General features: G+C 54.8%; 108 protein-coding genes and 3 tRNA genes (2 of these 111 running past the window's edge). 65 read left to right on the top strand and 46 right to left on the bottom strand.

Annotation, left to right across the window (positions count from 1 at the left end):
• Nucleotides 1–499: the 3' portion of a voltage-gated ClC-type chloride channel ClcB gene (gene clcB / locus SERS4_RS0112415; RefSeq protein WP_017892725.1), read on the top strand. The gene continues 782 nt to the left of window position 1, outside the view; only the last 499 of its 1,281 coding nucleotides appear in the window; its start codon lies beyond the left edge, outside the window; the stop codon is at nucleotides 497–499.
• On the opposite strand, the gene bioD is transcribed toward clcB, so the two are convergent.
• From bioD to SERS4_RS0112400, 3 genes are all read right to left on the bottom strand, one after another.
• Complete coding sequence (gene bioD / locus SERS4_RS0112410; RefSeq protein ID WP_017892724.1) at nucleotides 496–1,167, bottom strand: dethiobiotin synthase; 672 nt, start codon at nucleotides 1,165–1,167, stop codon at nucleotides 496–498. The two genes, clcB and bioD, sit on opposite strands and share 4 nt — an antisense overlap.
• A 151-nt stretch (nucleotides 1,168–1,318) precedes the next feature.
• Nucleotides 1,319–2,536, bottom strand: coding sequence for an ROK family transcriptional regulator (locus SERS4_RS0112405; RefSeq protein WP_017892723.1), 1,218 nt, complete (start codon nucleotides 2,534–2,536; stop codon nucleotides 1,319–1,321).
• A gap of 158 nt (nucleotides 2,537–2,694) precedes the next feature.
• Nucleotides 2,695–3,585, bottom strand: a complete 891-nt coding sequence (locus tag SERS4_RS0112400; protein WP_017892722.1) for a LysR family transcriptional regulator — start codon at nucleotides 3,583–3,585, stop codon at nucleotides 2,695–2,697.
• Between the two features lie 145 nt (nucleotides 3,586–3,730).
• Between SERS4_RS0112400 and SERS4_RS0112395 the strand changes: the two genes are divergently transcribed.
• On the top strand, nucleotides 3,731–4,996 hold the full coding sequence (locus SERS4_RS0112395; RefSeq protein WP_172641826.1) for an MFS transporter: 1,266 nt from the start codon (nucleotides 3,731–3,733) through the stop codon (nucleotides 4,994–4,996).
• 155 nt (nucleotides 4,997–5,151) lie between these two features.
• A complete protein-coding gene (gene tus / locus SERS4_RS0112390; RefSeq protein ID WP_026142362.1) occupies nucleotides 5,152–6,090 on the top strand; it encodes a DNA replication terminus site-binding protein in 939 nt (312 codons plus the stop codon).
• A gap of 246 nt (nucleotides 6,091–6,336) precedes the next feature.
• Here tus and fumC read toward each other — a convergent pair whose 3' ends face one another.
• On the bottom strand, nucleotides 6,337–7,734 hold the full coding sequence (fumC, locus tag SERS4_RS0112385; RefSeq protein ID WP_017892719.1) for a class II fumarate hydratase: 1,398 nt from the start codon (nucleotides 7,732–7,734) through the stop codon (nucleotides 6,337–6,339).
• Between the two features lie 253 nt (nucleotides 7,735–7,987).
• Nucleotides 7,988–8,341 carry a hypothetical protein gene (locus SERS4_RS0112380; RefSeq protein ID WP_017892718.1) on the bottom strand — a complete coding sequence of 118 codons (354 nt, stop codon included), beginning with the start codon at nucleotides 8,339–8,341 and terminating at the stop codon, nucleotides 7,988–7,990.
• A 453-nt stretch (nucleotides 8,342–8,794) separates the two neighbouring features.
• On the opposite strand from SERS4_RS0112380, the gene manA reads away from it, so the two are divergent.
• Nucleotides 8,795–9,973: a mannose-6-phosphate isomerase gene (gene manA, locus SERS4_RS0112375; RefSeq protein ID WP_017892717.1), complete on the top strand. Its 1,179-nt coding sequence runs from the start codon at nucleotides 8,795–8,797 to the stop codon at nucleotides 9,971–9,973.
• Between the two features lie 154 nt (nucleotides 9,974–10,127).
• A complete protein-coding gene (locus SERS4_RS0112370) occupies nucleotides 10,128–11,657 on the top strand; it encodes a YdgA family protein (protein WP_017892716.1) in 1,530 nt (509 codons plus the stop codon).
• Nucleotides 11,658–11,700: 43 nt separating this feature from the next.
• Here SERS4_RS0112370 and SERS4_RS0112365 read toward each other — a convergent pair whose 3' ends face one another.
• Entirely contained in the window at nucleotides 11,701–12,852 is a 1,152-nt protein-coding gene (locus SERS4_RS0112365; protein ID WP_017892715.1) for a serine hydrolase, read from the bottom strand.
• 101 nt (nucleotides 12,853–12,953) lie between these two features.
• On the opposite strand from SERS4_RS0112365, the gene SERS4_RS0112360 reads away from it, so the two are divergent.
• On the top strand, nucleotides 12,954–13,883 hold the full coding sequence (locus tag SERS4_RS0112360) for a LysR family transcriptional regulator (protein WP_017892714.1): 930 nt from the start codon (nucleotides 12,954–12,956) through the stop codon (nucleotides 13,881–13,883).
• A gap of 11 nt (nucleotides 13,884–13,894) precedes the next feature.
• Here SERS4_RS0112360 and ampC read toward each other — a convergent pair whose 3' ends face one another.
• Complete coding sequence (gene ampC, locus SERS4_RS0112355; protein ID WP_026142361.1) at nucleotides 13,895–15,031, bottom strand: class C beta-lactamase; 1,137 nt, start codon at nucleotides 15,029–15,031, stop codon at nucleotides 13,895–13,897.
• 191 nt (nucleotides 15,032–15,222) lie between these two features.
• Here ampC and SERS4_RS0112350 point away from each other — a divergent pair, with 191 nt between their 5' ends.
• Nucleotides 15,223–16,110 (top strand): LysR family transcriptional regulator, encoded by an 888-nt coding sequence (locus SERS4_RS0112350; RefSeq protein ID WP_012145000.1) that lies wholly within the window; start codon nucleotides 15,223–15,225, stop codon nucleotides 16,108–16,110.
• A 2-nt stretch (nucleotides 16,111–16,112) separates the two neighbouring features.
• On the opposite strand, the gene SERS4_RS0112345 is transcribed toward SERS4_RS0112350, so the two are convergent.
• Nucleotides 16,113–17,144, bottom strand: coding sequence for a Mal regulon transcriptional regulator MalI (locus SERS4_RS0112345; protein WP_017892712.1), 1,032 nt, complete (start codon nucleotides 17,142–17,144; stop codon nucleotides 16,113–16,115).
• Between the two features lie 225 nt (nucleotides 17,145–17,369).
• Here SERS4_RS0112345 and malX point away from each other — a divergent pair, with 225 nt between their 5' ends.
• The 10 genes from malX to add all read left to right on the top strand — a co-directional run bounded on the left by malX (nucleotide 17,370) and on the right by add (nucleotide 26,754).
• Nucleotides 17,370–18,989 (top strand): maltose/glucose-specific PTS transporter subunit IIBC, encoded by a 1,620-nt coding sequence (gene malX, locus SERS4_RS0112340; RefSeq protein ID WP_017892711.1) that lies wholly within the window; start codon nucleotides 17,370–17,372, stop codon nucleotides 18,987–18,989.
• Nucleotides 18,982–20,163: a MalY/PatB family protein gene (locus SERS4_RS0112335; RefSeq protein WP_017892710.1), complete on the top strand. Its 1,182-nt coding sequence runs from the start codon at nucleotides 18,982–18,984 to the stop codon at nucleotides 20,161–20,163. The genes malX and SERS4_RS0112335 overlap by 8 nt, the downstream gene beginning before the upstream one ends.
• 524 nt (nucleotides 20,164–20,687) lie before the next feature.
• On the top strand, nucleotides 20,688–21,668 hold the full coding sequence (locus tag SERS4_RS0112330; protein WP_017892709.1) for a 6-phosphofructokinase: 981 nt from the start codon (nucleotides 20,688–20,690) through the stop codon (nucleotides 21,666–21,668).
• 10 nt (nucleotides 21,669–21,678) lie between these two features.
• Nucleotides 21,679–21,993 (top strand): PTS sugar transporter subunit IIB, encoded by a 315-nt coding sequence (locus SERS4_RS0112325; protein ID WP_012144987.1) that lies wholly within the window; start codon nucleotides 21,679–21,681, stop codon nucleotides 21,991–21,993.
• Entirely contained in the window at nucleotides 21,986–23,353 is a 1,368-nt protein-coding gene (locus tag SERS4_RS0112320) for a PTS sugar transporter subunit IIC (protein ID WP_012144986.1), read from the top strand. Before SERS4_RS0112325 ends, SERS4_RS0112320 begins: the two co-directional genes overlap by 8 nt.
• Nucleotides 23,340–24,182 (top strand): class II fructose-bisphosphate aldolase, encoded by an 843-nt coding sequence (locus tag SERS4_RS0112315; RefSeq protein ID WP_017892708.1) that lies wholly within the window; start codon nucleotides 23,340–23,342, stop codon nucleotides 24,180–24,182. The genes SERS4_RS0112320 and SERS4_RS0112315 overlap by 14 nt, the downstream gene beginning before the upstream one ends.
• Before the next feature lie 74 nt (nucleotides 24,183–24,256).
• Nucleotides 24,257–24,526 (top strand): hypothetical protein, encoded by a 270-nt coding sequence (locus tag SERS4_RS0112310; protein ID WP_017892707.1) that lies wholly within the window; start codon nucleotides 24,257–24,259, stop codon nucleotides 24,524–24,526.
• 9 nt (nucleotides 24,527–24,535) lie between these two features.
• Nucleotides 24,536–24,973, top strand: coding sequence for a PTS sugar transporter subunit IIA (locus SERS4_RS0112305; RefSeq protein WP_026142359.1), 438 nt, complete (start codon nucleotides 24,536–24,538; stop codon nucleotides 24,971–24,973).
• Nucleotides 24,970–25,566, top strand: coding sequence for an AAA family ATPase (locus SERS4_RS0112300; protein ID WP_017892705.1), 597 nt, complete (start codon nucleotides 24,970–24,972; stop codon nucleotides 25,564–25,566). Before SERS4_RS0112305 ends, SERS4_RS0112300 begins: the two co-directional genes overlap by 4 nt.
• Nucleotides 25,567–25,755: 189 nt before the next feature.
• Nucleotides 25,756–26,754, top strand: a complete 999-nt coding sequence (gene add, locus SERS4_RS0112295; protein WP_017892704.1) for an adenosine deaminase — start codon at nucleotides 25,756–25,758, stop codon at nucleotides 26,752–26,754.
• A 153-nt stretch (nucleotides 26,755–26,907) separates the two neighbouring features.
• Here add and SERS4_RS0112290 read toward each other — a convergent pair whose 3' ends face one another.
• The 8 genes from SERS4_RS0112290 to SERS4_RS0112255 all read right to left on the bottom strand — a co-directional run bounded on the left by SERS4_RS0112290 (nucleotide 26,908) and on the right by SERS4_RS0112255 (nucleotide 36,840).
• Nucleotides 26,908–27,162 carry a colicin E3-like toxin immunity protein gene (locus SERS4_RS0112290; RefSeq protein ID WP_017892703.1) on the bottom strand — a complete coding sequence of 85 codons (255 nt, stop codon included), beginning with the start codon at nucleotides 27,160–27,162 and terminating at the stop codon, nucleotides 26,908–26,910.
• Nucleotides 27,163–27,176: 14 nt separating this feature from the next.
• Nucleotides 27,177–29,723 (bottom strand): colicin-like bacteriocin tRNase domain-containing protein, encoded by a 2,547-nt coding sequence (locus SERS4_RS0112285; RefSeq protein ID WP_017892702.1) that lies wholly within the window; start codon nucleotides 29,721–29,723, stop codon nucleotides 27,177–27,179.
• A 329-nt stretch (nucleotides 29,724–30,052) separates the two neighbouring features.
• Nucleotides 30,053–31,051, bottom strand: coding sequence for a bile acid:sodium symporter family protein (locus SERS4_RS0112280; RefSeq protein ID WP_017892701.1), 999 nt, complete (start codon nucleotides 31,049–31,051; stop codon nucleotides 30,053–30,055).
• 66 nt (nucleotides 31,052–31,117) lie between these two features.
• Entirely contained in the window at nucleotides 31,118–32,158 is a 1,041-nt protein-coding gene (locus SERS4_RS0112275; RefSeq protein ID WP_012144979.1) for an oxidoreductase, read from the bottom strand.
• Between the two features lie 81 nt (nucleotides 32,159–32,239).
• Nucleotides 32,240–33,157 (bottom strand): arabinose operon transcriptional regulator AraC, encoded by a 918-nt coding sequence (araC, locus tag SERS4_RS0112270; RefSeq protein ID WP_012144978.1) that lies wholly within the window; start codon nucleotides 33,155–33,157, stop codon nucleotides 32,240–32,242.
• A 102-nt stretch (nucleotides 33,158–33,259) separates the two neighbouring features.
• Nucleotides 33,260–34,243 (bottom strand): L-arabinose ABC transporter permease AraH, encoded by a 984-nt coding sequence (gene araH / locus SERS4_RS0112265; RefSeq protein ID WP_012144977.1) that lies wholly within the window; start codon nucleotides 34,241–34,243, stop codon nucleotides 33,260–33,262.
• Between the two features lie 17 nt (nucleotides 34,244–34,260).
• Entirely contained in the window at nucleotides 34,261–35,796 is a 1,536-nt protein-coding gene (gene araG, locus SERS4_RS0112260) for an L-arabinose ABC transporter ATP-binding protein AraG (protein WP_017892700.1), read from the bottom strand.
• Nucleotides 35,797–35,856: 60 nt separating this feature from the next.
• Entirely contained in the window at nucleotides 35,857–36,840 is a 984-nt protein-coding gene (locus SERS4_RS0112255; RefSeq protein WP_012144975.1) for an arabinose ABC transporter substrate-binding protein, read from the bottom strand.
• A 361-nt stretch (nucleotides 36,841–37,201) separates the two neighbouring features.
• Between SERS4_RS0112255 and SERS4_RS0112250 the strand changes: the two genes are divergently transcribed.
• The 6 genes from SERS4_RS0112250 (at nucleotide 37,202) to rsxC (ending at nucleotide 44,661) form a co-directional block, all read left to right on the top strand.
• A complete protein-coding gene (locus SERS4_RS0112250; RefSeq protein WP_017892698.1) occupies nucleotides 37,202–38,887 on the top strand; it encodes a ribulokinase in 1,686 nt (561 codons plus the stop codon).
• Nucleotides 38,888–38,918: 31 nt separating this feature from the next.
• Nucleotides 38,919–40,424 carry an L-arabinose isomerase gene (gene araA, locus SERS4_RS0112245; protein ID WP_017892697.1) on the top strand — a complete coding sequence of 502 codons (1,506 nt, stop codon included), beginning with the start codon at nucleotides 38,919–38,921 and terminating at the stop codon, nucleotides 40,422–40,424.
• A 159-nt stretch (nucleotides 40,425–40,583) separates the two neighbouring features.
• On the top strand, nucleotides 40,584–41,024 hold the full coding sequence (locus SERS4_RS0112240) for a DUF2569 domain-containing protein (protein ID WP_012144972.1): 441 nt from the start codon (nucleotides 40,584–40,586) through the stop codon (nucleotides 41,022–41,024).
• 145 nt (nucleotides 41,025–41,169) lie between these two features.
• Nucleotides 41,170–41,751, top strand: coding sequence for an electron transport complex subunit RsxA (gene rsxA, locus SERS4_RS0112235; RefSeq protein WP_004938443.1), 582 nt, complete (start codon nucleotides 41,170–41,172; stop codon nucleotides 41,749–41,751).
• On the top strand, nucleotides 41,751–42,323 hold the full coding sequence (rsxB, locus tag SERS4_RS0112230; RefSeq protein ID WP_012144971.1) for an electron transport complex subunit RsxB: 573 nt from the start codon (nucleotides 41,751–41,753) through the stop codon (nucleotides 42,321–42,323). Before rsxA ends, rsxB begins: the two co-directional genes overlap by 1 nt.
• A complete protein-coding gene (rsxC, locus tag SERS4_RS0112225) occupies nucleotides 42,316–44,661 on the top strand; it encodes an electron transport complex subunit RsxC (protein WP_017892696.1) in 2,346 nt (781 codons plus the stop codon). Before rsxB ends, rsxC begins: the two co-directional genes overlap by 8 nt.
• A gap of 35 nt (nucleotides 44,662–44,696) precedes the next feature.
• Here rsxC and SERS4_RS0112220 read toward each other — a convergent pair whose 3' ends face one another.
• Entirely contained in the window at nucleotides 44,697–45,590 is an 894-nt protein-coding gene (locus tag SERS4_RS0112220) for a helix-turn-helix domain-containing protein (protein ID WP_012144969.1), read from the bottom strand.
• Nucleotides 45,591–45,971: 381 nt separating this feature from the next.
• Here SERS4_RS0112220 and rsxD point away from each other — a divergent pair, with 381 nt between their 5' ends.
• The 6 genes from rsxD to dtpA all read left to right on the top strand — a co-directional run bounded on the left by rsxD (nucleotide 45,972) and on the right by dtpA (nucleotide 51,154).
• A complete protein-coding gene (gene rsxD / locus SERS4_RS0112215; RefSeq protein ID WP_017892695.1) occupies nucleotides 45,972–47,057 on the top strand; it encodes an electron transport complex subunit RsxD in 1,086 nt (361 codons plus the stop codon).
• 9 nt (nucleotides 47,058–47,066) lie between these two features.
• Nucleotides 47,067–47,696 carry an electron transport complex subunit RsxG gene (gene rsxG / locus SERS4_RS0112210; protein ID WP_026142357.1) on the top strand — a complete coding sequence of 210 codons (630 nt, stop codon included), beginning with the start codon at nucleotides 47,067–47,069 and terminating at the stop codon, nucleotides 47,694–47,696.
• Nucleotides 47,693–48,391: an electron transport complex subunit E gene (locus tag SERS4_RS0112205; protein ID WP_017892693.1), complete on the top strand. Its 699-nt coding sequence runs from the start codon at nucleotides 47,693–47,695 to the stop codon at nucleotides 48,389–48,391. The genes rsxG and SERS4_RS0112205 overlap by 4 nt, the downstream gene beginning before the upstream one ends.
• Entirely contained in the window at nucleotides 48,391–49,032 is a 642-nt protein-coding gene (gene nth, locus SERS4_RS0112200) for an endonuclease III (protein ID WP_012144965.1), read from the top strand. Before SERS4_RS0112205 ends, nth begins: the two co-directional genes overlap by 1 nt.
• 5 nt (nucleotides 49,033–49,037) lie before the next feature.
• Nucleotides 49,038–49,409: a hypothetical protein gene (locus tag SERS4_RS26990; protein WP_156816651.1), complete on the top strand. Its 372-nt coding sequence runs from the start codon at nucleotides 49,038–49,040 to the stop codon at nucleotides 49,407–49,409.
• Nucleotides 49,410–49,633: 224 nt separating this feature from the next.
• On the top strand, nucleotides 49,634–51,154 hold the full coding sequence (gene dtpA, locus SERS4_RS0112195; RefSeq protein ID WP_012144964.1) for a dipeptide/tripeptide permease DtpA: 1,521 nt from the start codon (nucleotides 49,634–49,636) through the stop codon (nucleotides 51,152–51,154).
• Between the two features lie 69 nt (nucleotides 51,155–51,223).
• On the opposite strand, the gene SERS4_RS0112190 is transcribed toward dtpA, so the two are convergent.
• Complete coding sequence (locus SERS4_RS0112190) at nucleotides 51,224–53,314, bottom strand: prolyl oligopeptidase family protein (protein WP_017892692.1); 2,091 nt, start codon at nucleotides 53,312–53,314, stop codon at nucleotides 51,224–51,226.
• A 164-nt stretch (nucleotides 53,315–53,478) separates the two neighbouring features.
• Complete coding sequence (locus SERS4_RS0112185) at nucleotides 53,479–54,042, bottom strand: helix-turn-helix domain-containing protein (RefSeq protein WP_017892691.1); 564 nt, start codon at nucleotides 54,040–54,042, stop codon at nucleotides 53,479–53,481.
• 113 nt (nucleotides 54,043–54,155) lie between these two features.
• Here SERS4_RS0112185 and SERS4_RS0112180 point away from each other — a divergent pair, with 113 nt between their 5' ends.
• The 3 genes from SERS4_RS0112180 to SERS4_RS0112170 all read left to right on the top strand — a co-directional run bounded on the left by SERS4_RS0112180 (nucleotide 54,156) and on the right by SERS4_RS0112170 (nucleotide 56,494).
• Entirely contained in the window at nucleotides 54,156–55,349 is a 1,194-nt protein-coding gene (locus SERS4_RS0112180) for a benzoate/H(+) symporter BenE family transporter (protein ID WP_017892690.1), read from the top strand.
• 117 nt (nucleotides 55,350–55,466) lie between these two features.
• The gene (locus SERS4_RS0112175; RefSeq protein WP_017892689.1) at nucleotides 55,467–55,946 is read left to right on the top strand and encodes an MEKHLA domain-containing protein; all 480 of its coding nucleotides are present in this window, start codon (nucleotides 55,467–55,469) and stop codon (nucleotides 55,944–55,946) included.
• Nucleotides 55,947–55,993: 47 nt separating this feature from the next.
• Entirely contained in the window at nucleotides 55,994–56,494 is a 501-nt protein-coding gene (locus SERS4_RS0112170) for a cupin domain-containing protein (protein ID WP_012144959.1), read from the top strand.
• On the opposite strand, the gene SERS4_RS0112165 is transcribed toward SERS4_RS0112170, so the two are convergent.
• Nucleotides 56,459–57,313, bottom strand: a complete 855-nt coding sequence (locus SERS4_RS0112165) for an aminoglycoside phosphotransferase family protein (protein ID WP_017892688.1) — start codon at nucleotides 57,311–57,313, stop codon at nucleotides 56,459–56,461. The genes SERS4_RS0112170 and SERS4_RS0112165 overlap by 36 nt on opposite strands.
• A gap of 143 nt (nucleotides 57,314–57,456) precedes the next feature.
• On the opposite strand from SERS4_RS0112165, the gene SERS4_RS0112160 reads away from it, so the two are divergent.
• Together SERS4_RS0112160 and SERS4_RS0112155 are read left to right on the top strand one after the other, a co-directional pair.
• A complete protein-coding gene (locus tag SERS4_RS0112160) occupies nucleotides 57,457–57,834 on the top strand; it encodes a RidA family protein (RefSeq protein WP_017892687.1) in 378 nt (125 codons plus the stop codon).
• A 110-nt stretch (nucleotides 57,835–57,944) separates the two neighbouring features.
• Complete coding sequence (locus tag SERS4_RS0112155; RefSeq protein ID WP_026142356.1) at nucleotides 57,945–58,214, top strand: hypothetical protein; 270 nt, start codon at nucleotides 57,945–57,947, stop codon at nucleotides 58,212–58,214.
• Here the strand turns inward: SERS4_RS0112155 and SERS4_RS0112150 are convergent.
• The gene (locus SERS4_RS0112150) at nucleotides 58,211–58,606 is read right to left on the bottom strand and encodes a nuclear transport factor 2 family protein (protein ID WP_017892685.1); all 396 of its coding nucleotides are present in this window, start codon (nucleotides 58,604–58,606) and stop codon (nucleotides 58,211–58,213) included. The two genes, SERS4_RS0112155 and SERS4_RS0112150, sit on opposite strands and share 4 nt — an antisense overlap.
• Nucleotides 58,607–58,839: 233 nt before the next feature.
• Between SERS4_RS0112150 and SERS4_RS0112145 the strand changes: the two genes are divergently transcribed.
• The 4 genes from SERS4_RS0112145 (at nucleotide 58,840) to gstA (ending at nucleotide 61,662) form a co-directional block, all read left to right on the top strand.
• The gene (locus SERS4_RS0112145) at nucleotides 58,840–59,505 is read left to right on the top strand and encodes an HD domain-containing protein (protein WP_017892684.1); all 666 of its coding nucleotides are present in this window, start codon (nucleotides 58,840–58,842) and stop codon (nucleotides 59,503–59,505) included.
• Between the two features lie 102 nt (nucleotides 59,506–59,607).
• Nucleotides 59,608–59,874, top strand: coding sequence for a DUF3811 domain-containing protein (locus SERS4_RS0112140; RefSeq protein ID WP_012144954.1), 267 nt, complete (start codon nucleotides 59,608–59,610; stop codon nucleotides 59,872–59,874).
• A gap of 205 nt (nucleotides 59,875–60,079) precedes the next feature.
• Nucleotides 60,080–60,964, top strand: coding sequence for a 4-hydroxy-tetrahydrodipicolinate synthase (gene dapA, locus SERS4_RS0112135; RefSeq protein ID WP_017892683.1), 885 nt, complete (start codon nucleotides 60,080–60,082; stop codon nucleotides 60,962–60,964).
• A 92-nt stretch (nucleotides 60,965–61,056) separates the two neighbouring features.
• Nucleotides 61,057–61,662, top strand: a complete 606-nt coding sequence (gstA, locus tag SERS4_RS0112130) for a glutathione transferase GstA (protein WP_017892682.1) — start codon at nucleotides 61,057–61,059, stop codon at nucleotides 61,660–61,662.
• Nucleotides 61,663–61,711: 49 nt separating this feature from the next.
• On the opposite strand, the gene pdxY is transcribed toward gstA, so the two are convergent.
• Entirely contained in the window at nucleotides 61,712–62,572 is an 861-nt protein-coding gene (gene pdxY, locus SERS4_RS0112125) for a pyridoxal kinase PdxY (protein ID WP_017892681.1), read from the bottom strand.
• Nucleotides 62,573–62,874: 302 nt separating this feature from the next.
• Between pdxY and SERS4_RS0112120 the strand changes: the two genes are divergently transcribed.
• Nucleotides 62,875–65,961: a hypothetical protein gene (locus tag SERS4_RS0112120; RefSeq protein WP_017892680.1), complete on the top strand. Its 3,087-nt coding sequence runs from the start codon at nucleotides 62,875–62,877 to the stop codon at nucleotides 65,959–65,961.
• Nucleotides 65,962–66,106: 145 nt separating this feature from the next.
• The gene (locus SERS4_RS0112115; protein WP_017892679.1) at nucleotides 66,107–69,199 is read left to right on the top strand and encodes a hypothetical protein; all 3,093 of its coding nucleotides are present in this window, start codon (nucleotides 66,107–66,109) and stop codon (nucleotides 69,197–69,199) included.
• A 90-nt stretch (nucleotides 69,200–69,289) separates the two neighbouring features.
• Here SERS4_RS0112115 and tyrS read toward each other — a convergent pair whose 3' ends face one another.
• From tyrS to anmK, 4 genes are all read right to left on the bottom strand, one after another.
• Nucleotides 69,290–70,564, bottom strand: coding sequence for a tyrosine--tRNA ligase (gene tyrS / locus SERS4_RS0112110; RefSeq protein WP_017892678.1), 1,275 nt, complete (start codon nucleotides 70,562–70,564; stop codon nucleotides 69,290–69,292).
• 139 nt (nucleotides 70,565–70,703) lie between these two features.
• Complete coding sequence (gene pdxH, locus SERS4_RS0112105; protein WP_017892677.1) at nucleotides 70,704–71,357, bottom strand: pyridoxamine 5'-phosphate oxidase; 654 nt, start codon at nucleotides 71,355–71,357, stop codon at nucleotides 70,704–70,706.
• A gap of 87 nt (nucleotides 71,358–71,444) precedes the next feature.
• A complete protein-coding gene (locus tag SERS4_RS0112100) occupies nucleotides 71,445–71,747 on the bottom strand; it encodes an MliC family protein (RefSeq protein ID WP_017892676.1) in 303 nt (100 codons plus the stop codon).
• A gap of 45 nt (nucleotides 71,748–71,792) precedes the next feature.
• Nucleotides 71,793–72,914 carry an anhydro-N-acetylmuramic acid kinase gene (gene anmK / locus SERS4_RS0112095; RefSeq protein ID WP_017892675.1) on the bottom strand — a complete coding sequence of 374 codons (1,122 nt, stop codon included), beginning with the start codon at nucleotides 72,912–72,914 and terminating at the stop codon, nucleotides 71,793–71,795.
• A 367-nt stretch (nucleotides 72,915–73,281) separates the two neighbouring features.
• On the opposite strand from anmK, the gene SERS4_RS0112090 reads away from it, so the two are divergent.
• The gene (locus SERS4_RS0112090) at nucleotides 73,282–73,746 is read left to right on the top strand and encodes a glycine zipper 2TM domain-containing protein (protein ID WP_026142354.1); all 465 of its coding nucleotides are present in this window, start codon (nucleotides 73,282–73,284) and stop codon (nucleotides 73,744–73,746) included.
• 87 nt (nucleotides 73,747–73,833) lie between these two features.
• Here the strand turns inward: SERS4_RS0112090 and slyA are convergent, their stop codons facing one another.
• The gene (gene slyA / locus SERS4_RS0112085; protein WP_012144945.1) at nucleotides 73,834–74,268 is read right to left on the bottom strand and encodes a transcriptional regulator SlyA; all 435 of its coding nucleotides are present in this window, start codon (nucleotides 74,266–74,268) and stop codon (nucleotides 73,834–73,836) included.
• A gap of 180 nt (nucleotides 74,269–74,448) precedes the next feature.
• On the opposite strand from slyA, the gene SERS4_RS0112080 reads away from it, so the two are divergent.
• Genes SERS4_RS0112080 through SERS4_RS0112070 form a run of 3 tightly spaced genes read left to right on the top strand, consistent with a single transcriptional unit; the run spans nucleotide 74,449 to nucleotide 77,583 of the window.
• Nucleotides 74,449–74,685: a DUF1656 domain-containing protein gene (locus SERS4_RS0112080; protein WP_012144944.1), complete on the top strand. Its 237-nt coding sequence runs from the start codon at nucleotides 74,449–74,451 to the stop codon at nucleotides 74,683–74,685.
• Between the two features lie 3 nt (nucleotides 74,686–74,688).
• Nucleotides 74,689–75,546: an HlyD family secretion protein gene (locus tag SERS4_RS0112075; protein WP_026142353.1), complete on the top strand. Its 858-nt coding sequence runs from the start codon at nucleotides 74,689–74,691 to the stop codon at nucleotides 75,544–75,546.
• Nucleotides 75,547–75,555: 9 nt separating this feature from the next.
• Nucleotides 75,556–77,583 (top strand): FUSC family protein, encoded by a 2,028-nt coding sequence (locus SERS4_RS0112070; protein ID WP_017892672.1) that lies wholly within the window; start codon nucleotides 75,556–75,558, stop codon nucleotides 77,581–77,583.
• Nucleotides 77,584–77,592: 9 nt separating this feature from the next.
• On the opposite strand, the gene sodC is transcribed toward SERS4_RS0112070, so the two are convergent.
• On the bottom strand, nucleotides 77,593–78,114 hold the full coding sequence (sodC, locus tag SERS4_RS0112065; protein ID WP_017892671.1) for a superoxide dismutase family protein: 522 nt from the start codon (nucleotides 78,112–78,114) through the stop codon (nucleotides 77,593–77,595).
• Between the two features lie 240 nt (nucleotides 78,115–78,354).
• Here sodC and SERS4_RS0112060 point away from each other — a divergent pair, with 240 nt between their 5' ends.
• Nucleotides 78,355–80,205, top strand: coding sequence for a polyurethanase A (locus SERS4_RS0112060; protein WP_017892670.1), 1,851 nt, complete (start codon nucleotides 78,355–78,357; stop codon nucleotides 80,203–80,205).
• A 67-nt stretch (nucleotides 80,206–80,272) separates the two neighbouring features.
• Here SERS4_RS0112060 and SERS4_RS0112055 read toward each other — a convergent pair whose 3' ends face one another.
• The 3 genes from SERS4_RS0112055 to SERS4_RS0112045 form a co-directional block, all read right to left on the bottom strand.
• Nucleotides 80,273–81,169 carry an aldo/keto reductase family oxidoreductase gene (locus tag SERS4_RS0112055; protein ID WP_026142352.1) on the bottom strand — a complete coding sequence of 299 codons (897 nt, stop codon included), beginning with the start codon at nucleotides 81,167–81,169 and terminating at the stop codon, nucleotides 80,273–80,275.
• A gap of 99 nt (nucleotides 81,170–81,268) precedes the next feature.
• Entirely contained in the window at nucleotides 81,269–81,508 is a 240-nt protein-coding gene (locus SERS4_RS0112050; RefSeq protein WP_012144938.1) for a DUF1289 domain-containing protein, read from the bottom strand.
• Between the two features lie 21 nt (nucleotides 81,509–81,529).
• Nucleotides 81,530–82,459 (bottom strand): LysR substrate-binding domain-containing protein, encoded by a 930-nt coding sequence (locus SERS4_RS0112045; protein WP_216594076.1) that lies wholly within the window; start codon nucleotides 82,457–82,459, stop codon nucleotides 81,530–81,532.
• Between the two features lie 123 nt (nucleotides 82,460–82,582).
• On the opposite strand from SERS4_RS0112045, the gene SERS4_RS0112040 reads away from it, so the two are divergent.
• From SERS4_RS0112040 to SERS4_RS0112025, 4 genes are all read left to right on the top strand, one after another.
• A complete protein-coding gene (locus tag SERS4_RS0112040) occupies nucleotides 82,583–83,224 on the top strand; it encodes an NAD(P)-dependent oxidoreductase (protein WP_017892667.1) in 642 nt (213 codons plus the stop codon).
• Nucleotides 83,225–83,386: 162 nt separating this feature from the next.
• Entirely contained in the window at nucleotides 83,387–85,024 is a 1,638-nt protein-coding gene (eptA, locus tag SERS4_RS0112035; RefSeq protein ID WP_017892666.1) for a phosphoethanolamine transferase EptA, read from the top strand.
• Nucleotides 85,025–85,127: 103 nt separating this feature from the next.
• On the top strand, nucleotides 85,128–85,748 hold the full coding sequence (locus tag SERS4_RS0112030; RefSeq protein WP_026142351.1) for a TetR/AcrR family transcriptional regulator: 621 nt from the start codon (nucleotides 85,128–85,130) through the stop codon (nucleotides 85,746–85,748).
• Between the two features lie 86 nt (nucleotides 85,749–85,834).
• Nucleotides 85,835–86,932, top strand: coding sequence for an alkene reductase (locus SERS4_RS0112025; RefSeq protein WP_017892664.1), 1,098 nt, complete (start codon nucleotides 85,835–85,837; stop codon nucleotides 86,930–86,932).
• A 70-nt stretch (nucleotides 86,933–87,002) separates the two neighbouring features.
• Here SERS4_RS0112025 and idi read toward each other — a convergent pair whose 3' ends face one another.
• Nucleotides 87,003–87,542: an isopentenyl-diphosphate Delta-isomerase gene (gene idi / locus SERS4_RS0112020; RefSeq protein WP_017892663.1), complete on the bottom strand. Its 540-nt coding sequence runs from the start codon at nucleotides 87,540–87,542 to the stop codon at nucleotides 87,003–87,005.
• A gap of 331 nt (nucleotides 87,543–87,873) precedes the next feature.
• On the opposite strand from idi, the gene gloA reads away from it, so the two are divergent.
• Both gloA and rnt read left to right on the top strand, forming a co-directional pair.
• Nucleotides 87,874–88,281, top strand: coding sequence for a lactoylglutathione lyase (gene gloA / locus SERS4_RS0112015; protein WP_012144931.1), 408 nt, complete (start codon nucleotides 87,874–87,876; stop codon nucleotides 88,279–88,281).
• Nucleotides 88,282–88,359: 78 nt separating this feature from the next.
• On the top strand, nucleotides 88,360–89,040 hold the full coding sequence (rnt, locus tag SERS4_RS0112010; RefSeq protein WP_012144930.1) for a ribonuclease T: 681 nt from the start codon (nucleotides 88,360–88,362) through the stop codon (nucleotides 89,038–89,040).
• 68 nt (nucleotides 89,041–89,108) lie between these two features.
• Here rnt and SERS4_RS0112005 read toward each other — a convergent pair whose 3' ends face one another.
• On the bottom strand, nucleotides 89,109–89,456 hold the full coding sequence (locus SERS4_RS0112005; RefSeq protein ID WP_012144929.1) for a Grx4 family monothiol glutaredoxin: 348 nt from the start codon (nucleotides 89,454–89,456) through the stop codon (nucleotides 89,109–89,111).
• 414 nt (nucleotides 89,457–89,870) lie between these two features.
• On the opposite strand from SERS4_RS0112005, the gene SERS4_RS0112000 reads away from it, so the two are divergent.
• Nucleotides 89,871–90,692 carry a C40 family peptidase gene (locus tag SERS4_RS0112000; protein ID WP_012144928.1) on the top strand — a complete coding sequence of 274 codons (822 nt, stop codon included), beginning with the start codon at nucleotides 89,871–89,873 and terminating at the stop codon, nucleotides 90,690–90,692.
• A gap of 194 nt (nucleotides 90,693–90,886) precedes the next feature.
• Nucleotides 90,887–91,465: a superoxide dismutase [Fe] gene (sodB, locus tag SERS4_RS0111995; RefSeq protein ID WP_012144927.1), complete on the top strand. Its 579-nt coding sequence runs from the start codon at nucleotides 90,887–90,889 to the stop codon at nucleotides 91,463–91,465.
• Between the two features lie 52 nt (nucleotides 91,466–91,517).
• Here the strand turns inward: sodB and SERS4_RS26985 are convergent, their stop codons facing one another.
• On the bottom strand, nucleotides 91,518–91,607 hold the full coding sequence (locus SERS4_RS26985; RefSeq protein ID WP_004943739.1) for a YnhF family membrane protein: 90 nt from the start codon (nucleotides 91,605–91,607) through the stop codon (nucleotides 91,518–91,520).
• Nucleotides 91,608–91,930: 323 nt separating this feature from the next.
• On the opposite strand from SERS4_RS26985, the gene purR reads away from it, so the two are divergent.
• Nucleotides 91,931–92,956, top strand: a complete 1,026-nt coding sequence (gene purR, locus SERS4_RS0111985; protein ID WP_017892660.1) for an HTH-type transcriptional repressor PurR — start codon at nucleotides 91,931–91,933, stop codon at nucleotides 92,954–92,956.
• Here purR and punR read toward each other — a convergent pair.
• On the bottom strand, nucleotides 92,953–93,897 hold the full coding sequence (gene punR / locus SERS4_RS0111980) for a DNA-binding transcriptional activator PunR (protein WP_017892659.1): 945 nt from the start codon (nucleotides 93,895–93,897) through the stop codon (nucleotides 92,953–92,955). The genes purR and punR overlap by 4 nt on opposite strands.
• 123 nt (nucleotides 93,898–94,020) lie before the next feature.
• Here punR and punC point away from each other — a divergent pair, with 123 nt between their 5' ends.
• Nucleotides 94,021–95,229: a purine nucleoside transporter PunC gene (gene punC, locus SERS4_RS0111975; RefSeq protein ID WP_017892658.1), complete on the top strand. Its 1,209-nt coding sequence runs from the start codon at nucleotides 94,021–94,023 to the stop codon at nucleotides 95,227–95,229.
• Nucleotides 95,230–95,569: 340 nt separating this feature from the next.
• Nucleotides 95,570–96,721 (top strand): cyclopropane fatty acyl phospholipid synthase, encoded by a 1,152-nt coding sequence (gene cfa, locus SERS4_RS0111970; RefSeq protein WP_012144923.1) that lies wholly within the window; start codon nucleotides 95,570–95,572, stop codon nucleotides 96,719–96,721.
• Nucleotides 96,722–96,802: 81 nt separating this feature from the next.
• Here cfa and SERS4_RS0111965 read toward each other — a convergent pair whose 3' ends face one another.
• Nucleotides 96,803–97,099, bottom strand: a complete 297-nt coding sequence (locus SERS4_RS0111965) for an I78 family peptidase inhibitor (RefSeq protein WP_017892657.1) — start codon at nucleotides 97,097–97,099, stop codon at nucleotides 96,803–96,805.
• 29 nt (nucleotides 97,100–97,128) lie between these two features.
• On the bottom strand, nucleotides 97,129–97,779 hold the full coding sequence (locus tag SERS4_RS0111960; RefSeq protein WP_012144921.1) for a riboflavin synthase: 651 nt from the start codon (nucleotides 97,777–97,779) through the stop codon (nucleotides 97,129–97,131).
• 242 nt (nucleotides 97,780–98,021) lie between these two features.
• On the opposite strand from SERS4_RS0111960, the gene SERS4_RS0111955 reads away from it, so the two are divergent.
• The 7 genes from SERS4_RS0111955 (at nucleotide 98,022) to SERS4_RS0111925 (ending at nucleotide 102,671) form a co-directional block, all read left to right on the top strand.
• Nucleotides 98,022–99,398, top strand: a complete 1,377-nt coding sequence (locus SERS4_RS0111955; RefSeq protein ID WP_012144920.1) for an MATE family efflux transporter — start codon at nucleotides 98,022–98,024, stop codon at nucleotides 99,396–99,398.
• Between the two features lie 193 nt (nucleotides 99,399–99,591).
• Nucleotides 99,592–99,668, top strand: a tRNA-Val gene (locus SERS4_RS0111950).
• Nucleotides 99,669–99,689: 21 nt separating this feature from the next.
• Nucleotides 99,690–99,766, top strand: a tRNA-Val gene (locus SERS4_RS0111945).
• Between the two features lie 21 nt (nucleotides 99,767–99,787).
• Nucleotides 99,788–99,864, top strand: a tRNA-Val gene (locus SERS4_RS0111940).
• 141 nt (nucleotides 99,865–100,005) lie between these two features.
• Nucleotides 100,006–100,311, top strand: a complete 306-nt coding sequence (locus SERS4_RS0111935) for a cupin (protein WP_017892656.1) — start codon at nucleotides 100,006–100,008, stop codon at nucleotides 100,309–100,311.
• Nucleotides 100,312–100,713: 402 nt separating this feature from the next.
• Nucleotides 100,714–102,126, top strand: a complete 1,413-nt coding sequence (gene pykF / locus SERS4_RS0111930) for a pyruvate kinase PykF (protein WP_012144918.1) — start codon at nucleotides 100,714–100,716, stop codon at nucleotides 102,124–102,126.
• A gap of 308 nt (nucleotides 102,127–102,434) precedes the next feature.
• Nucleotides 102,435–102,671 carry a major outer membrane lipoprotein gene (locus tag SERS4_RS0111925; protein ID WP_005165631.1) on the top strand — a complete coding sequence of 79 codons (237 nt, stop codon included), beginning with the start codon at nucleotides 102,435–102,437 and terminating at the stop codon, nucleotides 102,669–102,671.
• Nucleotides 102,672–102,811: 140 nt separating this feature from the next.
• Here SERS4_RS0111925 and SERS4_RS0111920 read toward each other — a convergent pair whose 3' ends face one another.
• The 7 genes from SERS4_RS0111920 to sufA all read right to left on the bottom strand — a co-directional run bounded on the left by SERS4_RS0111920 (nucleotide 102,812) and on the right by sufA (nucleotide 109,784).
• The gene (locus SERS4_RS0111920; RefSeq protein ID WP_017892655.1) at nucleotides 102,812–103,825 is read right to left on the bottom strand and encodes a L,D-transpeptidase family protein; all 1,014 of its coding nucleotides are present in this window, start codon (nucleotides 103,823–103,825) and stop codon (nucleotides 102,812–102,814) included.
• 294 nt (nucleotides 103,826–104,119) lie between these two features.
• Nucleotides 104,120–104,533, bottom strand: a complete 414-nt coding sequence (sufE, locus tag SERS4_RS0111915; protein WP_012144916.1) for a cysteine desulfuration protein SufE — start codon at nucleotides 104,531–104,533, stop codon at nucleotides 104,120–104,122.
• Between the two features lie 95 nt (nucleotides 104,534–104,628).
• The gene (sufS, locus tag SERS4_RS0111910; RefSeq protein WP_017892654.1) at nucleotides 104,629–105,849 is read right to left on the bottom strand and encodes a cysteine desulfurase SufS; all 1,221 of its coding nucleotides are present in this window, start codon (nucleotides 105,847–105,849) and stop codon (nucleotides 104,629–104,631) included.
• On the bottom strand, nucleotides 105,846–107,138 hold the full coding sequence (gene sufD / locus SERS4_RS0111905) for a Fe-S cluster assembly protein SufD (RefSeq protein ID WP_017892653.1): 1,293 nt from the start codon (nucleotides 107,136–107,138) through the stop codon (nucleotides 105,846–105,848). The genes sufS and sufD overlap by 4 nt, the downstream gene beginning before the upstream one ends.
• Complete coding sequence (gene sufC / locus SERS4_RS0111900) at nucleotides 107,113–107,859, bottom strand: Fe-S cluster assembly ATPase SufC (RefSeq protein ID WP_017892652.1); 747 nt, start codon at nucleotides 107,857–107,859, stop codon at nucleotides 107,113–107,115. The genes sufD and sufC overlap by 26 nt, the downstream gene beginning before the upstream one ends.
• A 42-nt stretch (nucleotides 107,860–107,901) precedes the next feature.
• Nucleotides 107,902–109,398 carry a Fe-S cluster assembly protein SufB gene (gene sufB, locus SERS4_RS0111895; protein WP_026142350.1) on the bottom strand — a complete coding sequence of 499 codons (1,497 nt, stop codon included), beginning with the start codon at nucleotides 109,396–109,398 and terminating at the stop codon, nucleotides 107,902–107,904.
• A 14-nt stretch (nucleotides 109,399–109,412) separates the two neighbouring features.
• Nucleotides 109,413–109,784: a Fe-S cluster assembly scaffold SufA gene (sufA, locus tag SERS4_RS0111890; protein WP_012144911.1), complete on the bottom strand. Its 372-nt coding sequence runs from the start codon at nucleotides 109,782–109,784 to the stop codon at nucleotides 109,413–109,415.
• A gap of 555 nt (nucleotides 109,785–110,339) precedes the next feature.
• Between sufA and SERS4_RS0111885 the strand changes: the two genes are divergently transcribed.
• Complete coding sequence (locus SERS4_RS0111885; protein ID WP_004943694.1) at nucleotides 110,340–110,744, top strand: hypothetical protein; 405 nt, start codon at nucleotides 110,340–110,342, stop codon at nucleotides 110,742–110,744.
• Nucleotides 110,745–110,797: 53 nt separating this feature from the next.
• Here the strand turns inward: SERS4_RS0111885 and menI are convergent, their stop codons facing one another.
• A complete protein-coding gene (gene menI / locus SERS4_RS0111880) occupies nucleotides 110,798–111,214 on the bottom strand; it encodes a 1,4-dihydroxy-2-naphthoyl-CoA hydrolase (RefSeq protein ID WP_017892650.1) in 417 nt (138 codons plus the stop codon).
• The gene (locus SERS4_RS0111875; RefSeq protein WP_017892649.1) at nucleotides 111,211–114,267 is read right to left on the bottom strand and encodes an FAD-binding and (Fe-S)-binding domain-containing protein; all 3,057 of its coding nucleotides are present in this window, start codon (nucleotides 114,265–114,267) and stop codon (nucleotides 111,211–111,213) included. The genes menI and SERS4_RS0111875 overlap by 4 nt, the downstream gene beginning before the upstream one ends.
• Before the next feature lie 254 nt (nucleotides 114,268–114,521).
• On the opposite strand from SERS4_RS0111875, the gene ydiK reads away from it, so the two are divergent.
• On the top strand, nucleotides 114,522–115,343 hold the 5' portion of the coding sequence (gene ydiK / locus SERS4_RS0111870) for an AI-2E family transporter YdiK (protein ID WP_012144907.1). It continues 279 nt past the right edge of the window; 822 of the gene's 1,101 nt are visible here — the first part of the coding sequence; the start codon lies at nucleotides 114,522–114,524; its stop codon lies off the right edge, out of view.

The following is a 115,343-nucleotide window of genomic DNA, read 5'->3' as shown; positions in this document are numbered from 1 at the left end:
ATTCCGTTCGCTACGGCTAAAACCACCGCTGCAATTGGCGTTAGGGGGGCTGATTGTCGGGCTGCTGTCGCTGCTGTTTCCTGAGGTCTGGGGCAATGGCTACAGTGTGGTGCAGGCGCTGCTCAGTGCGCCGCCCGGCGTATTGCTGGTAGGCGCCATTCTGATCTGCAAGTTGCTGGCGGTGCTCGCCAGCAGTGGATCCGGTGCACCTGGCGGTGTGTTCACACCCACGCTGTTTGTCGGGGCGGCGCTCGGCTCGTTAGTTGGGCAACTCTGCGCCATCTGGCCGGAGTTGGGCAGTGCGGTACCGATTCTGATGGCGTTAACCGGGATGGCTACGCTTTTGGCGGCCACCACCCACGCGCCGATTATGGCTGCGCTGATGGTGTTCGAAATGACCGGTGAATATACCCTGCTACCGGGGATTCTGTTGGCCTGCGTGATCGCCACCACCGTCTCACGCGGTTTACGTTCGGTGTCGGTCTATCACAACGCCTAACGAGTCAGCAGTGGAGTGATATCCAGATAACGTGCCAGTTCCCGCTGTTCGGCGCGTGGCAGATAAGGTATTTCACCCAGCAGCGGCGCAGGAATGCGTTGCTGCATCGCATCGATAGTTTCGGCGTAATGTGCCAGCCCCGGATTGATGCGGTTCGCGACCCAGCCCAGCAGCGGTAAGCCGTCATTAATGATCGCCTGCGCCGTTAATAAGGCGTGGCTGACACAGCCCAGTTTGATCCCCACCACCAAAACCACCGGCAGCTGTTCCTGAATGACCCATTCGGCGTAAGGCCGCATATCGTTCATCAACACGCGCCAACCGCCGCTCCCTTCTACCACCACGGTATCGGCTTTGGTGGACAAATGTTGCAGCCCACTGCTCATTACACCGTAGTTGGTATCCTTGGTAGGTTGCGCGTGAAAGACTTCTTCCAGACAGGTAATGGGATTAATTTCCTGGTACGACAGCGGCATGGTCGAAGATGCCTGCAAAACCAAAGCGTCTTTATTGCGAAGGCCTTCGCTGGTTTCCTGACAGCGCGCAGCGACAGGTTTGTAGCCGGCCACAGAACGGCCCTGCGCAGCAAGCGCCTGTAATAAAGCGCGGGAAACCACGGTTTTACCGACATCGGTATCCGTACCTGTAACAAATAAACGCGTTAACATGACTTAATTGCCCCGAGATGCACCGTTAACCAAAAAGTCGCCAAGAATGTGGCGAAAGCGACGAACGGGAAAAGTCTAGAGGATGCCGGGGAGACGGGGCTTGAGGTAGCTCAACCTTTTGTCGTTAAACGATAAGAATTGCTGATTGGTATTAGCCTTGCAACAACTGCACCAGCAGCGAACCGTTGTATAGCGCTTCTTTCACCAGTGCCGCGCCGGGCATAGTGCCCTTATTGAAGAACTGAGTGGACTCCACCTGGACCTGCTCACTGTAGGCCGGTAGCGACTGCTGACGTATACAGGAGGCAATGGCCGGATGCAGAATTTCTGCCGCTCGGTTCAGTGGGGAACCGACCAGGATTTTTTCCGGATTGAACAGATTAACCATGATCGCCAGAATGCGGCCCACGCTGTGCCCCACCCCAAGGATAATGTCTTTCGCCAACTGGTCACCCGCCAGCGCCGCATCACACAGCGACTCGACCGTCAGCGGCGCACCGTGCAGACTGGAACTCATTGATGTGCCGAGGCGCGAACGGGCAATTTCCAGCATATTCTCGATGCTGGCGACGGTTTCCAGGCAACCGTGATTGCCGCAGTAACAACGTTTGCCGTAAGGATCGACCTGAGTATGGCCAATCTCCACCACGCTACGGCTACCGGCGTGCAATACCCTGCCACCGGTGATCACCCCAGCGCCAACGTTGTGGTCGATCACCACCTGAATCACGTTTTGGCTGCCGCGCGATGCACCGTATAAGGCTTCGGCCATGGTCCAGGCGCTGATGTCGTGCTGCAGGTAAACCGGCAGACCGGTACGCGTTTCCAGCGCCGGGCCTAACGGCATATCCTCGACATCGTAAAACGGCATGCGGTGTACCACGCCAGAAATCGCGTCAACCATGCCCGGCAGCGTAATGGCGATCGCCGTCAGGCGTTCAAGCTTGCTTTGATGGCGGATAAAGAACTGGTCGACTTCAGCAAGAATGCGTTTTAACAATGGATCGGGATGTTCAGCGGCCAGTGGCAACAACTCTTCCACCACCAGTTTGCTGCTGATATCGCGCAGCGCCAGCGTAATGGTGCCACGGCTGATGCGTGCGGAAAGGTAGTGCCAGGCTTCGGTGTCCAGCACCAGCCCAACCGCCGGACGGCCACGGCTGCCAACTTCCTGGAACTCGGTTTCTTTAACCAGATGGGCTTCCAGCAGTTCGCGTACGATCTTGGTGATGCTGGCGGGGGCGAGCTGCGCCCGTTTTGACAGTTCGATGCGCGAAATTGGGCCCAGTTGATCGATTAGCCGATAAACTGCCCCTGCGTTTGTTTGCTTGATTTGATCGATATGCCCAGGCTGCCCAACAGCAATCACAAACCTGCTCCTACTATTTTTCGCGCTTCTAAATAAAGACTATCGGCTATGGTGGGGCTTTTGTAATACAGCGTCAACTATTTGATTCGTTATGTGATTTGCTGCACAAATTCACCCCACTTTCCCTGCGGAATGCGTTTTATTTGCCCAGTTGGCTTTCAGGGCAACAGTAACGCCATCAGGGATTTGGCCGCTGCCGTCAGGGGGCGTTGGCGATGATGTACCAACCAAACTTCGGTCATCGCCTCAGGCTCCGCCAGCGGTAAATATTGCACGCCGTCGATTTTAACCCGCGCGAAAGACGCCGGCAGAATCGAGATGCCCAAGCCGGAGGAGACCAGGCCGATAATGGTCATCGCCTCACCAACTTCCTGGGTGATATAAGGGGTGATCCCCGCTTTGGCCAACAGCGACAAGATCTCGTCATGCAGCGCGGTTCCGACTTCACGCGAGAAAAAGACAAAGGGTTCATCCGCCAGATGTTGGAAGCGCAGCGTACCGGGTGCCACATGGGTTAACGGATGCCCTTCCGGTACCACCGCCACCAAGGGTTCACACAGTAAAAGCTGATGCTTTAACACGTCCGGTAAGCGCGTGTTGCGCATCACGCCCAGATCCAGCTCGCCATTAAGTAAGGGTTCGATCTGCTGCTTGGTGTTCACTTCGCGCATCTTGATATGCACCTGTGAATGCTGCTGACGAAAAGCTCGCAGGCTGCGCGATACCACGCTGATAAAAGGGGCCGAAGAGGTGAAACCTATGGTCAACTCACCCAGTTCGCCACGTTCCAACCGCGCCGCTTTCTCGGCAGCGCGACTCACCTGATCAAGCACCTGATAGGCCTCTTTCAGAAACATGTCTCCCGCCTGCGTCAGGCTGACATTGCGGTTGTTACGTGCCAGCAGGCGTGCGCCGACCATTTCCTCCAGCGCCTGAATTTGCTGGCTAAGCGGCGGCTGAGAGATACGCAGACGTTCTGCGGCCCGACCAAAATGCAACTCTTCCGCCACGGCGACAAAATAACGCAGATGCCTCAATTCGATATTCATACTTTAAACGTCTCAATTTTAATTATTAATATATTAGACAAAAAACTGGCCCCTCCCTATGATTTTGTTAACTCATAATGTGTTGATATATACCCAAGTTCGGTAAGGAAAAACTGTGACAACCCCTGTGCGTTCTGCGGCCGGTATGCCGTCGACGCTGGCCGCCAACGACGATGCGGCTGCTGCGCCAAAAACCCAACGCTCCACCCTTAACAAACTTCCCTACATCGAACGAGGAACGCCACAGTTTATGCGCGTCACTCTGGCGTTGTTTTCCGCCGGCCTGGCCACTTTCGCCTTGCTGTATTGCGTGCAGCCGATCCTGCCGGTTCTGTCGCAGGACTTTGGCATCTCCCCGGCGGAAAGCAGCCTGTCGCTGTCGGTTTCCACCGGGCTATTGGCGATCGGCCTGATGTTTACCGGCCCGCTGTCCGACGCCATCGGCCGTAAATCAGTGATGGTGGTGGCGCTGCTGCTGGCGGCTATTTGCACCCTGATTTGCGCCTTTATGACCAGTTGGCATGGCATTCTGCTGATGCGCGCTCTGATAGGTCTTTCACTAAGTGGCGTCGCCGCCGTTGGCATGACCTACCTGAGCGAAGAGATCCATCCCAGCTTTGTCGCCTTTTCGATGGGGTTGTATATCAGCGGTAACTCCATCGGCGGCATGAGCGGCCGCCTGGTGACGGGGGTACTGACCGACTTCTTCTCCTGGCGGGTATCGCTGGCGGTGATCGGACTGTTCGCGCTGGCCGCGGCCTGCATGTTTTGGCGTATTTTGCCCGACTCAAAACATTTTCGTGCCAGTTCGTTACGCCCGCGCACCCTGCTTATTAACTTCCGCCTGCATTGGCATGACAAAGGCTTACCACTGCTGTTTGCCGAAGGTTTTCTGCTGATGGGCAGTTTTGTCACCATGTTCAACTATATTGGCTACCGCCTGCTGTCGGATCCTTATCACCTCAGCCAGGCGATAGTCGGTCTGCTGTCGGTGGTATACCTGACCGGTTCCTACAGTTCGCCGAAAGCCGGAGCCATGACCTCTCGTTTTGGCCGTGGGCCGGTGCTGTTGGCTTCAACCCTGATTATGCTGATCGGGATCCTGATTACCGCGCTGGCTCCGGTAGCGGTTATTTTCATCGGCATGATGCTGTTCACCGCCGGTTTCTTTGCTGCCCACTCAGTGGCCAGCAGTTGGATTGGTCGCCGCGCGCGTCGCGCCAAGGGCCAGGCATCTTCACTTTACCTGTTCTGTTATTACGTGGGTTCCAGCGTCGCCGGTACCCTCGGCGGCGTGTTCTGGCACAGTTTCGGCTGGAATGGCGTGGTGGCCTTTATCAGCGTGATGCTGTTGCTGGCCCTGTTGGTCGTGCATTACCTGAAGAAACTGCCGGAAGCGGCCCGCGTTTAACCCCTGCCTTACCGCCTGCCTCTCGTGCAGGCGGTAACCCCCTTAAAACCCCTGCCAGGCTGGACCACTCGGTATCCCCGCTCACACTGCTGCCGATGTTGCCCTTTCGTTTGCTACTCTCTTATTGTATGTTGTAACTAAAATGGGAGTACATGATGGATAAATACGGTTTAATAGGTAGGATGAATGCTTGCTTCAGCGAACTGGAACAGGCACTAACGGGCCTCCACCAGCAGATCCTGCCATTGCGCTTGCTGGCTGGGCGGGTGTTTAGCCTGCCCGAAATCGAGAAAGGCAAGGAACATGACGCGGTGGCGCAGATTGCCGTCGAACAGCATGTTGGCCTGGCCGCTCGCGATTTGGCGCTGGAGCACTATCAGCGGCTGTTTATCCATCACAACAAGCACAACATCAGTAGCAAAGCGGCAGTACGCCTGCCCGGTGTGATTTGCCTGGCGGTGGTGCAACCGGAATACCTGGCGCTGCAACAGCAAATTGCCCTGATTAACCGGCTGAAGGCCGAACTGGAACAGATCATCACCGTCGACTCCGGCCTGGCACCAGAGCAACGCTTTGACTTTGTCCACACTCACCTGCATGGCTTAATCACCCTTAGCGCCTATCGTAGCCTCACCCTTTTAACCAATCCGGATTCGGTACGTTTTGGCTGGGCCAACAAGCATATTATCAAGAACGTAAAACGCGACGATATTCTGGCTCAATTGGAAAAAAGCATGAAGGCCGGACGCGCGGTGCCCCCACATAATCGTGAGCAATGGGCCGAGCTGGTTAGCCGTGAGATTGATGACGTCAGTCGCCTGCCGCAGCAGACGGTGCTGAAAATCAAACGGCCGGTAAAAGTGCAACCCATCGCCCGGGTGTGGTATCAGCCGCAGCAAAAACAGGTGCAACACCCCTGCCCGCTGCCATTGATTGCCCTGTGCCAGGTAGAAAACGGTGCTCAGGTGCCAAAAATTGGCGAATTGCTCAATTACGACGCCGCGGCGGTCAAACATAAATACAAACCCGATGCCAGACCACTGCGGCTGCTGGTCAAACGACTGCATTTATATACCGACGTTCCCGATCGCTGAGGCTGCACACTCGCAGACGATGACCATCCGGCTCCATGCATTTCTCTCAATAAAAAAGGCTTACCTCAAAAGCCCCAGACTACTGACAAAGCCCGTTATTAGGGAGAGCGTGCCGAAGGGGTCGAAGCGGCTTGCCCGCCGGAGCGCCCCTCGGTGCGCTAGGCCCGGGTATCTCGGATTCAAAGACAACTTTGTCGCCAAACTAAGGCTTACCTCAAGTAAGCCCTTTGCCACTGGTGCTATCAATTACTTCTTCATGCTGCCGACCATATCTTCCGGGCGCACCCACAGGTCGAATTCCTCTTCGGTCAGGTAGCCCAGCTTCAGCGCCGAGGCTTTCAGCGTCAGGCCTTCCTTGTGCGCTTTCTTGGCGATTTCTGCCGCTTTGTCATAACCAATATGGGTATTGAGCGCGGTCACCAGCATCAGTGACTCATTCAGCAACTGGCTGATACGGTCACGGTTAGGTTCGATGCCCACCGCACAGTGCTCATTAAAGCCCTGCATACCGTCGGCCAGCAGGCGAATGGATTGCAAATAGTTGTGGATCACCATAGGTCGGAACACGTTTAACTCAAAGTTACCGGAAGCGCCGCCGATATTCACCGCTACGTCGTTGCCCAGCACCTGTGCGCACAGCATGGTCATCGCTTCGCACTGGGTTGGGTTGACCTTGCCCGGCATGATGGAACTACCCGGTTCGTTTTCCGGAATCGAAATTTCCCCGATGCCGCAACGCGGGCCGGAGGATAACCAGCGTACATCGTTGGCAATTTTCATCAGCGAAGCCGCCAGCCCTTTCAGCGCGCCGTGGCCGTGCACCAACGCATCGCAGGTGGCCAGCGCTTCAAATTTGTTGGGTGCGGTAACGAACGGCTGCCCGGTCAGGTCAGCCAGCGCTTTGGCAACGCGAACCGCGTATTCCGGATGGGTATTCAAACCGGTACCCACGGCGGTACCGCCCAACGCCAGCTCACTGATATGCGGGATACTGGCTTCAATGTGCTGCAGATTATGCGCCAGCATGGCTGCCCAGCCGGAAATCTCCTGGCCGAGGGTCAGCGGGGTCGCATCCTGCAAATGGGTACGGCCAATTTTGACGATATCGCGGTAGGCCTCTGCCTTGTCGCTCAGGGTTTTATGCAGCACTTTCAGTTCGGGGAGCAGGTGCTCACGCACCGCGATCACCGCGGCCACGTGCATCGCGGTTGGGAACACGTCATTGGAACTCTGGCTCTTGTTGACGTCGTCGTTCGGATGCACTCGACGCTCTTCGCCACGGACCCCGCCCAACAGCTCACTGGCACGGTTGGCCAACACCTCATTCATATTCATGTTGGTCTGGGTGCCGGAGCCGGTTTGCCAAATCGACAAGGGGAATTCATTGGCATGTTGATCCGCCAGCACTTCATCGGCGGCGCTGATAATGGCATTGGCACGCTCGGCAGGCAGTAAACCCAGGTCCATATTCACGCTGGCCGCCGCGCGTTTGGTCAACGCCAGCGCATGGATCAAGGCGGTCGGCATCTTTTCAGAAGAAATACGGAAGTGCTCCAGAGAACGCTGAGTTTGCGCCCCCCATAGCCGATCGGCCGGCACTTCAATCGGGCCCATAGAGTCTTTTTCAATACGAACGGCAGCCATCACGATCTCCTTAGTACAATTCCTAAAAATGTACGATTACGCCAACGCGCTCATGCCCGCCGGCACACCTCAACCAGTATAGTGACATAATAACTATTCGCATTAAGAGAGTTGGCTCACAGCATTTTTTCTCCCTATGTCCCGTTTATTGTACGGCCATTATTGGCTGGTGAATTTTCTCGGCCCGCAAGATGAACATAGGTAATAAAAAAGCGCCGTCTGGCGCTCTGATTATTTATTTTCAGTCAGAAGATCAATGGTGATGTTGATTATAGGCATTAATTCTCTGGTCCTGTAGATGATTGATTTCATCATAAGCGTCCTGACGTTCATTATGGCGGTAGACCCCCGCCCCCACCGCACCGACAGCAGCGGCAACCGGGTGAGCAACCGGTGTTGCCACCACCGGCGCAGCAGATACCACGACTGGCACCGGCGTGACTACCACTGGGCGCGGTACAACCACCACCGGACGTGGCGCTACGATCACCGGTCTTGGCGCCACCACCACCGGCCGGGCAATCCCATACCCATAGGCATGAGTGACCACCACGGCCGCATTGGCCCCGGAAGTACAGAGCAACAGGGCCAGTAACATTTTTTTCATCATCGCCTCAGTATTAATAATATTTAAATGGGGTTATAGGCGAGCACTGTATAGCGGCACTGCCTATTAAATTTAGCTAGCCGTGTGGTTGCCAATAGAAACGGAATAATTATGATGAGAAAGATATTCAGCCGGTAATAATTCAATGCAAAAAACACAGTTTGAAATATGCAGCAGTGATATGTGCCAAAATATTCAGACCTTCACTTTCTGCCAGAAGATATATTCAACGGCAAATTCATTGGCGTTTTTTTAAACTCTGTTTGCTCCGTAGTCACCGAAGGCGCAATTGTGACGGCGGTTGCTATCACGTTATACTTTGCCGGCCTTGGGCCACTTGTTTGATCGCGCCCCGCTTCCACGCCACCGTTCGCGTGTAGGATAAGGCGCACAAGGTTTTTAACAGTCAGCTACTACCGCCCCTGGCGGCGAACGCAAAGGATGTTTATCAAGATGCAAAAAATGACCAACGCAGTGCAAAACTATGCATGGGGCAGCCACGACGCGTTAACCCGGCTTTATGGCATCGCCAACCCACAAGGGCAGCCGATGGCGGAGCTGTGGATGGGCGCTCATCCGAAAAGCAGCTCCCGCGTGGCCGGTGCCGACGGTAATTTGCGCTCGTTGCGCGACGTGATTGATGAAGATCAGCCCAAACAACTGGGTGCCGACGTTGCCCGCCGCTTTGGTGAGTTGCCATTCCTGTTCAAGGTGCTGTGTGCCGACCAGCCGCTGTCGATTCAGGTGCACCCGAGCAAATCGGCAGCAGAAACCGGCTTTGCCAAAGAAAACGCCGCCGGTATTCCACTGGACGCGGCTGAACGCAACTATAAAGATCCTAATCACAAGCCGGAGCTGGTGTTCGCCCTGACGCCTTTCCTGGCGATGAATGGCTTCCGCGAACTGTCCGACATTGTTTCCCTGCTGCAGCCGATCGCCGGAGCCCATCATGATATCGCAGCCTTCCTGCAACAGCCGGATGTCAGCCATCTGTCGTCCCTGTTTGCCAGCCTGCTGGCGATGAGCGGCGAACAGAAATCGCTGGCGCTGGGCGTGCTGAAGGCCGCACTGAATAACCAACAGGGTGAAACCTGGGACACGATTCGCTTTATCGCCGGTTTTTATCCGGACGACAGTGGCCTGTTCTCGCCGCTGCTGCTGAACGTGGTACAGCTCCAACCGGGTGAAGCGATGTTCCTGTATGCCGAAACGCCGCATGCCTACCTGAAGGGTGTAGCGCTGGAAGTAATGGCTAACTCGGACAACGTGCTGCGTGCCGGTCTGACACCTAAATTCATCGATATTCCAGAACTGTTAGCCAACCTGCAGTTCCGTCCGCAGCCGGCATCCGGCCTGCTGACCCAGCCGCAAAAGCGCGGTGACGAACTGTTCTTCCCGATCCCGGTTGAAGACTTCGCCTTCTCACTGCATGACCTTTCCGCCGCCCCACAGGCGCTGGCGCAAAATAGCGCGGCCATTGTGTTCTGCGTTGAAGGTGAAGCGGTCTTAACCAAACAGGATCAGCAACTGGTGCTCAAGCCGGGTGAATCCTGCTTTACCGGCGCGTTCGAATCGCCGGTCAGCGTCAGTGGCAGCGGCCGAATCGCCCGCGTTTATAACCTGTTGTCGTAAACACTCGGTAAATTTCCGCAAATTGGTTGCTGAAAGAGTGGCTTACCTTCACAATTAAACGCCTGCGGGTAAACGCCTGCCGGCGTTTTTTATTGGCCCAAATTTGCCCATCCATCTGTTTGAGACAGATGGCTTTATAAGGATGAACAGAACTATGAAAAAATCGTTAGTCGCTGTTAGCGTCATTGTGGTTCTTGGCGCTGCATGGACCGGGGCTTCCTGGTACACCGGCAAACTGATCGAACAACGGATGGGTGAAGTGGTTGATAACGCCAACAGCCAGCTGAAAGCCTACCTGCCGAAAGCCGGTGTCAAACTGGGTTATGAAAATTACCAACGCGGTATTTTCAGCAGTAAAATTCGCTATGTACTGCGTGCCGACGGCAGCGTCACCACCGACGATGCTCCGCTGAAAGCCGGTGACGAAGTGGCGTTTATGGAAACCATCGACCATGGCCCCTTCCCGTTTGCCCAGTTGAAAAAATTCAACCTGCTGCCAAGCATGGCGTCGGTGCATACCGAGCTGGAAAATACCCCGGCGACCAAGGGCCTGTTTGAAATCACCAAGGGCAAATCGCTGTTCACCGCCGATTCCCGTATCTCCTACAGTGGTGATACCTCGTCTGCCATTGACGTGATCCCGCTGGAATACCAGAAAGACAAGTCCTCGCTGAAGTTTAGCGGTGCGACCATCAATGCCGACGTGTCCCGCGATATGAAAGCCATCACTCTGGACGCCAGCAGCGACAACGCGGTGATCAGCGGCCCGAACCAGTTTGGTCAGACCGAGCAGGTTCAGCTGCAGGGCTTCTCGCTGAAAAGCCAGACCCACGCCGGGCAGTTCGATCTCAGCCTGGGCAACCAGAACATGGAGTTGAAACAGGTCAAGGTTGCCGTTGACGGTAAAGAGACCCTGACGCTGGACGGCTTCAAGCTGGCAAGCCAATTCGGGGAGAAAGACACTAACCTGAACGGCCAGATTGATTACACCATGGACGCGCTGAAGATCCAGAACAGCGACTTCGGCTCCGGCAAGCTGTCGCTGAAAATCGACAAACTGGATGCCAAATCGCTGAAAGAATTTGCCGACCGTTACAACCAGCAGGCCATGCAGATGCTGCAACAGGCGCAGACCATGGATCCGGTTGCCTATCAGCAACAAACCACCGATATCCTGCTGCAGAACCTGCCGCTGCTGTTGAAGGGCAACCCAAGCATCAGCATTGCTCCACTAAGCTGGAAGAACAGCAAGGGCGAAAGTACCTTTACCCTGAATCTGGACCTGACCGATCCTGCGCAAGCCGGTTCCCCGGCAGAATCACCGGATCAGCTGATTGCCCGTTCAGTGAAAAAACTGGACGCTAACCTGAGCATTCCAGTGGCGATGGCGACCGAAACCACTTCGCAAACCGCGTTACTGCAAGGCTATAGCGCCGAAGAGGCGCAGAAACTGGCGCAGCAACAGGTGCAGGGTCTGGCGGCCATGGGTCAGATGTTCAAATTGACCACGCTGAAAGAAGGGGTGATCGGCAGTAGCTTCCATTACGCCGACAACCAGGTTGATCTGAACGGCAACAAAATGTCGCTGCAAGAGTTCATCGGCACCTTTGGCCTGTTGGGTGCACCTGGCCCAGTCGAAACTCCGGCTCCGGACGCAGTCCCTGCTCCGGCACCCGCCCAGTAATATTTCCCCTCGGGGCCCGCTTGCTCGGGCCCCTGTTTTATCCCTAAACGCCGTACACCGCATCGCGTATCTGCTGAGGATACATCCCGCTCATACCTTCAAACGCCGTGTTGGTCAACGCCACCACGCTTAATGCCGCCTGCGGATCGTAAAACCAACTGTGACCATAGACGCCTCCCCACTGCAGGGTGCCATTGTGCTGTGGCGTCGCCGCCAACTGGGCATCCACCAGCACCGCCCCGCCAAAACCAAAGCCCCAGCCCGGCCCCTGAACCTCAGCTTCGGCCCCGACATGCGGCTGGCACATCAGCTCCACGCTGGCCGGCTGTAAAATGCCCTCACCGCCGCGGCGTAACGTCTCCACCATGCGCAGCACGTCGTCAGCATCACCGACCATACCCGCCCCGCCAGAGGCAAAAGCCGACGGATCAAGCGCTCGTGACGGCGACATTTCGATATCAAAGCCGAACTCCTCCGGCAGTGTCAGCAGCATGCCATCCAGTAAGGGTTCCGGCCTGGTGGCGGTATCGTGATACGCGGTCGCCAGGTTGGCGGCGTCACTGGTGTAGAAACCGGTATTGCCCAATCCCAACGGCTGCGCGACCCAGTGTTCGAACACCTGCGGCAACGGCTTGCCCGCCACCTGCTCCAGCACCGCTCCCAGCACGTCGATCGCCAGAGAATAATGAAATTCGCTGCCGGGTTCCGCCAACAGATCTGCCTGTGCCAACAGACGTAAATTCTGCTCCAGCGTCAGCGACGACAACGCCAGTCCATCTTGAATACCCAACTGCTGATACGGCCCATCAACGGGCTGATTAAAACGATAGCCCAGCCCGGCGCTGTGGCTGAGCAAATGGCGGATTTTAATTTCTGGCTGGCGGCCATCGGCCAACGACGGAGTGAACCAGGGCAGCCAGCGGCTGACCGCATCATCCAGCCCCAGCTTGTGCTGTTCGACCATGCGCATCGCCGCCAGTGTGATATAGGGCTTGGACACCGACGACAGTCGGAACTGTGTTTCACGACGCATCAACTTCTGTTGTTCCCGGTCGGCGTAACCGCTGGCCTCGGCGTAAATGACCTTGCCGTGCTGCGCCACCAGCACCACGCTGCCGACGATGCGTTCTTCGGCTATCGCTTTCTGGCTAACCGCCTGTACTCTTTTTATTAATGACTGATTCTGTGTCGACATGTTTTTTGCTCTCTAATGGACAATAAAATCAGTCTAAAACGATTATTATAAATTTAAATACCCGATAACTTAACGAATCATTAAGCAGGGATTACTGATAGATGAGTTCACTGTTGCAGTTACTGCCGTTTTTCGAAGCCGTCGCCCGGCTGGGCAGCTTTACCCAGGCGGCTAATCAGTTGGGCGTCACCCCACCCGCGGTGTCGCAAAACATTCAGGCGTTGGAAACCCGGCTTGGCGTACGGCTGTTCAACCGCACCAGCCGATCGGTGCGATTGAGCGATGAGGGCCGCCTGTTTTACCAACGGGTGGCGCCGGCCATGGGGCAGATAGAGGGGGCCGCAGACGACGTTCGCACCCTGCACGGTCGCCCTTCCGGCCTGCTGCGCATTACCCTGCCGCAGTTGGCCGCCTCGCTGTTGGTGATGCCTCATCTGGCGGAATTTCAGGCGCTTTACCCCGAGGTGCAGCTTGAACTGTTTACCGACGACCACTTTTCCGATTTGGTGTTAGACAATTTCGATGCCGGTATCCGCATGCACGCCATGCTGCCAAAAGACATGATTGCAGTGCCGATCGACAACGGCCAACGGCGGATGATTATCGCCACGCCCGGCTATCTGGCAAAGTACGGCACACCACTGACGCCACAGGCACTGTACGAGCACAACTGCCTGCGCTACCGTTTCCCCGTCAGCGGTAAGTTTGAGCCATGGTATTTCAGGCAGGATGACGGGCTGTTAATGCTGGAGTTCAGCGGCGGCCAGATATTTAATGAAGATCGCCTGATTAAAGACGCCGCGCTGGCGGGATTAGGCATTACCCAGCGCTTTAGCGGCACGGTGCAACGCGAACTAAACAGTGGGCAACTGGTGGAAATACTGGCCGATTATGGCAGCGACTTCCCCGGGTTTTTCATCTACTTTCCGGCCAGTCGGCATATGCCGCTCAAGCTGCGGGTATTTGTTGATTTTATGCGGGAAAAGCGGGCGCAACAGTCATCGTCTCAGGACGCCATTACAGCGTCCTGAGAAGCCATTAATTAACGTTTATCCAACGCCTGTACCAACTGGTAGGTGGCCGCAACCCGATCGTCGTTCGGGAACCATTTGTTGGCCAGCATCACCACGGCGATTTTCTTCGATGGGATGAATACCGCATAAGTGGAGAAACCACCGGTCGAGCCGGTTTTATTGTACCAGGCCGCGCCCTGATCCTGCTTCGGTGGCGTGATGGCGGTAGCCGGTGCGCCATTCATGATCATCCCGGCATTGTTGCCTTCCGTCAGCGTCGTCAACTTTTCCGGATAAGCGTAGCTTTCCCACATCAGATCCTGGGTGAACACCCCGGCCCGGTAATAACCGGTATGGGTAGCTGCCAGTGCCTTGCGCCACTTATCCCCTACCTTGGCCACCTGCATGTTGGCTTCAAGGTAACGGATCAGATCCTCGGCATTGGATTTGATACCGTAGGATTCTGCGTCCAACGGGCCGGGGGTGACTCGCACCGGTTGGTCTTTCTTGTTGTAGCCCTGCGCGTAATTATCCATCTGCGCAGCCGGAACATTAACGTAGCTGTGGTTCATGCCCAAAGCCGGCAACAACTGTTTTTCCATCGCCAGCGCAAAAGGTTGGTTCAGGCTTTTGGCGGTGATCATCCCCAGCATGCCAATACCCAGGTTGGAATAAACCCGATAACTCCCCACGGCATGTGGCGGCTGCCAGTTTTTGTAATACGCCATCAATTGCGCGTCATTGGTCACTTCGTCCGGGACAAACAGCGGCAAGCCGGAGGTGTGTGTCGCCAGGTTCAGCAAGCTGACACGGTCAAAGGCACTGCCACGCAGCTCAGGCAGGTAATGGCTGGCCGGTTCGGCGAACGACAGTTTGCCCTCATTTTGCGCATAGGCCGCCAGCGTGGCGGTGAAGGTTTTGCTCAATGAGCCCACTTCAAACAAGGTCTGGTTGGTGATCGGCTTGCCGGTCTGTTTGGACGCCACACCATAATCATAAAACTGCTGTTTCCCGTCCACCGACACGGCGATAGCCATGCCCGGCACGCCATATTTTTGCATCAGCGGCTGAATAATGGCGTCAATCTCGGCTTTGTCGGCGGCATGGCCTGCCGGCAGGATCATTGCGGCCAACAACGCGGCCGCCAGGCGATTTATTTTGGTCATGTGAAAGCTCTTGGTTTGCAGGGTATCGGCCGATGGCAAAAGATTTTATTGCCTGTCGACGCGAAGATATCCTTGGATGATGGTGTTATTCCTTTTCTGACTGCGTTAATTCCGCACCAGCAGGCTAAATATCAGGGTTTATCCCTGGGTTGACAAGCGATAAGAATTTCAGCCAGCATAAAGAAAAACTTATGGCTAACTTTATGCGTAACCGACTTCCCCTCAATGCCCTACGGGCGTTTGAATCCTCCGCCCGTCACCTGAACTTTACCCGCGCCGGGCTGGAACTGAGCGTCACCCAGGCTGCCGTCAGCCAGCAGGTGCGTATGCTGGAACAGCAACTGGGTATTCAGCTGTTCCGCCGTCTGCCGCGTGGGTTGGATTTGACCGAAGAAGGACAGGCGCTGTTGCCGATATTGACCGACGCTTTCGACCGTATTGAATCGGTGTTGCAACAGTTTGAGGGCGGGCACTTCCATGAGGTGCTGACCGTAGCCGTGGTCGGTACCTTTGCCGTCGGCTGGCTGATGCCCCGTCTGGCGGCGTTCAGAGAGTCGCATCCGTTTATCGACCTGCGGGTGTTAACCAACAATAACCTGGTTAATTTGTCCGCCGACGGGATGGACTTCGCTATCCGTTTTGGCGAAGGCCGTTGGCCGGCGACCCACAACCTCAAATTGTTTGATGCCCCGCTGACGGTGCTGTGCCCGCCGGAGGTTGCCGCCCGCCTCCACAGTCCGCAGGATTTGCAACACGAGCGGCTGATGCGCAGCTACCGCAAGGACGAATGGGAACGCTGGTTTACCGCCGCACAGGTCACGCCGTGGCGGATTAACGGCCCGGTGTTCGACTCTTCCCGGCTGATGGTGGAAGGGGCGATCCACAGCGGTGGTGTAGCGCTGGCCCCGGCGCGCATGTTTGCTCGGGAGCTGCGTGAAGGTCTGTTACAGCGCCCTTTCAGCGCCGAAGCGGATCTCGGCGGCTACTGGCTGACCCACCTGAAATCACGCGATATGACCCCGGCAATGAAAGTGTTTGTCAGTTGGATCCAGCAACAGGTCACGGATGAACAACAATGAGGTCAGGCCGAGCCGCGCTTGATCAACAAGGGCGGCAGGATCACGTTTTGCGGCGGTAAGTCGGCGTCGGCAATCCGTTGCAGCAAGCGTGAGGCGGCGCTGCGCCCCACTTCCCGCGCGGAACTGGAGACCAGCGTCAGCGGCGGTTCGGTCAGTTCGGCCTCAGGCACGTCGCCGAAACCAATCAGCGCCACCTGCTGGCCGTAATAAGTATCCACACCCTCAGAACCGATGCTGCGCCCACTACGCACAATGCCAAAATAGGCCCCCAGCGCCACCGATGCCTTGTGGCAAACCAGCGCGCTGATATTGGGATGTTGCCGTAGCAGGTTTTCCGCCGCCTCCGCCGCGGCCCGTTGATGGCAGTCACATTCGACAATCCAGTCGGAGCGGAAAGGCAGGCCATATTGCACCAGCGTGGCACAAAAGCCCCCCAGCCGTTCGGCGCGGGTTAACGAACTGCCTTGTCCGCCCAGATAGGCGATTTGGCTGTGGCCGCGTTTGATCAGAAATTCGGTGGCCATTTTAGCCGCCTGCATATTGTCCGGCCGCACCACATCGACCCCTTCCAGCCCATTAGAGCGCGCTGCGCACACCAGCGGCACGCCCTGCTCCGCAGCCTTTTCCTTCAGGCCCTCGGCCGAGCGTACGCCGCCCGCCAGCACCATGCCGTCAATGCCGTGCTCGAGCAAGGTATCAAAACAGCGCATCAGCCCCTTGCCGTCGCGACCGCTTTGAGTCAGAAACAGCACTTTGCCGTGCGCCTCCAGCACCTCGCTCAGGCCCGCGGTCATTTCCGCATAAAACGGCTCGCAGATATCACGCAGGATCAGCCCAATCACCCCCGACTCGCCACCACGTAGCGTCGCCGCCTGACGGTTGCGCACGTAGCCCAAGCGCTCGATCGCCTGGTTCACCCGCGCCACGGTGGTGGGTGAAATACGCCCTTTGCCGCTCAGCACCAGCGAAACGGTAGTGACCGAGACGCCGGCCTGCTGTGCAACATCGGTGATGGTGATCTTTTTGATGGTCATGACCTCTGCAAGCCCGATCCTGGGCATTCTGCCTGGTAAGGCAAATGGTATACCGAATCTGTTTGGTCAGTAAAACGTTTTACTGGTCTTGCCATTGTCGCCGTAAAGTGCACGCCGGAATTGTGATTAGCGGCGCATTTTTGCTAGGTAAAACGTTTTATCTTATTTTTACCTAACAGGGGTACACACCACTTTCGCACGTTTTTTCGCCAGGAGCCGCCGGTTATGCCAGCACCCAAAAAACAAAAAATCACGCTCTGGGAGTTTTTCCAGAGCCTGGGCAAAACATTCATGCTGCCCGTCGCCTTGCTGTCGTTCTGCGGCATCATGCTGGGCATCGGCAGTTCGCTAAGCAGCCGCGATGTCATCACCCTGCTGCCGTTTATCGGCCACCCTGCTTTCCAGTTGCTGTTCACCTGGATGAGCAAGATCGGCTCCTTTGCCTTTAGCTTCCTGCCGGTGATGTTCGCCATCGCCATTCCGCTGGGCATGGCGCGTGAAAACAAAGGGGTCGCCGCGTTCTCCGGCTTTGTCGGCTTCGCGGTGCTGAATCTGGCCACCAACTTCTATCTGACCACCACCGGCATTTTGCCCACCACCGATCCGCTGGTGCTGAAAGCCAACAACATCCAAAACATTCTCGGGATCCAGTCGATTGATACCGGCATTCTGGGTGCGGTGATCGTCGGGATTATCGTTTATCAATTGCATGAGCGTTTCCACAACATTCGCCTGCCGGATGCGCTGGCATTTTTCGGCGGAACCCGTTTTGTGCCGATCGTCACTACCCTGGTACTGGGTCTGTGTGGTCTGGTGATCCCACTGATCTGGCCGTGGTTCGCCGCCGGCATTACCGGTCTGGGCTGGGTGATCAACAGCGCCGGTGCCTTTGGCCCGATGCTGTTCGGCACCGGTGAACGTCTGCTGTTACCGTTCGGCCTGCAACATATTCTGGTGGCGCTGATCCGCTTTACCGAGGCGGGCGGCACGCTGGACGTTTGTGGCCATAGCGTGAGCGGCGCGCTGACCATTTTCCAGGCGCAACTGTCCTGCCCGACCACCACCGGCTTTGCTGAAAGCGCCACCCGCTTCCTGTCCCAGGGCAAGATGCCGGCCTTCCTCGGCGGTCTGCCGGGTGCGGCGCTGGCGATGTACCACTGCGCCAAGCCGGAAAACCGCCATAAGATTAAGGGCCTGCTGATCTCCGGCGTAGTGGCCTGCGTGGTCGGTGGCACCACCGAACCGATCGAGTTCCTGTTCCTGTTTGTCGCGCCTTTCCTCTACCTCATTCACGCCGTCCTGACCGGGCTGGGCTTCACCGTGATGGCGCTGCTGGGCGTGACCATCGGCAATACCGACGGTAATATCATCGACTTCGTGGTGTTCGGTATCCTGCACGGCACCGCCACCAAGTGGTATCTGGTGCCCGTCGTCGCGGCCATTTGGTTCGCCGCTTACTACGCCATTTTCCGTTTCTCCATTCAGCGCTTTAATATCAAAACGCCGGGCCGCGAGAGCGAAACTGCCGCCAGCCAGAGCGCATCTGCAGGCCCGGTCGGCAAATCCGGCTATAACGTACCGGCCATTTTGGCGGCGCTGGGCGGCAGTGAGAATATTGTTTCGCTGGATAACTGCATTACCCGTCTGCGCCTGTCGGTCGACGACATGAGCAAGGTGGATGACGCCGCGCTGAAGGCCAATCGCGCCATCGGCGTGGTACATCTCAACGAGCACAATCTGCAGGTGGTGATCGGCCCGCAGGTGCAATCGGTGAAAGATGAATTAGACTCACTGATAGCGGCAGCGCCTTCTGCTGCGGCCCTGCAGGGAGCGTCAAATGTTTGATTTTTCCACCCCGGTCGATCGCCACGGCACCTGGTGCACGCAATGGGATTATATCGCTGACCGCTTTGGCAGCGATGACCTGCTGCCGTTCACCATTTCCGATATGGATTTCGCCACCGCCCCCTGCATTCTCGAGGCGCTACAACAGCGCCTGCAGCATGGCGTGCTGGGCTACAGTCGCTGGCAGCATGAAGATTTCCTCGGCGCGGTGCGCCACTGGTATCAACAGCGCTTCAATACGCCCATCGACACCCAGATGGCGGTGTATGGCCCGTCGGTGATCTACATGGTGGCGCAGTTAATCCGCCTGTGGTCGGCACCGGGGGAATACGTCGTCACCCACACCCCGGCCTATGACGCGTTTTATAAGGTGATCCTCGGTAATCAGCGCCAACTGCTGGCCTGCCCGTTGCACAAAGACGGCAACGACTGGCAGTGTGATATGGCCCACCTGGAGGCGTTGCTGGCACGGCCGCAAACCAAAATTCTGCTGCTGTGCAGCCCGCATAACCCGACCGGCAAGGTATGGCACACCGAGGAACTGCAGCAAATGGCCGAGCTGTGCGAACACCACGAGGTGCGGGTGATCAGCGATGAGATCCATATGGATATGGTCTGGGGCGAGCAACGCCATACGCCGTGGAGCCAGGTTGCCACCACGCCCTGGGCACTGCTGACCTCCGGCTCCAAAACCTTCAATATCCCGGCGCTGACCGGGGCCTACGGCTTTATCAGCGATGATGCCGCGCGCGACGCCTACAGCCAGCAGCTCAAGGCCCGCGACGGGCTGTCTTCCCCGGCGGTGTTGGCGGTAGTGGCGCATATTGCCGCTTATCGCCACGGCGAACCCTGGCTGGACGCGCTGCGCGATTACCTGCAGGACAACCTGACCTACGTCGCCGAAAGGCTCCAGCAGGCGTTCCCGCAACTGGCCTGGCAACCGCCGCAATCGACCTATCTGGCCTGGATCGATCTGCGCCCGTTGGGCATTGACGACCAACAGTTACAGCAGGTGCTGATCGAGCGTGAGAAGGTCGCCATTATGCCGGGATTCACCTACGGCGAAGAAGGCCGTGGCTTCCTGCGGCTGAACGTCGGTTGTCCGCGTAGCAAGGTAGAGGCCGGTATGGATAAGCTGATTAACGGACTGAAATTTGTGCTGAATTCAGCATAACCTCTAGCGCCGCCGGCTCCAACCGCTGCAAATTAGCGGCGATATCACCCTGGCACAGAGCATTATTACCGAACGTTCGACCGACGCCACGCTGATTACCCCGCTGGAACAGGCCGGGTTGACGGTAATCAAAGCCTGAGTGGCCTGCGCAATTAAATGACCTAATAAATACGTGGCTATTAAAACTTTCCGCGTATTTATTACGGTTAATCTCCGCACATCGGATAAAAATGCGAGAACAATCACACTTCATTAAACTTATTTTCTCCCGGCGAGTCACTTTCTCCTTGGCAAATAATTTCATAACAACTCAAATGTAACATGATGATTATTAATAAATAGTGTTTAACCCCCTGTTATGGCCCCCAAATAAAAACGAGATCTCCCTCTCAAAAACATCACCCGCCGCCAGCATGTCAAGGTCATTCACGAAAATATTTGTGATTGTTTTGTGATGTCGCCTGCAAATTTTAGCGATGTCAAAAATGACAATAAGCTCCACGGAACAGATTGGGAGCAGGCATATGAAAATCGGTGTGGTAATAAGCGGCGGCGACGTCACCGGTATCAATAACTTTATTTTCCAGGTCGCGAGACTGACGCAGGCAGATATCATTCTGTTTAACGGCGGAATACCCGGATTATTGGCCAATCATCATCAAGCTATCAGTCATCGTGACCTGGTTGATTATTCTATTTCATCAATGCCGATAATCTCTTCCGGCCGTACGGCCAGGAAGCTGGTCGCCGGTGAATATGAAACCATCAGCAAACAGCTTAAGGCTTTGCACATTGACGTGCTTATTATGGCCGGTGGCGACGGTTCGCTACAGTTTTTAAATACCCTCAGTGAATTTGGCGTTAACTGTTTTGGCGTAGGCATGACCATCGACAATGATGTTTTTGGCAGCCTTTACAGCATTGGTTTTTCCACCGCCTGCGAACAGGTGATCAAAGAGGTTTCCAAACTGCGTAACACCGGGCGCGCCCTGCCCGGACGGGTGTTTATGATTGAACTGCTTGGCGGTTACTGCGGGGAACTGACGCTGCAGGCGGCGATAAAATCCAATGCGGACTTTGCCCTGATCCCGGAATGCCAATATGCCTTAAGCCAACTGGCAGATAAAATAAGCCAGCGACTGGAACAACAAAATAGCGTTATTATTTTATGTTCAGAAGGCTATACCAAAGAATATTCACCGGGTTTTCAGGGTGCCATCGACACCATGATTAAACAGCTCGAGCCAAAAATTGGTGTGCGCATCCGTAAAACCATTATGGGGTATGGCCTGCGCAATGGCGATCCCACCTGTGAAGAGATTTATCAGGGCACTATTATGGCCAGCGAAGTGGTTCGCTGTATTCACTCTGGCATGAAAAACAAGGCGGTCATTATTAATTCCGCTAACCAACCCATCCCTATTGATTTAATCAGCATGCAAAAACGTTTGGTTGATACCGAAGGACACCATTATAAACTCGCCAGGCAATTAAATATAATCTGAGGAGAGACTCATGCTTAAAATACTGTGCGTATGTGGCTGTGGCCTCGGCTCCAGCTTTGCCATCGAAATGAGCGCAAGAGCGGTGCTGAAAAAATTAGAGATTGAGGCAGATATTGATCACACCACTATCTCTGAGGCCAGCGCCTTTAAATCAGACATTATTCTGACCCAAAAAACCTTCGCCGACATTTTAAATGCCGACGCCAGCGAAGAAGAAAAGAAACGGGTGATTATTCTCCACCGGCTCACCGATAAGGCGGAAATTGAGCAAAAGATTGTGGCCTTTTTGAAAGAGCGCGATATGAAGGAAGCCCACCATGAATAGCCTGATTGACTTTATCGTCAAGGACCTGCTCGGTCAGGCTTCGATCCTGATCGCCTTTATTGCCATGCTGGGGCTGATACTGCAGAAAAAATCCACCGGAAAAGTGGCCGAGGGCACCTTTAAAACCCTGTTGGGTTTTCTGATCATGATGGCGGGCATCAACATTATTGTCGGCGCCCTGACCTATTTGAACAGCATCTTCACCCACGGCTTCGGCATGACCGGCTACATCACCGACGTCGCCGCCATTGCCGGCCTGGCCAACCGCGAACTCGGCTCGGAAGTGGCGATGACGCTGATGGTGATATTCGCGGTGAATATCATTATTGCGCGTATCACCCCGTTCAAATACATCTTCCTGACCGGGCAAGCCTTGCTGTGGATGGCCACCATAGGGGCGGTGATCGGCTATAAAGCGGGGCTAACCGGCCTGCCGCTGATCCTGACCGGCGGCATATTTGGCGGCGTAATGGCGGTGCTAATGCCGGCCTTGGCACAGCCGGTGGTGCGCAAGATTACCGGTTCGGATGATGTCGCTTTGGGGCATTTCTGCACCATCGGCTATCTGGTGCAGGCGGCGGTCGCCAAAGTGGTCGGTAAAGGATCCCGCTCAACCGAAGATCTGGAACTGCCCGACAACTTCAAGTTCCTGCAGGACACCTACCTGTCGATGGCGGTGGTGATGATCCCGATGTATCTGATCCCCGCACTGGCCGCCGGCCCGCAATACATCGCCCAGTATGCCGGCGGCATGAATTATCTGATGTACTCCTTTATGCAGGCCATCCAGTTTGTTGCCGGGGTATTTATCCTCTACAGCGGCGTGCGTCTGCTGCTCAATGAGTTGGTCCCGGCCTTTCGCGGCATCGCCATGCGCATCGTACCGGACGCCAAACCGGCACTGGACTGCCCGGTACTCTTCCCCTACGCCCCTAACGCGGTGATCGTTGGCTTCCTGGCCACCACCCTGGGTTCCATCATCGGCATGATCGTTTTCCCGATGTTCGGGCTGGCGATGATCCTGCCCGGCCTGCTGACCAACTTCTTCGCCGGGGGCACCGCAGGCATCTTCGGCAATGCGCTTGGCGGCCGACGCGGCGCCATGATCGGCGGCGTGGTCCACGGCCTGTTTATCACTTTCCTGCCCGCCATTCTGGTGCCAATGCTGGAAAGCTACGGTTTTGTCGGCGTGACCTTCAGCGACTCCGACGTCATCAGTAGCGGCCTGGTGATGGGGCATGCCTTCCAGGGTAACTGGCTGTTCATCGCTCTGTTCATCATCTTCGTCACGCTGATTGCGTGGTTTGTTAACGGTAAATCAACCAAGCACCATGAGGAAAAAGTCCATGAAACTCTATAACTTCAACGAACTGTTGTCCGTAGCCAAAGCCCGTGATTTCAAGGCAATAGGTTCATTCAACCTCCACTGTCTGGAGATGCTGCCGGCCTTTTTCAAAGCGGCCAGGGACACCCACAGCCCGCTGATGATCCAGATTTCAACCGGCACCGCCGAGTATCTGGGCTACAAACTGCTGGTTGATTCGGTACGCTCACTGGCAGAGAGTGAAGATGTGCCCACCTGCCTGCATCTGGATCACTGCTCGGATATCGCCTCCATCGTGACCGCGATCGACGCCGGTTTCAGTTCGGTGATGTACGACGGTTCTCACCTGGAAATGGACGAAAACATCGCCAATACCCGCAAGGTGATCGACATTGCACGCCAGCGCAACGTTTCGGTTGAGGCCGAATTGGGCGCTATCGGCGGCTCGGAGGACGGCAAAGCGGTGGCGGAAGAAGATATCACCTTTACCACGGTGGATGACGCCAAACGCTTTGTCGATGAAACCGGGGTCGACATGTTGGCCGTCTCGGTCGGCACCGTTCACGGCATGTACACCGGTAAGGCACATATCCAGCATCAGCGGCTGGCGGAAATCACCGCGGCCACCCGTACCCCACTGGTCCTTCACGGCGGTACCGGAGTCAGCGATGAGGATATGCGACGAGCAGTGGCAGGTGGCATTGAAAAGGTCAATGTGGGCACAGAAATGAACGTGCAATGGGTCGGCCGCTGCATGCAAACATTCGAAAAGGGCAAGGTGAATGACAGCGTGCGCAAATTCCTGATCCCGGCCAATAATGCCGTCACCCAGGTATTAACGGAAAAGATCGGCCTGTTTAGATAATCACTGCCCCGTTTTCTTTTTAATATAACCCTACAACCCTGGTGCCCCGGCGCCCGTCGGGGCTGGAGAATACTATGCTTAATTTTATGAAATTACAGCGAAATAAAAAGGCCGCACCTGATGCGCAAAACGATGCTGAAGCCAATGATATATCAGCCGAAATAACATTATTGGAGCAGCAATTGGCCGCCGCGCCGGCAAACGGCGAAATTCATAAAACATTAATGCTGGCCTATAATCGGGCATTAAAGATTTATGCCAAAAATAAAAATCACCGCCAGGAAATCGATGTGGTTTTTATCAAAATGGACGAGCTGCGCAATATTATCAGGAAGTCTCTTTGAGGGAACATGATGACCATTAAACAACTGTTGATCGAGGCCGGAGCAATACAGGTCGGCGTGCAGGAAACGGACTGGAAAAAGGTGATTGAGTTGGCGGCACAGCCTTTGGTCGAGAACGGCTATATTCACCCTTCCTATCACCAGGCGGTGATCAGTAATACGCTGGCCCATGGCGCTTATTATGTGTTTGACGAAGGCATTGCCATCCCCCATGCCCGGCCGGAATGCGGCGTGATCAAAGATTGTTTCAGCATGGTGCTACTGGACCAGGCCATCGCCTTTCAGGACAGTGAAAAGGCCGATATTGTCATCCTGTTCGGCGCAACGGACAGCAACCGGCATATTGAAGAAGGGATCCGGGCGATTGTCGAGTTGCTGGACAACAAACAGCGGCTCGATAAACTGCGCGCCGCCAAACTCTGGCAAGAGGTGGTAGAAATCTTATGACTGCGCTAACTGACAGCGGCGACAAAACCGTTATTTTGATCAATGGCATTCCGGCTTCTGGCAAGAGCACCCTCGCCCGTGCGCTGGCGCAGCACTTTAGCCTGCCTTATTTGAGCCTCGACGGCATCAAGGAACCCTTTATGGCGCAGCTGGACAACGTGGATCGTGAGCTTAACCGTCGGCTAGGTTACGCCGCCTATCAGGCCATTTGGTCTATAGTGGCGCAGGCACCGCAGCGCTGTATCTATGTGATTGACGCCTGGTATGGCTTTCAACCCAGAGAGTTGCTGCGCAAATACCTGCGCGAAGCGGGCGTGACTCAGGTTTTGGAAGTGTGGAATCAGATCTCCGCAGAGTTGGCGGCCGAACGCTATGCTGCCCGCCTCGGCCAGCGATCGGCAGGCCACCCCGGCGCAGAATATCTGCCTGAGCTGCGGGCGCTGGCCGAGCGTGCCATGCCGATGGCTATCGGTCCGGTGATCCGCGTTGATCAAGCGCTACCGCTGGAGATCGGCAAAATTACGCATTGGCTGGCGCTGCATGGCGTAGCCGATAACAACGATGAAAATATCACTAAACTGAGGGTCGGCTGATGGGGTCAGCCCACAGTTTGCCTGACGGATCGCGGGGGCGATTTTTCTCCCGCCTTCGCCTGAAAGTGCGGCACTAGTCGCAATTAATGTGATTGTTGTCACTTTTTTATGCAACGACATGGCAATTTTCATCATTTTGTTTTTATACTGATCTGCACTTTACCTACAACAAAATAACGAGTGCACATCATGATTGACTCCCGCCTTCCGCTGACCGACATCCACCGTCACCTCGACGGTAACATTCGTGCGCAAACCATCCTCGACCTGGGCCGTCAGTTTAACCTTGCCCTGCCAGCCGACGAACTGGAAGCCCTGCGTCCGCACGTGCAAATCACCCATACCGAACCGGATCTGGTCAGCTTCTTGCAAAAGCTCGACTGGGGAGTGGCGGTGCTGGGGGATTTGGAAGCCTGCCGCCGGGTAGCCTACGAAAACGTTGAGGACGCCGCTAACGCCGGTCTGCACTACGCCGAACTGCGTTTCTCGCCGTATTACATGGCGATGAAGCACCAGTTACCGGTAGCTGGGGTGGTAGAGGCGGTGATTGATGGCATTCGTTCCGGCTCCCGCGATTTGGGCATTGATGTGCGCCTGATCGGCATCATGAGCCGTACCTTCGGCGAGGCCGCCTGCTTGCAGGAGCTGGAAGGTCTGCTGGCACACCGTGACGGTATTACCGCGCTGGATCTGGCCGGTGACGAACTCGGCTTCCCGGGTGGCCTGTTCCTCAACCACTTTAACCGCGCCCGTGACGCCGGGTTGCGTATCACCGTGCACGCCGGTGAAGCCGCCGGCCCGGAAAGTATCTGGCAGGCGATTCGTGAGTTGGGCGCAGAGCGTATTGGCCACGGGGTGAAAGCCGTTGAAGATCCGGCATTAATGGACTTCCTGGCGGAACACGGCATTGGTATCGAGTCTTGCCTGACTTCCAACATTCAGACCAGCACCGTGGCTTCTCTGGCGCAGCATCCGCTGGCGAAGTTCCTGCGTCACGGCGTCATGGCGTCGATCAACACCGACGATCCGGCGGTTCAGGGCATAGAAATTGAGCACGAATACCTGGTAGCGGCACCACAGGCCGGGCTGACGCCGGCGGAGATCCGCACCGCTCAGGAAAACGGCCTGAAAATGGCGTTCCTCAGCGAGCAGGAAAAGCAGGCGCTGCGCGATAAAGTCCGCGGCTGATTGAACAATGAGTTAATAAACGCATAGGGCCAGTCAGTCATACCTGATTGGCCTTTTTTATCTGCTTCCCATGTGTTGCTGAAAATCCTCAGACATGAAAATGCCCAACAATCTTCCGACTATTGGGCGTTGTATATCCATTACAGAAAACTATTACCACTTATCTCGGTAATTGAATGCCAAAAAACAATCAAATTTCTCGCTGGATATTTGATTTTTGAAATAGGGTTGAATAAGTGGCACCCAACCTTTTGCAACAGCAAATTCACCGTTGTTCATTGTGTCATCTTCAGGGAGCCCCAAACGCCCGATGAGCGTATCATCATCCCCAAAATCTTTTGAATACTCTTCGCCAATAAACTCATCGGTTTTTTTGTCAAACCATGTAAGCCGCAGTTTTAATCCCATGACACTTATCTCCGCTATAAATATTTTTTAATATTACGTTTAGGATTTGGACCTTCTAACTGTTTGCCAGTTTTTGGATCAAAGGCGCCCAGGTGTTCACCGTCACTGGCACGATATCCTTCCAGCTCACCATGCCGTGAGTCCCACTCATAAATTTTACGGCCTTTATCCCCATACCAACGTGCCCGAAGTCCCCCTCCTGACTGCTTGGGTGTTTTTGGTCTACCCGGTTTAAGCTCTCCCAACCCCTTAATTTCATCCGTCTTTGGTGTTGGGTGATATTCATGCCCACGTTCTGCGGTTCCTTGCCGAGGTTTGACAAACACGGGTTTGTCATCCTTTCCGGCCTTCTTGCGTGGTTTGTTGAACATGACATAAATCGGATCAAGGCCACTTTCTACCGGCGGTACAAGAATATAGTCATGAATTTTCTGAACATCTACTAACGGTAATGTAACTCGCGCTCCTTTGCTCGAAACATCGACATGTCCACCGCGATACAGTTTTCCAGGTTGGGAGCCAAGTGGTGTGACAATAATCTGATAACCGCTAACATCTTTATCACTGGCAGGACGCCAGGTGAGAGTGATGGCTCCATCATCGCTAGTAAAACTAGACTCTCGTTTGACTGCGTTCCAGGTCATTGCCCTCAAGGGAACCGCACCAACCAAATTCTTATCATCGGGACGAACGACGTCAATATGGATCCTTTCATCACCATCGCCATCTAGCCCCGTACGCCGCGAAACCAATCGGTAAGGCATTTGAACAGCACCATAACCTCCAAGTGCATTTCGTGTATCATCTCTGCTCAGTCCGAAATTACTGACATCCAGTGACGATACTATGGTCAAAGCTGAGACATCCAGATCTTCATAGAATACAAATGAGAACTGAGCTAATTCAGATGCCATAACTTGGCCATTCTCATAAAGCTTGTTAGGCGCTACGCTGGCAAGCGGTGTCGACACTGAAGAGAAAGCACGACGAATTCCATTCACTAGAGTGTCATTTGCGGCAATCGCATCATAGTTAGCCAGAGCAAATCCGTCTCCTTTCCAAAAATACGCTTGGTTCTCCATGTACAATGGACTAGGTTTGGTCCCCATGACAGGCCCATATTTAGGTAAATCTGTTGACGTAACCGACAATACAAATTCCTTTCTTGCCTGGGTCTGCCAGAAAGCAGATTGCTGTGCAGGTGTCCAAGTGGCAATGACCGGATCAGTTCGTTCTCTATCTGGTCTTTCTTTTTTCCAGTTTTCTTTACCAAGACGGGCAAACTCAGCCCTCTGAGCCACTATATCTTTTTCTTTTTCTCGCAAATTGAACAGTGCATCATTCAAGGCCGAAACGGTTTTATTCGTTCTGTCCATTTCTCGGTGGTACTGCTCTGCAAGCGCTGGTTGACGGCGAGACTTTGCATTTGTCTCCTGAACTGATTGCCGTTTGGCAGTCACCTGGCTAAAGGCTATTTCAGCCTGTGTTTCTTCTATCTGCCGTTGAGTAATAGTCAACTCTGGCAGTAACGTCTGATAACTTGTTATTTTTCTTTGCTCATCGGTTTGGGCAAATTCGCGACGCTGCCGAGCATCCTGATAAGTCTGAAGCGCTTTGCGCTCAATTTCGCGAGCATTAACCTCATTCACTGGCATGACTTCCACCACGGCAACATAAACTGGTGGGAGGTTGCTAGCAGTGGGAAACACCACAATCCCATCATGCGTATTACCGCCAGGAGCAGATGCCGGCAACTGTTTGGCAGGAGCATCTTTGACCTCACTAACCCCATCCGGAGGTTTTGGAGCCGTTGGTGGCGCTGGTGCATTGACACGGATATGGATGTCAGGCATGCCCGGAACAATCCCTGCGGTAAATACATCAGGTCGTTTTGTGGGCTTGGCCTCAACCACCGGAACACTCATTGGCATTGACGGTGAACGTATGACAGCCACTTTCTGCTGACCTTCGTCGACAACATCAGAAAGACGAGCATCAACCACTGTAGCAGGCTGCGTGGGGAGTTGCCCCAGAGGCGTTTTAGTCACCAAATCCGCTGGCAATGTGGTCGTAATGTGCCGAACCATTGACATATCGTCGGGGGCAATTTTTGTTGGTGTAATACCTTCCACCACCAGCCCCCATAGGCTGCCGCGCCACAGCGTGCCTACTGTTGGTACACCCAACGTTTTCACTTTGGCCAGTGCTTCTGTGATAACTGATTGCACGGTTTTGGATTTAAGAAGGCTAAATCCCCACAGGCCATCGACTAGAGAAATGTTGGTCGGTGCACCTAGAGCAATCGATGCCTGCGCTTCAGGGAACAGGCTCAGGTTGACCTTACCACTCCCGGTTGGGTGGTCTCTGTCGCCGCCATTATTACCACCGCCAGTGTTGCCACCAGTATTCTTACTCCCCCACGGATCGTTCTCCGAACTCCAACCGGAGTGATCCGATGCATCAACTCCACCACCCTTGTTTCCGTTGCCGCCGAGCCCTGTCGGGCCACCGTTTACACCGCCGCCAGGACCACGGCTGTCTTTACCATCTCCACCACTCATAGTGTTTCTCCTTTGTGAAATAAAACAACTGTATGTGCAACCAGTAATTTAAAGGGGGGTTAAAAGATGATCAAGCCATCCGCACAATCACTTGTTGTGTGGTGCCGCAAACAAAACGAGGGGCCTATTTGAGATAGCATTATGGGAGTTGAGGTTAACAATGGGCGTATAGATGCCCCCATACAGACAGATGACAAACCTGTGTCAGGGCTAAACCGGTTGGGGGCTAGCAGGTTCGCCGCAATTTAACCCATTGATTATGCTATTGGGCGCAGCATGCAGCGCCCTTACCATGAAACAACGGATCATTTCGTCAACGAACCCATTTTTTACTTCGCCGTCTGCACTTCTGCACTCTGTTTGGCGGTTTTGCGCGCATAGCGCTGGGCCAGCACGGCACACACCATCAATTGCACCTGATGGAAAATCATCAGCGGCAATACCATCGCACCCACTGCCGCCGCAGGGAACAGCACGTTAGCCATCGGGATACCGTTCGCCAGGCTCTTTTTCGAACCGCAGAACACTATGGTTATCTCGTCGGCGGTGTTGAATCCCAGCCAACGCGCGGCATAGGTGTTGATAATCAGCACCACCGTCAGCAGCACCAGAGACATCACCAGGATGGTCAGCAACGACCAGCCGTCAATCTTGTGCCAAATGCCCTCTACCACCGCGGCGCTAAAGGCGGTGTACACCACCAGCAAAATCGATGACCGGTCAGTAAGATTAATCAGCTTGCGGTGGCGATCGACCCATTTGCCGATCAGCGGCCGTGCCAGATGGCCCACTACAAAGGGCACCATCAGTTTCAAAATGATCGAACCGATGGCGTGTAATACGTCTGTATCACCGCCCTGGGTGTGCATCAGTGCGCCCACCAGCAGCGGCGAGAGGAAAACGCCGAGGATGCTGGATGCTGAAGCGCTGCATACCGCCGCCGCCACGTTACCGCCCGCCGCCGAGGTGAAGGCGATGGCCGACTGAACCGTGGCTGGCAGCGCGCACAGGTAAAGGAAGCCCATGTAGACCGTCGGCGTCATCAGCCCCGGCACCATCAAATTCATCGCCAGCCCCAGCAGTGGGAACAGCGCAAAGGTGCTGAGGAACACCACCAGATGCAGCTTCCAGTGGCCCATGCCGGCAATAATCGCCTCACGCGACAGCTTGGCGCCATGCATAAAAAACAGCAGAGCGATGGCAGCGGTGGTCAGTCGATCAAAGAAGGTTTTCCATATCCCTTCGCAGGGGAAAACCGAGGCGACGATCACCACCAGAATCAAAACCAGCAAAAATTTATCAATGCGCAGACGTTGCAACCAGGACATGGAACCGGATCCTTCGAGGAGTAAGGCGGGTTCGGTCAGCCGAACCCGGATAGGAAAGCACGGCGGTTAGGCTACCGGCAGCGCTCTTTGCTGTTTTGCCGATTCCAGGCCCAGTTCGATCAGTTCCATCACCTGGATGGCATCGGCGGCCGGTACCGGGTTTTCACCCACACCGTTAATCGCATCACGCACAGCCGCGTAATAGGCTGGGTAGTTGCCCGGAATACTCAGCAGCGGTTTCTCCGCCAGCACGCCATCACGTGACAACGTCACCACACCGTCGCGCATATCATAACCCCAGTCCGCCTGCGGTAGACGCTCACCTGCTTTTAGCCGGTCTTCCTGCGGATCCAGGCCAAATTTGATAAAACTGCCCTGGGTGCCATGCACGATATAACGGGCGGATTCCGCCGCCGCCAGCATCGTAGCGTGCAGGACCACCCGACGTTTGCCGTAGTTGAGCACCGCGTGGAAATAGTCCACCGACTGCGCGCCTGGACGCAGTTCGGCCAAATCAACAAACAGCGTTTCCGGCTTGCCGAACAGTTGCAGTGCCTGATCGATCAGATGCGGCCCCAAATCGTACCAAATGCCGCTACCTGCGCCGCCCAACTCACGCCAGCGCTGACGCACTTCTGGCCGGAAGCGATCGAAATGAGATTCGAAATAAACCACCTCGCCGAGCGCGCCTTCTTTCAGCAGCGTCTTAAGCGTCAGAAAATCACTGTCCCAGCGGCGGTTGTGGAATACCGACAACAGCCGGCCGCTCTGCTCCGCCTGTTGTTTTAACGCCTGAGCCTGTGACAACGTCACGGTAAACGGTTTATCCACCACCACATGTTTACCGGCGGCCATGGCCTGCTGTGCCAGCGGGAAGTGGGTATCGTTGGGGGTAGGAATGACGATCAGATCGATAGAAGGGTCGTTAAACAGCGCCTGCGGATCGCTGACTACCGTCATCGACGGCCAGTCTGCGTGCACTTTCCCGGCATCGCTGCTGGAAACGGCGGCCAACTCTACGCCGGGAGTGCCAACGATCAGTGGCGCATGAAAGGTTTTGCTGGCATAGCCGTAACCGACCAGCCCAACCCGAAGTTTTTCTGCCATGGTGTTTCCTCTTACTGGCTCGCAATAGACCCATCAGATTTGACACCATGATGCAGGCGGGAACAAGAAGTAAATTTAATGTTAACTTGAGGCCGCCACATAAGGCTGTTCACGTTGATTTCTGGCCGGATAGTTTATCTCCAGGCTGCGGCGGCGGAAATCGCTCGGGCTAACGCCCACCCGCTTGCGAAATACCCGGGAAAAGTACAGCTGATCGTCATAACCCACCACCCGACCTATGGTGGCGATCGACTCCTGCGTAGTCTGCAACAGCAGCTTGGCGCGGATCACCCGCTGATCTTCGCGCCAGCGCAGAATATTGATGCCCACCTGCTCGCGGAACAAATGCGCCAACCGCGATGGTGACAGACAGACATGGCGCGCCACCTCATCAATCCGCAGCTCGCCGGCCAGGTTGCCGGTGATAAACTGGCAGGCCTCAATGACTCGCGGATCCATAATTTTCTGCGGGCTGAGCGGGTCTTCCTCCATCGCGCGCAACAGCAGACGCTCCAGCAGGTTCATCCCCAGCTCTTCGGCAAAGCGGCGACCGGAACGCTGAGTCTGTTCGATATTGGCGAACAGCCGATCGAACTCCAGTAACAGGTTATTGTTCGGTAAGGTCAGCCGCCCCACTTCATGGGTTTTGCTGTGCCATTCCAGCCAGTCGGCCCAGTAGGCGCGCGGACGGAAATACACCCAGCGGTGATACCAGCAGTCGCTGTCCGGCGAACGGCCGTAGTAATGCGCCGCTTTGGGTGGAAACAGCAGCAGATCGCCAGGATTGCAGTAAAGGGTATCTTCGCCGTCAAACACCTTGCCCTGGCCCTTGATGGTCAGGTTGAGAATATAGCCCTTCATGCCGCCGGGGCGGTCGATAAAGAAATCCAGCGGACCGTCCGCCATAATCGGCGTCAGCCCCGCCACCAGATAAGCGTTGAAGGTGTAACCCGGCAACAGCGGGTTAGGTTGCGGTTCCTGTGCCATGCGATGATACATCGGTCCTCCCGGCAATCTTATAGCTTAGATATCAATCCTAGCTTAGCGGCCCGGTGGATAACTGCCCGGGCCGATAACAGAACTGTGAACAGGGTTGGCAATTTAAACGCTGCGTTTGGCCTGCTGTTTGTAACGGTCGAAAATCACCGCCGCCAGCAGGATCACACCGCGCACCACATACTGCGAGAACGGCGAGATATTCAGCAGGTTCATGGCGTTTTCCACCGTGCCCAGGATCAGAATGCCGGCGATAACGTAGGAAATTTTACCGATGCCGCCTTTCAGTGACACACCACCCAGCACGCAGGCGGAGATCACGATCAGCTCATAGCCGATTGAGGTCATCGGCTGGCCACTGGTCATGCGCGAAGCCAGAATGATACCGGCGGCGGCGGACACCAGCCCGGACAGCATAAAGATCACGATTTTGGTACGTACCACCGGCACCCCAGCCAGCCGCGCGGCCTCTTCGTTACCGCCAATCGCCAGCGTATTGCGACCAAAGGTGGTCTTGTTGAGCAGGAAGCCAAACAGGATCAGACAGGCGACGGTGATCCAGATCGGCGCAGGCAGGCCCAACCAGTTGGCGTAACCCAGGGCGAAGAAGCGTTCATCCTCAATACCCACCGCTTTACCGTCGGAGATAATGTAGGCCAGCCCGCGGAAAATCTGCATGGTGGCCAGGGTGGTGATCAGCGCGTTGATTTTCAGCCGGGCGATAACGAAACCGTTAATCAACCCGGAGACCATGCCCAGTAACAGACCGGCGGCCACGCCGATCCACAGGCTTTCGGTCATGTTGATCACCACCGCGGTGGTCACCCCGGCGCAGGCAATCACCGAAGCGACCGACAGGTCAAAGTCACCGGAGGCCAGGCAGAACAGCATGCCGCAGGCCACCATGCCGGACATCGAAATCGCCAGCCCCAGCCCTTTCATATTGATAAAGGAACCAAAGTTGGGCACAAACAGCGCGCAGGCTAAAAACAGCACCGCAAACACCACCAGCATGCCGTAGCTGTCCCAAATTCGCGCCAGCCCCAGGCCGTTACGTTTTTTCACAGAATGGGTCGTTATGGTCGACATCTCTTTCTCCTTCACAATCAGGCCACCGCCGCAGCGGCATCTGGGGCTATATCGGGGGTGCGCAGCATCGCCAGGCTGAGGGCTTTTTCCTCACTGGCCTCGTCATGCCGTAATTCGCCGGACAGTGCGCCTTCACGCATCACCAGGATACGGTCAGCCAGCCCCAGCACCTCTGGCAGGTCACTGGAGGCGAACAGCACCGCAATGCCGCGCTGCGCCAGTTGGTAAATGACGTGATAAATTTCATGCTTGGCACCGACGTCGATGCCGCGAGTTGGTTCATCGAGCAAGATCACTTTCATCTCTTCCGACAGCCAGCGACCCAGAATGGCCTTCTGCTGATTGCCGCCGGACAAATTCATAATCAACTGCTCAGGGCCAGGCGTTTTGATATTCAATGCACGAATATGATGATCGGCATTGCTGGCCTCCCACCCTTTGTTGATCAGGCAACCGGCGCGCAGGCTGTTGCGCCTTGCGCTGATGTTGATGTTGTCACGCACCGAGTGCACCGGGATGATGCCGTCCGCCTTGCGATCCTCCGGGCACAGCATGATACCGGCGCGGATCGCGTCAATCGGTGAACGAATGGCGATCGCCTGTCCATCCAGCATCAATTGGCCGGCACTGACCCGTGTGGCACCAAAAACCCCCTTCATCAGTTCACTGCGCCCGGCTCCCACCAGGCCGAACAGCCCGACGATCTCTCCGGCCCGCACGCTAAGATCGATCGCCGTTTTGACGCCCGGCGCTTTCAGCCCCTTGAGCTCCAGACGCACTGGCCCCAGCTCACGTGGCTGGTAGCCATAGACGTCACCCAGATCGCGTCCGACCATCGCCTGCACCAACTGCGCGTTATCCACCTGCTGCATATCGTCAAAGGTGCGCACGTAGCGGCCATCTTTAAACACGGTAATGGCGTCGCTGAGGGCAAAAATTTCTTCCATACGGTGCGAGACATACAGGATCACCCGCCCTTCGGCACGTAATTCACGGATCACCCGGAACAGTTGCTCAATCTCTCTGGCGGAAAGTGAACTGGTGGGTTCGTCAAAGGCGATCACCTTGGCGTTGCGCGCCAGCGCCTTGGCGATTTCCACCATTTGCCACTGGCCGATCGACAGGTATTTCAGCGGCGTATCCGGATCAATATCCAGGCCGAGGTGTTGGAGCTGCAAGCGGGATTCATAGCGCAGCAGTTTTCTGTCCACCAGCCCGCGTTTGGTCGGCAGTTGGCCAAGATAAATGTTCTCCGCCACCGTCATTTCCGGCACCAGATGCAGTTCCTGATAGATAATCGCCACCCCGGCATTCAACGCATCGGTGGTGTTGGCGAACTGCACCGACCGTCCCTGCAGCTGAATTTCCCCCTGGGTTGGCGCGTAATTGCCACTGAGAATTTTCAGCAGCGTGGATTTCCCGGCGCCGTTTTCCCCCATCAGCGCGTGGATCTGCCCGGCCTGGCAGCTAAAGCTGATGTCATCCAGCGCCTTCACGCCCGGGAAGGTTTTACCTATGCCTTTAAACGCCAAATACGGCAATGCGGCGGTCATGGTGTGCTCCTCCTGCAGTCAAAAATGCCGCCCGACTGAGTGCCGTGGGCGGCTCGCTTATTACATCAGGCCTTTTTTCTGCAGTTCGGTTTTAAAGTTATCGCGGGTGATCAGCACCACGTCGGTCACTTCGGTGAACTTTTGCGGCTCTACGCCCTTTTCGACCCAGTCATGCAGCATCTGGATACTCTTGTAACCATGGATATCCGGGCTTGGCAGCAGCGAACCGTAGAAACCGGTGGCCTGTGCCTTGGACAGCTCGCTGACCGCATCCACCCCGTTGATGCCGATGCCGATCACGTTCGGCGCTTTAAAGCCCTGGCCTTCGGTGGCGCGCACGCCGCCCAGCACGGTGTTGTCGTTCATGCCGACAATCAGCCAGTTTTTCACTTCAGGATGCTGCACCAGCATTGAGTTGGCGGCGTCAAACGCCCCAGGGATATCGTTGGATTTGGTCGGCACGCGATAAATTTGTTTCTCCGGGAAGCCGGCCGCCTTCAGCGCGTCTATCGAACCACCGGTGCGACGACGTGCGGTGTCCAGCTCATCGGCGGTGATCGCCATTACCGCGGTGTCCGCTAATTTCCAACCGCGCTTATTCTGCTCTTTCCACAATTCCTGCCCCTGACGCTCACCGATTTTGGTGGCGGCCATCATCACTAACGGCACGCTGTCCATAGGTTTGCCCTTGGCGGTGACAAACTGGTCATCCACCGCAATCACTTTCAGGTTGTAACTACGCGCCTTGGCGACAATCGCCGAGCCGAGTTTCGGATCTGGCGTACAGATAACAAAGCCCTTGGCCCCGCTGGCCGCCAGGCTGTCGATGGCATTGAGGGTTTTCTCCCCGTCCGGCACGGCGATTTTTATCACTTCAAAACCGAGATCCTTACCGGCCTTGTCGGCAAACTTCCATTCGGTCTGGAACCAGGGTTCCTCCGGCTGCTTGACCAAAAAGCCCAGCTTCATGGTCTCGGCGATAGCTGAATGTGACATAACGGCCGCCAGACTCAGTGTCACCAGCGCCTTAGTGAATTTATGCATGATGCTCTCCGCTATTTTGTTCTCTGTGGCGATGAAAGCCGCCCGCTGTGAAAACGTTATCATTAGGGTGTCTGCTGTCGGCACATCGCTTATCTCGCGACATTCACCCACAGCAGGAGTAAGACGGCTTAAGTTTTAGCGGGTATTTGTTACTGAAATGTAGAGCGCTATCACATCCGTGGAATACAGCAGATATGTGCATATATTTAGCGAATTCCGCCAATCGATAACTTATGACAGCCGTCACAAAACCACTGCGGGAAGCAGAAAAGTGCATACTTCCAGCTAACGGCTCCTCACCTGCCCAGCGCTTCGGCTCCTATGGTTGTCACAGCGTATTAACACATCAGGAGTCAACATCATGACGGCAGGTGCTATTGCCCTGGGATTGGACTTCGGCAGCGACTCGGTGCGGGTGCTGGCGGTCGACTGCCATAACGGCGCGGAACTCGATACCGAAGTGGTCTATTACCCCCGTTGGCAGCGCGGCGAATTCTGCAACGCGGCGGAAAACCGTTTTCGCCACCATCCGCTCGACTATATAGAAGCCATGGAACAGGCGATCGTCACTCTGGTGCAGCGCATGCCCCCGCAACAGCGGCTGCAGGTGATTGGCATTGGCGTTGACTCCACCGGTTCTACGCCGGCGCCGATCGACAGTCAGGGTCAGGTGCTGGCACTGCGCCCGGAGTTTGCCGATAACCCCAACGCCATGTTTGTTTTGTGGAAAGACCACACCGCCATTGAAGAGGCTGACGCCATCAATCGGCTATGCCGCAGCGGCGAATTCCCCGATTATTCCCGCTATATCGGCGGCGTTTATTCCTCTGAGTGGTTTTGGGCCAAGATCCTGCATGTCACGCGCCAGGACGCCGAAGTACGCCAGGCCGCCGCCTCCTGGGTTGAACTGTGCGACTGGGTACCGGCGTTGTTGTCCGCTACCACCGCGCCACATCAGTTAAAACGTGGGCGCTGTAGCGTCGGTCACAAAACGCTGTGGCACCCGGACTGGGGTGGCCTGCCGCCCAAAGCCTTTTTTGCCGCGCTCGATCCTCTGCTGGTTGAACACCTGCCCTGGCCGCTGTTTGAAGACTGCCATACCGCCGACCTGCCGGTAGGTACCCTGAGCGCCGAATGGGCGGCACGCCTCGGGCTACCCACCACGCTGGTGCTGTCCGGCGGGGCCTTCGACTGCCATATGGGGGCCGTCGGTGCCGGTGCCCAGCCTTATACCCTGGTGAAGGTGATCGGCACCTCCACCTGCGACATTCTGATCGCCGATCGTCAGCGAGTCGACGGCCGCGCTATCGAGGGCATTTGCGGTCAGGTCGACGGCAGCGTAGTGCCGGGAATGATTGGCATGGAGGCCGGGCAGTCGGCCTTTGGCGATATGTATGCCTGGTTCAGCCGCCTGCTGAGCTGGCCGTTGCATGCAGCGGCAAAAAACCAGCCTGAACTGCAACCGCAGCTACAAAAGATTGAAGCCGGTCTGCTGGCGGCACTGACCGATGCCTGGGTGGAAAACCCGTCACTGGATCATTTGCCGGTGGTGCTGGACTGGTTTAACGGCCGCCGCACCCCTTACGCCAACCAGCGGCTGAAAGGCGTGATCGCCGATCTGAACCTCGGCACCGATGCTCCGACGCTGTTCGGCGGCTTTATCGCCGCCACCGCCTTTGGCGCCCGCGCCATTATGGAGTGCTTTGAACAGCAGGATATTCCGGTCGATAACGTGCTGGCGCTGGGCGGTATTGCGCGTAAATCTCCGGCAATTATGCAGGCCTGCGCCGACGTGATGAACCGACCGCTGCAAATTGTGGCCTCCGATCAGTGCTGCGCGCTGGGTGCTGCCATCTTCGCCGCCGTAGCCGCCGGCCGTTTCATCAGCGTGCCCGAAGCCCAGTGCCAGATGGCCTGCGGCATCGAACGTACCCTGCAGCCCGATCCGCAGCGCGTCGCTCGCTACCAACAACTTTATCAACGCTATCAACAATGGTGCCAGGCCGCCGAGCCGCGCTACGCCCCGACCTCCGGTTCAGCAAATTAAGCCTATACCCAATACAGAGGAGTCTTTTTTAATGAATGCATTCAAGCAGCGCGAAGTCTGGTTCGCCATTGGCAGCCAGCATCTGTACGGCCCGCAAACCCTGCAACAGGTCAAGGCACACGCCGAACAGGTGGTGGACAGTCTCAACCGCGAAGCCGGCCTACCGGTAAAACTGGTGCTGAAACCGCTGGTCACCACGCCGGATGAAATCACCGCCCTGTGCCGTGACGCCAACTATCAACCGCAGTGTATTGGCATCCTGGCCTGGCTACACACCTTCTCACCGGCCAAAATGTGGATCGCCGGTCTGTCCGTGCTGCATAAGCCGCTGTTGCAGTTCCATACCCAGTTCAACGCCCAGGTGCCCTGGGACAGTATGGATATGGACTTTATGAACCTCAACCAAACCGCCCACGGCGGCCGTGAGTTTGGCTTTATCGGCGCCCGTATGCGCCAGCAGCACAGCGTGATTGCCGGTCACTGGCAGGATCCCGAGGCACACCGGCGCATTGGCCAGTGGATGCGTGTCGCCAGCGCCAAACAGGCCGGCCAGCAGCTGAAAGTGGCCCGTTTTGGCGACAACATGCGCGAAGTGGCGGTGACCGATGGCGACAAGGTCGGTGCGCAGATCCAGTTTGGTTACTCGGTCAATGCCTATGGTATTGGCGATTTGGTCAGCGTCATTAACGAAGTCAGCCGTGGCGATGTAGATACGCTGATTGAAGAGTATGAGGCCAGCTATGTGCTGAGCGATGCGGCAAAAATCAACGGCGCAAAACGCGAAAACCTGACTGACGCGGCACGTATCGAGCTGGGCATGAAACGCTTCCTCGAACAGGGCAACTTCCAGGCCTTCACCACCAACTTTGAAGACTTGCACGGCATGAAACAGCTGCCGGGGTTGGCGGTACAACGCCTGATGCAACAAGGCTACGGCTTTGGCGGCGAAGGCGACTGGAAAACCGCCGCGCTGCTGCGCATCCTGAAAGTGATGGCCGATGGGTTACACGGCGGCACCTCGTTTATGGAGGATTACACCTATCACTTCCAGCCGGGCAACGATCTGGTGGTCGGCTCGCATATGCTGGAGGTCTGCCCGTCGATCGCCAAGGAGCCCAAACCGCTGTTGGATATCCAGCCGCTCGGTATTGGCGGCAAGGCAGATCCGGCGCGGCTGATTTTCTCTACTCCGGCCGGCCCGGCAGTCAATGCCAGCCTGATCGACATGGGCGATCGCTTCCGTCTGCTGGTCAATCAGGTGGACACCGTGGAACAACCGCACCCGCTGCCCAAGCTGCCGGTGGCGCGCGCCATCTGGCGGGCCCAACCCACGCTGGCGACCGCCGCCGAAGCCTGGATCCTGGCGGGCGGCGCCCACCACACGGTGTTCTCCCAGGCGCTGGACGCCGATATGCTGCGGCTGTATGCCGAAATGCATAACATTGAGTTCTTGCTGATTGACCAGGACACCACCCTGCCAGCATTCAAAAACGAGCTGCGCTGGAACGAAGCCTACTATCAACTTAACCGCCGTTAATCGCCCGGCTACCGGTGGCAAAATCGCCTGCCGGTAGCCAAACGTGCTGCCACGCCGCCTTGCTCCCGACCATCCGCTTGATATTGATGACGAAGCCCGCATTACCCGCTAAGCTATGCGGCTGTCACATTGGATCATGTCTTACCCAGGAAGCCGTTTATGTCTCAAGCTGATTACACCCGTATCGGCGGTTGGTTGCTGGCCCCGATGGCCTATCTGATTGTCACCCTGCTTAGCGCCAGTCTGATGCTGCTCCTGTATGGCATGGCGATTTTCGTGCCGGAATCGCGCGAATATCTGCTCACCAACGCCCAGGCGTTTAGCATGCAGTGGTATTTCTCGGTGCTGACCACTCTGGCGATGTGGTGCTTTACCCTGTGGCTGCTGTGGCTGTTCTGCCACCGTTCGCAGCGGTTCCCCAAATTGTTCCTGCTGTGGCTGCTGATTACCGTTTTGCTGGCGGTGAAAGCCTTTGCCTTTGCGCCGGTGCCGGATGAATTGGCGGTACGCAGTCTGGGCTGGCCACTGTTGATGGCGGCATTATTGGTGCCCTACATGAAGCGTTCCAAGCGAGTCAAAGGCACCTTTACCGAGAGCTAAGCTATCCTGTGGCACGTTTTGTGCGGATAATTGTGTAAATTTTCGCCAAAAACAGGCAAAAAGGGTAATAACCCTGCTATCCCTATGTTGTGGTCAGGCCGCCAATTCCCGATAATAGGCGGCTTTTATTTTTTTAGGCATCGCAATGACCGAATACCTGCTCCTGTTTGTCGGCACCGTACTGGTGAATAACTTCGTCCTGGTGAAGTTTCTTGGCCTGTGCCCATTCCTCGGCGTTTCCAAAAAGCTGGAAAGCGCCATTGGCATGGGGATGGCCACCACTTTTGTTATGACGTTGGCCTCGGTCAGCGCCTGGGTGATTAACACCTTTATTCTGGTTCCGTTGGATCTGGTGTATCTGCGCACGCTGTCATTTATTTTAGTGATCGCCGTGGTGGTGCAATTTACCGAGATGGTGGTACGCAAAACCAGCCCGGCCCTGTATCGCCTGCTGGGTATTTTCCTGCCGCTGATCACCACCAACTGTGCGGTGCTCGGCGTCGCACTGCTCAACGTCAACCTCGGCTACAATTTCCTGCAGTCTGCGGTATACGGCTTCAGCGCCGCCGCGGGCTTCTCATTGGTGATGGTGCTGTTTGCCGCCATTCGTGAACGTCTGGCGGTAGCCGATGTGCCTGCGCCCTTCCGGGGCTCTTCCATCGCACTGATCACCGCCGGGCTGATGTCGCTGGCCTTTATGGGCTTTACCGGGCTGGTGAAATTCTAATGACCGCGTTATGGATTGCGATTGCTGCGTTAAGCGCCCTTGGCCTGCTGTTCGGTCTGGTGCTGGGCTATGCCGCGCGCCGCTTTGAAGTGGAAGAAGATCCGGTGGCCGAACAGGTCGACGAGATCCTGCCACAGAGCCAGTGCGGCCAGTGCGGTTACCCCGGTTGCCGTCCTTATGCCGAAGCCGTCGCCAACGGTGAGATGATTAACAAATGCGCTCCGGGTGGCGAGCAGGTGATGCTGAAGCTGGCAGAATTGCTCAACGTCGAACCTCAGCCGCTCGGTAGCGAAGCCGCCGCCGAACCTGTGCGCCAGGTGGCCTATATTGACGAAGCCAACTGCATCGGCTGCACCAAGTGCATTCAGGCCTGTCCGGTGGACGCCATCGTCGGCGCTACCCGCGCCATGCATACCGTCATTACCGATCTTTGTACCGGCTGCGACCTGTGCGTTGCGCCGTGCCCTACCGACTGTATTGAAATGAGACCGGTCGCCACCACTACCGCCAACTGGAAGTGGGATATGAAGACGATACCGGTGCAAGTGATCCACGTGGAGCAACATGCTTAATCTGTTCGCCGCCTTCAAAAAAGACCGGATTTGGGATTTCGACGGCGGCATCCATCCGCCGGAAATGAAGACCCAGTCCAGCGGTGTCCCGCTGCGTACCGCCCCGCTGCCGGATAAGTTTATTATCCCGTTGCAACAGCATCTGGGGCCGGAAGGTGAACTGTGCGTCAAGGTCAGCGACGCCGTGCTGAAAGGCCAGCCGCTGACCGTCGGCCGGGGCCGTACCGTACCGGTGCACGCACCGACCTCCGGCACCATCAGCGCCATCACACCGCATATCACCGCTCACCCTTCCGGGCTGGCAGAACTGTGCGTGATTATTCAGCCTGACGGCGAAGACCGCTGGTGCGAGCGCGCACCGGTAGCCGACTACCGTCAACTGACCGCCAGCGAGTTGATCCAACGTATTCATCAGGCCGGCATCGCCGGGCTGGGCGGCGCCGGTTTCCCGACCGCCAGCAAGCTGCAGGGCGGCATGAACGGGGTGGAAACCCTGATCCTCAACGCCGCAGAGTGCGAGCCTTATATCACTGCCGATGACCGCTTGATGCAGGAACATGCCGATCAGGTGATCGAAGGCACGCAGATCCTGCGCCACCTGCTGCAACCCAAGGTCACGCTAATTGGCATAGAGGACAATAAGCCCGAAGCGATCGCCGCGTTGAAACTGGCGCTGCGCGGTCAGCCAGGTATTGCCCTGCGGGTGATCCCAACCAAATACCCTTCTGGCGGCGCCAAACAGCTCACCAAGATCCTGATTGGCAAGGAAGTACCGCACGGCAAGCACTCTTCCGCTATTGGCGTGCTGATGCAGAACGTCGGTACTGCCTTTGCCATTAAACGTGCGATTGTCGACGGCGAACCGCTGATCGAACGCGTGGTGACTCTGACCGGTGATGCTCTAAGCCTGCCGGGCAACCTGTGGGCGCGCATAGGCACACCGGTACAACACCTGTTGAAATTTGCCGGTTTCCAGCCTCAGGCTCAGCAAATGGTCGTGATGGGCGGCCCGCTGATGGGCTTTACCCTGCCCGCGCTCCACGTCCCCATCGTCAAGATAAGCAACTGTATTCTGGCCCCCTCGGTCAGCGAAATGGCACCACAAGAACAGGAACAGTCCTGTATTCGCTGTGGCCTGTGCGTTGATGCCTGCCCGGCGGGCCTGTTACCGCAGCAACTTTACTGGTTCAGCCGCGGCGAAGAACACGAAAAGGCCCGCAATCATAATCTGTTCGATTGCATTGAATGTGGTGCCTGCGCCTTTGTCTGCCCGAGCAATATCCCGCTGGTGCAGTACTACCGCCAGGAAAAGGCCGAGATCAAGGCCATCGATCTGGAAGCGGCACGCACGGCTGAGGCCAAGGCGCGTTACGAAGCCAAGTTGGCGCGTCTGGAACGTGAAAAACTGGCGCGTGAAGAGCGCCATAAGAAAGCGGCTGTCAAACTGACCGATGGCGACCAGGATGCGGTTCAGGCGGCCCTGGCGCGAGTTCGCAGTAAAAATGCTGTACCGGCGACCGGCACCATCAGCGGCGACGCACCGGACAACAGCGAGATGATCGCGGCCCGCGAAGCCCGTAAAGCGCAGGCTCGTGAACGACGTGCTCAGCAGGAAACTGCTATCGCACCGGTAGCAACATCGGCTAGCGAAGATGAAGATCTACGCAAGGCCGCAGTTGCCGCTGCACTGGCGCGAGTTAAGGCCAAGAAAGCGGCGCAGCAGACGACGGTGGATGAACCCCCGGCAGAGGCACCGGCGGCAGTGACGGAAGAAGATCCACGCAAGGCCGCGGTTGCCGCTGCGCTGGCGCGAGTTAAGGCCAAGAAAGCGGCGCAGCAGGCCACAGCGGTGGAAACTCCTGCCGAATCACCGGCAGTGGTGACGGAAGAAGATCCACGCAAGGCCGCGGTTGCCGCTGCACTGGCGCGAGTTAAGGCCAAGAAAGCGGCGCAGCAGGCCGCAGCGGTGGAAACTCCTGCCGAATCACCCGCAGTGGTGACGGAAGAAGACCCGCGCAAGGCCGCGGTCGCGGCAGCGATTGCCCGCGCCAAAGCCAAGAAAGCGGCGCAGCAGGCCGTAGCGGTGGAAACTCCTGCCGAATCACCCGCAGTGGTGACGGAAGAAGACCCGCGCAAGGCCGCAGTCGCAGCAGCCATTGCCCGTGCCAAAGCCAAGAAAGCGGCGCAGCAGGCCGCAGCGGTGGAGACTCCTGCCGAATCGCCCGCAGTGGTGACGGAAGAAGACCCGCGCAAGGCCGCGGTCGCGGCAGCCATTGCCCGCGCCAAAGCTAAAAGAGCGGCGCAAAGTCTGACCACGGCGGATACGGATAAAGAGTGACGGTGAGAGGTGCCTTGCAGGGCGCAAGGCACTTTTTAATCGATAGAAATCAGATAGGTATAATCAACGTCAATCTGGCGCATCTTGGAATCCAGACTCCTCGCCTTAGTTTGAATAATCTCCATCTCCACGCTGCCCTTCACCTCATGGCGCAACCCTGGCATCACGTGGGTAATCAGATAAGCGAAGAATTTTGTACACTCCATGGCGCTTCCCTGATGGTTGATAGAGATATATTCGCGCCCGACAATAGGGATGGTGTCGATATGGTGGCCCGACAAAATATCCTGTTTGTTCTCAGGATCCACCGCCATGATGTGGGTAGCCGAATATTGGCTGTCATCCGTGCTGCGGACGGAATGGATGCTGTACACCCGATGGCAGTCCACACTCAGGCCACGGAAGAAGTCGGTAAAAATCTCGTCCTTCATCGCCATACAGGACGAATGTTCGATCTCCGTTTCCGAAGAGAAATCCAACTGCCGCGAGAACCCCACCAGTTGCATGTTCGGCAGCGTCAGGCGCTTCACCTCAGGGTAAAAATCGGCCGCAAAATCGGCGTCGAAACTAAAACGCGGCATCAGGTTCTTCACGTCCCAATGTTCCATTGAGCGGTAACGATTGGGGGTGGTTTCGAAGCGCTGTTTGAACATGCGGGTAAAGGTTTGCTGCGAGTCGAAGCCCAGTTCGTCTGATATATCGATGATGGAACGGTGGGTAATGCGTAACGCCACCGCAGCGCGCGTCAGAATGCGTGAACGGATATAGGTGGCGAGTTGAATGCCGGTGATCCGTTTGAACTTGCGTTGCAGGTGCCATTTGGAATAGCCGGAAATGCGCGCGACTTCGTCCAGGTTTGGCCGTTTCTCCAGATGTATCTCAACCCACTCAATTAACTCTTCAATAAAAAATACATCTTCATTTGTCATTAATTTACATTCACTAACTCAATAATACTCGGGATAATAACCCACATAGATTATGTAAAAGTTGTTATTTTGTGCGAAAAAACGAACCAAAAAAAACCATATCAATCCAGAGGTTATTGCCTGCCACCGGCCATAAATACCGGCAGTTTCGATCTTGCACTACCAATCTAGCCCGATTATATAACCAACAAAAATCCGATCGCGCCATAGGTCGGAGAAATTTAGGATTACATCCAGTGCTAAAAGGCTAATAGCCCTACAATTAAGACGTATTACCCTCCGGGTGATTCAGGTAGAATGCAGCGCTATAATTTTTCCTGCGTCTCCGCTGAGAGGCGCGTTGAACCTGCCGATGTCCGGCAAAGATAGGTGTAGTTCTCTATGAAGTTCAGGCCGGTACAACCCACAGCCAGCAAAGGCTTGCACATCGCCAGTTCCCCTTTCACCCATAACCAGCAGAGCACCAGCCGTATCATGCTGTGGGTGATGTTGGCCTGCATTCCCGGTATCGCTGCGCAGGTATGGTTTTTTGGCTATGGCACGCTGGTCCAGACCGCACTGGCGATGATCGTCGCCCTGCTGGCGGAAGGGATCATCCTTTCTCTGCGTAAATTGCCGGTGCGCACCCGGCTGGCGGATAACTCGGCCCTGCTGACCGCCCTGTTGCTGGGCATCAGTCTGCCACCACTGGCCCCCTGGTGGATGATTGTCATCGGCACCTTCTTCGCCATCGTTATTGCCAAACAGCTGTATGGCGGCCTCGGGCAGAATCCGTTCAATCCGGCCATGGTCGGTTATGTGGTGTTGCTGATCGCCTTCCCGGTTCAGATGACCAGTTGGTTACCGCCGGATGAACTGCGGGCTACCGCGCTGTCGTTCCAGGATACTCTGTTGGCTATTTTCAGCGGCCACACGACGCAGGGCGCCACCATCCATGAACTGCAAATGGGTATTGACGGCATCAGCCAGGCCACCCCGCTCGACGGTTTCAAAACCGGCCTGCGCAGCGGTCATAGCGTTGAGCAGGTGCTGCAACAGCCGCTGTTCGGTGGCACATTGGCCGGTATCGGCTGGCAATGGGTTAATCTCGGTTTCCTGGCCGGTGGCCTGTTTATGCTGGGTCGTCGTCTGATCCACTGGCAGATCCCCTTCAGCATGCTGGCGGCCATCGCCCTGTGTTCCGGTTTGGCCTGGTGGCTTGACCCGGCGCAGCAGGCCTCGCCGCTGATCCACCTGTTCTCCGGTGCCAGCATGCTGGGCACATTCTTTATTGCTACCGACCCGGTCAGTGCCTCCACCACGCCGAAAGGCCGCCTGATTTACGGCGCATTGGTGGGCGTGCTGGTGTGGCTGATTCGCGTTTACGGCGGTTATCCGGACGGCGTAGCCTTTGCGGTGTTGCTGGCCAACATTACCGTCCCACTGATCGACCACTACACGCAGCCGCGCGTGTACGGTCACCGCTAAGGAGCCATGATGCTAAATTCAATGAGAAAGCATGGCACCACGTTGGCGGTGTTTGCCGCTGTGACCACCGGCCTGACTGCGGTAGTCCACAGCCTGACGCAGAACACCATCGCCCACCAGGCCGCACTGCAGCAAAAAGCGCTGCTTGATCAGGTGGTGCCGCCAGAACTTTACGACAACAATATGCAGACCGAGTGTTTCCTGGTCAGCAACCCGGCGTTGGGCAACGATGCGCCACATCGCCTGTATCTGGCGCGTAAAAATGGCCAACCCACCGCTGCAGCACTGGAAACCACCGCGCCGGACGGTTATTCCGGCGCCATTCAATTGCTGGTCGGTGCCGATTTCAACGGTACCGTGCTGGGTACCCGGGTGGTGGCACACCATGAAACCCCTGGCCTCGGCGATAAAATCGAACTGCGTATATCGAACTGGATCTCGTTTTTCAGCGGTAAAAAAATTGACGGCCCGGACGATAAACGTTGGGCGGTGAAGAAAGACGGCGGTATGTTCGATCAGTTCACCGGCGCCACCATCACGCCGCGTGCGGTGGTCAATGCTGTTCGACGCACGGCGTTGTATATGGAAACGCTGCCGCCTAAACTTGATAGCTTACCTGCCTGTGGAGCCAGCGAATGAGTGAAGCCAAAGATCTGATTGTCCAGGGGCTGTGGAAGAACAACTCCGCGCTGGTGCAATTGCTGGGGATGTGCCCGCTGCTGGCCGTGACCTCTACCGTCACCAACGCCCTCGGGCTGGGGCTGGCGACCACGCTGGTGTTGATACTGACCAACACCTCGATATCCGCAGTACGCCGCTGGGTGCCGAATGAAGTCCGTATCCCGATTTACGTAATGATCATCGCTGCGGCGGTGAGCATTGTGCAAATGCTGATCAACGCCTATGCCTTCGGCCTTTATCAGTCACTGGGGATCTTTATCCCGCTGATCGTCACCAACTGTATCGTGGTTGGCCGCGCCGAAGCGGTAGCCTCTAAAAAACCGGTCGGTCTGTCCGCACTGGACGGCCTGGCGATTGGCCTGGGGGCTACCGGCGTGATGGTGACGCTAGGTGCGATGCGTGAGCTGCTGGGTAACGGCACCCTGTTCGACGGCGCCGATATGCTGCTGGGCAGTTGGGCCAAGGTACTGCGGATTGAGGTGGTTCACTTCGACAGCCCGTTCCTGCTGGCGATGCTGCCACCGGGGGCCTTTATTGGTCTGGGCCTGCTGTTGGCGGTAAAATACCTGATTGACGAAAGGATGAAGGCGCGCACGGCCAAAGCATTACTGGCCGAACCGACTCAGGGACAAGGACAGGCAGAGAAAGCGTAATGAATAAGCAGAAACGGCTGGAAATTCTTACCCGACTACGTGACAACGATCCGCATCCGACCACCGAGCTGGTGTATACCACGCCGTTTGAGCTGCTGATTGCCGTGCTGCTGTCCGCTCAGGCGACCGACGTCAGCGTCAACAAGGCCACCGCCAAGCTTTATCCGGTGGCCAATACGCCGGCCGCCATGCTGGCTCTGGGCGTCGACGGCGTTAAAGGCTACATCAAGACCATCGGCCTGTTTAACAGCAAGGCCGAAAACGTGATCAAAACCTGCCGCATGCTGCTGGAGTTGCACGCAGGTGAGGTGCCGGAAGACCGTGCGGCGCTGGAGGCCCTGCCCGGCGTCGGTCGCAAGACCGCCAACGTGGTGCTCAATACCGCCTTTGGCTGGCCGACCATTGCCGTCGATACCCATATCTTCCGCGTTTGTAACCGCACTAATTTCGCGCCGGGCAAAAATGTCGATCTGGTTGAAGAGAAGTTGCTGAAGGTCGTACCGGCCGAATTCAAGGTTGATTGCCACCACTGGTTTATCCTGCACGGGCGCTATACCTGCATCGCACGAAAACCCCGCTGCGGCTCCTGCATGATTGAAGACCTGTGCGAGTTTAAAGAGAAAGTTTATCCCGACGCCTGATTGCCATGGGCGCAACCTGGCGCCCCTCTATCAGCCCCGCCACTGACCTATTTTTTATCGGAAATGTGATATCAAGCAGCAGTAACCTTGGTGTTCTCACGGATTTTAGTGAAAAACTCACTTCCCGCTTATTTTCAAGCGGAAAATTAGTCAAATATTGCGGCAAGTCTCACGTTTTGACGATCACATTGTCGTCACAACCGCCAGTGCTGTTTTCTCAAATTTCTATAATTTTACAAAACCCGCCATATGCACAACATTCCAATGGATTATTCACCCCACCTATTGATATGAACCATAAAAAGCCGATACAGCAGAATATATCCCTGTTTGAATTCCGTATAGCTTTTAATCAAAACAAAAACTCGGCAAAGTAAACAAAGTCGAAAGTTAATGCTGCATAACATTTGCAACATGGTCGTTTCACTTCGTGAGCGTTATATGTAACAGGATATGACAAACGTATTGCCTCGTTGACAAAGATAGTGAACATTAACCGCCGTCATCCCATCCTATAACAACGCAGAAGGATGCAGTCCTGCATCACCTTTTGCAATTTCCCGTCTTTCTGAGTCGGGGCAGTGAAAAATCAGAGGTACCAGTGTCAACAGCAAACAACAACAGCGAACACCCTGAAAGCGTTAGTCTCAATGCCTTCAAACAGCCCAAGGCGTTTTACCTGATCTTCTCTATTGAGCTCTGGGAACGTTTTGGTTATTACGGTCTGCAAGGCATCATGGCGGTTTATCTGGTCAAGATGCTGGGCCTGAGCGAAGCCGACTCGATCACCCTGTTCTCCTCCTTCAGCGCGCTGGTCTATGGCTTCGTTGCCATCGGCGGCTGGCTTGGGGATAAAGTGCTGGGCTCCAAGCGCGTGATCGTGCTGGGTGCGCTGGTGCTGGCCGTCGGCTATGCCATGGTGGCCTACTCCGGCCATGAGATCTTCTGGGTATACCTGGGTATGGCGACCATCGCCGTGGGCAGTGGCCTGTTCAAGGCTAACCCGTCCTCCCTGCTGTCAACCTGCTACGAGAAAGACGATCCGCGTTTGGACGGTGCATTCACCATGTACTATATGTCCGTCAATATCGGTTCTTTCCTGTCCATGCTGGCCACGCCGTGGTTGGCGGCCAAATATGGCTGGAGCGTCGCGTTCTCTCTGAGCGTCGTCGGCATGCTGATCACCCTGGTCAACTTTATGGTGTGTCACAAGTGGGTGAAACAACACGGTTCCAAGCCTGACTTTAAACCGCTGCAGGTTAAAAAACTGCTGATGGTGCTGGTGGGCGTGGTGGCGCTGGTCGCACTTTCAAGCTGGCTGCTGCATAACCAGATCATTGCTCGCTGGGCGCTGGCGATTGTTTCCATCGGTATCGTGATTGTGTTCGCCAAAGAAACCTTCGCGCTGCACGGCGCGGCACGTCGCAAGATGATCGTTGCCTTCCTGTTGATGCTGGAAGCCGTCGTGTTCTTCGTGCTGTACAGCCAGATGCCAACCTCGTTGAACTTCTTCGCCATCCACAACGTTGAGCACAACATTCTCGGTCTGGCGTTTGAACCCGAACAGTATCAGGCACTGAACCCGTTCTGGATCATGCTGGCCAGCCCGATTCTGGCGGCGCTGTATAACAAGATGGGCGACCGTCTGCCGATGCCGCACAAGTTCGCCTTCGGTATGATCCTGTGCTCCGGCGCCTTCCTGGTGTTGCCGTGGGGCGCCAGCTTCGCCAATGAGCAGGGTATCGTTTCAGTGAACTGGCTGATCCTGAGCTATGCGCTGCAGAGTATCGGCGAACTGATGATCTCCGGCCTGGGCCTGGCGATGGTCGCGCAGTTGGTACCACAACGTCTGATGGGCTTTATCATGGGTTCCTGGTTCCTGACCACCGCCGCCGCCGCGCTGATTGCCGGTAAAGTGGCAGGTCTGACCGCCGTGCCTGGCGACGTCAACGATGCGCACGCTTCACTGGCTATCTACAGCCACGTGTTTATGCAAATCGGTATCGCTACCGCCGTGATCGCCATCCTGATGATGCTGACCGCGCCGAAGCTGCATCGCATGACGCTGGACACCGCAGAAGATACCGAGAAGAAAGCTCAGGCGGCCGCTATCACCAACTGATTGCTGACAACGGATTCAGACAGGTAAAAGAAAGCCGGGGCATTAATTTGCCCCGGCTTTTTTATGTCATCAGGCTGTGGATTTTGCGCTCAAATTGTCCCACATAAACTCACTGACCAGTGCACCGTGGAATGCGGCCTGTTTCTTGTCCGCCGCGGCACTGTGCCCGCCTTCGGTATTCTCATAGAAATAGGCCTGCGGATACCCCATCTGCTGCATGCGTGCCGCCATTTTACGGGCGTGCGACGGGTTGACCCGATCGTCACTGGTGGCGGTGTAAAACAGCACCGGCGGGTAGGACACTCCGGCTTTGATATTGTGATACGGCGAGAAGGTTTTGATGTAGGCCCATTCTTCCGCCTTGCTCGGGTCGCCATATTCGGCAATCCAGGAGGCACCGGCGGAAAGCTGGGTATAGCGCTGCATATCCAGCAACGGCACTTCACAGACGATGCAGCCGAAAAGTTGCGGGTACAGCGTCAGCATATTGCCCACCAGCAAGCCACCGTTACTGCCACCCCGTGCGCCCAGATGTTGTGACGATGTCACTTTTCGTGCGATCAAATCTTCAGCCACGGCGGCAAAGTCCTCATAGGCGCGATGCCGGTTTTGCTTTAACGCCGCCTGATGCCAGGCCGGGCCATACTCGCCACCGCCACGAATATTCGCCACCACATACACCCCACCGCGTTCCAGCCAGGCCGGGGCCTTAGCTCCCATGTACCCCGGCAAGAGCGACACTTCAAAGCCGCCATAGCCATACAGCAAGGTTGGGTTACTGCCGTCAAGCTTGATGCCCTTGGCTGAAATTTGGAAATACGGCACGCGCGTGCCGTCTTTAGACTCGGTAAAATGCTGGCTGACCTGATAACCGCTGGCATCAAAGTCCTGCGGCCCCTGCTTGAGCAGTTCCGCCTCACCACCGTCGAGATTGCCCAGATACAGCGAAGTCGGTTGCAGGAATCCGCTGATCGTCAGGAAATAGTCGTTGGTTTCGTCATCGACCCCACCGGCGGAAATAGTGCTGATCGCCCCTGGCTTACCCAGCGGCTTGCGCTGCCAGGTTTTGCCCTGCGGTGTCAGGACTTCCAACCGGTTGACCACGTTGTCCATGATGCTGAGGATCAGGTGGTCACGCGTGGTGCTGTAACCGCTCAGCGCCGCCTGTGCGGTCGGGGCAAATAACACCGTTAGCTCACGTTTGCCCGCCAGATAATCATCAAAATGGGCCGCCAACAGCGAACCCGAAGGATAGCGCGCTCCGCCCACTTCCCAGTCGCTGCTCGGTTTAATCAATATCCACTCGCGGTGCGTGCTAAATTCGGCATCGGCGGGGATATCAATTTTGACCTGTTGATCTTGCGCGGTCAGCAGATAGGTTTCACGGCGGTAGAAGTCCAGACTGCGGCCCACGTAGTTGCGTTCAAACCCCGGCGTCTGGTCATGATAAGCAAACACCGTCATATCCTGCGGTTGCGCTTCATACAAGGTCTGGGCGGCGCTCAGTGGCGTACCCCGCCGCCAGCGTTTGGCAATGCGCGCATAGCCGGACTGAGTCATTGAGCCAGCGCCGAAATCAGTGGCGATAAACAGCGTGTCTTTATCAATCCATGAGGCCTGGCTTTTCGCTACCGGCAGCACAAAGCCGTCTTTGACAAACTCTTTGCTGACCAGATCAAACTCACGGATTTCGGTGGCGTCACCGCCGTCCGGCGACAGTTCCAGCAGGCAATAGCGATACTCCGGCGCTAACGACTGCGAGCCGTGGAATACCCAGTCTTTGCCCTCGGCCTTGCCTAACGCATCGATATCCAACACCGTTTCCCAGGCTGGCCTGGCCTTGCGATACTCCTGCAGCGTAGTGCGCCGCCATAAGCCACGCGGATTGGTTTGATCCTGCCAGAAGTTGTAATAGTAATCGCCGCGCTTGGCGACCCACGGAATTTGGCTCTCTTTATTGAGAATATCCAGCACCTGTTTTTCCACCCGTTGGAAGCCTTCGCCCTGGGCAAAACACGCGGTGGTACGCTGGTTTTCCTGTTTGATCCACGCCTGTACGGCCTTGCCCTGCAGCTGTTCCAGCCATAAAAATTCATCGGTTGTTCCGGCGCCATTTTCTGCCGCCATCGCCAGGCGGATACTGCTCGGTAATGAAGTCATCGCGAATACGGCTCCTGCGGTTTGTGCGCCGAGTTTAAGAAACTGGCGTCGGTTGCGGTGGGTAATAGGCAAACTCAAGCTCCCTTTGACGGTTAATAAGAATCATTTTCAATAAACTAGGCGTTTGGCGAAGCCGAGTCAAAGCCTGCGCCCATGCCGTTGAGTCAAAATTTAGGATAATGGATCAGATCGTGAATGCGCACCGTCTGTTGACTGTCATTGCGATAGGCATGTGGCCTGTCGGCCTGAAAGCGCATCGCCTCACCACAGGTCAAGTGATGCCATTGGCCGTCAACCGCCAGTTCCAGTTCACCGCTGATGACAATCACGTGCTCAATCACTCCGACCTCATGGGCCGAAGACTCGCTGAGCGCGCCTGGCGCCAGATCGATAACGAACATGTCAAAACCCAGCTGCCTGTCGAATGGAAACAGCGGCACCACTCGCATATCGGCGTTGCCTTGATTGAACACCGGAGCATCGCCGTAGCGATGTAACGTGGCTTGCTGTTGCAGTGGCGAGATCTCCAGAAAGGCGGAAAAGGCCACGTTAAAGCCGGTGGCGATTTTCCATAAGGTTGCCACCGTCGGGCTCGATTCCCCCCGTTCGATCTGCCCCAGCATCGCCTTGCTGACGCCGGTGTTTTCAGCCGCCTGCGCCAAACTCCAGCCGCGCTGGCTGCGTAGAGAACGAAGCGTTTGGGCCAAATGGCCAGACAGTTCCTGCATGTTTTTCTCCCCTGATAGTGCGGCTGATTATAGCCACTTGTGCGCTATAACGCACGGTGCTATGCTCGCCGCTTATCGTGCGTTATAACGCACAACCTTTACCGGAGTGAACCATGCGCCCTGCCATCTCTCTGCGTCATCTGTCTCTGCCTGCCGTTATGGCCGGGTTTGTTGCGGTATTGGTCGGCTACACCAGCTCGGCGGCCATTATCTTCCAGGCGGCTGCGGCTGCCGGTGCTACCCCCTTGCAGATCGGCGGCTGGCTGAGCATGCTGGGGCTGGGAATGGGCATTACCTCGCTCGGGCTTTCGCTGTATTACCGCACGCCGATCCTGACCGCCTGGTCGACCCCCGGCGCAGCGCTGCTGGTCACCAGCCTGCCCGGCACGCCGATTAACGAAGCGATTGGCGTATTTATCTTTGCCTCAGGGCTGATCCTGCTGTGCGGCGTAACCGGGCTGTTCGCCCGGCTGATGGATTATATTCCGCAGGCTATTTCGGCGGCGATGTTGGCGGGGATTTTGCTGCGTTTTGGCCTGGATGCGTTTGCCTCGCTACAGGTCAATTTCGCACTCAGCGCCGGAATGGGACTGGTGTATCTGGTGACGCGGCGTTATCTGGCGCGTTATGCCATTGTACTGACGCTGCTGGCCGGGCTGGCGATTGCGGCGCTGCAGGGCAACATTCATCTTTCACCACAACCGCTGGCATTCGCCATGCCGGAATTTATTACGCCGCATTTTAGCTGGTCGACACTGCTGGGGATTGGCGTGCCGTTCTTCGTGGTCACCATGGCGTCACAAAATGCCCCCGGTATTGCCACGCTAAAGGCGGCCGGCTACAGCGTGCCCACTTCGCCACTGATTAGCTGGACCGCGTTGACCGCGCTGCTGCTGGCCCCCTTCGGTGGATTCTCGGTGTGTATTGCCGCCATTACTGCCGCCATTTGTATGGGGCCAGACGTACACCCTAAGCCACAGCGCCGCTATATGGCTGCCGTCGCCGCCGGGGTATTTTATCTGCTGGCCGGCCTGTTTGGCGGCGTTATCAGTATGTTGTTCAGCGCATTGCCCGTGGCCCTGATCCACACCATTGCCGGGCTGGCCCTGCTGGGCACCATCGCCGGCAGTTTGCAACGCGCGCTGCAGGATGAAAAGCAACGCGACGCCGCACTGATCGCCTTTTTGATCACTGCGTCCGGCGTGACGCTGCTCGGCGTCGGCTCGGCATTTTGGGGGATTATTGGCGGCGCAATCGCCCATATCATCCTGTCGTTACCGCTACGCGCCAGCCGTTCAGGGGACTAACCAGCAAGTCGGGCGATATATCGATCCCATCCGGCAATTTCTCCCCCCTTTGGCGATCTTCTGCTTAACTGAGAGAGGGACGAATGTTGCCCTCCAGGGATCGTTAAGGGAGTTTCTATGCCATCTTCTGCGCAGATTGACCTGATTCAACAGATAGACGCCGCATACCGCCACTGGACAGGTGACGGATTGCCCGGCCCACAGGCCGCAGTCGGCGAACGCTTGACCTGGCTGCATCAACAGGCACCCTACAGCCTGCTGGCCCACACCGGCGGCGGCGATCCGGTGTTTATTTATGCCAATCACTGCGCACAACAATGCTTTGGCTATTCCTTTGATGAGTTTATCGCGCTGCCTTCCCGGTTAAGCGCTTCTCCGGCAGACCGCGCGGAGCGTCAGCAATTGCTGGACAAGGTCACTGAGCAAGGTATTGCACAAGGATATCGCGGGCTGCGGGTCGATAAATTCGGCGACACCTTCACCATTTATGACTGCGAGGTGTGGCAGATCCCAGACGGAGGCCAGGCCGCACTGTTCTGGCCACAGCCGAAACGCCGACCGGGCTGGTATGGCCAGCAGGAACATGCAAATCGATAATGGCCGGGACGCGCTACTGATTAAGTTACATTGTCACGAGATAACCTATGAATGAACAAGCCACGCTGTTAGCTCAGCGTTTGATCCGTAATTTCGAACAGGTTGAAAAAACGCACGACGCACGCCCGCCACTGTACGACAGCCTTGGTGCGCGTTTGGGTACCGGCACCGCGGCCGGTAAGCTGGGTGCCTCTATCGACGTAGTGGCACCGGGCATGCGTTCCTGCCCTTATCACTTCCACTATGCGCAGGAAGAAATGTTTATCGTGCTGGAGGGAACCGGTACCTTGCGGGTTGCCGGAGAGCAACTGCCGATCAAAAGCGGTGACGTGATTTTTATCCCACCGGGGCCGGAATATCCGCATCAGATCATCAATACGTCGCAAGCGCCGTTGAAATACCTTTCCATCAGTACCCGCGAACAGCCCGAACTGGTGGAGTATCCGGACTCAGGCAAGTTCCAGGCGACGGCGCTGCGTGAAGGTAAAGCGGTGCGCTATGTGCAACGCCCCTCAGCCTCGCTCGATTACTGGCAGGATGAACCCTGAGTCCCCTTCCGGGAGCGAAAGCCCCAACGCACGGGCGGCCTGTTCTGCGACGCGAAAATCGATATCCGCCGCCTCGCCGTCTTCCATAAACCAGGCCGCGGACAATCCGGCCCAGGCGAGGATCCACCGCAGCAGCCGCTGGCGATCCAGTCCGGCCAACCGGCAGACCTGCTCAACCCGACAAAGAAAAATCTCGGGATCGGTGGCGATACCGTAGTTGGGATTGCAGAAGATATTGGCGTAATCGAAAGCACGCTCGCCATACAGACGTTTGGGATCGATCGCCAACCAACCGCGCTCAGCGAAGTCCAGCACGTTATCATGATGAATATCGCCGTGCAGCACCGTCTGTTCGCGCGGGCTGGTCAGTAACTCTGCCGCCACGCTGGCACTGAGACGCAACATGCCGCCATGCGCCTGCGCCGCCGGCCACAGTGAGTTGAACCACTGGTCCAGGGGAATAAGCTCCGGCAAAGGTTCGGCACGCGGCGCATGCAGGCGGGCAACCACCTGGCACAAAATCGCCGTGGCCTGTCGATCTTCGCCATCACGTACCATCTGCGCCAGCGAGAGGCGGCCTTGCGCACGCTCCAGCAAAATGCCGTCGTCATGCCAGGCCAGCACTCGAGCTGCACCATCGCCCTGCCACCAGCACATCAATAACCCGCCGAACTTCTCTTCCTGTTCACGGGCAATTTTCAACATGGCGGCGTCCCCCTGATAGCGTACCGGTATCAGCAGGCTGCTGTGAGTTTCAAATGCCTGACCGTCGGGCTGCAACTGCCAGCGTTGCATATAGGGAATTAAGGCCTGATTCATTACCCTGAAAGGTCCTTCACAGTTATAAATAAATGTTAGTGATATTATTAAAAAACAATAAATCTCTGCGTACTTCCGATGTTCGTCTCACTATCCTAACCAAGTTTGTATATTTTTTTAATTAATCTCTCGGGGTTTTTACCATGACATCATTGAAGCGCATTAATTATCCGCAATTACCGACGCCGGGCGGGCCCTATGTCCATGCTGTGTGCCATGGCAATACGCTGTACATTTCCGGCCTGACGGCATTTGCCACCGAAGCGCAAGGGCAAACCACGCAACAACAGACGCAGGCCATTCTGGAGCAGTTGGCGACCATCACCGCCGACGAGGGAACGAATCTAAAAGCGCTGATTAAAATCACGGTCTTCTTAACCGATATCGGCGATCTGCCGGCCCTGCGGCCGGTACTGTTTGATTATTTTGATGGGGCGCTGCCGGCCTGTTCGCTGGTTGCGGTCAGCGCACTGTTCTCACCGCTGGTCAGCGTGGAGATCGAGGCCGTAGTGGCATTATGAGATTGGGCTACAGCCCCCGATGAAAACCGACCCGGCGCACGTTTGTCTTTTCCACCATCGGGAAACTTCTGCTAATTTACCACTAAGAAATTTATTACCGACGAGACGTTATGCAGCAAAAGCCGGTTATGCACGAAGCCAGACAGTTAAAGCGCCTCAACGCCGCAACGCGACGGCAATCCCATATGTATAAATGGATTGCCTTTATCGCCGCGACGGACGCCGTGCTGGTGTATTTTTATGACCGGGATATGCGCAACATTACCTTTTCAGGCGCCGTCGCGCTGGTATGCGGCTATTTGTGGATCCGCGATCGCAACAAGGCGCGCGGTTACCGACGGGAGTACGATCGCAAATTTGGCAAACACAGCGGCCTTTAGCCCTGCATGGCCTCCAGCACTTTTGCACTGTCAACAATTTGCACAAACTTGATGATTTTCCCGGCGTGCAGCTGATAAATATGCGCAAAGGATGCGGTAAATGATTTGCCGGTCACGCCATAGGTGCCATGGTAGAAGCCCTGGGCAATCACGTTTTCACCGGCATCATAAAAATGGTCAACATCGGCGCGGTAGCCCTGCCATTCCGTTCCCAGACGTTGATGAACATTTTTGAAGATCGCCTGCGGGCCAATGTAGGTGCCGGCATAAGGAAAGCCTGCGGCTTCGGTCCACTCCGCGTCGGGCGCTAGTGCCGCCAACAGGTTACGACCATTCTCTTCGGCACTGCCGCCTTCATAGGTAGCGCGTACAATTTCAAGATTCGTTGGCATGGGGTTTCTCCGATAGCATTAGCAGGATATTCCGGTCACACCCCGCAGACACAGGCTTACACCAAGCGGGAATGACCGGAACAAGGCTATTGTAAGTTGCTTATTCCGGCACAAAAACCGTGATTATGGCAATAGTCTGTTGCAGTACAGTAAACAATCTTTTTACCGCGCCGTCATAACGGCCTCATCGACGGCTGTTATGATTTTAGGTTTCCACCCATAAGGAGCATAGCGTGCATTTTTCAACCCTGGCGCAAGCATTGTTGCAGCCGTTTTCACCGCATCAGGAATTGGCCCAGGCCCTGTTGCCACTGACACTCGATTCCGATGATGGCTCACATGACGTGGCTCATTTACACCGGGTGTGGAAAAATACTCGCAATATCAGTCAGCAAGAAGGCGGTGACCGTCGCATTCTCTGTGCGGCCGTGCTGTTGCATGACTGCGTGGCGGTGGAAAAAAACTCGCCACAGCGCCACCTGGCTTCACGCCTGGCGGCGGAAAAAGCCACCCTGACGTTGACGCAACGGGGCTGGGAGCCACAGGACATCGCCAAAACCGCCCATGCTATCGAGGCTCACAGTTTCTCCGCCGCCATTACCCCGGAAACGCTGGAGGCCAAAATTCTTCAGGACGCTGACCGCCTGGACGCCATCGGCATGATTGGCGTGGCGCGCTGTTTCTATATTGGCGGGCGCATGCGTAGCGCGCTGTACGATGCTGCCGATCCGCTGGCGCAGCAACGCCAATATGACGATAAGCGTTTTTGTCTGGATCACTTCGAAACCAAACTGTTCAAGCTGCAGGAAGGCTTCCAAACCGCTACCGGCAAGAAAATGGCGCGGGAGCGCACCGACCGCATGCGGCGTTTTCTCAGCGAGTTGCAGGAAGAAATGTGACAGGTTGCTTCACCCTACCCGGCATTTCCGTTACGGCATCGGCATCTTCGGGCCTCTAATTGCTGTACACTGGCTGCCATCTTCACTGACCAGGCTATAACGATGAAAAAACTGACGCTGAAAGACATGACGGAAAGCGAACAACGTGAAGTAAAAACCGAGCTGGACAAGGCACGTAAAAACCTCGGCAGAGCATTAACCAACGCCGAAAATAACAAGATCAAGGACGAAGTGGTGGCGCGAATTACCGCCGCCCGCGCGAAAATTGAAAAAGCTACCCGCGCCGAGCGTAAAGCCAACCGTATTCAACCCACTGGCGAAACTTTCAACTGGACAGCCTCTATCAACAGCACTCGCCGTCCGCGTTAATCCCCCTCGAAAACCCTGCCAAGGCGGGGTTTTTATATTTCCTCCTTTTTATTAGCCAAACTCATCCGTGCCGCTTAATCATGATTAACCCTGTTATCAAGCGGTTGTAAATTGACAGCCTCATGCAGAATATTCATTATCAGCGCATCGTCCCTCGCTTGTTTTCTTATCTGGCTTCTTATTGCTCGTACTGAAGGAACTTATTATGGCCTCATTTTCCGGTATTTGGGTGGCGCTGGTTACCCCATTTAATCATCATGCAGTCGACCTGCCGGCCACCCAACGGCTGGCTCAGCATCTTATTGCCTCCGGCGTCGATGGACTGGTGGTCTGCGGCACTACCGGTGAGGCGGCCGCGTTAAGCCAGGACGAACAATTGGCGGTGCTCGACGCAGTGCTGGCCGTCACTCCGGCTCATCAGGTGGTGATGGGCCTGTCCGGTAATAACATGGTCGACACTTTGCAAATGCAGCAGGCCATCCAGCTGCGTGATATTGCCGGCGTATTGATCCCGGCCCCCTATTATATTCGCCCATCGCAATGCGGCCTGGTGGACTACTTTACCCAACTTGCCGACGCCTCAAGCGTGCCGGTGATCCTGTATAACATTCCGCAACGCACCGGTATTACAATTGAACTGGCCACCCTGCGTCAGATCGCGCGTCATCCGCGGGTAAAAGCGATTAAGGAGTGCAGCGGTAATCCTGACACCATGATGGCGCTGATTAATGACGGTGAAATCGACGTGCTGACCGGTGAAGATAACCTGATCCTGACTACGCTGTGCCTGGGTGGCACTGGTGCAATCTCGGCTTCCGCACACATTCATCCAGAGCGCTTTGTACAACTGGTACAACAGGTCGCAGAAGGCGATTTGATTGCCGCCCGCGCCAACTTCTATGCCCTGCTGCCGATGATCCACCAGATGTTCAGTTTCCCTAACCCGGCGCCGGTAAAAGCCGCACTGGCGCAGCAAGGGCTGATCCGCAACGAACTGCGCTCACCAATGCAAGCCGTGCCGCAAGCGTTGCAACAGCAAATTGCCGCTACCCTGGCGCAGTTGCAACCGCAAGCCGCATTGATAAGTTAAATTTGTCGATTAAGGCGCTGTAATTTTGACGTTATAGGACTAGGATCAGAGGTTAAGCATGCCTGTCACTCATCACTATCAAGGAGCTTTCGATGAAACTGTTCTATAAAGCCGGCGCCTGTTCTCTGTCCCCCCATATTGTATTGCGCGAAGCAGGCCTGGACTTCACCGCAGAAAAGGTCGATCTGGCGCTGAAAAAGACCGAAAGCGGTGCGGACTATCTGACCATCAACCCGAAAGGACAGGTCCCGGCGCTGCTGCTGGATGATGGCAGCCTGCTGACCGAAGGCGTGGCAATTGTGCAATACCTGGCAGATCGCGTGCCGGATCGCGCTCTGATCCCCGCAGCCGGTACCCTGTCGCGTTATCATGCCATTGAATGGCTGAACTATATTGCCACTGAGTTGCACAAGGGATTCAGTCCGCTGTTTAACCCGAAAACGCCTGAAGAATACAAAACCATCGCGCGGGAAAAACTGGACAAGCAGTTCGACTATCTGGATTCGGTGCTGGCGAAACAGCATTTCCTGTTGGGCAACAAGTTCAGCGTGGCGGATGCCTATTTGTTCACCATTCTGCGCTGGGCCATCGCCCTGCAGTTTGATATCAAAAAGCGCAGCCAGCTTTCGGCCTATTTTGATCGCGTGGCCGCGCGACCTGCGGTGGACGCAACGTTGAATGCGGAAGGCTTGAAATAATACCTGCGCCCCGGCGGCGAGAATACGCCGGGGCGCTCTGCCGGCAGCGTTACAGCATTACCGCTTTAAACTCGCAGCCCGGCTGCACAATACGCTCCTGAGCCGCCACCACCTGCAACTCATACTCACCCATTGCCTGGGTCGTCAGCATCACTTCATACACCGCCGCCGTGACGTGCTCGAGTGCTTTGTCCAACGCCTCACCCTTGAGCAAATTAACCAGCAACAGACCACTGGTCAGGTCGCCTACACCCACCGGTTGACGCTCGCCGAAGTCCACCAGCGGACGGCTGATGTGCCAGGCTTGGCTAGCCGTGACCAGCAGCATTTCGAAACAGTCGATGTTATAACCGGCGCGGCTCAGATGCTTGACCAGCACCAGCTTCGGCCCTTTGGCAATCAGCTCGCGTGCGGCGCTTACCGCCTGCTCCACGTTGGTCACAGTACGCTGGCTCAGCAATTCCAGCTCCAGCAGATTGGGCGCAATCATGTCACTGCACGGCAACGCCTGCTGACAATGAAACTCCGCCACGCCCGGTGCCACGATGCAACCTTTTTCCGGATGACCCATCACCGGATCGCAGAAATACCAGGCGTTCGGATTGGCCTGCTTAACCTGACGCACAATCTCAAGAATATGGTTGCCCTGCTCCGGCGAACCGATATAACCGCTCAGCACCGCATCGCAGTGCTTGAGTTGATCTATATCCGCAATACCCTGGGCAATCTCGGTCAGATGGCTGGCTGGCATCACGCAACCGGTCCACTTGCCGTACTGAGTATGATTGGAAAATTGCACGGTGTTCAGCGACCAGACGTTAACGCCCATGCGGCGCATCGGAAACTCTGCCGCGCTGTTGCCTGCATGGCCAAACACCACATGAGATTGAATAGAAAGAATATTTTTCATTGGAACAACCTGACCTCGCCATACCGTGTGCATCAGCCCGCGGCGAAATAGAATGAATAAATAACGTACATAAACGTTATGCCGGCGCGTCTAAAAACAAGAAACTAGAGGACTTTTTTATTTTTTTGGCGGCGGGATATTGTAACGAATGCTAGCCAGCAAAAAAAGCAGATAGCCAGAACATCATTCAGCTTTCTGCCATTAATCCAGATTTTCCTTAGGGACTCTCGTATTGCAATCAACAGATTTTGAACTGTACTTGGAGGTGATCCTTTTTGTTCAAAACCACACAGGGAAATACAATGAGTCTATTGACGTTACAGCAGGATGTTGCCATCCTTTTTTACGCCACTTTGGGGAAAAAAGCCGACGATAAGGCCTTGACCTACTTTGCTAAAAAACTTGAAAGCGGCGCTTATACCCAGAGTGAATTAGCCAGTAAATTCATTCTCTCGCAAGATGGGCAACACCGTTACGATGGCCTGACCACCAGCCAAAAAGTGCAGTACATCTATCAAAATACCAATGGCACCCCACCGGATGCCGCAACGCTAAGCGCGCTAACCGCACAGGTCGATGCAGGTAAAACGTTGGGCAGCCTGACCACCACCTTAATTAGTGAAACCCAAAATTATGCCGGTAGTGAGGCGCTGCCACAAAGTCAGCAACAACATCTGGAAAACGTCATCAACACCACGTTATATCCGTCGCAGGTCGAGCAGCCGGCTCAAATTGATGCAGCGGCGGACATACAGGGTATTTATTATCTGCTCGGCAGCATGACCAACTCTACGGCCATCAATTACTGGAGCGGAATTTTGGATAGCGGCAAAAAAACGGCCGCAGATATCGCTAATTATTTTGCCGCGTCCAAAAGCTACATCAGCTCTCTTAACAACGAAGACTTTGTGAAGAAAATCTTTTCCGAAGCCTTTGGAACTGCCGCCAGCAACAGCGATGTGCAAAATTACATCGCTGGCCTGAATAATCAGAGCGAAACTCGCGGTGATGTGATTATGCGTATGATGGCCGATATCAGAAATGATACCAGCCATGAGGCGGCCAAACAGAACTTCCTGGCGGCAACCCATGTTTATGCGCCAGGCGAACTCCCGGCTGCACAATTTACCGAAACCGTGATGTCGCTTTATCTGACGGTTGCAGGCGTGGCGGCAGATGCTACCGCACTTGATACTTATAGCCGTCTGCTTGCCAGCGGCACGACCAACGACCAATTGCTAAAAATCCTGTCCGGTGCCTATCAATTCCGCAATGCCGGCGATTACCAGAATATTTATTTGAAGCTCTATGGCAGTGCGCTCGACAGCAATTCAGCTCAGGCGATCCTGCTCAAGGCCGGGAACGATAAAATCAAAGCCAGTTCGCTGATCATTGACGCATTCCGTGACGGTAAATATCCCCTGGACAATAACCCAGCACCGCCACCGACGAGCCAACTACACAACTTTGACGTGAAGCTGGGTGAGGCATTGGGCTATCAGAAAGTGTTTAACGGCACATTTAGCCTTTCTGACAGCGGTAAACTGATGGCGGATATTAATGCGCGGGCGTCTCATGAAGTGACATCCACAGAACTGGCCTCCCTGACATCCTTTAGCCAGTTGAATATCAATGCCAATGTCAATATCGCGGTGGATCTAAGTCTGGTGCCACTCAACGATATTCATAGAATAGTGCTTTCCGGCGACTATGCTACCAGCACCACGGTCCGGGATTCATTAGGTAATAAGATTGTCGAACTGTTGCTTAACGACGCAAATATCGCTAACGCGAACGCTGCACTGCCGTTAAAAGCGACGGCTGCCACGGTGGAAGCTGACGCCGTTCTGAGCAACGCCAAGATCAACCTGTTGCTCGACAGCGCATTACGTTGGGCAGGAAACGGCGTTAACGGAGGAGCCAATCACATTGGCAGCGAATTCTTCGCCCAGAAAAATACTCAAAGCGATAACTATACTGGCTCTCTATCAGCCAACTTTATTACCAAGTCGGTTTATTTGACCACCAACGATAGCGGTGGCATAGATGGCAGCATCGTCAGTAACCTCAACCAGTTCCTGTATTTCACCACCATAGATTTGACCCATTATCGCGGCACGGGTGAAATCTATCTGGATGGTAAGTTGGTCGCTACCGAAGGCAGCAAAGTCTTTGACTTTGGCTTATTCAGCCAGAATGCCAGCATTTATAACTCTGCCTACAACAACGTCAGTTCACTACAGCAAGCTCAATTACCAACGACGAGCTCAGGTGGCAAGTTTACCGGCCAGGATAGCGCCCTGATCTCCGACTACTCCGGAGACTTAACGCTACTCAATTACAGCAGCGCTAAGTTTACGATTGGCGGCGAGTTGACCAAAGACAGCAACATCCATATTTACGATACGGCTCAAAGCGATACCAGCTTCTTGTTGGACTTCACCCAAACTGCCAGCCAAATTCACTATCTGAATATGGGCACATTTAGCCTGACTTCCGACCATAAAAATTTGTTGGAAATCTATATGGCCAGTAATATCAATACGGTACAGAACCGAACGCTGACACTTAGCGGCGGGGACAACTCGATAGAGGTATTAATGCTCAACGGCCTCATGTATACGGGTGACCGCGCTGTGGCACTCAACCTGACCATTGCCGCCGATTTCAGCGACAGCCTGAAAACGATTATAGGCAGTGACTATACCGACCGCAGGTACTATTCCGACATGAAGTTATTACTGGTGGCGGAAAAAGGCGGCACCGGCGGAGGCAGCTTCTATAACACCCTTAACACCCTCACCAACAAAAATGATTTTAGCCATATCATCGACACACTGGCGGGGGACCAGCTTAAGGTCGACGACACCGGCCTGACGGTATACACGGCCAATGTTAAAGGCAACACCACCGTGGACACTACGCGGGAGCTGACCTTTACCGACAGTACTATCGATAGCATGGTCACCCTGAATGCCGGCTACCAGAACAGCGTCATTACCGCCGGTGATGTCGGCAATCAATGGATTTTCTCCAAAACCGGCGACAAAACCGCCACACTGTACGGCAGCGCCACCACGGCCACTGAGCTTAACAATGCTTTTACCGGACTGACGGCAACCGACAACGCTCAGGATCTGTTCTCACAGGTACTGGCCAACATCACCAACGGAACCAGCACCAATAACCTGTCTGAAGTCGGCTTGCTTAAGCTGGATAAGTCGGTTTATGTCATTGTGGACAATAACCACAACCAGACATTTGATGCCGATGATCTGGTGTTCTCGATCGGTGATCAAGACCCGTATCTTGCCGCCGTTTCCCTGCACTACCAGGCACCGGCCATCGCGGTTAATGGTGTCAGCCAACACAGTGTCGAATTAGTTTGATTTAGCCTCACCTCGAGGCTGCGGCAGCCGTTTCGCAACCGCAGCCTCGAGGAAACAAAAATTGTCTTAAAAACTCTAGTATCACAACCTGCAACTTTGGACTGTACCTGTTGCCGGTTCTTTTCTTATATACACAGGAATACCCATGAGCCTACTGACATTGCAGCAAGATGTTGCCATTCTTTTCTACGCCATTCTGGGTAAAAAGGCCGACGATAAAGCCCTGACCTACTTTGCCAAACAGCTTGAAAAAGGTACCTACACACAAAATCAACTGGCTGAGAAATTTATTCTCTCGCAAGACGGTCAACACCGTTACGATGGCCTGACCACCAGCCAAAAAGTGCAGTACATCTATCAAAATACCAATGGCACCCCGCCAGATGCCGCAACGCTAAACGTGCTGACCGCGCAGGTTGATGCTGGTAAAACACTAGGCAGCCTGACCACTACGTTAATTCGCGAAACCAAAAATTATGCCGGCAGTGAGGCGCTGCCACAAAGTCAGCAACAGCATCTGGAAAACGTCATCAACACCACGTTATATCCGTCGCAAGTCGAGCAACCTGCACAGATTGATGCAGCGGCGGACATACAGGGTATTTATTATCTGCTCGGCAGCATGACCAACGCTACCGCCATCAATTACTGGAGTGGAATTTTGGATAGCGGCAAAAAAACGGCCGCAGACATCGCTAATTATTTTGCCGCGTCCAAAAGCTACATCAGCTCTCTTAACAACGAAGACTTTGTGAAGAAAATCTTTTCCGAAGCCTTTGGAACTGCCGCCAGCAACAGCGATGTGCAAAATTACATCGCTGGCCTGAATAATCAGAGCGAAACTCGCGGTGATGTGATTATGCGTATGATGGCCGATATCAGAAATGATACCAGCCATGAGGCGGCCAAACAGAACTTCCTGGCGGCAACCCATGTTTATGCGCCAGGCGAACTCCCGGCTGCACAATTTACCGAAACCGTGATGTCGCTTTATCTGACGGTTGCAGGCGTGGCGGCAGATGCTACCGCACTTGATACTTATAGCCGTCTGCTTGCCAGCGGCACGACGAACGACCAACTGCTAAAAATCCTCTCCGGTGCCTATCAATTCCGCAATGCCGGCGATTACCAGAATATTTATTTGAAGCTTTATGGCCTCGCGCTCGACAGCATTTCAGCTCAGGCGATCCTGCTTAAGGCCGGGAACGATAAAATCAAAGCCAGCTCACTGATCATTGACGCGTTCCGTGACGGTAAATATCCCCTGGACAATAATCCCACTCCACCGTCACCCTATCCGCTGCAGCACTTTGAGGTGAAGTTAGGTGGATCATTGGGCTATCAGAAAGTATTTAACGGCACATTTAGCCTTTCTGACAGCGGCAAATTGATGGCGGACCTCAATGCGCGAGCGTCTCATGAAGTGACTGCCACAGAAATGGCTTATCTGGCGCCGTTGGGCCTGTTGAATATCAATGCCAATGTCGATATCGCGGTAGACCTCAGTCTGGTGAAATTCAAAGCCTCTTATAACTACAAAATAGTGCTTTTTGGCGACTATGCCACCAGCGCCACAGTGCTAAACTCATTGGGTTATAAGCCTATTGAAATATTGCTTAACGACAAAAATATCGCAAACGCGAACGCAGCCCTGCCGTTAAAAGCGAAGACTGCTAGTGTGGAGGCTGACGCAAGCTTAAGCGATGCAAAAATCAGTCTGTTAGTGGCTCGATTATATTGGGATGGAAACAGCGTCAACGGCGGAGCAAACCATATTGGTAGCGGCTTTCACGCCGAATCTCGCGATTTGTCGAGCTCTTCCGTCCCAATATCAGCTAATTTTATTACCAAATCGATTTATTTGACCACCAATGATAGCGGTGGCATCGACGGCAACATCGTCAGTAACCTCAACCAGTTCCTGTATTTCACCACCATAGATTTGACCCATTATCGCGGTACGGGTGAAATCTATCTGGATGGTAAGTTGGTCGCTACCGAAGGCAGCAAGGTCTTTGATTTTGGTTTATTCAGCCAAAATGCCAGCATTTATAATCCTGCCTACGACAACGTCAACTCTCTGCAACAAGCTCAATTACCAACCAGTTTGGATGGCAAGTTTACCGGTAGTGGGCTCGCCATGATCTCCGATTACTCCGGTGATTTAACGCTACTCAATTACAACCGCGATAGCTTTCTAATTGACGGTGAGTTGACCAAAGACAGTAACATCCATATTTACGATACGGCACAAAGCGATACCAGTTTCACTCTGTTTTTCTTCCACCTTACCGAGCAAAGTCACAATCTGGATATGGGGAGCTTTAGCCTGACCTCCGACCATAAAGACTTGTTGGAAATTGAAATAGTCGGATATGGCAATACGGTACAGAACCAAACGCTGACGCTTAGCGGCGGGGATAACTCAATATCCAAGTTGCTGCTAAGGGCTCTCATTAATAAGTATGACAACCCTGAGTCACTCAATCTGACCATTACCGCTGATTTCGGCAATAATCTGCAAACCATTACCGGCACCAGTATCTCTTCAGGGACACAAATCTCTAAACTAGATCTCAACCTGGTGTCTGAAAAAAGCGGTACCGGCGGTGGGAGTTTCTACAAAACCCTTAATGCACTCGCGAACAAAAGTGATTTTAGCCATATCATCGACACACTGGCGGGTAACCAACTCAGCGTGAAAGATGCCGGTTTGATAGTGCTCTCGGCCGACGTTAAAGGCAACACCACTCTGGATTCCTCGCGAGAGTTGATCTTTAGCGACAGTACTATCGATAGCATGGTCACCCTGAATACTGGTTACCAGAACAGCGTCATTACCGCCGGTGACGTCGGTAATCAATGGATTTTCTCCAAGACCGGTGACAAAACTGCCACGCTGTATGGCAGCGCCACCACGGCCACTGAGCTCAAAAATGTCTTTACCGGCCTGACGGCAAGCGACAATGCTCAGGATCTGTTCTCACAGGTGTTGGCTAAAATGACCAATGGAACCAGCACCAATAACCTGTCTGAAGTCGGCTTGCTTAAGCTGGATAAATCGGTTTATGTCATTGTGGACAATAACCACAACCAGACGTTTGATGCCGATGATCTGGTGTTCTCAATCGGCAATCAGGACCCATACGTGGCCGCCGTTTCCCTGCACTACCAGGCACCGGCGATCACCGTCAACGGTGCAGCGGCAGGAACGCATCTGGTGGAGGAAATGGCCTGAAGACTGATTAGCTAACCCGTATCAGCCCTCGCTGAAAATTAAAAAGCCCGGAGGTTATCCCCCGGGCTTTCTCCATTCAGACAGACGCGTTTACTGCCAATCAACCAGGCAGTAATGCTTTTTGCCGCGGCGCAGCAGCGTGTAGCGACCGAACAGGCGATCGGCATCGCTGAAGCTGTATTCGGCGTTGGACTGCTTCTCACCGTTGATGGTCACCGCATTGGAACCGATCATGGTGCGCGCCTGACCACGGGAAGGCACCAGCTCAGCGTTAACCAACGCCTGCTGCAGATCGGCATCACCATCGAGTTTAATGGTCGGCATACCGTCCTGCGCCAATTGGGCGAAGTCCGCTTCGGTCATCTCGTGCAGCGCGCCAGAGAACAGGCTCTGGGTGATACGCTTGGCCGCAGCCAGACCTTCCGCACCGTGTACCATACCGGTCACTTCTTCTGCCAGAACATACTGGGCGCGTGGCGCTTTACCGCTGTTTTTGTCTTCTTCTTCCAGCGCGTTGATCTCGGCCAGATCCATAAAGGTGAATAACTTCAGGAAGCGGTACACGTCGGCATCGGCGGTATTGATCCAGAACTGGTAGAACTTGTACGGGCTGGTTTTTTCTGGTGCCAGCCAGACTGCGCCACCTTCGGTCTTGCCGAATTTGGTGCCGTCAGCCTTGGTGATCAAGGGCACGGTCAGGCCGAATACCTGTTGCTGGTGCATACGGCGAGTCAGGTCGATACCGGAGGTGATATTGCCCCACTGGTCGGAACCGCCGATCTGCAGTTCAACTTGATGACGGTTGTACAGTTCGGAGAAGTCGAAGCCCTGTAACAGGTTGTAGGAGAACTCGGTGAAAGAAATACCCGAATCGTCACGGTTCAGACGCTGCTTCACCGCTTCCTTGTTGATCATCTGGTTGACGGAGAAATGCTTGCCGATGTCACGCAGGAAGGTCAGCACGTTCATGCCGCCAAACCAGTCGTAGTTGTTGGCGGCAATCGCGCTATTGCTGCCACAGTCGAAATCGAGGAACGGAGAAACCTGTTTGCGGATTTTATCCACCCACTCATTCACCGTTTCTGTGGTATTGAGCTTGCGCTCAGCCGCCTTGAAGCTCGGGTCACCGATAAGGCCGGTGGCACCGCCAACCAAGGCTACCGGCTTGTGGCCTGCGAGCTGGAAGCGCTTCAGGCACAACAGAGGAACCAGATGGCCCAAATGCAAGCTGTCAGCGGTCGGATCGAAACCGCAATACAGTGCAATTGGCCCTTGCGCCAGTCGCTCTGCTAACGCTTCTTCATCCGTAACCTGGGCAACGAGGCCCCGCTCTTGCAGTTGTTTAATCAAGTTGCTGCTTGCCATCAATGACTCCATGTATAAACGAATGCACCTTTGTCGGTACACGACCTTTCGCCCACTGGCGAAATATTAAATTCAGAATAACGCATAGAATAAAGCGCCGGCGACATCAGTGCCAGCGCTTAAGGGGGATTTTCACCGATCAGGGTGCCAGTCGGTCAATTTTCCAGTCATTCCCGTCCCGTTGATACAGGAAACGGTCATGCAGACGGTTGGCACCGCCCTGCCAAAACTCGACGGAGTCGAAATTAACCCGGAATCCACCCCAGAAACTCGGCAATGGCACTTCGCCCTGTTGGAATTTTTGCTTCAGTTCGAGGAATTTGCTCTCCAGCACGCCGCGCGCTGAAATACGCGATGACTGCTGCGATACCCAGGCGCCGATCTGACTGTCCTTCGGCCGGCTGGCAAAGTATTTCATGACTTCGAGCGTGGACAGGCGCTCCGCTTTGCCGAGGAAAATGACCTGACGATCAAGCATGTGCCACGGGAACAACAGGCTGATGTGCGGGTTATTCGCCAGTTGCTGCGCCTTGCGGCTGCCCAGATTGGTGTAGAACACCAGCCCTTTGTCATCAAAATGCTTGAGCAACACAATGCGCTGGTAAGGTTGGCCGTTTTCATCCACCGTCGCCACACACATGGCGGTCGGATCCGCCAGGCGAGCGTCACAGGCCTGTTTCAACCAATGTTCGAACAGCTCCAAAGGATTGGTGGACAGGTCGTTACGGCGCAGGCCGCCACGGGTATATTCGCGGCGCAGGTCCGCAACATCAAATTCATTATTTTCAATCATTCGGTTATCAACCAACTGAAAAATCGTGATTCTATTCTGCGCCAGCGGCGTCAGGATCTCAATCGCTCTGACGCCGCAACTATCGGATCAATTCGTCAGCGTACAGTCGCTCATAATCACTTTGCCATTACGCTCAAGATAGGCGTTTTGGCCCTTCGACCAAAAGGTGTACTTATCATCGCTGTATTTTGCACCGGACATGGCCAGTACCTGTTTCAGCTTCAGTTGCTCACCGTCCATCAGCAGGCTGACGGTGCTTTCCTTACCGTCCAGTGACACCGTCAACGGCGTGGTGCCGCACTGATAATGCAAGGTTTGGCTGTTTTGCGGCAGAACATAACTGCAGCCGGCCAGCACCAATGTGCCGGCGGCAATAATGATTTTTTTCATGCTGTTGCTCCTTAGGAAAATCCATCGATTTCTATCCTAACAGAGCTAACGACCCCTCAAAGGCAAAACCGGATAAATCCCACCCAGCAGGGTTTCACAGCTGGCACCTGTCACCGAAGGCAGGTTGCCGGGCTGCCCGGACAAGGTGCGAAACGCCAGCCAGGCGAAGGCCAGCGCCTCCATATCGTCGCCGCTAATGCCGAAATCATCCGTCAGGCACACCTCGGTTCCTGGCAACAACGCAGACATTCGAGCCATCAGCAACATATTCCGTGCCCCACCGCCGCAAACCAGCAGACGTTCACAGCCGCCCGCCAACTGAACCTGTTCGCAAATGGTGACCGCCGTCAGTTCCGTCAACGTGGTTTGCACATCAACCGGGCTGACTGCCGCCAGACCCGCGAGCTGACGCTCCAGCCAGGCCGCGTTGAAATATTCACGCCCGGTGCTTTTCGGTGCCGGTAGCGAGAAGTAAGGATCGGCCAGCATCTGTTGCAACAGCGGCAAGCAAACGCGCCCCGCCATCGCCCAGCCACCATCCTTATCGTAAGGCTGTGATTGATGACGCCATATCCAGGCATCCATCAGCATATTGCCCGGCCCGGTATCAAAGCCACGCACCGCGGCCCCCGGCAACAGCATCGACAGATTGGCTATGCCGCCGATATTCAGCACCATGCGGCGCTCTACCGGGTGCGACAGCAGTGCCTGATGGAAGGCAGGTACCAACGGAGCGCCCTGACCGCCGTAGGCCATATCACGTCGGCGAAAATCGCCAACGGTGGTGATATTGGTCAGTGCGGCAATGCGATTATTGTCGCCCAACTGCATAGAAAAACGCGCATCCCCCTCGGGTTCATGCCAAACCGTCTGGCCATGACAACCAATGGCGGTAATGTCGTGCGCAGCCACACCGGTTTGCTTCAGCAAGCCCAGTACCGCCTCGCCAAACAGCGTGCCAAGTTGTGCATCCAGCCGCCCGACCGCAGAAAGCGTGGTCTGCTGGCCCTGGCACATCCCGAGAATATCCTGCTTCAGTTGGAGCGGCATCGGATGGCTGTAACTGGCCTGTTGCGCCACCATACGTCCGTCAATCGCAGCAAGCACCACATCGACCCCATCCAGACTGGTGCCAGACATAACACCTATATAGCGGCCTGACTTCATAGCTACATCCTTTACCCTAAGCGGGGAAGCAAAATTTTGACCTGACAAATAAACCAGAATTGCCACATTAACGCCATGAAATATGTTGTATTTTTTCACCTCTGTGAGCGATGCGCCTGTTTTTAACCCATACCGAATATTGATAAGTACGGCTAAACAGCGCCTCAACACGCAATGGGATTTATTCCAACGCTGTTATAAAGCTAAACCACCGTTTATTATTGGTTGAACAGAGCAAAGCTAAGCTGCGTGCAGTAGCGGGTTATGGTGATATGCGTGCGTTTAAGCCATACTTTGTCTATCATTTTTATGAATCTGGCCTGGTAAGGTTCCCCAGGTTATGGACTACTACCAACAGGAGTTTTATATGATCAAGCGTCTTCTCGTCGTTGCCATCGCCGCAGTTACGCTGGCAGGGTGCGCCAATGATTCCATGTCCGGCGACGTTTATTCCGCTTCGCAGGCCAAACAGGTGCAAACCGTGACTTACGGCACGCTGGTTTCTGTGCGCCCGGTCAAGATCCAGGGTAGTGAAACATCGAACACCATTGGTGCCATCGGCGGTGCCGTGCTGGGTGGTTTCCTCGGTAACACCGTCGGCGGCGGCACAGGCCGTAGCCTGGCGACGGCAGCCGGCGCTGTAGCAGGTGGCGTAGCCGGTAACAGCATCGGTGAAGCTGCCGGTCGTACTTCAGGCTATGAGCTGGAAATCAAGACCGACCAGAAAGAGAATATCGTGGTGGTTCAGAAGGCGGGCGACACCAAGTTCAGCCCAGGGCAACGCGTTCGTATGGCTCGCACTGGCGACACCATCACCGTGTCCCCACTGTAAGCTGAACCTAGCTGGTAAAACCGGAGGCTTTAGGCCTCCGGTTTCATTTCCGATGCTGTGAAATCTAATCGTATAAAGAAGAAGTTCTTATTGTTTATTTTGCAGTTCAGTAATGTTTTGTTCCAACTTGCCAATCAAACCTACCAACAATTGGACTTCGTCAGTGGTAATCCCACTCAAAATTTCACCACGCGTAGAACTGATCACGCTGTCCACCTCCCTGATAATGGGATCGGCAGCTTCAGTCAGCTTGATACGCTTCGCACGCCGGTCGTTGGCGCAGGTGTGGCGAGTAATCAGCCCCTTTTCTTCTAACTGGTCCAGAGTACGAACCAATGACGGTTGCTCAATGCCGATCGCCTTGGCCAGCTGGATCTGCGACTGCTCCGGCGGTAAGCGATTGATACTGTGCAGGGTTACCCAATGTGTTTGCGTCAGCGCCAGCGGCTTGAGCCGATGGTCGATCAGCGCGCGCCAAACACGAACTAATCGTGCTAAATCGGAACCTAATGTTGACTCCACTTACCCCTCCTTATAATTAGCATGCTAACATACCCTCCCAGAGTTTAGACTATTTTGAGTAACTAACATTAAAAACACAAATGTATATAATGTATATTGTGGAATTAGCCACCATTTTGGCCAGTTATTGTTTATTCTCTATGCAAAGACTCAACATATTCACTCATCGGGATTGTTAATGTGAATACTTCATGGCTCCATGCCTCGTCCCCGCTACCCGATTTGGTGCTGGGCGCCTCGCTTTATTTTCCACCCATATTTAAGGCTGTGTTGCTTGGCCTGGTTTTATGGCTACTGGTACACCACCTGTTGCGAGACTGGATTTATTCCGGCGAAATTTGGCATCCCATGCTGATGGATTTGTCTATTTTCGTCATTGCCGTCAGCGGCGCCCTGTGGCTTTTAGCGAGTTGGTAACCGATGACACATAAAACATTAAAATATTTTTCTACGGTAATCGTCTGCGCCATTGCCATCTGTGCCGGCTGGTGGTTGTGGAATTATTATATGCAATCCCCGTGGACCCGTGATGGAAAGGTACGCGCCGAACTCGTCAATATCACACCAGAAGTTTCTGGAAGATTAGAGAAAATAACCGTTCATGACAATCAGTTCATACCTGCGGGAAGTCTGATTTTTGCGATCGACCCCGTGCCATACCAGATTGCGCTCGACAATGCTGAGGCCGCGCTGGCAAAAGCGCAGTCCGATATGGCCAAAACCGACCATGAAGCGGCTCGCCGTCGCAGCCTGCCCAAAAATGTTATTTCTGCAGAAAACATGGATGAGTCAAATTTAGCAGCCCAGGCAATGAAAGCGGCCTATAAAGCCGCTCAGGCCAATCTGGAACAGGCCAAATGGAATTTAAGTAAAACTAAAATTTATGCCCCTACCGATGGCTATATCACCAATTTACAAGCCCGGGTCGGAAACTATGCCAGCGTCGGTACGCCACTGGTCGCACTGGTCGACGTACACTCTTTTTATGTTCTCGGCTATTTTGAAGAAACCAAGCTAAAGCATATAAAAGAAGGCAATAAAGCGGATATCGTTTTATATAATGGCAACACTCGGCTCCGGGGCGAAGTAGAAAGCATCGGCCGCGCCATTTACGATCAGAGCGTTGAAAGCAGCAGTGATTTATTAATGGACGTGAAGCCCAACGTGCCTTGGGTACGGCTGGCACAGCGCGTGCCGGTGCGGATAAAACTGCTCGATGTACCTGCTGATTTACCCTTGGTGGCCGGTACCACCTGCACCATCTCCATTCATCAGTAAGGCTTACCAGTGAACCTGCCTTTTTTGGAATGGAACCGTACCCCCTGGGGAAAAGCCAGCGCTGGGCAATGGCGTTATGCGCTGCGCAATTCGCTGGCGATGTGCCTTTCGTTATGGGTAGCGTTCGTCCTCAATCTTGACGAGCCTTACTGGGCACTCACCTCAGCGGCGGTGGTCAGTTTCCCCACCGTCGGGGGCGTGATCAGTAAAAGCATCGGGCGAGTTTTCGGCAGTCTGGTCGGTGCTGCCGCGTCAATGGCCATTGCCGGCCATTGCCTCAACGATCCCTGGCTGTTCACGCTGTTCATTGCCGCCTGGATCGGCCTGTGCACTTACATTTCCAATCATTATCAAAACAACGTCTCCTACGCCTTTGCATTGGCGGGCTATACCGCCGCCATCATTGCCTTTAGTACGGTCAACGTCACCGACACCCAGCAAATCTTTGATATCGCCCAGGCCCGCGTTTGCGAGGTGATCACCGGTATTCTGTGCGGCGGGCTGATGATGATGATCCTGCCCAGCACTTCGGACGGTGAAGCGCTGTTGACCTCCCTGCGGCGCATGCACCTGCGGTTGCTTGAACACGCCGCCATGCTGTGGCAACCCGAGATCACCGTACAAATGCGCACGTCACATGAAGGGGTCATCGGCCAGATCCTGACCATGAACCTGTTGCGTATTCAGGCCTTCTGGAGCCACTACCGGCTGCGTCGGCAGAATAACCTGCTCAACTATATGCTGCATCAACAACTGCGCATTACCAGCGTGATCTCCAGCCTGCGGCGCATGCTGCTTAACTGGCCGGATCGCCCGGACAACCTGGCGACCGTTTTGGATCAGCTGCTAAACGAGCTGCGCAATCCCGATACCGATAAATACCGGCTGGCCCGCATCCTGCAGCAGATAGCGCCACAGGATCCTGCCGATTACCGCCACCGCGCCTTTTGGCTACGTCTACGCCATTTCTGTTGGTTGTACCTTAACTGCAGCCGCTGGTTACAACGGTTGGAGAACGCCACCCCGGTCAGCGAGATACAGCCGCCACGTGTGACTTCTCTGGCTCGTCATACCGACAGTTACGAGGCCGCCTATAACGGACTGCGCACTTTTCTGTGCATTATCCTCGGCTGCGCTTACTGGATTAACACCCAGTGGGATGCCGGCAGTTCGGCCCTGACGCTGGTCGCCATCAGTTGCGTGCTCTATTCCTCCACTCCTTCGCCGATCAACAGCATCACCACCCTGCTCAAAGCGGTAACGTTGCTTTCGATCGTCTGTTTTTTGGTGAAGTTTGGCCTGATGATTCAGATAGATGATTTGTGGCTGTTCTGTGCCTTCCTGTTCCCGGTGCTGGTCACCATGCAGATGCTCAAGCTGCAGAATCCCTCCTATGCTGCACTCTGGGGGCAACTGATCGTGTTTATGGGCTCGTTTTTGTCCGTCACCAACCCGCCAAGCTACGATTATCAGTCATTTATCAATGACAGCATCGGCAAAATTGTCGGCGTGCTGTTGGCCGGTCTGGCGTTCCAGATCTTGCGGCCGAGCTCAGACAAACGCAAAAGCCGGCGCATTATTCGCGCCCTACGGCGAGACTTTATCGATCAACTGAGTAAAAAACCGCAGCAGAGCGAGAGCCAGTTTGAATCGTTGATTTATCACCGCATCAGCCAATTGAATCAAAGCCAGGATCAAGAGGCACGCAGTTGGTTATTGCGCTGGGGCGTGGTGCTGCTCAACTGCAGCCATATCGTTTGGCAACTGCGCGACTGGCAGACCCGCTCCGACCCGCTCTCGGCGGTGCGCGACGTCTGCATTCACTGTTTGCGGGGCATTATGACGGAGAAAGGCGTACAGCACCGTTCGCTGGACGCCAGCCTGCAGGAGCTGCAGCGCATGAGCAATGCGTTGGCGCACCACCCGGAACAGGCGGCGCGCGATCTTGCCGGATTAATTTGGCGGCTTTATTGTTCGTTGCAACAGTTACAGCAGGCCATCACCCCGCCTGACAGTACAGCGGCAACCGCGAGCTAAGCGTCTTTATCACTTAATGACGCCGCAGGCGAAACGCTCCCCTCCGCCCCCCAGCGGTTTCGGGCTATCGGCGTGGTTATCGCCCCCGGCGTGCACCATCAGCGCCTTGCCGGTTATTTCACTGATTTTTTTCAGCCGCGGCGCCAATACCGGGTCGTTGGCCATGCCGTCGTTGGTCACGTAAATCGCCGGCAGATCCCCCAAATGGCCTTCGGCATAGGGGCCAAGGTGTTTACCGGTTTTTTGCGGATCAAAATGTCCGCCCGCTGCCAGCGCCGCAACCGCCTTGCCCTCTTTCATCCCTGGCTCGCAACTGCCGTTCTCATGAACGTGGAAGCCATGTATGCCGGCCGGTAACGCTTTGAGCTGTGGGGTAAACAGCAGGCCGTAAGGCGTTTCACTGATCGTCACTTTGCCAATCTCCTGGCCAATTCCCTGTCCGGTCACCAGATTCATGTCAACATCCGTCGTCGCCGCCTGGGCGACTCCGCAGGCCATCAGGCCGAAGGCCGCATACCAATAATGTTTCATTAATCAATCTCCTTGGATTTCCTGTGAGTATTGAGTATACGAGAATATGTGACGCCGATGCTCAAAATGAGCACAATTTTGCCGATCAAATTCGCATTATTAATAATTCATACTAATAATAATTCTACCGATGTCGGTCCTCTGACCAGCTGCCGTTCGGTATACCTTATTAACCTGCACAAGCTGCAACAGCTATTCAAAGATCACCCCGGCAATGCAGCAAATTCATAAGGAACTGATATGGGAATCTTTAATTATCAAGGGCTGGACGAGGAAAAGTCCAAGGCGTTATTCACTGACGCCCTGGCGATTTCCACCTATGCCTATCACAATATCGATAACGGCTTCGATGAGGGCTACCACAATACCGGTTTTGGGCTGGGCTTGCCCTTCACGCTGGTGACGGCGTTAATTGGTAGCACGCAATCACAGGGTGGGTTACCCGGTATTCCCTGGAACCCCGACTCGGAAAAGGCGGCGCTGACGGCGGTAAATGACGCCGGTTGGTCATTGATAGGGGCCGACCAATTGGGTTATGGCGGTAAAACCGACGCGCGTGGTACCTATTACGGTGAAACGCTGGGTTATACCACCGCGCAAGCCGAAGTATTGGGTAAATATGACAGCGAAGGTAATCTCACCTCCATTGGTATTGCTTTTCGTGGCACCAGCGGCCCACGCGAATCCCTGATTACCGATAGCATTGGAGATTTGATTAATGACCTGCTGGCCGGTTTTGGCCCTGCCGGTTATGCCGATAATTACAGCCTGAAGGCCTTTGGTACCCTGCTGGGGGATGTCGCCAAATTCGCCCAGGCACACGGGCTGAGCGGCGATGACGTGACCATCAGCGGCCACAGTCTCGGCGGCCTGGCGGTAAATAGCATGGCGGCGCTCAGCGACGACAATTGGGGCGGCTTCTATGCGCAATCAAGCTATGTGGCTTTCGCCTCGCCAACGCAATACGAGACCGGCGGCAAGGTGATTAATATCGGCTATGAAAATGACCCGGTATTTCGTGCGCTGGACGGCACCACGTTAACCCCGGCAACTTTTGGCGTGCATGATGCGCCGCAGGAGTCCGCCACCAATAATATCGTTAATTTCAACGATCACTACGCCTCTGCCGCCTGGAATATTCTGCCCTTCTCAATCCTGAATATTCCAACCTGGCTATCCCATCTGCCATTCTTTTATCAGGACGGCTTGATGCGGGTGCTGAATTCAGAGTTTTATTCGCTGACCGGCAAAGACTCGACGGTGATTGTCTCCAACCTCTCGGATGTCACCCGCGGTACTACCTGGGTTGAAGATCTTAATCGCAATGCCGAAAAACACAGCGGCCCGACCTTTATTGTCGGCAGTGACAGCAATGATTTAATCAAGGGCGGCACCGGCAACGATTATCTTGAGGGGCGCGCCGGTAATGACACTTTCCGTGACAACGGTGGTTTCAATATAATTTCCGGCGGCGAAGGCAATAACACCCTGGATCTGCAGCAGGCATTGAAAAATAGCGAGGTCGCCTACGACGGCAATACGCTCTACCTGCGTGACGCCAAAGGCGGCATCACTCTGGCCGAGGATATTGGCACACTGCGCACTAAAGAAACCTCCTGGATAATCTTCAGCAAAGAGCTGGATCATCAGGTTACCAGCGCCGGATTAAAATCGAGCGAAGGGCTAAAAGCCTATGCTTCGTCGCTCAACGGCGGCGCGGGCGATGACAACCTGCAGGCGCGTGCCAATGATAAATGGCTGTTCGGCGACGATGGCAACGACACCCTGCTTGGCCATACCGGCGGCAATTTAACCTTCGTCGGCGGCGCCGGTAACGACGTCATACACAGTCAGGGCGGCAGCAACACCTTCCTGTTCAGTGGCGACTTTGGTCAGGACCAGATTTACGGCTATCAGGCGCAGGACAAACTGGTCTTTATGGGGACCGATGGCAGTAGCGAAGGCGGCAACTTCCGAGATTTCGTTTCTGAAGTGAACGACAATCTGGTGTTTAACTTTGGCAGCAATACGGTCACGCTGGTCGGACTGGGGCTTAACAGTCTGTCGGACGGCCAGGTGGTGCTGGCCTGATGCCCTGAAGAATCAAAAAGTAAAACCGGGCAGTCACCGCTGCCCGGCTTCTTATGGTTATAGCGATTTAAGGTACGTCGTAACCCAGGGCCGCCTTGCGAATACGGAACCACTGCTGACGACTCAACGTCAACTGCTGTGCCTGCAGCGCCGAACGCACGCGCTCAATCTTGCCGGAGCCAATAATCGGCAGAGGAGACGACGGCAAACGCATCACCCAGGCGTACACCACCTGTTCGATAGACTCGGCGCCAATCTCCAGCGCCACCGCCTGCAGCTCATCGCGCAGTGGCTGGAATTCGGCGTCGCTGAACAGACGGCCGCCACCCAAACAAGACCAGGCCATCGGCTTGATGCGCAATTGCTGGCACTGATCCAGCGTGCCATCCAGAATAGCCGGCTGATGGATCGGCGAAATCTCCAGTTGATTGGTCACCAGTGAGAACGGCAGACGCGACTGCAACAGCGTGAACTGCGTCGTGGTGAAGTTGGATACGCCGAAATGGCGTACCTTGCCGCTTTTATGCAGCGCCACAAAGGCTTCGGCCACCTCATCGGCATCCATTAACGGATCCGGACGGTGGATCAGCAGCAGATCGAGGTAATCGGTATGCAGATGCTCCAGTGAGCGTTCCGCACTGTTAACGATATGCTCACGGTCAGTAATGTAGTGGCCAATCGGGTTACCCGGTTTGGCGGTGGTGGCGATACCGCATTTGGACACCAGTTCCATCGACTGGCGCAGTGAAGGCTGCAGGCGCATCGCTTCACCAAAGGCTTGTTCGCAGGCATAGCCGCCGTAAATGTCCGCATGGTCAGCGGTAGTGACACCCAGCTCAATATGCTGCTCAATAAACGCCAGCAACTGCTGTGGTGACATGCCCCACTCCATCAAACGCCAGTATCCGCAAATCATGCGGGAAAATTCAGGCCCCTGCGGCGCGAGTTGTACACGGTTTACCATTGTTGAAACCTCATGACATTGTTTAATGCCAGCATACACAAGCGGATAACTCGGTGGGAAGCGGAAAGCCGCGCTTACGTGCGGCAGATCAGAAATGACTTAGAACAACGAAGGTTGTTCCGGCAAGGGCTCATCCGGCTGTTTACTGGCTCGCTGCAGGCGCAGCAAGCGTTGGTGGCACAGGCGCAGCACGTCGCGTTTTTGTGCATCGCTCATTTGCATCCAGCCAAAGCGTTCCTCGCGGCTGCGCAGGCAACCACGGCAAAAGCCGCGATCGTCGGCCTGACAAATGCCGCGACACGGGCTGGGGATATCAAAAAACTCGAGCTGCTGCGCCACACGTCCTCCTGCGTTCTCTTGCTAATTGAAGACGCCATCGGCGCCGCTGGCAAGTGACTTTTCGGCATGTCGGTGAAAATAGTCGCGTAAATAACGCAGCGCCTGACGATTTTTCTCCGGCATTGCCCGTTCTAGCGTCAGCGCGTGCAGCCGCAGCGGGGCCGGTCGCCATTCAGGCATCAGTTGGATCAGTTCACCTCGCTGCAATTCATCTTCTATTTCATACAGCGGTTGAATCGAGATCCCCAGACCGCTGCGGGTGAAGGCACGCATCACGGTCATGCTGTCGCTGACGATCTGCCCTTCCGCCAGACGTAATTTTAGCTGCTGACCGCCCTGATGATGCAAATCCAGATGCGCACCGCTAAAAGCGCCCGAGATCCAACGATGCTGCACCAGGTCCTGCGGCGTCTCGGGTACCCCGTACTGGCTAAGGTAGCGCGGAGCGGCACACAGCACCATTGGCCATTCGGCCAGCGGGTGGGCAATCATATTGGCATCGGCCAGTTGACGATTGACCCGCAGTGCAATGTCGATCCGTTGTTCGATCATGTCGACGATTCGATCGTCCGCCAACACCCGCAGAGTCAGTTTGGGATGCGCCTGCAGCAGCGGTGCCAACGCCTCTGCGAGCGGACGGCCGCCGATGCCAATGGTCGTAGCGATACGCAGCTCCCCCACCAGAGTGTCACGCAACTCGGCCAGCCGTTGTTCAGCCTGCTGCGCCTGAAACAGCATTGCCTCGCAGCCGGGGTGAAATGCCGCCCCTGCCTCGGTCAGCGCCAACCGTCGTGTAGAACGATGTAACAACGGCACACCGAGCGCTTTTTCCAACGAACGCATATGCTGGCTGACCGCCGATGGCGTCATGCCCAGCCGCCGGGCCGCCCCGGCAAAGGATCCTTCCGCCACCACGGTAGCGAAAACCGCCATTCGATTCAGTTTATCCACGATTATGAAGTTTTACTTACTCAAGAAAGCATGAATATGGCACTAATCAACCCTATTGTTAAGTACTACATTGTAGATACGTGCTCAGGTGAATCTGAGCTGATACACGACAGGAGCAAACAGATGAAAGTAGCCATTATTGGAGCAACAGGTTTTGTTGGCCGCCGCGTGGTGGATGAAGCGCTGAACCGCGGTTTGCAGGTCACGGCGATTGCACGTCAGCAAAAAGATTTGCCCGACAACGCAAACCTGACCATCGCTTTGGGCGACGTCGCCGACACCGAATGGCTGGCAAAACAGCTAACCGGTCAGGACGCGGTGATCAGCGCCTTTAATCCGGGTTGGGCGGAAGAAGATCTGTACGAGAAAACCACCAGGGGCTCCCAACAGATCCTGGACGCGGTGAAAAAATCCGGCGTCAAACGCCTGTTGGTGGTTGGCGGTGCCGGCAGCCTGGAAGTGGCTCCGGGCGTTGAACTGGTCGATACCCCGCAGTTCCCGGAAAATATCCGTCCGGGCGCTCAGGCCGTGCGTGATTTACGCAATAAATTGCGCAATGACTCTCAACTGGACTGGACCTATTTGTCTCCGGCGGCACTGCTGGAGCCCGGCAAGCGTACCGGTCAGTTCCGTCTGGGCACCACCAAACTGCTGATGAACGGCCAGGCCCCGGCGGGTATCTCCGTGGAAGACCTGTCGGTAGCGATTATCGATGAGATCGAAAAACCGCAGTTTATTAAAGCGCAATTTACCGCCGCCTATTAATCATTCTCGCCTTAATCCCCCGCGCCAGACCGCCCGGTCTGGCGTCTCTCAAGCTAAACCAAAATTAAACAACTCTGCCACCAAACTGAATCTCTAAGGTTTTCTTAAGTTTCATCCTGTAAATTTCAGCGCATTACACAATATCAGGATTCAGATTTGGCAATGTCGTTACGTCAACGCTTACAGTGCAACAGCCTGGGTTTTATCCTCGCCAGTGCCTTATTCTTCACTCTGTTCCAGAATGCGTTATTCCTTCATAAGGCCTGGTCGTATATCACCTTCGATAACCTCCACAGCGTGATTTTCGCCGCCACCATGCCGGTGGTGATTTTCTGTGCGCTGAATATTATCTTCAGCGTGCTGACCGTGCCGTTCTTACGCAAGCCACTGATGATTTTCTTCCTGCTCGGCAGCGCGGCCGCCAACTACTTTATGTTCAGTTACGGCGTGGTGATCGACGGCAATATGATGCAGAACGCCTTCGAAACCAATCCCCAGGAAGCAACGGCGTTGTTGACGCCGCGCATGGGTCTGTGGCTGTTCCTGCTGGGTATTCTGCCTGCGGTATTGGTTTGCTTTATCGAAATCCGTAAAACTCGCCCATGGTGGTACATGGTCGGGTTGCGTGCCGCTAACGTGATGCTCTCGGTAGTGGTGATCCTGATTATCGCCGCCCTGTTTTATAAGGATTACGCCTCGCTGATCCGCAATAACAAAAGCGTGGTGAAAATGCTGACGCCGTCGAACTTCGTTTCCGGCACCATCAAATTTACCCAGCAACGTTACTTCACCCGCAATTTGCCGCTGGTGAAAATCGGTGAAGATGCACGTAAAGGGCCAGTAATCACCGCACAGCAAAAGAAAACCCTGGTGATCCTGGTGGTTGGGGAAACGGCGCGTGCCGAGAACTTCTCATTGGGCGGCTATGAGCGTGAAACCAACCCACGTCTGAAGCAGGACAACGTGGTGTATTTTAAAAACGCCAGCTCCTGCGGCACCGAAACCGCGATCTCCGTGCCTTGCATGTTCTCCAACATGCCACGCAAGGATTATGACGCCACCCAGGCTACCCATCAGGAAGGCATGCTTGACGTACTGGCGCATGCCGGTGTCAATGTGTTGTGGCGTGAAAACGACGGCGGATGCAAAGGTGCCTGCGATCGCGTGCCACACGTTGACATGACCAAGCTAAAACTGCCGCAGGATTGCGACGGTGAAGTCTGCATGGATAACGTGCTGCTGTATAAACTGAACGACTATATCAACAGCCTGAAAGACGACGGCGTGATAGTGCTGCACCAGATGGGCAGCCACGGGCCGGCCTATTTCCGTCGCAGTACGCCAGAGTTCCAGAAGTTCTCACCCACCTGCAACAGTAATCAGATCCAGGATTGCAGCCACGAGCAGTTGGTGAATACCTATGACAACTCGCTGCTGTATACCGACGCCATGCTGGACGACACCATCAAGCTGTTGCAACAGCACAGCGACAAGTTCAACACCGCGCTGGTGTATCTATCTGACCACGGTGAATCGCTGGGCGAAAACGGTATGTATCTGCACGGTACCCCTTACGTGTTTGCGCCAAGCCAGCAGACCCATGTCCCCTTCCTGATGTGGATGTCTGCGGACTATGAGCGCAACTTCAAGGTTGATCGCCAGTGCCTGAGTAACATGGCAGAGAAGGATGATATCTCGCAGGACAACCTGTTCCACACCATGCTCGGTATGCTGAACGTGCAAACCCGTGAATATCAACCGCAGCTCGATATTCTGCAACGCTGCCGGGGAGCCGCCTAAGGGCTTAACTTCCGCGCTTTATTCAGGCAAAGTATCACTCATCGTAACCGGCATTTTTATGCCGGTTTTTTTATTGTTATTGACCTAGACCAATCGGTCTATTATGCTGACAACCATTATGACTAAACATGCGCACTGCCCTACAGATACCCGTGAACATTTGCTCGCTACCGGCGAGACCCTCAGCCTGCGCCTCGGTTTTACCGGCATGGGACTGAGCGAACTGCTGAGCACGGCGGGCGTGCCAAAAGGCTCGTTCTACCACTACTTCCGGTCGAAGGAAGTGTTTGGCGAAGCGATGCTGCAGCGTTATTTCGAACACTATGATGCGGCAATGCAGCAGCTGTTTGCCGACGATAAAGGCGATGCACGCCACCAATTGTTAAGCTATTACGCTCAGGCGATCAGCTACCACTGCCGCAGCGAATGCCATAACGCCTGCCTGGCGGTGAAATTGTCTGCCGAGGTGAGCGACCTGTCGGAACCCATGCGTCATGCGCTGGAAACCGGCAGTGCCCGGGTGATTGGTCACCTGCAGGATACGATTGAACGCGGGATCCGCGAAGGTTCATTGTCGCTGGCCATGAGCCCGGCGGCCACGGCGGAAACGCTGTATTCCCTGTGGCTTGGCGCCTCTTTACGCGCCAAAATCCGCCACTCGGTCGCCCCGTTGACCAGCGCGCTGGAAAGTATTGAACTGTTGTTGCGTCCGGCGCAGAGCTAAAAAATACCCTGATTTATCATGAATTACCGCATTGGGCGGTTTTACATTCGTTACTAGTCGACCGGTCTATTAATATAGGATGCACTATGAAGATTGAAAAATTGTTCTCCCCGCTGAAGGTTGGCGCTGTAACCCTGCCGAACCGCGTGTTTATGGCCCCGCTGACGCGCCTGCGCAGCATTGAGCCTGGTGATATCCCGACGCCGCTGATGGGGGAATATTATGCCCAACGCGCCAGCGCGGGTCTGATTGTCACCGAAGCCACCCAGATTTCTTTCCAGGCGAAAGGTTATGCCGGCGCACCGGGGCTGCATACCCCAGAGCAGATTGCCGCGTGGAAAAAGATCACTCAGGCTGTGCATGACAAAAACGGCCATATCGCCGTTCAGCTGTGGCACGTGGGCCGTATTTCCCATAACAGCCTGCAGCCAGGCCAACAGGCTCCGGTTGCCCCTTCTGCGATCAATGCCGACACCCGTACTACCGTACGTGACGAAACCGGTGCCTGGGTACGAGTACCAACCTCTACCCCACGCGCCCTGGAAACTGAAGAGATCCCAGGCATCATTAACGATTTCCGCCAGGCGACTGCCAACGCCCGTGAGGCCGGTTTCGACTTTATCGAACTGCATGCGGCGCACGGCTATCTACTGCACCAGTTCATGGCTCCGGCATCTAACCAACGTACCGATCAGTACGGCGGCAGCATCGAAAACCGTACTCGCCTGACACTGGAAGTGGTTGACGCGAGCATCGCTGAATGGGGTTCAGAACACGTCGGTATCCGTATTTCACCGCTGGGCCCGTTCAACGGCCTGGATAATGGTGAAGATCAGGAAGACGCGGCGCTGTATCTGATTGAAGAGCTGAACAAGCGTAACATCGCTTTCCTGCACATTTCCGAACCCGACTGGGCCGGTGGCAAGCCTTATTCCGACGCCTTCCGTGATTCGGTACGCGCCCACTTTAAAGGGGTGATTGTCGGTGCCGGTGCCTATACCGCCGAGAAAGCAGAAGAGCTGATCAATAAAGGCTTTATCGATGCCGTGGCCTTTGGCCGTAGCTATATCGCCAACCCGGACCTGGTTGAGCGCTTCAAGCAGAGCGCTGAGCTGAACGAACCTAAACCGGAAACTTTCTACGGTGGTGGTGCTGAAGGTTATACCGACTACCCAACGCTGTAAGTAAAACAGCAAAGCCCGCCGGCATGCCAATGCCGGCGGGCTTTTTGCCATTTAGCGGGAAACCTGTCAGTTAACTCGCAGCCAACCTTGCCCAACGTTCCATTTCATTGGCGCCAAGATCCTTCATTATCGTGAGAAACCAAACGGTAAACTTTTCAGGATTGCGCGTTGTTTCATCCGTTAATTGCTGAATATCAGTCCACGACCAACTATGGGCCTCTTCAGGCGCCCCCTGCGGCTTGCCGTCAAATAAACCGACGTAGATATGATCGAATTCGTGCTCAATTAAATCGCCGGGTACCGCAGCCTGATAGGTAAAACTGGAAACTTGTTGTAGCTCAGTGCTGAACCCCATCTCTTCCTGCAGGCGGCGCTGAGCCGCGGCCAGCGTTGACTCACCCCAGCGCGGGTGGCCACAGCAACTGTTGGTCCATAGCCCGGCCGAGTGATACTTACTGAATGCCCGCTGTTGCAACAGCAGGCGGCCCTGGCTATCAAAGATAAAAATTGAAAATGCCCGGTGCAGTAACCCCTGTTGGTGTACCTGCGTTTTGCTTTGGGAGCCAATGGCATTATCATCAGCATCCACCAGAATTAGCATTTCATCCATTGATCGGCTCCTTCGGCAAACGCGATGTTCTCGTACTGAAAAAAGTCATATTAACCAGATCCAAATTTATAAATTAATCCCGCCCAATCCGGACGCAACAACGTTATCGTGACGCGCCATCCCTTGCAGTGGTTATAGTACCTATTTCCACCCGCCACACGGCGACAAAGTGTGCGGTTGTGTTACCCTGCCGAACTGATGAGTGACAACGTCACTGATGTAGTAATGCTCCCTGCCGTGGCATACATTGAAATCCCTTATGCGGCAACGCTATACTGGATTTGCTTCAATCCATCCGCCATTGGCAACGGCACATCCAATCAGAGGAATTATGCGCTTACTCCATACCATGATCCGCGTCGGTGACCTGCAACGCTCCATCGACTTCTATACCAAGGTATTAGGCATGCGCTTGCTGCGTACCAGCGAGAACCCGGAATACAAGTACTCACTGGCGTTTGTAGGCTATACCGATGAAAGCGAAGGTGCGGTGATTGAACTGACCTATAACTGGGGCACCGACAGCTACGAAATGGGCACCGCATTCGGCCACCTGGCACTGGGTGTGGATGATGTCGCCGCAACCTGTGACAGCATTCGTAATGCCGGCGGCAAGGTCACTCGCGAAGCCGGCCCGGTCAAGGGCGGCACCACGGTTATCGCCTTTGTTGAAGATCCGGACGGTTATAAAATCGAACTGATCGAAAACAAACACGCCGGCCACGGCCTCGGCCACTAAGGTCAACCAGGGGCGCTTACTGCGCCCTTGTTTTTCCCGCGTGATTACCGCCTGCAACCGGGCGCAAAATTTGCCATAATGCGCGCTGCATTCGATGAAGATAAGAAACTGATGGCCGAAAAAAGTGATCTTAACGCCCTGAGTGGCCGTTTTCGTGGGTTTTACCCCGTAGTAATAGATATAGAAACTGCCGGATTTAATGCCAAAACTGACGCGCTGCTGGAGATTGCCGCCGTTACGTTAAAAATGGATGAAGACGGCTGGTTGCAGCAGGACGAAACCCTGCATTTTCACGTGGAGCCTTTTGAAGGTGCCAACCTGCAACCCGAAGCGCTGGCTTTTAACGGCATAGATCCGAGTAATCCCCTGCGCGGTGCAGTCAGTGAATACGATGCACTGCACGCTATTTTTAAAGCGGTGCGCAAGGGCATTAAGGATCGCGGCTGTAACCGGGCGATAATTGTGGCGCATAACGCCAATTTTGATCACAGTTTCCTGATGGCTGCCGCCGAGCGTGCCAGCCTGAAACGCAATCCTTTCCATCCTTTCGCCACCTTTGACACCGCGGCGTTAAGCGGACTGGTGTTGGGGCAAACGGTACTGGCCAAAGCCTGCATTGCCGCCGATATTCCCTTCGATAGTGCCCAGGCCCATTCAGCGCTGTATGACACCGAGCAAACCGCTCAGCTGTTCTGCGAGCTGGTTAACCGCTGGAAACGCCTTGGCGGTTGGCCGCTGGCGGTCACAAATACCGACTAAGAAAAAAATCGGGCGGCCCAGTATTAGCTGGCACCGCCCGATGACTTCCAACAATAAAACCGAGCCGATTATGGCTGCTGGTCTTCCTGCTGTTTGTACTTCTCTGCCGTTTCTTTGATCAGCTGCTGCAATTCGCCGCGCTGATACATTTCCATGATGATATCACAGCCGCCGACCAGCTCACCGTCTACCCACAGCTGCGGGAAGGTCGGCCAGTTGGCGTATTTCGGCAACTCGGAACGGATGTCCGGGTTCTGCAGAATATCAACGTAAGCAAAGCGTTCGCCACAGGCAGACAGTGCCTGCACGGCTTGCGCCGAGAAACCGCAGTTTGGCAATTTCGGTGAACCTTTCATGTACAGCAGAATTGGGTTCTCAGTGATCTGGTGCTGAATTTTTTCAATCGTCGTCGTCATTATATTGCTTCCTCAAGCCAAATCTCATGGCTACAACATGCATCACACTGGCTATTGTAGCGGCTGGAACAGTTGCAAGAAAACGCCATCTTTTGCAAGGGCATTCCCCCGTTGTCAGTCGCGTCTCACCGGCAGGGCCTTTCCGGTCAAAACATATGTGCAGAATAACATTTTTAATCCGGCCATTTCACTAATATATTTCCTGTCAAAAAGTGCACCTTAATAAATTCCCTGGCGGCCATTGTTGGTTTTTTATACATCAACAGTTTGATTTTTCGGCAAAAAAAATGCTATTAACGTTTTCTCACAATATGGATTATCATTTATGAGTTCTTCGCTGTTTTATATGGCGAAATTCGGGAATACTGTCACTCATTCGATATCTGTTCCGGGGCCAAGGTTGGTAACGTCGACATGCGTTTAATTCTTACGCTTTTTGTGCTGTTGTTTACACAGCTATTCTTTAATCTGGCGCATGCAGCGCCACAGGCACGTGTTGCCGCTGAGCAGCGCAAGAGCCACGTAAACGAAGCCCGGCCGGATGACCGCAAGAAAAAGAAAGCGGTTAAGGCCAGCAGCAAAAAAGTAAAAGTCACTACTCCGCAGAAAACCGCCAAGGTCTCCAAAGCCAAAACAGAAAAAACCGCTAAAAAGATCGTTAGCGCAAAATCAAAAAACAAAACTCATAAAATAGCCAAAATTAAAGTGACCCCGCCGAAGAAGGGCTATAAAAAAGGCTATGGGCGCCATCGTGAAACCGGTATGGCAACCGCCAAATTGGTGGCTGACGAAAAACCACTGAAGCTCAGCCCTGCGCACAAAAAACGCTACCAGCATGCCAAGCAAACCGCGATGGCCAAGCTGATGGATCAAATGGGTAAACCTTATCGCTGGGGTGGCTCCTCGCCAAGAACCGGCTTTGACTGTAGCGGTCTGATTTATTACGCCTATAAAGACATCGTTAAAATTAAAATGCCGCGTACCGCCAACGAGATGTATCACCTGCGTGACGCAGCGCCGATCAAGAAGAGTGAGCTGGAAAGCGGCGATCTGGTGTTCTTCCGCATTAACAACCGCGGCGTGGCCGACCATGTGGGGGTTTATTTGGGTAACGGCAAATTCATTCAGTCCCCGCGTACCGGCGAAGAAATTCGCATCAGCCAGCTCGACAATGACTACTGGCAAAACCACTACATCGGCGCACGCCGGGTAGTCACGCCAAAAACCATTCGATAAACTCCCTTGCGGCTGGCGCTGTCCAGCCGCTCTCCCCTGATCGTTTCCCCAAACCTCGTAGTCATAGCCAATCCCTTGCCCGTTCCCCCTGTAATTCATCGCGAAAATTGCTAAGCTAAATACCCACAATAAAAACAGGCTAATCTAATACCCGTTGTTCCGACGGTAGACTGGCACTGTACAAGGAGAAAGCAATGTCGTTCGAACTTCCTGCATTACCTTATGAAAAAAACGCCCTCGAACCGCACATTTCCGCAGAAACTCTGGAATACCATTATGGCAAGCATCACAACGCCTACGTGGTGAACCTGAACAATCTGCTGAAAGGCAGCAAGTTTGAAGGGTTGTCCCTCGAAGAGATCGTTAAGGCCTCTGACGGCGGCATCTTCAATAATGCCGCTCAGGTATGGAACCACACTTTCTATTGGCACTGTCTGTCGCCACAGGGCGGCGGTGAGCCTGAAGGTAAACTGGCCGTGGCGATTAATCAGGCATTTGGTTCTTTCGCCGAATTTAAACAGCAATTCAGCGACGCCGCAGTGAAAAACTTTGGCGCAGGCTGGACCTGGCTGGTGAAGAAACCGGAGGGTTCGCTGGCGATTGTTAACACCTCGAACGCAGCGACACCGCTAACCGGTGATGATAAACCGCTGCTGACCGTCGACGTTTGGGAACACGCCTATTACATCGATTACCGCAACGCGCGACCTGCCTACCTGGAAAACTTCTGGGCACTGGTTAACTGGGCATTTGTGGAAAAGAACCTGGCGTAACGCGGGGAAAACAATCAGGCGCAGCGGGCTGCGCCTGTTTTAATTGAGGGGATCAGTTCAAAGCAGCGGTGAAGCTGAAAGCAATAATCACGGCCAGCGCACAAACGGTGGTGAACAGTGACATTTTCAGATCGGTATCCATTACAACTCCTTTTCAGATTGGGTTTCCCAAGGGTAAAAGGCACACAATTAATGCGTCAAACCATTTTCACACAGTTGAACAATAAAATCTTGTTATCATTTCCCGGTTTATTATACCGATTACCTCTTCCACTTTGGCTCAATATGGGACAAAATTCGCAGTTCACAACTGTGTACCGGCAAAATGCCCCTCCTGACCAAGCGCTGACGACTTCAACACACTAAAAACTCAGTTTTCGCTTCTTTGGAGAAGGATCTACGCAGGCAAACGATTAACATCACACTTACATACTGCAACATGTGAGTTCAGGAGTCATTCTTTACATGGCAACGATTAAAGATGTGGCCAAACGCGCTGGCGTTTCCACCACCACCGTTTCGCACGTCATCAATAAGACTCGTTTCGTCGCCGAAGAGACAAAAGCGGCCGTTGGCGCTGCGATTAAAGAGCTGCATTACTCACCCAGCGCCGTAGCGCGCAGCCTGAAGGTCAATCACACCAAATCGATTGGCCTGCTGGCCACCTCCAGCGAAGCCCCCTACTTTGCCGAAGTGATCGAGGCGGTAGAAAACAGCTGCTACAGCAAAGGCTATACGCTGATTTTGTGTAACTCGCACAACAATCTGGACAAACAGCAGGCCTATCTGGCGATGCTGGCGCAAAAGCGTGTCGATGGCCTGTTGGTGATGTGTTCGGAATATCCAGACCAATTGCTCGGCATGCTGGAAGACTACCGCAACATCCCAATGGTCGTGATGGACTGGGGCGCGGCCCGCGGTGATTTTACCGATAGCATCATTGATAACGCCTTCGCCGGCGGCTATCTGGCCGGGCGGTATCTGATTGAACGCGGTCACCGCGATATCGGTGCCATTCCAGGCCAACTGTCGCGCAATACCGGTGGCGGCCGCCATCAGGGCTTTTTAAAAGCCATGGAAGAAGCCAATATTGAAGTACGTGACGAGTGGATTGTTCAGGGTGACTTTGAGCCGGAATCCGGCTACAAGGCCATGCACCAGATCCTGTCGCAAAAACATCGCCCGACAGCGGTATTCTGCGGCGGCGACATCATGGCGATGGGCGCGATCTGCGCCGCCGACGAACTTGGGCTGCGGGTGCCACAAGACATTTCGGTGATTGGCTACGATAACGTGCGTAACGCCCGCTATTTCACCCCGGCACTGACCACCATTCATCAACCCAAAGAGCGTTTGGGTGAAATGGCGTTCACCATGTTGCTGGACCGTATTATCAGCAAGCGTGAAGAGTCGCAGGTGATTGAAGTGCATCCGAAACTGATTGAGCGCCGTTCGGTCGCTGACGGCCCATTCATCGATTACCGCCGCTAATTGCTAATGCCGGAGGCCGCTGTGGTTTCCGGCACCACTTCGCTTAGCCATTCCTGATTCAGCGTTTCACTGTCCCCCAGGTAATCCAATAGCCAGGCCATCGCCGGTGATGGCGTATTCTGCTGCCAGGTCAGACAACAGGGGCTGGCCGGAAACGGCTGCTGCAGCTGCAACGCTACCAGTTCCCCACGCTGCACCAATGGCAAGGCCTGATGCGCCGGCATCATGCCAACGCACAGGCCAGCACACAGACAATCCAGCGCCGAGGCCCAGTCCGGCACCACCAGCCGCCGTTGGTTGTCCAGTGTCCAGGTGACCCGCTTGGGCAGGTTGCGCGAGGTATCTTCCAGACACAGCGACGGGAAAGGCCGCAGTTGCTCATCTTTCAACAGGCCATCCATCACCGCCAGCGGATGCTGCGGACTGACCACGCACAGCCAGCGCATGTCGCCCATATCGCGAAAGGCAAACCCGCCGCCGACCGGCACCGCACGCGTCGCCCCAATCGCCATATCGGCACGGCCGTCCACCAGCGCATCCCAGACGCCGTTAAACACCTCAGGTTGAACCATCAGTTCTACGTCGGGGAAATGGCGATAGAAGTCCAGTACCAGTTGGCGGCAGCGCTGGGGTTTAACAATGATGTCTACCGCAATTTTCAGTTGGCCACGCCAACCGTTAGCCACTTGCTGACACTGGCGGCGGGTGTCGAGCATTTTTTTGATGACACTGCGTGCCTCCTGCACAAACACCACGCCGGCCGGGGTCAGTTCCACGTCACGATGACGCCGTTCAAACAGCGGAACCGCCAGCCATTGTTCCAATTGCCGCACGGTATAACTTACCGCCGAGGGCACTCTATGCAGCTCATGCGCCGCTGCGCTGAAGCTGCCGGTGCGGGCGACCGCATCTACCACATCGAGAGAATATTCAGACCACATAACCTTGCCTTCAATTTTTTTAACAGCACCTCGCAAATATTACCGTTTCACAAGCAGAGATCCAGCCGGATACACTTGCCGGCGCTAAAAACCTGCGACAATAAAATATTAATGAGAAATACCATGCGAAATTCCTTTGGTTTTATGTTCTATCTTGCCGGCCTGAGTATGCTGGGTTACCTGGCCACCGACATGTATCTGCCCGCCTTTGGCATAATGCAGCAAGACCTGCAAATTTCCGCCGGGGCGATCAGCGCCAGCCTGAGTATCTTCCTGGCCGGCTTCGCCTTTGCTCAATTGCTCTGGGGGCCACTTTCCGACCGCCTCGGCCGTAAACCGGTGTTGCTGATTGGCCTGGCGCTGTTTGCCCTGGGTTGCCTGGGCATGCTGTGGGTACAAAATGCCGTTCAACTGTGGTCACTGCGTTTCATCCAGGCCATTGGCGTCTGTTCCGCCGCCGTTACCTGGCAGGCACTGGTGATTGACCGCTACCGTGAAGGCAAGGCCAACCGGGTCTTCGCTACCATTATGCCGTTGGTGGCACTTTCACCAGCGCTGGCGCCGTTGGTCGGTGCCTGGCTGTTGAACCACATGGGTTGGCGTGCCATTTTTGCCGTGCTGCTGGGCATTACCATCATTCTCCTGCTGCCGACTCTGCTGTTGAAAGAAAACGCTAAACCCTTGCCTTCCGCAGAAAAGAAAAACAGCCTGACCTTCTGGCAACTGCTTAAATCCCCGGTGTTCAGCGGCAGCGTTACCATCTTTGCCGCCTGCTCAGCCGGCTTCTTCGCCTGGCTGACCGGTTCACCCTTTATTCTTGGCGATATGGGGTACAGCCCAAATGATATCGGCCTGAGCTATGTGCCGCAGACCCTGGCCTTCCTGTTAGGGGGTTATGGCTGCCGCACCGCGTTAAATCGCATTAATGGCAACACCTTACTGCCGTGGCTGCTGGTAGCTTATGGCATCAGCATGGTGGCGTTATATCTGGTTGCCACGCTGACCGAACCAACGCTCACCACGCTGCTGATCCCGTTCTGCGTGATGGCGCTGGTCAACGGTGCCAGCTACCCAATCGTAGTGGCGAATGCGTTAACCCCGTTCCCGGAAGGCACAGGCAAAGCCGCAGCGCTGCAAAACACCCTGCAGTTGGGGCTGTGTTTTGTCGCCAGCATGCTGGTATCGGCCTTTATCGAACAGCCGCTGTTGGCAACGGTGACGGTGATGGTTTCTACGGTAGTATTAGCCGCATTGGGCTATATGCTGCAACGGGGAAAAGTGATGGATGAACAGCAGGCGACGCGACAGGAACATGCTAACTCTGCGTCATAATTATATGTATTAATAATCACTTAAAGAATATTTTTGCCGAGTGCGATTTACAGTTGAGTAAGCGCCTCGGCAAGCCTATACTCAAAACGACCTTTTAAAATAACACTTTTATAATTTCTTTATCACAAATTGCTGTTGTGTACGCGTATGGCGTCACACTTTTTTAAGGATTGTCTTTCCAGCGTTTCTTGCGCAGGAACCTTCTTAAAATTTTCCTCTGTTCATAGTCGGATATCAGACGCCACGGGGCTTTTTACCGTAGGTAAACGTATGCACCCGCAGAATTTGTCTAAGCTATTTTTTGGCGGGTCATAAGTCAGAAGAAGGTGATGGAGAAGCTATGAGTTCATCGTGTATAGAAGATGTGAGCATCCAGGACAACCCATGGTACCGTATCGCTCATGAAATGCTCAGCATGGCCGGTATTGAAATAAACGGCTCACGCCCATTCGATATTCAGGTTAAAAACCCCAATTTTTTTAAACGCGTGCTGCAAGAAGGCTCTCTCGGCCTGGGTGAAAGTTATATGGACGGCTGGTGGGAATGTGAACGGCTGGATATATTCTTTCAACACGTGGTCCGTGCCGGTCTGGAAAAGAAACTCCCCCACCATCTTAAAGATACTTTGCGTATTGCCGCCGCGCGACTCACCAATTTGCAATCGAAGAAACGCGCCTGGATAGTCGGGAAAGAACATTACGATCTGGGGAACGATCTGTTTACGCAGATGCTCGATCCGCATATGCAATATTCCTGCGCCTACTGGAAAGAAGCCACTACGCTGGAAGAAGCGCAAGAAGCCAAGCTGCGGATGATTTGCGAAAAGCTGCAGCTGCAGCCGGGTATGAACCTGCTGGATATTGGCTGCGGCTGGGGCGGACTTTCCGCCTATGCGGCGAAAAATTATGGTGTTTCGGTGGTGGGCGTGACCATTTCCGCCGAACAGCAAAAACTGGCGCAGGAGCACTGTGCCGGGCTGGATGTCGAAATCCGCTTGCAAGACTACCGCGATTTACACCTGCAGTTTGACCGTATTGTTTCAGTCGGCATGTTCGAGCACGTCGGTCCGAAAAATTACCACACCTACTTTAAAGTGGTGGAACGTAATTTAAAACCGGACGGTCTGTTCCTGCTGCACACCATTGGCTCGAATCGGACAGATATGAATGTTGACCCGTGGATCAACAAATATATCTTCCCGAATGGCTGCCTGCCGTCGGTCTCGCATATTGCCCAGGCCAGTGAGGGGCATTTCGTGATGGAAGATTGGCATAATATTGGCGCCGATTACGATCGCACCCTAATGGCCTGGTATGAACGTTTCAAACAGGCGTGGCCACAGCTTGCCCAGCGTTATTCCGATCGTTTCGAACGCATGTTCAGTTATTATCTGAACGCCTGTGCCGGCGCCTTTCGCGCACGTGATATTCAACTATGGCAAGTGGTATTCAGCCCGAAAGGGGTTGAAGGTGGTATTCGCGTAACGCGATAATCGCGACGCCACGCAATAAAAGAACCCCGGCTAGCTTGCACTGACCGGGGTTCTTTTTATGTATTGACCAACGCGGGTATATCAGCCGCAATACACGCGGATGATCTTATCATCGCTGTCACCGAGGAAGTTCAGGCGACGCAGGTTAAAGTCCATCGTGACCGCAGAGTTATACGGAATAGCGCGCACTTGCGACTCAATCTGCACGCCTTCCAGCGCTGACATCGGTTTACCGACATAGCTCTGATATTGCGCCGCGCCACAGGTATCATTCTCTGTATCCACTGCGGTATTGGCCGCGCCCTGCTCAGGCGAGCTGCTACAAGCACTCAGCGCCAGCAGCGCCGTTAACATCAACGTTTTCCCATAAAACTTCACGCGATTGCTCCTCTCTGGTTTGTCGTTCGTCAGATCTTCTGCGCCAGCGCACTCGCCGCCGCCATTGCCGCTTCACGGCTCGCCAACACCCGCTCGACAGTGTCAACCACCGCCTGCGTTTGTGGATCGATCTCAATATTCACCTTATCACCCAGACGTTTTTTACCCAGCGTGGTGCGCTCCAGGGTTTCCGGGATCAGATGTACGCAAAAACGGTTATTGACTACCTCACCGATAGTCAGACTAATACCATCGATGCCAATGAAACCTTTGTGCAGAACGTATTTCATCAGTTCCGCATCCGGCATGCGCAACCACACCTGACGATTATTCTCAGAGGTATAAATCTTGGCCACCTCTGCCGTGCAGATAATATGGCCGGACATCAGGTGACCGCCAATTTCATCATTAAATTTGGCCGCTCTTTCGATGTTGACCACGTCACCCAATGCCAGCTCACCGAGGTTGGTCAGGCGCAGCGTTTCTTTGATCAAATCAAAACTGACGCGGTTGCCCTCTACCGCCGTGACGGTCAGACAGCAACCGTTATGAGATACCGACGCGCCAAGCTCCAGCCCGGGCAGCAGTTCAGTGGGCATCTCGATGACATGAGTACGGAAGTTGGATTTTTCATCAATGGCGACCAGCGGCGCGGTGCCTTGTACGATACCGGTGAACATGTGGGCCTCTTCTTTCTAAAAATGTTTAAAGCGCTTGGGGCAGTTTGCCCCAGTTGACGAGGAAAACCAAACCCGAGGCGACAAAAAATCTGCGGCTGCGCATTTAATAACTATTTCATCACAGCATTTGCTTAACCACGCCGAGCGGGTACAATCTTTTTGAGAAAATTCCGCTATTTTTAATTGTTGTCCTTTCACGACGACCCTTCCCTCCATCATAAATAAATAGAAAAGGTGTATGCGTGCAGAAGTACTTAATTGAAGCGCGTAGCTTATTGGCCCTCGCAATCCCGGTGATCATCGCGCAAATATCACAAACCGCAATGGGTGTGGTTGATACCATTATGGCCGGTGCCTACAGCGCCACAGATATGGCGGCGGTTGCCGTTGGTACCTCAATCTGGCTACCGGCTATCCTGTTTGGCCACGGCCTGCTGCTGGCGTTAACGCCGGTGATTGCACAGCTGAACGGCGCCGGCCGACGCGATCGCATCGCTCATCAGGTCCGTCAGGGCTTTTGGCTGGCGGCCGCCGTCTCACTGCTGGTGATTATCGTGCTGTATAACAGCAAGTTTGTCATCGACATGATGCACAACATCGACCCGCAGTTGGCGGATAAAGCGGTGGGCTATCTGCATGCCATTATGTGGGGCGCGCCGGGTTATCTGTTCTTCCAGGTGCTGCGTGGCCAATGCGAAGGCCTGTCGAAAACCAAACCGGGTATGGTGATTGGTTTTCTCGGCCTGCTGGTAAATATCCCGATTAACTATATTTTCATCTACGGTAAATTCGGCATGCCGGAACTGGGCGGCGTCGGTTGCGGCGTGGCAACCGGCAGCGTCTACTGGTTTATGTTCCTGGCGATGCGCTGGTACGTGAAACATGCCCCATCACAGCGTGACATTCTGCCACAGGAAGGCAGCAGCATGCGGCCGGACTGGGCGGCGATGAAACGCCTGTTCGGCATTGGCCTGCCGGTGGCACTGGCGTTGTTCTTTGAAGTCACGCTGTTCGCCGTCGTCGCCCTGCTGGTTTCGCCACTGGGCATTGTTTCCGTAGCCGGGCACCAGATTGCACTTAACTTCAGCGCACTGATGTTTGTGTTGCCATTGTCACTGGGCGTCAGCGCCACTATCCGCGTCGGCTATAGATTGGGCGAAGGCTCGGTCGAAGGCGCGCGGGTTGCCGCTTATTCGGCTATCGGCGTCGGTATTCTGATGGCCTGCTGCACCGCGTTGTTCACCGCCACCTTCCGCGAGCCAATCGCCCTGCTGTACAACGACAGCCCGGCGGTAGTTGCCATGGCATCGCAGCTGATGCTGCTGGCGGCGATTTACCAGATCTCCGATTCCATTCAGGTGATTGGCAGCGGTGTCCTGCGCGGTTATAAAGATACCCGTTCAATCTTCTTCATCACCTTTATCGCCTATTGGATCCTGGGGCTGCCGAGCGGTTATGTGCTGGCGCTGACCGATATTCTGGTACCGGCGATGGGGCCAAGCGGATTCTGGATTGGCTTTATCATTGGCCTGACCTTCGCCGCCATCATGATGGCCATGCGCATGCGCTGGCTGCAAAAACAACCGGCGGCGCTGATCCTGCAGCGCTCCACCCGCTAAGCGTCGCTGCCGGCCGGTAAGTTAAACCGGTCGACAGCTTACGCACCATTGTTTGCAGAAAAAACCACCGCACTGCACACAAGCGCAGCAATCGCGTGAAATACCGGATAAAATTACGTTTTTCTCCTTGCCAGCACGCAGGTTGCTCGTTAATATTCGTCCCCGCTGTCAGCCATGACAGACAGGAAAAGATGCGTCCGTAGCTCAGTTGGTTAGAGCACCACCTTGACATGGTGGGGGTCGGTGGTTCGAGTCCACTCGGACGCACCAAATTCCTAAAAGCAGTACAGTGCGTCCGTAGCTCAGTTGGTTAGAGCACCACCTTGACATGGTGGGGGTCGGTGGTTCGAGTCCACTCGGACGCACCAAATATCTAAAAGCAGTGCAGTGCGTCCGTAGCTCAGTTGGTTAGAGCACCACCTTGACATGGTGGGGGTCGGTGGTTCGAGTCCACTCGGACGCACCAAATCATTGTTTCCTCAGTTTCACCCTATCGACTCGCGTTCCCTCTACCGTTAACTCGCCAGTACGATCCCGTAGCTTTGCTCCTGTCACCGCAAGCCGTATCAGGTATCATCAAGGCGAATACCTTATCAGGACCGAATCCATGCTGACATTTACTGCCCAGACCCCATTCGAGAAACTCGACAACGGCCTCATTCGCCGGCAAGGCATCATGAGCAACGGCGCCCGTGCCACCGAAGTGAAATTCGACGCCGGTACCTTTGGCCAGTTGCAAAAGCGCGATGTCTCTTTGCAAACGCAGGTGGTTTCCGGTGAGTTTGAATTCACTCTGGGCAATGACATTCAGGTGGTGGTAGCCGGGGAAAGCATCGTTATTCCTGCCAACACCGCCAGCGGCTGTTTCTGTCTGACTGCAGGTACCCTGTGGGAAATCATTACCACAGGCTGATCGACAATAGTCTCACCAATGAAGTGGTTATTTGCGCAACAAACACCGGCTAAGGGTTTGCATTTGCGCCATATTTACTGCTGATTTGACGGAACCGAGGTTTTGCATCGGTTTTTTATTTTGTTTCCCGCCGCTTAGCCTTTATAATGCGCAACGTCTTTCAGTTGAATGGTTTCAGCCCTTGATCTGCGAAAACGCAATAACAACACATTTTCATCTCATCACGTTGCGCAGCATCCCCGCATCCCGGCGCGGGCTGAATTTTTCCGCCCCATTTCGACTCTGGTCACCTATCCTTAACTGTGTTTTGCACCACCAGGCACGACTCAAATCCCTTATCAGTGGCCTGACCGCTGGTTTTATTCGTTTTATTATCCATCACAACTTGTAGAAAACTCCGTCATGAAAAAGACCAAAATTGTTTGTACCATCGGTCCAAAAACCGAATCGGAAGAAATGCTGACCAACCTGCTGAATGCAGGCATGAACGTAATGCGCCTTAACTTCTCCCACGGCGATTATGAAGAGCACGGCAACCGCATCAAGAACATGCGTGCCGTGATGGCGAAAACCGGTCAGAACGCCGGCATCCTGTTGGATACCAAAGGCCCGGAAATTCGCACCATGAAACTGGAAGGCGGCAAAGACGCGGCGCTGGTTGCCGGTCAGACCTTCACTTTCACCACCGATCAGAGCGTTATCGGCAACAACGAACGCGTTGCGGTAACCTACGCCGGCTTTAGCGCTGACCTGAAAATCGGCAACACCGTATTGGTGGATGACGGCTTGATCGGCATGGAAGTCACCAACGTGACTGAAAGCGAAGTGATCTGTAAGGTGCTGAACAGCGGCGACCTGGGCGAAAACAAAGGCGTTAACCTGCCGGGCGTTTCCATCCAACTGCCAGCACTGGCCGAAAAAGACAAACGCGACCTGATTTTCGGCTGCGAACAGGGCGTGGACTTCGTTGCCGCGTCCTTCATCCGCAAGCGTTCTGACGTTTTGGAAATTCGTGAGCACCTGAAAGCGCACGGCGGCTCGCAGATCCAAATCATCTCCAAAATCGAAAACCAGGAAGGCCTGAACAACTTCGACGAAATCCTCGAAGCTTCTGACGGCATCATGGTTGCTCGTGGCGATCTGGGCGTTGAAATCCCGGTAGAAGAAGTTATCTTCGCTCAGAAGATGATGATTGAAAAATGTAACCGTGCACGCAAAGTGGTGATCACCGCCACCCAAATGCTCGATTCCATGATCAAGAACCCACGCCCTACCCGTGCAGAAGCCGGCGACGTAGCTAACGCCATTTTGGACGGTACCGACGCCGTGATGCTGTCTGGTGAGAGCGCCAAGGGCAAGTACCCACTGGAAGCCGTTACCATCATGGCGACCATCTGTGAGCGTACCGATCGCGTGATGCCAAGCCGTATCGACAGCCTGCATGACAACCGTAAGCTGCGCATCACCGAAGCCGTATGCCGCGGTGCCGTTGAAACCGCAGAGAAACTGGATGCACCACTGATCGTGGTTGCCACCAGCGGCGGTAAGTCAGCCAAATCCGTGCGTAAATACTTCCCTAACGCCGTGATCCTGGCGCTGACTACCAACGAAACCACCGCTCATCAGCTTATTCTGACCAAGGGCGTGATCCCACAGATGGTCAAGGAAATTGCCTCTACCGACGACTTCTATCGCATCGGTAAAGAAGCGGCATTGGCCAGCGGTTTGGCTCAAAAAGGCGACGTTGTAGTGATGGTTTCTGGTGCACTGGTACCAAGCGGCACTACCAATACTGCCTCGGTGCACGTGCTCTAATATAAAACGTGACATAATTATTTTGACAAAAACGCCGCTTTGCGGCGTTTTTTTTAACACTGGTAAACCGTTTTCTCAAAAACGCAACCGTGGATTGCTCATTATTTAGCTAATTATAAATCGGAGTTGTCCCATGGAATCCAGCTGTTTTCCCTACATTTTTTAACTTTTTTTCAAAAGAAGATGCAAGTTTGAGCGAACGATCAAAATAAAGCACTCCAATCCAAAAAAATTATTCTCTTTCGAAAAAAGTTTGTGTAATACTTGTAACGCTACATGGAGATTAACTCAATCTAGAGGGTGTTATAATGAATCGTACTAAACTGGTACTGGGCGCGGTAATCCTGGCTTCCACTATGCTGGCTGGCTGTTCAAGCAATGCTAAAATCGATCAACTGTCTTCTGACGTTCAGACTCTGAACGCTAAAGTTGACCAGCTGAGCAACGACGTGAACGCAATCCGTTCTGACGTTCAAGCAGCTAAAGACGACGCAGCACGTGCTAACCAGCGTCTGGACAACCAAGCACACGCTTACAAAAAGTAAGATAGCTTCGGTTATTGAAAACGGCGCACAATGTGCGCCGTTTTTTTTATCTGTAGATCCCCCCTGCTACCCCCTGCCGCCAGGCGAAAAAAAGGGCTCAGCACGCTGAACCCCTCAGAATTATCCATTAAGACCGCGTTTTAATTCACCGAACTGATGGGTGCGCTCTTAAATAGGCCTTTATTCGCTTCCTGTGAGGCTACAGGCGTTAAACTGACTTCAGATGGGCTCTGCCCCAGGTTAACCAGTACCGGCATGCCAGAGCGGCGTACAACCGCGCTGTCGAACACGGCCTTATCGGTCTGCGCATCCCCGACAAAAGCCTTCTCGGTTTTCGACAACGTGATCGGCATGGTCTGCGGATCGTCACTCTCAACTCTCGACAGTGGCTGATGCACTTCTACGTAGCGCTTACCGTCCGGTTCAACGGAGATTTTCACCGGATCGTTGATGACCTGCACGCGGGTGCCGCGCGGAACCATATTAAACAACGCTTCGATATCCGTTGGGCGCAGGCGGATACAGCCGGAGCTGACGCGCATGCCGATACCAAAGTTGGCGTTGGTGCCGTGGATCAGGTATTCACCGTGCCCCATCGCCAGACGCATGGCAAACAGACCCATTGGGTTTTCAGGCCCGGCCGGTACCACCCCCGGCAGCTTCACGCCTTTTTCCAGGTAGCGTTTACGGATATTGGCCGTCGGCGTCCAGGTCGGGTTCGGGATTTTTTGGCTGACAGAGGTCACCTGCAGCGGCGTGTGCATCCCCGTTTGGCCGATACCGATCGGATAAACAATCACTTTGTTTTCGCCTTTCGGGTAGTAGTACAGACGCAGTTCGGCCAGGTTGACCACGATCCCCTCACGCTTGGTATCCGGCAACAGCATCTGGGTCGGGATAGTTAATACCGAGCCCGGCTTGGGCAGGAAGGGGTCGGTGCCCGGATTGGCCTCAAGCATGCCCAGCAAACCAATTTTGTAATCGGCGGCAATCGCCTCCAGCGGGCGACCATCGTTCGGTACGGTATAGGTGGTGTTCTCGCCAATCAGACGGCTGTCCGGCGGCGGCAGCGGGTATTCGCTCGCACTGGCGGCCTGGGTGCCAGTCAGTACGGTGGCAAATAGCATGCCCATTAAACTCAACGCACGTTTCATTATCATCCCTATTATGCTTATTACGGTTCGGCCACAAGGCTAACGGGCACTTGGCGGCGGGTAAATCAGACAAGACCTGATTAATACTAGCAATGCTGCAGTTAAAGGCAATAAGTCCTCTAAAAATCAACATGTTATAACGTAATCGCTTTATGGATTTGTCAATGCAACGTCAAGGGGTAAGCTGCTGATATGTCACTGATTTGCGAGGCGAGCGAACAGAGTGTTGAGGGTTTGTAAAGACTCATTGACATAGGAAATACCAACAACGTATCAATGAGTCTCACCGCTATGTCAGAATTTGGCAGCCTGACTGCGTATAGCGCGGATCATCGCCTCTAACCCTTGCGAGCGTGAAGGCGTCAGGTGCTGACTCAACGCCAATTCGGCGAAGAAGGGACGAACATCCAGCTCGACGATCTGCTGCGGCGTCATTTGGTGATAGAGGATAAACACCACGGCCAGCAACCCTTTGACGATGGCCGCATCACTGTCACCATGGAATTCAACACGCCCTTGATCATCAAGCTGCATCACAATCCATACCTGGCTCTGACAGCCGGAAATCAGATTGCCCGCCTGACGTTCAGTATCGTCAAGCGCCGGCAGCTTGGCGCCCAGTTCAATGACATACAGGTACTTATCTTCCCAATTCAGGCAGCGGGAGAAATTACGCACTAACTTATCTTTGTCCGGCAAATTCGCCATGAGGATCCTTTCAATCATTCAGGGGCCGGCATGCCGACCCCATGTCACTGACTACCGATATTTATTCACCCGGAGGGATTAAGCCCCGGTTTGTCCTATCCCAGCAGTTTCTGGATACGCTGCAACCCGGCCACCAGCCGGTCTACTTCATCGCGCGTATTATATAACGCCAACGAAGCGCGGCACATGCTCGGCACATTATAGAACGCCATCAGCGGCATCGCGCAATGGTGGCCGGTACGAATAGCAATGCCGTACTGATCCAGGAAGCTGCCGACGTCATAGGCGTGGTGCTCACCCAGGTTAAAGGCGATCACTCCGGCTCGCTCCGCCGGGCCGTAGATTTTAAGCCGGGGTACCTGTTGCAGAGCCTCTAGCGCGTAATGCATCAGCGACTGCTCGTACTCACCAATCGCCTCCAGCCCCAGCGTATTCACATAGTCAATTGCCGCACCTAACCCCATCATGCCGGCGGTGTTGGGTGAACCGGCCTCAAAGCGCCACGGTGGCTCGGCGTAGGTGGTTCCTGACGTCAGGCTGACCTGTTGGATCATCGACCCGCCCCCTTCCCAGGGTGGCATTTGCTGCAACAGTGCCTGACGACCGTAAAGAATACCGATGCCGGAAGGCCCATACAGCTTATGCCCGGAGAACACGTAGAAATCGCAATCCAGCGCCTGAACATCCACCCGCTGGTGCATCACTGCCTGCGCACCGTCAATCAGTACCTTCAGGCCCGCCGCTTTTGCCTGTGCCGTGATTTCCTGCACCGGGTTCACCGTGCCCAACACGTTGGACACCTGGGTTAGCGCCAATAGCTTGGTTGACGCGTCGATCAAGCCCGGCAACCGGGCCAAATCCAGGGTGCCATCTGGCTGTAGCGGCCAGACACGCAGGTTCAATCCGCGTTCCTGTGCCAGCATCTGCCAGGGTACGATGTTGGCGTGGTGCTCCATCTCGGTGATGATAATACTGTCACCGGGTTGCAGGAAGTGGCGGCCAAAACTGTTGGCGACCAGATTGATGCCTTCGGTAGTGCCCTTGACGAATATTATCTCTTCCGCCGAACCGGCATTGATAAACGCCGCCACCTTTTCGCGCACCGCTTCCATTTCCTGCGTCGCTTCGGCGCTTAACGTGTGGATGCCCCGGTGTACCGCCGCGTAGCCATGACGGTAAAAATCCAGCTCACGATCGATAACTGCCTGCGGTTTCTGCGCGCTGGCGGCGCTGTCGAGGTAAGCCAGCGGCTGGCCATTGACTTCTCGTGCCAACAGCGGAAATTCACTGCGTACCCGTTCAATCGGAAAACTCATGCTGCCTCCCCCGGCCCCGGCAGGCGCTGTGCAATGCGCGCCAGCACCGATTCACGGATGGTGTCGTTGCCAATCCCCTCGGTCAGCTCCGCGGCAAAGGCAAAGATGATCATCTGCTGCGCCGCATGCTTGTCGATACCGCGCGATTGCAGATAAAACAGCTGCTCTTCATCGATGCGCCCAACGGTAGCACCGTGACTGCACTTCACGTCGTCAGCGTAGATTTCCAGTTGCGGCTTGGTATCTACCTCCGCCACCTTGCCCAGCAGCAGATTGTGGTTGGTCATCTGGCCATCGGTTTTAATCGCATGTTTGGCCACTTTGATCATGCCGTTAAACACCGCTTTGGCGCGATCGCTGACCACCACTTTGTGCAGTTGGCGGCTCTCGCAGTACCCCTTGTTATGCTCCAGGTAAGAACGGGTATCGCAAACCTCTTTACCGACCGGCAGTACCAGGCTGTTGATCGTCAGGTTGGAACCTTCACCATTCAGCTGTGCGCTGGTGTTATGCCGCGTCAGCCCCGCCCCGAGCAGGAAACTGTCACTCTTCACCCGCGCATCGCGGCCAATCACCAGATCGTTATGGGCGAAGTGGTAGCTCGGCCGGCTTTCAAATGCCAGTTTGCAGTGCTGCAGTTGAGCATTGTCACCCACGTTAGCGGTCAGGCGCGCGCCGGTGAAATGCGCGGCGTCGTTAAGGCTGACGTAATGTTCGATCACCTCAGCCTGCGCATTACGCGCAATCTCAAGATGATGGCGGTGATGGACGGTATTCACTTCGCCTTCAGCGCCGCGTCCGCTGCTGATATGCAGCAGATACAACGGCCGCTCTGCAATTTTGCCGGCCGCAACGCGGATAATGCTGGTTTCCTGCGCCAGACTTTCGGTCAGATGCAGGAATATTTCGGCCTGGATCGGCTCCGGCAAGGCCTGTAGCGTCCCGTAGGGGGCCACGTCAAACTGGTAATCACCCAACTCGCTGTCACTCAATGTCGCGCTGAAGCGCCCATCGATAAACACCAGGCGGTAAGCGTCGATATCCAGCGCCAGTGCATCCCGCTGAGCGGCAGTGACCGGCTCGAGCAGCGGCTCCAGAAACTGTTGTTCCAACAAACCTTCAAGCGGGGTGTATTTCCAATTTTCATGCTTGCGGGTCGGCCAGCCCAGGCGCAAAGCCTGTTGCCAGTGTGCCAGCGCATGGACGGAATGCTCGCCGCCGCGGGCTTCAAACAGACTGTAGAGTTGCTGCAGCGCGCGCGAATTATTGCTCGTCGGTAAGCCAGCCATAGCCCTGCTCCTCCAACTGTTTCACCAGGGTGAAATCGCCGGATTTGACGATGCGCCCCTGAGAAAGTACATGAACGTAATCCGGTTTGATGTAGTCCAGAATGCGTTGGTAGTGCGTGACGATAATGAACGAGCGCTTGCCGTCCCGCAGTGAGTTAACGCCGTTGGCAACAATTTTCAGCGCATCAATATCCAAACCGGAGTCGGTTTCATCCAGAATGCACAGGTCCGGTTCCAGCGCTGCCATCTGCAGGATGTCATTACGCTTTTTCTCGCCGCCGGAGAAGCCAACGTTAACCGAACGGGTCAGCAGATCGGGCGGCATATTCAACAGCTCAATTTTTTCTTCGATAAAGTCAGCGAAATCGAAGCGATCGAGCGGCTCCAGGTCGCGATATTTACGCACCGCATTAACCGAGGTCTGCAGGAAGAAATGGTTGCTGACGCCGGGGATCTCCACCGGATACTGGAACGCCAGAAACACCCCTTCACCGGCACGGTCTTCCGGCGCCAGTTCAAGCAGATCCTTGCCTTTGAAGGTCACTTCGCCCGCGGTCACTTCGTACTCTTCGCGCCCGGCCAGGGTCGCAGAAAGCGTGCTTTTTCCCGAGCCGTTCGGCCCCATGATGGCATGCACTTCGCCCGGTTTGATTTCCAGATCCAGGCCCTTGAGGATCTCGTTGCCTTCCGCGCTGACTTTTAAATTCTTGATACTTAACATGCAGTGTCCTTAGGTCGCGCTTTCGCGCTGTAAATCCGGCGATTAGCCCACGCTGTGTTCCAGGCTGATGGCCAATAGCTTCTGTGCCTCAACGGCGAACTCCAGCGGCAGCTCAGAGAACACGTCCTTACAGAACCCGTTGACGATCATCGAAATGGCATTGTCTTCGCTGATGCCACGCTGCAGACAATAGAACAGCTGGTCATCACCAATTTTTGAGGTCGTCGCCTCGTGTTCCAGCTGCGCACTGTTGTTGCGGGCTTCAACATACGGGAAGGTATGAGCGCCGCTATCCGGCCCGATCAGCATCGAATCACACTGGGTAAAGTTACGCGCGTTTTCCGCACCCGGCAGGATCTTCACCAGCCCGCGGTAGGTATTCTCACTGTGCCCGGCGGAGATGCCTTTGGCGATGATGGTCGAACGGGTGTTCTTGCCGATGTGGATCATCTTGGTACCGGTGTCCGCCTGCTGATGGCCGCTGGTCAGCGCCACCGAGAAGAATTCACCGATAGAATTGTCGCCCTGCAGGATCACGCTCGGGTATTTCCAGGTGATCGCCGAACCGGTTTCCGACTGGGTCCACGACATTTTCGAACCCGCGCCTTCACACAGCGCACGCTTGGTGACGAAGTTGAGGATACCGCCCTTGCTGTCACCGCCGGAGAACCAGTTCTGCACCGTCGAATATTTCACTTCGGCGTCTTTGTGCAGGATCACTTCCACCACTGCCGCATGCAGCTGGTAGCTGTCACGCACCGGGGCCGAACAGCCTTCGATATAGCTGACATAGCTGCCTTCATCGGCAATCAGGATGGTACGCTCGAACTGGCCGGTTTTGGCGGCGTTGATGCGGAAATAGGTCGACAGTTCCATCGGACAGCGCACGCCCTTCGGCACGTAGACAAAGGTGCCGTCGGAGGCCACCGCCGCATTCAAGGCGGCAAAGAAGTTATCGTTGGAAGGCACTACGCGACCCAGGTATTTGCGCACCAGATCCGGATATTCATGGATGGCTTCGCCGAACGAGCAAAAAATCACCCCGCTCTCCGCCAACTTTTCACGGTAGGTGGTCGAAACCGAGACCGAGTCGAAGATAGCGTCCACCGCCACTTCGCTACCTTCACGTACCGGAACACCGAGCTGGTTAAACGCCAGTTCAACCTCGCTGGTCAGATAATTGTTGTCCGTCGGTGCGCCGGGTTGCTGTTCTGCGCCAGGCTGCGAGCCGCAGGCGTCATCACAGCTGCCGCAGGACGGCGCCGAGTAATAGCTGTAATCCTGATAGTTCAGGCGTTCGTAGTTCGCCTTCAGCCAGTGTGGCTCTTCCATTTGCAGCCAGGCACGGTAGGCTTCCAGGCGGAACTCCAGCATCCACTCAGGTTCGTTACGTTTGGCCGAGATAGCGCGCACCACGTCTTCGTTGATGCCCATCGCCAATTCATCGGTGGCCAACTGGGTAAAAAAACCTTCTTTGTAGCGACCTTCGCTGACCCAAGCCTGCACTTCATTAGGCATTTCTACATTGCTTCGTGTCATGTTGATTGCATCGCTCAAACGCCAAAACTCTCGCCGCACCCGCAGGCATGCTGAGCTTTAGGGTTATTAAATTTGAATATCTGATTCAGCCCTTCACGGACAAAATCCACCGTGGTGCCATCGATAAACGGCATGGCTTTCAACGGCACATACAGCCTGGCGCCATCGCGCTCAAACAGCAGGTCGTCGTCAGCAGGAGCACGGGTGAGATCCAGCACATAGGCAAACCCGGCGCAGCCTGACTGCTTCACCCCGAGTTGCAGCCCCTTCACCTGCGAGTCCTGCTGCATTAGTTTTGTAATTTGTTGTACGGCATTGTCACTGAGCAAAATGCCTTGCCAGACATTTTCGTCCAGAGAAAAGGTGCCGACATTTTCCGTTTGCATATGGCCTACCTCACACTCGTGTTTTACCACAGCCAATCTGGGTTGCTACTATGTTAGTGATAACGATTATCACTTCAACCGTTTGTTTTACAGGGGTATCCGCTAAAAGCCCGAATTTTCGCTTCGGCATGCGGCAAGTGCGCGGGACAGTCAGCGCGCCAGGCGCTGCCGGTCGGAAATGGAATCATTTTATCCTTATGAATTTACTGCACATCCTGTATCACCATTGCGCTTGCCCATTGGCTCGAACGCTTTACAGGGCCGGGCTTTTTATGTCGATTTAAACATTCATAGAAAATACCTATTTCTGCATTTTGTCTGTCTTAAAAATGCGTTTATCGACAATAAGGCGCATTTCACGCCATTCCACTCACCCCACCGAGCAGGCAGAAGCGGCAACATCTGATTAAAGTTTAGTCGTTACTGGCTATATTGGGTCGCCACTGCCTCTATGCATCCCCTGTCGATGATAAATATTTCAACAGAATGATTGATCGGCAACGCGCCAATAAATATGATAATGATTATCATTCAATTCACATTAGGCGTGGGCAAATGAATATCTCGATGAATGCGTGGCTGTTGGGCAAAATTGATGACTACAAATTCAGCGTGCGCGACGCCACGGTTGATTTCTATATGGCGGAGGCGTCACTTCGGCGGCCTGAGTGCAACATCAACCACCTGAAACGCTACAACAACGTCAGTCTGAACATGGCGAATCTGTGTCTGGAGAATGGCGATGACGAAAGCTACCTGCATGCGTTGAGCAAACTGCATAATCGGCTGATCGTGGAAATCAATAATCCGCAGCGCTGTCAGCTATTCCGGGTGCAGAGCTATCATTTTGCCCGTCATACCCTGACCCTGATCTGCCAGAAATATGCGATGGAAGGTACCTGGGAGAAGGCCAACGCCTTCCAGAAGGATTTCGTCAAGCGGGTCCCCTTTCAGTTGTAAACCGGCCGAACGAAGAAACACCCGCAGACAGAGCTGCCTGCGGGGTAAGACGCTTAATCGATGACGGCGGTGGTCAGACGTGAAGTGCAGCACAGGCGATCGCGCGAATCAAAGATTTCTATCTGCCACACCTGATGACGGCGGCCAACGTGCAACGCACGGCACACGCCGCGGACTTCGCCTTCAAATGCGGCCCGCAAATGGTTGGCGTTGATTTCCAACCCCACCACCTTCTGCTCACCTTCACAGCACAGGTAACCGGCCATCGACCCCATCGACTCTGCCAGCACCACCGATGCCCCGCCGTGCAGCAGGCCAAACGGCTGCCGGGTGCGCTGATCTACCGGCATCGTGGCCTCGAGGTAGTCGTCCCCCAGCCGGGTAAACCGGATGCCGACATGGCTGACCATGCAGCCTTCACCGGCATGGTTTAATTGTTCCAGCGTCGTTTCTCTTTTCCACAGTTTCACTCAATCATCTCCAGAAGTGCCTGTAATGGGTGTCGTACTGCGTTACCCTCAATGCGTTTGACCTGGCTGCGGCAGGAATAGCCGGTCGCCAGGCAACGCTGCCGTGGCAAACGTTGCAGCGCCTGGTGCCATGATAGCTCATAAATGCCGAGTGAATTCTGCAGGTTCTTCACTTCATGCCCGTAAGTACCCGCCATGCCACAACAGCCAACGCTGACATTTTCCAGCCTGGCGCCAAAGCGTGCAAAAATTGACGCCCAGTGTTGGCTACTGGTCGGCAATGCCGTGGTCTCGGTGCAGTGGCCGAACAGATACCAGGCTTCACCGGTCGCCGGCTGTTCCGCTCGCTCGGCCAGCAACTGTTGCAGCCATTCATGCACCAATTGCACCTGGAAGTCACCCCGAGTTTCCCCGAGGATCTCGTTATATTCGTCGCGGTAACACAGCACCAGCGCCGGATCGACCCCCACCAGCGGCATGCCTAGCTTCGCCACCCGGTTGAGAAAATCGGCGGTCTTGCGCGCAGTGCGGGCAAAGCGCGTCAGGAAGCCTTTGATATGCTGTGCCTTGCCGTTGGGTGAGAACGGCAACAGCACCGGCCGATAGCCCAACTTCTCTACCAGCCGCACAAAATCGGCGACCACTTTGGCATCGTAATAACTGGTAAACGGATCCTGCACGATCAATACGTGCTGTTCGCGTTGTTGCGGGTTCAGCGCTTCAAGCTGTTCCAGCGTCATGGTGAGTGCGCCGTGGCCGGAGAGCTGCTGGCGCAGCGTCGGGCTGGAAAGCAGCGGCAAATCAACCATGCCAATACTGTTGCGGCTCAACTCACGCACCCAAGGCTGCCTGAAGAAGAAGTTGAACACTTTTGGCGCTTTCGCCATCAGCGGGGTGTAACTCTCGACCCCGGCGACCATATAGTCACGCGCCGGTCGCAGATAACGGGTGTGATAAAGCTGCAGGAAACGTGAACGGAAGCCGGGCACGTCAATTTTAATCGGGCACTGAGTGGAGCAGGCCTTACAGGCCAGACAGCCGGACATCGCCTCTTTCACCTCGTGCGAAAAATCGTACTCTCCTTTGCTGGCGTACCAACTGTTGCGGGTTTTCTCGATCAGGGCCCTGAAGCTGACACGCTGCTTCGGCAGTTGCTTTTCCAGTTCCAGCGGATCGACACCCTGTTCGGACAGCAAACGCAGCCATTCACGCACCAGCGCCGCCCGCCCTTTTGGCGAGTGAATGCGGTTGCCGGTAATTTTCATCGACGGGCACATTGGGCTGCGAACGTCAAAATTGAAACACAAACCGTTGCCGTTACACTCCATGGCACCACGGAACGAGGTGCGAACCTCGACCGGAATGCGACGATCGAGGGTACCGCGTTTGGCGGCGTCCACTTTCATCATCGGCGCATCGACGCCTGACGGCGAACAGATTTTGCCGGGGTTGAGCCGGTTGTCCGGGTCGAAAGCGGCCTTGATACGGCGCAGTTCCAGATACAGCTCGTCGCCAAAGAACGCCGGGCTGTATTCGGCGCGGAACCCTTTGCCATGCTCCCCCCACAGCAAGCCGCCGTACTTGGCGGTCAACGCCACCACCTGGTCGGAAAGCTGCTTCATCAGCACTTCCTGCTGCGGGTCGCACATGTCGAGAGCCGGGCGCACGTGCAACACACCGGCATCCACATGGCCAAACATGCCGTAACTGAGGTTATGACTATCGAGCAACTGACGGAATTCAACGATGTAGTCGGCCAGATGCTGCGGTGGCACACAGGTGTCCTCGGCAAACGGGATCGGCTTGGCACGCCCTTTGGCATTGCCCAATAGCCCGACCGCCTTTTTACGCATGTTGTAAATGCGCTCGATGCCGTCCAGATCGCCACAGATTTGATAGCCAATCACTCCGCCCTGTCGCTCGGTGATTAGCTCGTCCAACCGCAGGCACAAAGCCTCCATCTGCTGGTCGATCAGTGCCTTGTCATCGCCGGCAAACTCCACGATGTTCAGACCCAGCATCTCTTTATCCGGCACGTTGGTGATCAGTTCATTGACCGAATGCCAGACAATATCTTCGCGCGCCAGGTTCAACACCTTGGAGTCGATAGTCTCGACCGACAGCGCTTTGGCTTCCACCATAAAAGGCGCGTTGCGCAGTGCGGAATCAAAGGAGTCGTATTTAACATTCACCAACCGGCGCACTTTCGGCAGCGGCGTAATATCCAGCCGCGCCTCGGTGATAAATGCCAGCGTCCCTTCGGCACCGGTCAGAATGCGTGTCAGATCGAAGGTTTGCAGGTCATCGCTGAACACATGGCGCAGATCGTAACCGGTCAGGAAGCGGTTAAGCTTGGGGAATTTTTCCAGGATCAACCCGCGTTGGTCGCGGCAACTGTTGAGCACCTGGTTATAGATGCGGCCTTCAACCGTATCTTCGTTGGCAATCGTTTCCGCCAACGGCGTCGGCATGGCTCGGGTGTCAATCATATCGCCACCCAGCAGCACCGCCCGCAAGCCCAATACGTGGTCGGAAGTTTTTCCGTAGACCAGCGATCCCTGACCGGAGGCGTCAGTGTTAATCATGCCGCCGAGCGTAGCGCGGTTACTGGTGGAAAGCTCCGGTGAGAAGAAATAACCGAACGACCGCAGGTACTGGTTGAGCTGATCCTTGATAACCCCGGCCTCAACCTTGACCCAGCCCTGCTCGACGTTGATTTCAAGAATGCGGTTCATATGGCGCGACATATCCACCACAATACCGCTGTTGAGCGACTGCCCGTTGGTCCCTGTCCCACCACCGCGTGGGCTGAAGGTCAGCGCGGTGAAGCGCTCTTCGGTCGCCAGACGGGCAATAAGTGCCACATCCGCAGTAGAACGGGGAAACACTACCGCGTCAGGCAGCAACTGATAGATACTGTTATCGGTCGCCATCGTTAGCCGATCGGCATAACTGGTAGCGATATCACCGTTAAACCCGTTTTGCTTCAACGCTTCCAAAAAATCGAGCACCCGTTGAACGAGGCCGGGCGCCTGAGAAATCTGTGGGATCATTCGGTTTTTGACCCTGTCTGTCTAATTTTTATGCGTGATTATGCACGCTGAATCAGGCCTTTATTCAGACCCACCCTGTTTTTTATTAGAGATAAAAACTAACATACTCGTTTAGTGAAGGCATGCAGATTATTGCAATTGTCCTGCCGAAGAATCGCTCGCAACAAAAGGTGCGCCGTGCTGTCGTTTTTCATCAACGTGCACCATGATTAAACGATCCCAAGGAGTTAACTGACCAGAATGAGAACCCATTCATGACAATCCCGAAATCCCGCTATGATTTGCCACGGATTATTTTTGGCGTGCTGTTTATCGCCATAATGATCGTCGCCTGTTTTTGGGTCATTCAACCTTTTATTCTCGGTTTTGCCTGGGCCGGCATGGTGGTCATAGCCACCTGGCCACTGCTGATTAAGCTGCAAAAAATACTTTGGGGACGACGTTCACTGGCGGTGCTGGTGATGACGATACTGCTGATCCTGCTGTTTATCCTGCCAATCTCTCTGCTGGTCAGTAGCGTGGTGGACAACAGCGCGCCAATCGTCGCCTGGGCCAGCACGCCGGGCAAACTGCATATTCCCGATCTGGCCTGGCTGCAATCGATCCCGATGATCGGCGATAAGGTCTATCACAGTTATCACACCCTGGTGAACGCCGGTGGCAGTGCGTTGGTGGCGAAGGTGCAACCTTACTTCGGCCAGACCGCCACCTGGTTTGTGGCTCAAGCCGCGCATATTGGCCGCCTGCTGTTGCATTGCACATTGATGCTGCTGTTTAGCGTGTTGCTGTATGCACGCGGCGAGCAAGTGGCTCTGGGCATTCGCCACTTCGCAACACGTTTGGGTGCAGAAAGAGGCGACGCCGCCGTGGTGCTGGGTGGTCAGGCTATCCGTGCAGTGGCGCTGGGCGTGGTGGTAACGGCGCTGGTGCAGTCGGTACTGGGCGGTATTGGCCTGGCGGTGACCGGCATACCTGCCGCTACCCTGCTGACGGTATTGATCTTTATCTGCTGCGTGGCACAGTTGGGGCCATTACTGGTGCTGGTACCGGCAATCATCTGGTTGTACTGGAGTGGA

Source organism: Serratia sp. S4, from assembly GCF_000347995.1.
Taxonomy (GTDB): domain Bacteria; phylum Pseudomonadota; class Gammaproteobacteria; order Enterobacterales; family Enterobacteriaceae; genus Serratia; species Serratia quinivorans.
Note: the sequence above shows the minus strand (reverse complement) of the source record. Positions and strands in the feature narration are given on the sequence as shown.

Coding starts and splice junctions, on each gene's coding strand:
- bioD (WP_017892724.1), bottom strand. CDS start 1,167: ATGTTAACGCGTTTATTTGTTACAGGTACGGATACCGATGTCGGTAAA.
- SERS4_RS0112400 (WP_017892722.1), bottom strand. CDS start 3,585: ATGAATATCGAATTGAGGCATCTGCGTTATTTTGTCGCCGTGGCGGAA.
- SERS4_RS0112395 (WP_172641826.1), top strand. CDS start 3,731: ATGCCGTCGACGCTGGCCGCCAACGACGATGCGGCTGCTGCGCCAAAA.
- tus (WP_026142362.1), top strand. CDS start 5,152: ATGGATAAATACGGTTTAATAGGTAGGATGAATGCTTGCTTCAGCGAA.
- fumC (WP_017892719.1), bottom strand. CDS start 7,734: ATGGCTGCCGTTCGTATTGAAAAAGACTCTATGGGCCCGATTGAAGTG.
- SERS4_RS0112380 (WP_017892718.1), bottom strand. CDS start 8,341: ATGAAAAAAATGTTACTGGCCCTGTTGCTCTGTACTTCCGGGGCCAAT.
- manA (WP_017892717.1), top strand. CDS start 8,795: ATGCAAAAAATGACCAACGCAGTGCAAAACTATGCATGGGGCAGCCAC.
- SERS4_RS0112370 (WP_017892716.1), top strand. CDS start 10,128: ATGAAAAAATCGTTAGTCGCTGTTAGCGTCATTGTGGTTCTTGGCGCT.
- SERS4_RS0112365 (WP_017892715.1), bottom strand. CDS start 12,852: ATGTCGACACAGAATCAGTCATTAATAAAAAGAGTACAGGCGGTTAGC.
- SERS4_RS0112360 (WP_017892714.1), top strand. CDS start 12,954: ATGAGTTCACTGTTGCAGTTACTGCCGTTTTTCGAAGCCGTCGCCCGG.
- ampC (WP_026142361.1), bottom strand. CDS start 15,031: ATGACCAAAATAAATCGCCTGGCGGCCGCGTTGTTGGCCGCAATGATC.
- SERS4_RS0112350 (WP_012145000.1), top strand. CDS start 15,223: ATGGCTAACTTTATGCGTAACCGACTTCCCCTCAATGCCCTACGGGCG.
- SERS4_RS0112345 (WP_017892712.1), bottom strand. CDS start 17,144: ATGACCATCAAAAAGATCACCATCACCGATGTTGCACAGCAGGCCGGC.
- malX (WP_017892711.1), top strand. CDS start 17,370: ATGCCAGCACCCAAAAAACAAAAAATCACGCTCTGGGAGTTTTTCCAG.
- SERS4_RS0112335 (WP_017892710.1), top strand. CDS start 18,982: ATGTTTGATTTTTCCACCCCGGTCGATCGCCACGGCACCTGGTGCACG.
- SERS4_RS0112330 (WP_017892709.1), top strand. CDS start 20,688: ATGAAAATCGGTGTGGTAATAAGCGGCGGCGACGTCACCGGTATCAAT.
- SERS4_RS0112325 (WP_012144987.1), top strand. CDS start 21,679: ATGCTTAAAATACTGTGCGTATGTGGCTGTGGCCTCGGCTCCAGCTTT.
- SERS4_RS0112320 (WP_012144986.1), top strand. CDS start 21,986: ATGAATAGCCTGATTGACTTTATCGTCAAGGACCTGCTCGGTCAGGCT.
- SERS4_RS0112315 (WP_017892708.1), top strand. CDS start 23,340: ATGAAACTCTATAACTTCAACGAACTGTTGTCCGTAGCCAAAGCCCGT.
- SERS4_RS0112310 (WP_017892707.1), top strand. CDS start 24,257: ATGCTTAATTTTATGAAATTACAGCGAAATAAAAAGGCCGCACCTGAT.
- SERS4_RS0112305 (WP_026142359.1), top strand. CDS start 24,536: ATGACCATTAAACAACTGTTGATCGAGGCCGGAGCAATACAGGTCGGC.
- SERS4_RS0112300 (WP_017892705.1), top strand. CDS start 24,970: ATGACTGCGCTAACTGACAGCGGCGACAAAACCGTTATTTTGATCAAT.
- add (WP_017892704.1), top strand. CDS start 25,756: ATGATTGACTCCCGCCTTCCGCTGACCGACATCCACCGTCACCTCGAC.
- SERS4_RS0112290 (WP_017892703.1), bottom strand. CDS start 27,162: ATGGGATTAAAACTGCGGCTTACATGGTTTGACAAAAAAACCGATGAG.
- SERS4_RS0112285 (WP_017892702.1), bottom strand. CDS start 29,723: ATGAGTGGTGGAGATGGTAAAGACAGCCGTGGTCCTGGCGGCGGTGTA.
- SERS4_RS0112280 (WP_017892701.1), bottom strand. CDS start 31,051: ATGTCCTGGTTGCAACGTCTGCGCATTGATAAATTTTTGCTGGTTTTG.
- SERS4_RS0112275 (WP_012144979.1), bottom strand. CDS start 32,158: ATGGCAGAAAAACTTCGGGTTGGGCTGGTCGGTTACGGCTATGCCAGC.
- araC (WP_012144978.1), bottom strand. CDS start 33,157: ATGTATCATCGCATGGCACAGGAACCGCAACCTAACCCGCTGTTGCCG.
- araH (WP_012144977.1), bottom strand. CDS start 34,243: ATGTCGACCATAACGACCCATTCTGTGAAAAAACGTAACGGCCTGGGG.
- araG (WP_017892700.1), bottom strand. CDS start 35,796: ATGACCGCCGCATTGCCGTATTTGGCGTTTAAAGGCATAGGTAAAACC.
- SERS4_RS0112255 (WP_012144975.1), bottom strand. CDS start 36,840: ATGCATAAATTCACTAAGGCGCTGGTGACACTGAGTCTGGCGGCCGTT.
- SERS4_RS0112250 (WP_017892698.1), top strand. CDS start 37,202: ATGACGGCAGGTGCTATTGCCCTGGGATTGGACTTCGGCAGCGACTCG.
- araA (WP_017892697.1), top strand. CDS start 38,919: ATGAATGCATTCAAGCAGCGCGAAGTCTGGTTCGCCATTGGCAGCCAG.
- SERS4_RS0112240 (WP_012144972.1), top strand. CDS start 40,584: ATGTCTCAAGCTGATTACACCCGTATCGGCGGTTGGTTGCTGGCCCCG.
- rsxA (WP_004938443.1), top strand. CDS start 41,170: ATGACCGAATACCTGCTCCTGTTTGTCGGCACCGTACTGGTGAATAAC.
- rsxB (WP_012144971.1), top strand. CDS start 41,751: ATGACCGCGTTATGGATTGCGATTGCTGCGTTAAGCGCCCTTGGCCTG.
- rsxC (WP_017892696.1), top strand. CDS start 42,316: ATGCTTAATCTGTTCGCCGCCTTCAAAAAAGACCGGATTTGGGATTTC.
- SERS4_RS0112220 (WP_012144969.1), bottom strand. CDS start 45,590: ATGACAAATGAAGATGTATTTTTTATTGAAGAGTTAATTGAGTGGGTT.
- rsxD (WP_017892695.1), top strand. CDS start 45,972: ATGAAGTTCAGGCCGGTACAACCCACAGCCAGCAAAGGCTTGCACATC.
- rsxG (WP_026142357.1), top strand. CDS start 47,067: ATGCTAAATTCAATGAGAAAGCATGGCACCACGTTGGCGGTGTTTGCC.
- SERS4_RS0112205 (WP_017892693.1), top strand. CDS start 47,693: ATGAGTGAAGCCAAAGATCTGATTGTCCAGGGGCTGTGGAAGAACAAC.
- nth (WP_012144965.1), top strand. CDS start 48,391: ATGAATAAGCAGAAACGGCTGGAAATTCTTACCCGACTACGTGACAAC.
- SERS4_RS26990 (WP_156816651.1), top strand. CDS start 49,038: ATGGGCGCAACCTGGCGCCCCTCTATCAGCCCCGCCACTGACCTATTT.
- SERS4_RS0112190 (WP_017892692.1), bottom strand. CDS start 53,314: ATGACTTCATTACCGAGCAGTATCCGCCTGGCGATGGCGGCAGAAAAT.
- SERS4_RS0112185 (WP_017892691.1), bottom strand. CDS start 54,042: ATGCAGGAACTGTCTGGCCATTTGGCCCAAACGCTTCGTTCTCTACGC.
- SERS4_RS0112180 (WP_017892690.1), top strand. CDS start 54,156: ATGCGCCCTGCCATCTCTCTGCGTCATCTGTCTCTGCCTGCCGTTATG.
- SERS4_RS0112175 (WP_017892689.1), top strand. CDS start 55,467: ATGCCATCTTCTGCGCAGATTGACCTGATTCAACAGATAGACGCCGCA.
- SERS4_RS0112170 (WP_012144959.1), top strand. CDS start 55,994: ATGAATGAACAAGCCACGCTGTTAGCTCAGCGTTTGATCCGTAATTTC.
- SERS4_RS0112165 (WP_017892688.1), bottom strand. CDS start 57,313: ATGAATCAGGCCTTAATTCCCTATATGCAACGCTGGCAGTTGCAGCCC.
- SERS4_RS0112160 (WP_017892687.1), top strand. CDS start 57,457: ATGACATCATTGAAGCGCATTAATTATCCGCAATTACCGACGCCGGGC.
- SERS4_RS0112155 (WP_026142356.1), top strand. CDS start 57,945: ATGCAGCAAAAGCCGGTTATGCACGAAGCCAGACAGTTAAAGCGCCTC.
- SERS4_RS0112150 (WP_017892685.1), bottom strand. CDS start 58,606: ATGCCAACGAATCTTGAAATTGTACGCGCTACCTATGAAGGCGGCAGT.
- SERS4_RS0112140 (WP_012144954.1), top strand. CDS start 59,608: ATGAAAAAACTGACGCTGAAAGACATGACGGAAAGCGAACAACGTGAA.
- dapA (WP_017892683.1), top strand. CDS start 60,080: ATGGCCTCATTTTCCGGTATTTGGGTGGCGCTGGTTACCCCATTTAAT.
- gstA (WP_017892682.1), top strand. CDS start 61,057: ATGAAACTGTTCTATAAAGCCGGCGCCTGTTCTCTGTCCCCCCATATT.
- pdxY (WP_017892681.1), bottom strand. CDS start 62,572: ATGAAAAATATTCTTTCTATTCAATCTCATGTGGTGTTTGGCCATGCA.
- SERS4_RS0112120 (WP_017892680.1), top strand. CDS start 62,875: ATGAGTCTATTGACGTTACAGCAGGATGTTGCCATCCTTTTTTACGCC.
- SERS4_RS0112115 (WP_017892679.1), top strand. CDS start 66,107: ATGAGCCTACTGACATTGCAGCAAGATGTTGCCATTCTTTTCTACGCC.
- tyrS (WP_017892678.1), bottom strand. CDS start 70,564: ATGGCAAGCAGCAACTTGATTAAACAACTGCAAGAGCGGGGCCTCGTT.
- pdxH (WP_017892677.1), bottom strand. CDS start 71,357: ATGATTGAAAATAATGAATTTGATGTTGCGGACCTGCGCCGCGAATAT.
- SERS4_RS0112100 (WP_017892676.1), bottom strand. CDS start 71,747: ATGAAAAAAATCATTATTGCCGCCGGCACATTGGTGCTGGCCGGCTGC.
- anmK (WP_017892675.1), bottom strand. CDS start 72,914: ATGAAGTCAGGCCGCTATATAGGTGTTATGTCTGGCACCAGTCTGGAT.
- SERS4_RS0112090 (WP_026142354.1), top strand. CDS start 73,282: ATGATCAAGCGTCTTCTCGTCGTTGCCATCGCCGCAGTTACGCTGGCA.
- SERS4_RS0112075 (WP_026142353.1), top strand. CDS start 74,689: ATGACACATAAAACATTAAAATATTTTTCTACGGTAATCGTCTGCGCC.
- sodC (WP_017892671.1), bottom strand. CDS start 78,114: ATGAAACATTATTGGTATGCGGCCTTCGGCCTGATGGCCTGCGGAGTC.
- SERS4_RS0112060 (WP_017892670.1), top strand. CDS start 78,355: ATGGGAATCTTTAATTATCAAGGGCTGGACGAGGAAAAGTCCAAGGCG.
- SERS4_RS0112055 (WP_026142352.1), bottom strand. CDS start 81,169: ATGGTAAACCGTGTACAACTCGCGCCGCAGGGGCCTGAATTTTCCCGC.
- SERS4_RS0112040 (WP_017892667.1), top strand. CDS start 82,583: ATGAAAGTAGCCATTATTGGAGCAACAGGTTTTGTTGGCCGCCGCGTG.
- eptA (WP_017892666.1), top strand. CDS start 83,387: ATGTCGTTACGTCAACGCTTACAGTGCAACAGCCTGGGTTTTATCCTC.
- SERS4_RS0112030 (WP_026142351.1), top strand. CDS start 85,128: ATGCTGACAACCATTATGACTAAACATGCGCACTGCCCTACAGATACC.
- SERS4_RS0112025 (WP_017892664.1), top strand. CDS start 85,835: ATGAAGATTGAAAAATTGTTCTCCCCGCTGAAGGTTGGCGCTGTAACC.
- idi (WP_017892663.1), bottom strand. CDS start 87,542: ATGGATGAAATGCTAATTCTGGTGGATGCTGATGATAATGCCATTGGC.
- gloA (WP_012144931.1), top strand. CDS start 87,874: ATGCGCTTACTCCATACCATGATCCGCGTCGGTGACCTGCAACGCTCC.
- rnt (WP_012144930.1), top strand. CDS start 88,360: ATGCGCGCTGCATTCGATGAAGATAAGAAACTGATGGCCGAAAAAAGT.
- SERS4_RS0112005 (WP_012144929.1), bottom strand. CDS start 89,456: ATGACGACGACGATTGAAAAAATTCAGCACCAGATCACTGAGAACCCA.
- SERS4_RS0112000 (WP_012144928.1), top strand. CDS start 89,871: ATGCGTTTAATTCTTACGCTTTTTGTGCTGTTGTTTACACAGCTATTC.
- sodB (WP_012144927.1), top strand. CDS start 90,887: ATGTCGTTCGAACTTCCTGCATTACCTTATGAAAAAAACGCCCTCGAA.
- SERS4_RS26985 (WP_004943739.1), bottom strand. CDS start 91,607: ATGGATACCGATCTGAAAATGTCACTGTTCACCACCGTTTGTGCGCTG.
- purR (WP_017892660.1), top strand. CDS start 91,931: ATGGCAACGATTAAAGATGTGGCCAAACGCGCTGGCGTTTCCACCACC.
- punR (WP_017892659.1), bottom strand. CDS start 93,897: ATGTGGTCTGAATATTCTCTCGATGTGGTAGATGCGGTCGCCCGCACC.
- punC (WP_017892658.1), top strand. CDS start 94,021: ATGCGAAATTCCTTTGGTTTTATGTTCTATCTTGCCGGCCTGAGTATG.
- cfa (WP_012144923.1), top strand. CDS start 95,570: ATGAGTTCATCGTGTATAGAAGATGTGAGCATCCAGGACAACCCATGG.
- SERS4_RS0111960 (WP_012144921.1), bottom strand. CDS start 97,779: ATGTTCACCGGTATCGTACAAGGCACCGCGCCGCTGGTCGCCATTGAT.
- SERS4_RS0111935 (WP_017892656.1), top strand. CDS start 100,006: ATGCTGACATTTACTGCCCAGACCCCATTCGAGAAACTCGACAACGGC.
- pykF (WP_012144918.1), top strand. CDS start 100,714: ATGAAAAAGACCAAAATTGTTTGTACCATCGGTCCAAAAACCGAATCG.
- SERS4_RS0111925 (WP_005165631.1), top strand. CDS start 102,435: ATGAATCGTACTAAACTGGTACTGGGCGCGGTAATCCTGGCTTCCACT.
- SERS4_RS0111920 (WP_017892655.1), bottom strand. CDS start 103,825: ATGAAACGTGCGTTGAGTTTAATGGGCATGCTATTTGCCACCGTACTG.
- sufE (WP_012144916.1), bottom strand. CDS start 104,533: ATGGCGAATTTGCCGGACAAAGATAAGTTAGTGCGTAATTTCTCCCGC.
- sufS (WP_017892654.1), bottom strand. CDS start 105,849: ATGAGTTTTCCGATTGAACGGGTACGCAGTGAATTTCCGCTGTTGGCA.
- sufD (WP_017892653.1), bottom strand. CDS start 107,138: ATGGCTGGCTTACCGACGAGCAATAATTCGCGCGCGCTGCAGCAACTC.
- sufC (WP_017892652.1), bottom strand. CDS start 107,859: ATGTTAAGTATCAAGAATTTAAAAGTCAGCGCGGAAGGCAACGAGATC.
- sufB (WP_026142350.1), bottom strand. CDS start 109,398: ATGACACGAAGCAATGTAGAAATGCCTAATGAAGTGCAGGCTTGGGTC.
- sufA (WP_012144911.1), bottom strand. CDS start 109,784: ATGCAAACGGAAAATGTCGGCACCTTTTCTCTGGACGAAAATGTCTGG.
- SERS4_RS0111885 (WP_004943694.1), top strand. CDS start 110,340: ATGAATATCTCGATGAATGCGTGGCTGTTGGGCAAAATTGATGACTAC.
- SERS4_RS0111875 (WP_017892649.1), bottom strand. CDS start 114,267: ATGATCCCACAGATTTCTCAGGCGCCCGGCCTCGTTCAACGGGTGCTC.